Origin of the sequence: Prosthecobacter sp. (assembly GCF_044227185.1) — a bacterium.
In the GTDB taxonomy this organism is placed as follows: domain Bacteria; phylum Verrucomicrobiota; class Verrucomicrobiia; order Verrucomicrobiales; family Verrucomicrobiaceae; genus Prosthecobacter.
The window spans coordinates 400,376-515,718 of the sequence record NZ_JBGAFO010000004.1 but is presented as its reverse complement, the minus strand read 5'-3'; the positions used below and the strand labels follow the sequence as shown (position 1 = coordinate 515,718).

The 115,343-nt window shown below is 62.1% G+C and carries 86 protein-coding genes and 1 other RNA gene (2 of these 87 running past the window's edge); 57 read left to right on the top strand and 30 right to left on the bottom strand.

Annotated features, from left to right (window positions below):
* Positions 1–345, bottom strand: the beginning of a protein-coding gene (locus ACILSQ_RS12620) for a GntR family transcriptional regulator (RefSeq protein WP_395743992.1). 414 nt of this gene lie to the left of the window's left edge; 345 of the gene's 759 nt are visible here — the first part of the coding sequence; it begins with the start codon at positions 343–345; its stop codon lies beyond the left edge, outside the window.
* A 78-nt stretch (positions 346–423) separates the two neighbouring features.
* Between ACILSQ_RS12620 and deoC the strand changes: the two genes are divergently transcribed.
* The 8 genes from deoC to pdxA all read left to right on the top strand — a co-directional run bounded on the left by deoC (position 424) and on the right by pdxA (position 12,396).
* Positions 424–1,206 carry a deoxyribose-phosphate aldolase gene (deoC, locus tag ACILSQ_RS12615; RefSeq protein WP_395743991.1) on the top strand — a complete coding sequence of 261 codons (783 nt, stop codon included), beginning with the start codon at positions 424–426 and terminating at the stop codon, positions 1,204–1,206.
* Between the two features lie 57 nt (positions 1,207–1,263).
* A complete protein-coding gene (locus tag ACILSQ_RS12610; RefSeq protein WP_395743990.1) occupies positions 1,264–1,680 on the top strand; it encodes a BlaI/MecI/CopY family transcriptional regulator in 417 nt (138 codons plus the stop codon).
* A gap of 6 nt (positions 1,681–1,686) precedes the next feature.
* Positions 1,687–5,643 carry a M56 family metallopeptidase gene (locus tag ACILSQ_RS12605; protein ID WP_395743989.1) on the top strand — a complete coding sequence of 1,319 codons (3,957 nt, stop codon included), beginning with the start codon at positions 1,687–1,689 and terminating at the stop codon, positions 5,641–5,643.
* Between the two features lie 89 nt (positions 5,644–5,732).
* Positions 5,733–8,696: a PSD1 and planctomycete cytochrome C domain-containing protein gene (locus ACILSQ_RS12600; RefSeq protein ID WP_395743988.1), complete on the top strand. Its 2,964-nt coding sequence runs from the start codon at positions 5,733–5,735 to the stop codon at positions 8,694–8,696.
* On the top strand, positions 8,693–10,105 hold the full coding sequence (locus ACILSQ_RS12595; RefSeq protein WP_395743987.1) for a DUF1501 domain-containing protein: 1,413 nt from the start codon (positions 8,693–8,695) through the stop codon (positions 10,103–10,105). Before ACILSQ_RS12600 ends, ACILSQ_RS12595 begins: the two co-directional genes overlap by 4 nt.
* Entirely contained in the window at positions 10,102–10,545 is a 444-nt protein-coding gene (locus ACILSQ_RS12590; protein ID WP_395743986.1) for a hypothetical protein, read from the top strand. Before ACILSQ_RS12595 ends, ACILSQ_RS12590 begins: the two co-directional genes overlap by 4 nt.
* On the top strand, positions 10,542–11,384 hold the full coding sequence (locus ACILSQ_RS12585) for an alpha/beta fold hydrolase (RefSeq protein WP_395743985.1): 843 nt from the start codon (positions 10,542–10,544) through the stop codon (positions 11,382–11,384). The genes ACILSQ_RS12590 and ACILSQ_RS12585 overlap by 4 nt, the downstream gene beginning before the upstream one ends.
* Positions 11,385–11,400: 16 nt before the next feature.
* Positions 11,401–12,396, top strand: a complete 996-nt coding sequence (gene pdxA / locus ACILSQ_RS12580) for a 4-hydroxythreonine-4-phosphate dehydrogenase PdxA (protein WP_395743984.1) — start codon at positions 11,401–11,403, stop codon at positions 12,394–12,396.
* 105 nt (positions 12,397–12,501) lie between these two features.
* Here the strand turns inward: pdxA and ACILSQ_RS12575 are convergent, their stop codons facing one another.
* From ACILSQ_RS12575 to ACILSQ_RS12565, 3 genes are all read right to left on the bottom strand, one after another.
* A complete protein-coding gene (locus ACILSQ_RS12575; RefSeq protein ID WP_395743983.1) occupies positions 12,502–14,178 on the bottom strand; it encodes a dihydroxy-acid dehydratase in 1,677 nt (558 codons plus the stop codon).
* 122 nt (positions 14,179–14,300) lie between these two features.
* Positions 14,301–15,278 carry a hypothetical protein gene (locus tag ACILSQ_RS12570; RefSeq protein ID WP_395743982.1) on the bottom strand — a complete coding sequence of 326 codons (978 nt, stop codon included), beginning with the start codon at positions 15,276–15,278 and terminating at the stop codon, positions 14,301–14,303.
* A 1,014-nt stretch (positions 15,279–16,292) separates the two neighbouring features.
* Positions 16,293–17,180 (bottom strand): hypothetical protein, encoded by an 888-nt coding sequence (locus tag ACILSQ_RS12565; protein ID WP_395743981.1) that lies wholly within the window; start codon positions 17,178–17,180, stop codon positions 16,293–16,295.
* 276 nt (positions 17,181–17,456) lie between these two features.
* Here ACILSQ_RS12565 and ACILSQ_RS12560 point away from each other — a divergent pair, with 276 nt between their 5' ends.
* Entirely contained in the window at positions 17,457–18,068 is a 612-nt protein-coding gene (locus tag ACILSQ_RS12560; RefSeq protein ID WP_395743980.1) for a matrixin family metalloprotease, read from the top strand.
* Here ACILSQ_RS12560 and ACILSQ_RS12555 read toward each other — a convergent pair.
* A complete protein-coding gene (locus tag ACILSQ_RS12555) occupies positions 18,045–19,238 on the bottom strand; it encodes an aminotransferase class I/II-fold pyridoxal phosphate-dependent enzyme (protein ID WP_395743979.1) in 1,194 nt (397 codons plus the stop codon). The genes ACILSQ_RS12560 and ACILSQ_RS12555 overlap by 24 nt on opposite strands.
* A gap of 3 nt (positions 19,239–19,241) precedes the next feature.
* A complete protein-coding gene (locus ACILSQ_RS12550) occupies positions 19,242–19,913 on the bottom strand; it encodes a tetratricopeptide repeat protein (protein WP_395743978.1) in 672 nt (223 codons plus the stop codon).
* 92 nt (positions 19,914–20,005) lie between these two features.
* Here ACILSQ_RS12550 and lexA point away from each other — a divergent pair, with 92 nt between their 5' ends.
* Positions 20,006–20,635 (top strand): transcriptional repressor LexA, encoded by a 630-nt coding sequence (gene lexA / locus ACILSQ_RS12545; RefSeq protein ID WP_395743977.1) that lies wholly within the window; start codon positions 20,006–20,008, stop codon positions 20,633–20,635.
* Positions 20,636–20,646: 11 nt separating this feature from the next.
* Here lexA and ACILSQ_RS12540 read toward each other — a convergent pair whose 3' ends face one another.
* On the bottom strand, positions 20,647–22,125 hold the full coding sequence (locus ACILSQ_RS12540; RefSeq protein ID WP_395743976.1) for a carboxypeptidase M32: 1,479 nt from the start codon (positions 22,123–22,125) through the stop codon (positions 20,647–20,649).
* 480 nt (positions 22,126–22,605) lie between these two features.
* Positions 22,606–22,788, bottom strand: a complete 183-nt coding sequence (locus tag ACILSQ_RS12535) for a hypothetical protein (RefSeq protein WP_395743975.1) — start codon at positions 22,786–22,788, stop codon at positions 22,606–22,608.
* Between the two features lie 191 nt (positions 22,789–22,979).
* Here ACILSQ_RS12535 and ACILSQ_RS12530 point away from each other — a divergent pair, with 191 nt between their 5' ends.
* Positions 22,980–24,242 carry a Glu/Leu/Phe/Val dehydrogenase gene (locus tag ACILSQ_RS12530; RefSeq protein WP_395743974.1) on the top strand — a complete coding sequence of 421 codons (1,263 nt, stop codon included), beginning with the start codon at positions 22,980–22,982 and terminating at the stop codon, positions 24,240–24,242.
* A 113-nt stretch (positions 24,243–24,355) separates the two neighbouring features.
* Here ACILSQ_RS12530 and ACILSQ_RS12525 read toward each other — a convergent pair whose 3' ends face one another.
* Positions 24,356–26,371: an ATP-dependent DNA helicase gene (locus ACILSQ_RS12525; RefSeq protein WP_395743973.1), complete on the bottom strand. Its 2,016-nt coding sequence runs from the start codon at positions 26,369–26,371 to the stop codon at positions 24,356–24,358.
* A 60-nt stretch (positions 26,372–26,431) separates the two neighbouring features.
* Positions 26,432–27,349: an FAD:protein FMN transferase gene (locus ACILSQ_RS12520; RefSeq protein ID WP_395743972.1), complete on the bottom strand. Its 918-nt coding sequence runs from the start codon at positions 27,347–27,349 to the stop codon at positions 26,432–26,434.
* A gap of 204 nt (positions 27,350–27,553) precedes the next feature.
* On the opposite strand from ACILSQ_RS12520, the gene ACILSQ_RS12515 reads away from it, so the two are divergent.
* Together ACILSQ_RS12515 and ACILSQ_RS12510 are read left to right on the top strand one after the other, a co-directional pair.
* The gene (locus ACILSQ_RS12515) at positions 27,554–28,198 is read left to right on the top strand and encodes a GNAT family N-acetyltransferase (RefSeq protein ID WP_395743971.1); all 645 of its coding nucleotides are present in this window, start codon (positions 27,554–27,556) and stop codon (positions 28,196–28,198) included.
* A gap of 305 nt (positions 28,199–28,503) precedes the next feature.
* Positions 28,504–29,502, top strand: a complete 999-nt coding sequence (locus ACILSQ_RS12510) for a metallophosphoesterase (protein ID WP_395743970.1) — start codon at positions 28,504–28,506, stop codon at positions 29,500–29,502.
* Between the two features lie 14 nt (positions 29,503–29,516).
* Here the strand turns inward: ACILSQ_RS12510 and ACILSQ_RS12505 are convergent, their stop codons facing one another.
* Entirely contained in the window at positions 29,517–29,981 is a 465-nt protein-coding gene (locus ACILSQ_RS12505; protein WP_395743969.1) for a hypothetical protein, read from the bottom strand.
* A gap of 136 nt (positions 29,982–30,117) precedes the next feature.
* Between ACILSQ_RS12505 and ACILSQ_RS12500 the strand changes: the two genes are divergently transcribed.
* Entirely contained in the window at positions 30,118–30,759 is a 642-nt protein-coding gene (locus ACILSQ_RS12500; protein ID WP_395743968.1) for an FHA domain-containing protein, read from the top strand.
* A 20-nt stretch (positions 30,760–30,779) separates the two neighbouring features.
* Here ACILSQ_RS12500 and ACILSQ_RS12495 read toward each other — a convergent pair whose 3' ends face one another.
* Positions 30,780–31,604 carry a hypothetical protein gene (locus ACILSQ_RS12495; protein WP_395743967.1) on the bottom strand — a complete coding sequence of 275 codons (825 nt, stop codon included), beginning with the start codon at positions 31,602–31,604 and terminating at the stop codon, positions 30,780–30,782.
* Positions 31,605–31,759: 155 nt separating this feature from the next.
* Between ACILSQ_RS12495 and grpE the strand changes: the two genes are divergently transcribed.
* The 5 genes from grpE to ACILSQ_RS12470 all read left to right on the top strand — a co-directional run bounded on the left by grpE (position 31,760) and on the right by ACILSQ_RS12470 (position 41,519).
* Positions 31,760–37,714, top strand: a complete 5,955-nt coding sequence (gene grpE, locus ACILSQ_RS12490) for a nucleotide exchange factor GrpE (protein ID WP_395743966.1) — start codon at positions 31,760–31,762, stop codon at positions 37,712–37,714.
* Between the two features lie 34 nt (positions 37,715–37,748).
* Entirely contained in the window at positions 37,749–39,239 is a 1,491-nt protein-coding gene (locus tag ACILSQ_RS12485; protein WP_395743965.1) for an Hsp70 family protein, read from the top strand.
* 30 nt (positions 39,240–39,269) lie between these two features.
* Complete coding sequence (locus ACILSQ_RS12480) at positions 39,270–39,602, top strand: hypothetical protein (protein ID WP_395743964.1); 333 nt, start codon at positions 39,270–39,272, stop codon at positions 39,600–39,602.
* Positions 39,603–39,754: 152 nt separating this feature from the next.
* Positions 39,755–40,453: a 16S rRNA pseudouridine(516) synthase gene (locus ACILSQ_RS12475; RefSeq protein ID WP_395743963.1), complete on the top strand. Its 699-nt coding sequence runs from the start codon at positions 39,755–39,757 to the stop codon at positions 40,451–40,453.
* A 175-nt stretch (positions 40,454–40,628) separates the two neighbouring features.
* Complete coding sequence (locus ACILSQ_RS12470) at positions 40,629–41,519, top strand: polysaccharide deacetylase family protein (RefSeq protein ID WP_395743962.1); 891 nt, start codon at positions 40,629–40,631, stop codon at positions 41,517–41,519.
* Between the two features lie 359 nt (positions 41,520–41,878).
* Here ACILSQ_RS12470 and ssrS read toward each other — a convergent pair.
* Positions 41,879–42,060: non-coding RNA, 6S RNA (gene ssrS / locus ACILSQ_RS12465), on the bottom strand.
* A 140-nt stretch (positions 42,061–42,200) separates the two neighbouring features.
* Here ssrS and ACILSQ_RS12460 point away from each other — a divergent pair.
* The 4 genes from ACILSQ_RS12460 to ACILSQ_RS12445 all read left to right on the top strand — a co-directional run bounded on the left by ACILSQ_RS12460 (position 42,201) and on the right by ACILSQ_RS12445 (position 48,037).
* The gene (locus ACILSQ_RS12460; RefSeq protein ID WP_395743961.1) at positions 42,201–43,355 is read left to right on the top strand and encodes a metallophosphoesterase family protein; all 1,155 of its coding nucleotides are present in this window, start codon (positions 42,201–42,203) and stop codon (positions 43,353–43,355) included.
* A 145-nt stretch (positions 43,356–43,500) separates the two neighbouring features.
* Positions 43,501–44,178, top strand: coding sequence for a hypothetical protein (locus ACILSQ_RS12455; protein WP_395743960.1), 678 nt, complete (start codon positions 43,501–43,503; stop codon positions 44,176–44,178).
* Positions 44,179–44,342: 164 nt separating this feature from the next.
* Positions 44,343–46,691 carry a sialidase family protein gene (locus tag ACILSQ_RS12450; RefSeq protein WP_395743959.1) on the top strand — a complete coding sequence of 783 codons (2,349 nt, stop codon included), beginning with the start codon at positions 44,343–44,345 and terminating at the stop codon, positions 46,689–46,691.
* A 200-nt stretch (positions 46,692–46,891) separates the two neighbouring features.
* The gene (locus tag ACILSQ_RS12445; protein ID WP_395743958.1) at positions 46,892–48,037 is read left to right on the top strand and encodes a sialidase family protein; all 1,146 of its coding nucleotides are present in this window, start codon (positions 46,892–46,894) and stop codon (positions 48,035–48,037) included.
* Positions 48,038–48,237: 200 nt separating this feature from the next.
* Here the strand turns inward: ACILSQ_RS12445 and ACILSQ_RS12440 are convergent, their stop codons facing one another.
* On the bottom strand, positions 48,238–49,542 hold the full coding sequence (locus tag ACILSQ_RS12440) for an ATP-dependent 6-phosphofructokinase (protein WP_395743957.1): 1,305 nt from the start codon (positions 49,540–49,542) through the stop codon (positions 48,238–48,240).
* Between the two features lie 100 nt (positions 49,543–49,642).
* Between ACILSQ_RS12440 and ACILSQ_RS12435 the strand changes: the two genes are divergently transcribed.
* The 7 genes from ACILSQ_RS12435 (at position 49,643) to ACILSQ_RS12405 (ending at position 60,418) form a co-directional block, all read left to right on the top strand.
* Positions 49,643–50,302: a bifunctional 4-hydroxy-2-oxoglutarate aldolase/2-dehydro-3-deoxy-phosphogluconate aldolase gene (locus tag ACILSQ_RS12435; RefSeq protein ID WP_395743956.1), complete on the top strand. Its 660-nt coding sequence runs from the start codon at positions 49,643–49,645 to the stop codon at positions 50,300–50,302.
* On the top strand, positions 50,299–51,330 hold the full coding sequence (locus ACILSQ_RS12430) for a PfkB family carbohydrate kinase (RefSeq protein WP_395743955.1): 1,032 nt from the start codon (positions 50,299–50,301) through the stop codon (positions 51,328–51,330). The genes ACILSQ_RS12435 and ACILSQ_RS12430 overlap by 4 nt, the downstream gene beginning before the upstream one ends.
* Positions 51,331–51,468: 138 nt before the next feature.
* Positions 51,469–52,137: a transposase gene (locus ACILSQ_RS12425; protein WP_395743954.1), complete on the top strand. Its 669-nt coding sequence runs from the start codon at positions 51,469–51,471 to the stop codon at positions 52,135–52,137.
* Between the two features lie 137 nt (positions 52,138–52,274).
* Positions 52,275–54,089 carry a M3 family oligoendopeptidase gene (locus tag ACILSQ_RS12420; RefSeq protein WP_395743953.1) on the top strand — a complete coding sequence of 605 codons (1,815 nt, stop codon included), beginning with the start codon at positions 52,275–52,277 and terminating at the stop codon, positions 54,087–54,089.
* Positions 54,090–54,892: 803 nt separating this feature from the next.
* Complete coding sequence (locus ACILSQ_RS12415; RefSeq protein WP_395743952.1) at positions 54,893–56,245, top strand: sulfatase; 1,353 nt, start codon at positions 54,893–54,895, stop codon at positions 56,243–56,245.
* Between the two features lie 347 nt (positions 56,246–56,592).
* Entirely contained in the window at positions 56,593–58,785 is a 2,193-nt protein-coding gene (locus tag ACILSQ_RS12410) for a DUF1549 domain-containing protein (protein ID WP_395743951.1), read from the top strand.
* Positions 58,786–58,993: 208 nt separating this feature from the next.
* Positions 58,994–60,418: an FAD-dependent oxidoreductase gene (locus ACILSQ_RS12405; RefSeq protein WP_395743950.1), complete on the top strand. Its 1,425-nt coding sequence runs from the start codon at positions 58,994–58,996 to the stop codon at positions 60,416–60,418.
* A 463-nt stretch (positions 60,419–60,881) separates the two neighbouring features.
* Here ACILSQ_RS12405 and ACILSQ_RS12400 read toward each other — a convergent pair whose 3' ends face one another.
* Together ACILSQ_RS12400 and pepD are read right to left on the bottom strand one after the other, a co-directional pair.
* On the bottom strand, positions 60,882–61,925 hold the full coding sequence (locus tag ACILSQ_RS12400; protein ID WP_395743949.1) for a LacI family DNA-binding transcriptional regulator: 1,044 nt from the start codon (positions 61,923–61,925) through the stop codon (positions 60,882–60,884).
* A gap of 174 nt (positions 61,926–62,099) precedes the next feature.
* Entirely contained in the window at positions 62,100–63,554 is a 1,455-nt protein-coding gene (gene pepD / locus ACILSQ_RS12395; protein ID WP_395743948.1) for a beta-Ala-His dipeptidase, read from the bottom strand.
* Positions 63,555–63,950: 396 nt separating this feature from the next.
* Here pepD and ACILSQ_RS12390 point away from each other — a divergent pair, with 396 nt between their 5' ends.
* The 3 genes from ACILSQ_RS12390 (at position 63,951) to ACILSQ_RS12380 (ending at position 69,294) form a co-directional block, all read left to right on the top strand.
* Complete coding sequence (locus ACILSQ_RS12390) at positions 63,951–66,605, top strand: sialidase family protein (protein WP_395743947.1); 2,655 nt, start codon at positions 63,951–63,953, stop codon at positions 66,603–66,605.
* 526 nt (positions 66,606–67,131) lie between these two features.
* Complete coding sequence (locus ACILSQ_RS12385; protein WP_395743946.1) at positions 67,132–68,064, top strand: bile acid:sodium symporter family protein; 933 nt, start codon at positions 67,132–67,134, stop codon at positions 68,062–68,064.
* Positions 68,065–68,067: 3 nt separating this feature from the next.
* Positions 68,068–69,294 carry a phosphotransferase gene (locus ACILSQ_RS12380; RefSeq protein ID WP_395743945.1) on the top strand — a complete coding sequence of 409 codons (1,227 nt, stop codon included), beginning with the start codon at positions 68,068–68,070 and terminating at the stop codon, positions 69,292–69,294.
* A gap of 49 nt (positions 69,295–69,343) precedes the next feature.
* On the opposite strand, the gene ACILSQ_RS12375 is transcribed toward ACILSQ_RS12380, so the two are convergent.
* Positions 69,344–70,096 (bottom strand): hypothetical protein, encoded by a 753-nt coding sequence (locus ACILSQ_RS12375; RefSeq protein ID WP_395743944.1) that lies wholly within the window; start codon positions 70,094–70,096, stop codon positions 69,344–69,346.
* Positions 70,097–70,176: 80 nt separating this feature from the next.
* Between ACILSQ_RS12375 and ACILSQ_RS12370 the strand changes: the two genes are divergently transcribed.
* The 10 genes from ACILSQ_RS12370 to ACILSQ_RS12325 are packed head-to-tail and all read left to right on the top strand — an operon-like array spanning position 70,177 to position 82,949.
* Complete coding sequence (locus ACILSQ_RS12370) at positions 70,177–70,890, top strand: HpcH/HpaI aldolase/citrate lyase family protein (protein ID WP_395743943.1); 714 nt, start codon at positions 70,177–70,179, stop codon at positions 70,888–70,890.
* Positions 70,891–70,945: 55 nt separating this feature from the next.
* Positions 70,946–71,347 carry a YlbF family regulator gene (locus tag ACILSQ_RS12365; protein ID WP_395743942.1) on the top strand — a complete coding sequence of 134 codons (402 nt, stop codon included), beginning with the start codon at positions 70,946–70,948 and terminating at the stop codon, positions 71,345–71,347.
* A 12-nt stretch (positions 71,348–71,359) separates the two neighbouring features.
* A complete protein-coding gene (locus ACILSQ_RS12360) occupies positions 71,360–72,262 on the top strand; it encodes a DUF4886 domain-containing protein (RefSeq protein WP_395743941.1) in 903 nt (300 codons plus the stop codon).
* A gap of 36 nt (positions 72,263–72,298) precedes the next feature.
* On the top strand, positions 72,299–74,347 hold the full coding sequence (locus ACILSQ_RS12355) for an FAD-dependent oxidoreductase (protein WP_395743940.1): 2,049 nt from the start codon (positions 72,299–72,301) through the stop codon (positions 74,345–74,347).
* A gap of 10 nt (positions 74,348–74,357) precedes the next feature.
* Positions 74,358–75,953, top strand: coding sequence for an FAD-dependent oxidoreductase (locus ACILSQ_RS12350; protein WP_395743939.1), 1,596 nt, complete (start codon positions 74,358–74,360; stop codon positions 75,951–75,953).
* A 13-nt stretch (positions 75,954–75,966) separates the two neighbouring features.
* On the top strand, positions 75,967–77,235 hold the full coding sequence (locus ACILSQ_RS12345) for a polysaccharide pyruvyl transferase family protein (RefSeq protein WP_395743938.1): 1,269 nt from the start codon (positions 75,967–75,969) through the stop codon (positions 77,233–77,235).
* A gap of 45 nt (positions 77,236–77,280) precedes the next feature.
* Positions 77,281–78,690, top strand: a complete 1,410-nt coding sequence (locus ACILSQ_RS12340) for an alkaline phosphatase D family protein (RefSeq protein WP_395743937.1) — start codon at positions 77,281–77,283, stop codon at positions 78,688–78,690.
* Between the two features lies 1 nt (position 78,691).
* Positions 78,692–80,626 (top strand): DUF4838 domain-containing protein, encoded by a 1,935-nt coding sequence (locus ACILSQ_RS12335; RefSeq protein ID WP_395743936.1) that lies wholly within the window; start codon positions 78,692–78,694, stop codon positions 80,624–80,626.
* A complete protein-coding gene (locus ACILSQ_RS12330) occupies positions 80,623–81,504 on the top strand; it encodes a metallophosphoesterase (RefSeq protein WP_395743935.1) in 882 nt (293 codons plus the stop codon). The genes ACILSQ_RS12335 and ACILSQ_RS12330 overlap by 4 nt, the downstream gene beginning before the upstream one ends.
* Entirely contained in the window at positions 81,501–82,949 is a 1,449-nt protein-coding gene (locus ACILSQ_RS12325; RefSeq protein ID WP_395743934.1) for a DUF1080 domain-containing protein, read from the top strand. Before ACILSQ_RS12330 ends, ACILSQ_RS12325 begins: the two co-directional genes overlap by 4 nt.
* 2 nt (positions 82,950–82,951) lie before the next feature.
* Here ACILSQ_RS12325 and ACILSQ_RS12320 read toward each other — a convergent pair whose 3' ends face one another.
* Both ACILSQ_RS12320 and ACILSQ_RS12315 read right to left on the bottom strand, forming a co-directional pair.
* Positions 82,952–83,362, bottom strand: coding sequence for a DUF1398 domain-containing protein (locus ACILSQ_RS12320; RefSeq protein WP_395743933.1), 411 nt, complete (start codon positions 83,360–83,362; stop codon positions 82,952–82,954).
* 20 nt (positions 83,363–83,382) lie between these two features.
* Entirely contained in the window at positions 83,383–83,766 is a 384-nt protein-coding gene (locus tag ACILSQ_RS12315; protein ID WP_395743932.1) for a winged helix-turn-helix transcriptional regulator, read from the bottom strand.
* A 79-nt stretch (positions 83,767–83,845) separates the two neighbouring features.
* On the opposite strand from ACILSQ_RS12315, the gene ACILSQ_RS12310 reads away from it, so the two are divergent.
* Genes ACILSQ_RS12310 through ACILSQ_RS12300 form a run of 3 tightly spaced genes read left to right on the top strand, consistent with a single transcriptional unit; the run spans position 83,846 to position 86,311 of the window.
* Positions 83,846–84,433: a DinB family protein gene (locus tag ACILSQ_RS12310; RefSeq protein ID WP_395743931.1), complete on the top strand. Its 588-nt coding sequence runs from the start codon at positions 83,846–83,848 to the stop codon at positions 84,431–84,433.
* A 34-nt stretch (positions 84,434–84,467) separates the two neighbouring features.
* Positions 84,468–84,905 (top strand): DUF5069 domain-containing protein, encoded by a 438-nt coding sequence (locus tag ACILSQ_RS12305; protein ID WP_395743930.1) that lies wholly within the window; start codon positions 84,468–84,470, stop codon positions 84,903–84,905.
* Positions 84,905–86,311: an MATE family efflux transporter gene (locus ACILSQ_RS12300; RefSeq protein ID WP_395743929.1), complete on the top strand. Its 1,407-nt coding sequence runs from the start codon at positions 84,905–84,907 to the stop codon at positions 86,309–86,311. The genes ACILSQ_RS12305 and ACILSQ_RS12300 overlap by 1 nt, the downstream gene beginning before the upstream one ends.
* Here the strand turns inward: ACILSQ_RS12300 and ACILSQ_RS12295 are convergent.
* Positions 86,308–87,765 (bottom strand): hypothetical protein, encoded by a 1,458-nt coding sequence (locus ACILSQ_RS12295; RefSeq protein WP_395743928.1) that lies wholly within the window; start codon positions 87,763–87,765, stop codon positions 86,308–86,310. The two genes, ACILSQ_RS12300 and ACILSQ_RS12295, sit on opposite strands and share 4 nt — an antisense overlap.
* Positions 87,766–87,946: 181 nt before the next feature.
* Here ACILSQ_RS12295 and ACILSQ_RS12290 point away from each other — a divergent pair, with 181 nt between their 5' ends.
* The 6 genes from ACILSQ_RS12290 (at position 87,947) to ACILSQ_RS12265 (ending at position 95,542) form a co-directional block, all read left to right on the top strand.
* On the top strand, positions 87,947–90,025 hold the full coding sequence (locus tag ACILSQ_RS12290) for a hypothetical protein (protein ID WP_395743927.1): 2,079 nt from the start codon (positions 87,947–87,949) through the stop codon (positions 90,023–90,025).
* 104 nt (positions 90,026–90,129) lie between these two features.
* Complete coding sequence (locus tag ACILSQ_RS12285; RefSeq protein ID WP_395743926.1) at positions 90,130–91,734, top strand: fucose isomerase; 1,605 nt, start codon at positions 90,130–90,132, stop codon at positions 91,732–91,734.
* Positions 91,735–91,754: 20 nt separating this feature from the next.
* Positions 91,755–93,743, top strand: coding sequence for an FG-GAP repeat domain-containing protein (locus ACILSQ_RS12280; RefSeq protein WP_395743925.1), 1,989 nt, complete (start codon positions 91,755–91,757; stop codon positions 93,741–93,743).
* Positions 93,744–93,788: 45 nt separating this feature from the next.
* Positions 93,789–94,511, top strand: a complete 723-nt coding sequence (locus ACILSQ_RS12275; RefSeq protein WP_395743924.1) for a hypothetical protein — start codon at positions 93,789–93,791, stop codon at positions 94,509–94,511.
* A 4-nt stretch (positions 94,512–94,515) separates the two neighbouring features.
* Complete coding sequence (locus ACILSQ_RS12270; RefSeq protein ID WP_395743923.1) at positions 94,516–95,268, top strand: sulfite exporter TauE/SafE family protein; 753 nt, start codon at positions 94,516–94,518, stop codon at positions 95,266–95,268.
* Positions 95,269–95,305: 37 nt separating this feature from the next.
* A complete protein-coding gene (locus ACILSQ_RS12265) occupies positions 95,306–95,542 on the top strand; it encodes a hypothetical protein (RefSeq protein ID WP_395743922.1) in 237 nt (78 codons plus the stop codon).
* Positions 95,543–95,650: 108 nt separating this feature from the next.
* Here ACILSQ_RS12265 and ACILSQ_RS12260 read toward each other — a convergent pair whose 3' ends face one another.
* The 3 genes from ACILSQ_RS12260 to ACILSQ_RS12250 are packed head-to-tail and all read right to left on the bottom strand — an operon-like array spanning position 95,651 to position 99,987.
* Positions 95,651–97,813, bottom strand: coding sequence for a protein kinase domain-containing protein (locus ACILSQ_RS12260; protein WP_395743921.1), 2,163 nt, complete (start codon positions 97,811–97,813; stop codon positions 95,651–95,653).
* A 53-nt stretch (positions 97,814–97,866) separates the two neighbouring features.
* Entirely contained in the window at positions 97,867–98,586 is a 720-nt protein-coding gene (locus ACILSQ_RS12255; RefSeq protein WP_395743920.1) for an RNA polymerase sigma factor, read from the bottom strand.
* A gap of 45 nt (positions 98,587–98,631) precedes the next feature.
* On the bottom strand, positions 98,632–99,987 hold the full coding sequence (locus ACILSQ_RS12250) for a Gfo/Idh/MocA family protein (RefSeq protein WP_395743919.1): 1,356 nt from the start codon (positions 99,985–99,987) through the stop codon (positions 98,632–98,634).
* 51 nt (positions 99,988–100,038) lie between these two features.
* Here ACILSQ_RS12250 and mfd point away from each other — a divergent pair, with 51 nt between their 5' ends.
* Complete coding sequence (mfd, locus tag ACILSQ_RS12245) at positions 100,039–103,320, top strand: transcription-repair coupling factor (protein WP_395743918.1); 3,282 nt, start codon at positions 100,039–100,041, stop codon at positions 103,318–103,320.
* On the opposite strand, the gene ACILSQ_RS12240 is transcribed toward mfd, so the two are convergent.
* The 5 genes from ACILSQ_RS12240 to ACILSQ_RS12220 are packed head-to-tail and all read right to left on the bottom strand — an operon-like array spanning position 103,321 to position 107,260.
* The gene (locus ACILSQ_RS12240; RefSeq protein WP_395743917.1) at positions 103,321–104,163 is read right to left on the bottom strand and encodes a patatin-like phospholipase family protein; all 843 of its coding nucleotides are present in this window, start codon (positions 104,161–104,163) and stop codon (positions 103,321–103,323) included.
* Entirely contained in the window at positions 104,160–105,170 is a 1,011-nt protein-coding gene (locus ACILSQ_RS12235; protein WP_395743916.1) for a YbhN family protein, read from the bottom strand. Before ACILSQ_RS12235 ends, ACILSQ_RS12240 begins: the two co-directional genes overlap by 4 nt.
* A gap of 24 nt (positions 105,171–105,194) precedes the next feature.
* A complete protein-coding gene (locus ACILSQ_RS12230; protein WP_395743915.1) occupies positions 105,195–105,449 on the bottom strand; it encodes a phosphopantetheine-binding protein in 255 nt (84 codons plus the stop codon).
* Positions 105,450–105,484: 35 nt separating this feature from the next.
* Positions 105,485–106,213: a 3-oxoacyl-ACP reductase FabG gene (fabG, locus tag ACILSQ_RS12225; RefSeq protein ID WP_395743914.1), complete on the bottom strand. Its 729-nt coding sequence runs from the start codon at positions 106,211–106,213 to the stop codon at positions 105,485–105,487.
* Between the two features lie 36 nt (positions 106,214–106,249).
* Positions 106,250–107,260, bottom strand: a complete 1,011-nt coding sequence (locus ACILSQ_RS12220; RefSeq protein ID WP_395743913.1) for a galactose oxidase — start codon at positions 107,258–107,260, stop codon at positions 106,250–106,252.
* A gap of 65 nt (positions 107,261–107,325) precedes the next feature.
* Here ACILSQ_RS12220 and ACILSQ_RS12215 point away from each other — a divergent pair, with 65 nt between their 5' ends.
* Positions 107,326–108,687: a DUF1501 domain-containing protein gene (locus tag ACILSQ_RS12215; RefSeq protein WP_395743912.1), complete on the top strand. Its 1,362-nt coding sequence runs from the start codon at positions 107,326–107,328 to the stop codon at positions 108,685–108,687.
* 62 nt (positions 108,688–108,749) lie between these two features.
* Positions 108,750–110,189 (top strand): DUF1501 domain-containing protein, encoded by a 1,440-nt coding sequence (locus ACILSQ_RS12210; protein WP_395743911.1) that lies wholly within the window; start codon positions 108,750–108,752, stop codon positions 110,187–110,189.
* Between the two features lie 11 nt (positions 110,190–110,200).
* On the opposite strand, the gene ACILSQ_RS12205 is transcribed toward ACILSQ_RS12210, so the two are convergent.
* Both ACILSQ_RS12205 and ACILSQ_RS12200 read right to left on the bottom strand, forming a co-directional pair.
* Entirely contained in the window at positions 110,201–111,550 is a 1,350-nt protein-coding gene (locus ACILSQ_RS12205) for a hypothetical protein (RefSeq protein ID WP_395743910.1), read from the bottom strand.
* Positions 111,551–111,672: 122 nt separating this feature from the next.
* Positions 111,673–112,677 carry a hypothetical protein gene (locus tag ACILSQ_RS12200; RefSeq protein WP_395743909.1) on the bottom strand — a complete coding sequence of 335 codons (1,005 nt, stop codon included), beginning with the start codon at positions 112,675–112,677 and terminating at the stop codon, positions 111,673–111,675.
* A gap of 85 nt (positions 112,678–112,762) precedes the next feature.
* Here ACILSQ_RS12200 and ACILSQ_RS12195 point away from each other — a divergent pair, with 85 nt between their 5' ends.
* On the top strand, positions 112,763–114,103 hold the full coding sequence (locus ACILSQ_RS12195) for a DUF1501 domain-containing protein (protein ID WP_395743908.1): 1,341 nt from the start codon (positions 112,763–112,765) through the stop codon (positions 114,101–114,103).
* Between the two features lie 81 nt (positions 114,104–114,184).
* Positions 114,185–115,343: the 5' portion of a DUF1549 domain-containing protein gene (locus tag ACILSQ_RS12190; protein WP_395743907.1), read on the top strand. 1,040 nt of this gene lie beyond the right edge of the window; the window shows 1,159 of its 2,199 coding nt (coding positions 1–1,159); its start codon is at positions 114,185–114,187; its stop codon lies off the right edge, out of view.

Sequence of the window (115,343 nt, the reverse complement as noted above, 5' to 3'; positions counted from 1 at the left end):
GACCGCGGCAGGAGCTTCAGCGGCGGAGAGCTTTCGCAGGGCGATGACCTGGGTGCCGGGTTCTTTGCCAGCGGCGCGGGCTTTTTCCGTGAAGCTGACGAGGCGCTGGAGATCGTAGTCGAGGACGCTCTCCCTCACGAAGGTGCCCGCGCCCTGCCGAAATTCCAGGAGGCCGGTGGAGACGAGGCTGCTGAGGGCCTTGTTGGCGGTGGGGCGGCTGGTGTCAAAGCGTTCGGCGATCTCGCGCTCGGTGAGAAATTTCGCGCCGGGCGCGAACTGACGGCCGCGGAGGAGCCTCCGCAGCTTTTCGATCAGTTGCTCGTGAAAGGACGCCGGTCTGGCCACGGAGCGATTTTGCGGCCAAATCCGACTTTGACAAGTGGCTAAGCCAATTTAAAAAGTGGCTTAGCCAATTACCTCACCATGAAATACAGCTACTCCGAACTCGCCAAGATGATCGACCACAGCCTTCTGCATCCCACGATGACGGACGCGGAGCTGGAGGCAGGCTGCAAGCAGGCGGCGCAGTACCAGGTGGCCTCCGTGTGCATCAAGCCCTACGCGGTGAAGCAGGCGGTGGAATGGCTGAAGGGCAGCGGCGTGCTGGTGGGCTGCGTGATCGGCTTTCCACACGGGAACAGCACCACGGAATCGAAGCGCTACGAAACGGAGCTGGCCTGCAAGGACGGGGCGGTGGAGATCGACATGGTGGTCAATGTGGGCAAGGCCCTGGGCGGCGACTGGGGCTATGTGGAGGCCGATGTGAAGGCGGTCTGCGACGAAGCGCACAAGCACGGCGCGAAGGTGAAGGTCATTTTGGAAAACGACTACCTGACCAACGGCGGCGCGGGCCTGAGCAGCGACGACCTGAAGCGCAGGCTGTGCGAGATCTGCGAAAAGGCGGGCGCGGACTGGGTGAAGACGAGCACGGGCTACGGTTTTGTGAAGCAGGCGGATGGCAGCTACAACTACAAGGGAGCCACCGAGCATGATCTGGCGCTGATGCGCGCGAGCTGCAGCCCGAAGGTGCAAGTGAAAGCCGCGGGCGGCGTGCGTGATCTGGCCGGGCTGGTCAAAGTACGTGACCTGGGCGGCTCGCGCTGCGGTGCCTCGGCCACCGTCGCCATGATGGAGGAGTACCGCAAACGTGAGGCGGCAGGCACGCTTGATGGACTGCAAGGCAAGATCGGTGCGGGCGGGTATTGAGGGTTCGCGGAAAATAATTGTTTACACGTGTAAGCGTTTGTGACTACAATTGTAGTCATGAGCAAAAAACGTGTTCAGAAAGCCGCGCCTCCGGCACCTGAGGCGGTCGCCATCACGGAGGCGGAGTGGGACATCATGGAACTGCTGTGGGAGAAGGCCCCACGGACTTCCCAGGAGATTGTGTCCCTGCTGGAAGAAGGCAGGGGCTGGAAACGGGCCACGGTGGTGACGCTGCTGGCCCGCCTCACGGCCAAGGGCGCGCTGACCACCGAGCCGCAGGGAAACCGCTTCCTTTACAGCCCGGCGGTGGAGCGCTCCGCGTGTGTGGCGGAGGAGACGCGCAGCTTTCTGGGCCGCCTGTTTGGCGGCGCGCTGCAGCCGCTGGTCGCGCATGTGGCGGAGCATCATTCACTGTCGAAGAAGGACATCGCCGAACTCAAGGCCCTGCTGGACCAGATCAAACCCAACTCATAAAACTGTATGAATACACTTTTCGAATCGATTGAAGTCTGGGCGCAGGGGCTGGTGCTCCTGTCCTGGAAGGGCACGCTTCTGGCGCTGGCCGTCGGCTTCGTCATGCTGCTGCTGCACCGGCACCTTTCACCGGCATGGCGCCATGGTTTGTGGCTGCTGGTGTTTCTGCGGTTTTTGGTGCCGGACCTGGGGCACTTCTTCCTTTCGCTGGATGGCCTTGCTGAGGCGCCGGCGATCTTTGAACCGGCGTCCGAACCAGTACCGGTGGCCGAGGAGATGGTGGCTGTCGCAGAGCCAGTGGTGGAGTCTCCTTTTCTCAGCGATGCCCAGCCACTGCCTGAAATACCGACCGTGACAAAGGCTGTGGTGCAGCAGCCTCTGCTGGTCCGAGCCGTGGCGCCCTCCTGGACGATGAGAGAAAAGCTGTGTCTCGTGTGGTTGTGTGGAGTCGCGATGGTGGTCGCTGTGATGACCATGCTGCACCTGCGGCTGAAGCGCCGCATTCGTAGAGACGCGAGCGAAGCCTTCAGCGAAATCCGCGCCGTTTTGGACGAGGCCTGTCGTCTGGCCCATGTCCGGCATGCGCCGAGGCTGATGGTGACGGATGCCGTGCGTGCGCCTTCGCTGTTTGGCGTCCTGCGTCCGATGATCCTGCTGCCAAAGCAGGTGGCGGCGGGCCGGGATGCCGCTGCTTTGCGGCTGATCCTGCTGCACGAGCTGGCGCACCTCAAAAGGCGTGACCTGTGGGCGCAGATTCTTTCGTCCTGCGTGATCGCGCTGCACTGGTTCAATCCTTTCGTGTGGATCATTGCACGGCGTCTGCGTGCCGAGGCCGAGATGGCGGCGGACGCGCATGCGCTGGGCTGCACAGATGCGAAAGAGGCGCACCGGTTTGGCGAGATGCTCCTCGGCTTTTCCCGCTACGCCACCACCGGGTGGATGATGTGGCTGGCCTCGGCCACGCTGCTGGGCATTTCCGAAAACAAAAAGGACCTGCGCCGCCGGATCGAGGGACTGATGGACATCGCGAGAGGAAGGCGCACGCGCTGGGGGGTCGGCCTGGGGGCCTTTATGGTGCTGGCGGCCGCCGGACTGACGCGTGCACCGGCGGAGGATGCGAAGAAGGTCACCGCGGAGAAGCCGGCCGAGGTGACGGACAATCTGGCAACGACGGTGGTCAACGGCATCGTGGTGGACGAGCAGGACAAGCCGGTGAGCGGGGCGGTGGTGAAACTGTCCATCAATCTCCTCAGCCATTTTGAAAGCTCGCAGCGGGTGACGGGCGCCGACGGGAAGTTCAGCTTTGATGAGGTGCCGAAGGCCGCCTCGCTGAATCTGCGAGCCAGCCAGAGCGACTATGCCGAGTCGAACTTCGTTACTTTTTCCGGCGTCAGCCTGAGCCAGGAGCGGCGGCTCGTGCTCCCCAGGGTCTCCTGGATTCGCGGCAGGATCACCGACAAGCGTGACGGCAGACCCATCAAGGATGCACTCGTGCTCTTTGGCGTGGAAAACAAAGCCTCCTTCCTTGGTCCCTATGACTGGAAGCACCCCTTTGCACACACCAATGAAGCCGGAGAATACCGCCTGGCGGTGAAGCTGGCGGATGTGAACGGCATCATCGTACGTGCCTGGGCTCCTGACATGGCCGTTCAGTCCAGGAGTGTGAAGTTTACAGGGCGCGAGGCCGAGTTTGACGCCGCCCTGGAGCCCGTGCACCGCCTCCCAGGCAGAGTGGTGGATGCGCTGGGTGAGCCCGTCAAAGACGCCATGGTCTGGGTGGTGGAGGACGTGGCAAGGCTCGACGAAAGCTCCAGGCCGATCACGCTGGAAACCATGCGGTCAAGCGACCGGGTCAACATGACGCTCGGCAAGTATTTCACCTGCCTCGACTATTCGAAGGACGATGGAAGCGTGCAACTGCCTGACGCGGATCCCTTGCTCAAGGGCAAGCTGTGGGTGGTGGCGATGCACCCCAAGGCAGGCTTTGCGCGGATGCGTGCCGTCGATTTCAAAGCAGGGGCTGTCTTCAAGCTGGAAAAATGGGCGTCCATGAGCGGAAAGATGATCCGCAGTGATGGCAGCCCGCTGGCGGATGCCACAGTGTCCATCTACGCAAAAGGAGATGCCGACCTGATGCCTAAAGGGGACACGCTCAAGATCGACCACAACATCAAGGTCACCACGGATCCTGCCGGCGGCTACAAGATCGACCGTCTGCTGCCAGGCGCGACTTTCAACGGGGTGACCATTGGAGGAGGCAATACGCGGAGAGAATTTCTACCGATCACGCCGATCACGGTGACCTCCGGGCCGCAGGGGGTGCGGCAGATCTCGCTGGGCAGAAGTCTCGCCAGCCAGGCTGCGGGCGGCGTGCGCGTGGTGCAGGGGCGGATCGTGCTGCCAGAAGGCCATGGATTTCGAGGCGAGGACTACAGCTGTCATTTCTCCATTACATCCCGAGGGGCGCCCGTGGCCGCAATGCCGAGGCCGGACAAGGATGGGCGCTTCGCGAGCGAGGCGCTGCCGCCTGGGATCTATGAACTGAGCGTGTTCGTCACTCCGCGCGGTACGGGCATGGAGCTGTCGCGGGATGTCGGGAGATGGATGCAGTTCAAGATCGAACCGGGAGCAGGCCAGGCGCCGCTGCGTGTGGCGGACATTGTCTTTACCAAAGAAGACCTGACGCCCAGGCCGCGTTCGGCAAATCCCGTGTCGCAGTTGCCAGTGTTCGTCGAAGGGGCTGACGGAAAGATTGAAATCACCACCGTGGATGCGGACAGAAAACCGGTTCCTGGGGTGAAGATTCAGATCGTGGATTTGGTGGATTTCACGCAATCGCCGATGAATTTGAGCGGGGTGCCGGGGGTGACCGGACAGATCGTGAGTGATGAGCGCGGCAAGGCCATCGTGTTATTTCCGCGCAATCCTGCCGCAGGAAGGCGGGCAGGCGGGGTGCAGGTGACAGGCACAGCGCCCGACGGAAGCAAATCGAGGAGGACCGAGATGATGGACGGGCGGACGTATGAGCTGCGGGTGTACCCGGAGACGCCGGTGAGCCTGTCCGTTTCAAGCCCCATCGCGAGCTGGGCGGCCAGCAGCAGCGTGGGATTGCTCACGGAAGGGGAGCCATTGAAAAGCGGCGGGATCAAAGGACGGCTGGCGCTCGAGCATGGCGGGTACTTCGTGGTGCAGGGAACCACTGCGGACGGAAAGATTTTGTTTTCGGAGGCTGTCGCCGCCGCGAAGAACCACGCGGAGGAAGTGACCGGAGAGGTCGCGCTGGAGCCGGGGGTGGAGATCGAGGGGAAAATCGAAGGACTGCCGGCCAATGATCAAGGCACCGGCGGAGTGGTGGCGAATGTTTACGTGAGGTCCTCGGAGGTGACGAGCGAGATTAGAAAAGGCAGCATGCCTGCCGTCCCCTGGACTGCATGGGCTCCCGTGGGCCCGGACGGGCGCTTTCACTTCAAAGGCATGCCGCGCGGCATGGTCAGCCTGAGAGGCCTGGGCAAAGGATGGATCACCCGCGGCCCGCTGAGCATCGACAGCGCGGCGATGGTGGACACCCGAGGAATGGCCGGGAAGGCCGTGGTGACGCTGACCACCCGGCCCTGCAAGAGCAGAACCCTGCGCGTGCTGCTGCCCGATGGCAGCCCGGCAGCGGGAGCCACCGTGCGGATGGACATGCCGGGCATCGGCATGCTGGCAACCAGCCGCGGCCACATGCATGCCGAAGATCCCGAGAAGCATGCGCAGTTTAAAAAGGCGGCGTGGATGGGCCTGCGGACGGTGGCAGACGACCAGGGGCAGGTGATTCTGGAGAACCAGCCCACGGGCAGAGGCTACTGCCAGGTTTATTGGGTGGACCCAAAGACCCAGCACCCGCATGGGGCCAGCGCTTCGTTTACCCTTGAAGACACGGAAACGAACACGCCGCTGGAGGTGAAGGTGCAGGAAAGATAGCATGGCCGCCTTTTTCCTGGCCGATTCTGCTCGTGGTGTGTCTAATGGTCAGAAAACGCCCGCGCCGGGCGTTTTCTCCGCCCCTGCCAATGACACGCCACGCCCTTCTCGTCTGCCTTGCCCTGCCCGCCGCCGGATCTGCCGTTGATTTCAACCGCGACGTCCGCCCGGTGCTGGCGCAGCACTGCTTCAAATGCCACGGCATGGACGAGCAGGGCCGCAAAGGAAAGCTGAGGCTGGATCTGCGCGACTCGGCCATTGGAAAGGGCAAATCCGGGGAACTCGCCATCGTGCCCGGGAAGCCGGATGCGAGCGAGGTGATCAAGCGCGTGTTCTCCGCGGATGAGGATGAAGTGATGCCGCCGCCGCACACGAAGGCGGTGCTGCCAGAGAGTGCGAAAAACGTGCTGAAGGCGTGGGTCGCCGAAGGCGCGCCGTATGAGGCCCACTGGGCGTATGTGCCGCCGAAGCAGGCGCCGCTGCCGGTGGCGGGCGTGCATCCCATCGATGCGTTCATTCAAGACCGGCTGAACAAAGAAGGACTGAAGCCTTCGCCGGAAGCGGACCGCTACACGCTGGTGCGCCGGGTGTATCTCGATCTCACGGGCCTGCCGCCCACAGCGAAAGAGGCGGATGCGTTTGTGAACGACAAGGCGCCCGATGCCTACGACAAGCTGGTGGACTCCCTGCTGGCCTCCGAGCAATACGGCGAACGCTGGGCGCGGCGCTGGCTGGACCTGGCGAGGTACGCAGACACCAACGGATTTGAGAAGGACCGGCCGCGGCAGATCTGGCCGTATCGCGACTGGGTGGTGCGGGCGCTGAATGCGGACATGCCGTTTGACCAGTTCAGCATCAAGCAGCTTGCGGGAGACATGCTCCCGAATGCGACGCCGGAGGACTTGATCGCCACCGGCTTTCACCGCAACACGATGCTGAATGAGGAGGGTGGCATTGATCCGAATGAGTATCGCTTTTATGCCATGGTGGACCGCGTCAGTGTCACCGGCACGGCGTGGATGGGCCTGACGATGAACTGCTGCCAGTGCCACACGCACAAGTATGACCCCATTCTGCACACGGATTTTTACCGCACGCTGGCGCTGCTGAACAATGCGAGCGAGCCGACGTACTTCATTCCCACACCAGAGATCGAGGCGCAGCAGAAGGCGCAGGCTGAAAAGATGGCGGTGCTGGCGGCGGAGCTGCCGGGCAAGTTCCCCGGTGGCAAGGCGGCGCTGGACAGCCGCTTCGCCGGATGGATGGAGGGTGAATCTCACCGGGCCTCGCACTGGGAGGTCATTCGTCCGACCAAAATGGAAACGACCATGCCGCATCTGGAGCAGCAGGCGGACGGGTTTATCCTGGGCAGCGGCGACATCTCGAAGAGTGATGTGTATGACTTGAGTTTCAAGGCGCCGATCAAAGGCGTGCGTGCGCTGCGCATTGAGGTCACGTCGCACCCCAGCCTGCCGGGCGGTGGACCGGGACTGACGTATTATGAGGGACCTATTGGCGGCTTCTTTTTGAGCGAGGTGCAGGCCGCGCAAAACGGGCAGCGGGTGAAGATCGCGCGCGCGGAAGACACGAACGAAGACGAGGACGACCGTATCAACGATGCGGCTGCCAGCAATCCAAATCCCAAGGCCAAGGCGAAAGCCGCCGCGAAAAAGAAGAACAACGCCGGTGCCACGCTGGATGGGGACATGTCCAGCGGCTGGCAGGTGCTGGGCGGGTACGACGTGCAGCACGCGGCCGTGTTTCATTTTGAGCAGCCGGTGGATCTCACCAACGGCTTTGACCTGAAGCTGCTGTTTGAAAAGCATTTCGCCTGCCCGCTGGGACACTTCCGCATTTCCGTGACCACCAGTGATCATGCAGACGCGACGGGGCATCCGGCCGAGGTGGAGGAGGCGCTGGCCAGTGGTGATGCCGCAAAGCGCGAGCTGCTGCTGCGGCACTTTTTGGAGACGGCGCCTGAAATGGAAAAGATCGCCAAGCCGCTGCTGATGGCGCGGAAAAATCCGCTGCGGGGGCAGGCCACGCTGGTGATGCAGGAGCGTGCGGCGAACAACCCGCGTGTGACGCATCGCTATCATCGCGGCGAATATTTGCAGCCGAAGGAAGAAGTGACGGCCGGGGTGCCTGCATTTCTGCCCGCGCTGGCCAAGGATGCGCCCGCCAACCGGCTCACCTTTGCAAAGTGGCTGTTTGCACCGGAGAATCCGCTGACGGCACGTGTCACGGTGAACCGCCAGTGGCAGGCGTTTTTCGGCCGCGGGATTGTGAAGTCGCTGGAGGATTTTGGCTATCAGAGCGATCCCCCCTCGCATCCCGAACTGCTGGACTGGCTGGCGGTGGAGTTTGCCAGGCAGGGCTGGTCGATGAAGAAGCTGCACCGCCTCATCGTGACGAGCGCCACCTACAAGCAGAGCAGCCGCATCACGCCTGAGCATGCGCAGAAAGATCCGGAGAATCTGCTGCTGGCGCGTGGCGCGCGCTTCCGGCTGGATGCGGAGGTCATTCGAGATTCGGCGCTGAAGGCTGCAGGGGTGCTTTCGCCGAAGATGGGCGGGCCGGGCGTGTATCCGCCGCAGCCCGCCAGCGTCACCTCCGAGGGCACCTATGGCAAAGTGGAGTGGAAGACCAGCGAAGGGGAGGACCACTACCGCCGCAGCCTCTACACCTTCACCAAACGCACCGCGCCCTTTGCCATGGCGACCACGTTTGACGCGCCCACGGGTGAATCCTGCCTGGCGAAGCGCGAGGTGTCCAACAGTCCGCTGCAGGCGCTGACGCTGCTGAATGACCAGATGTTCCTGGAGGCCGCGCAGGCGATGGCGAAGCAGGTGCTGACCGAATCGCAGAGCGATGACGACCGTCTGCAAAACATCTTCCGCCGCATCGCGACGCGGCCCGCGGCGGCGGATGAACTGGCGATGCTCAAAGCCTTCCTGCAAAAACAGCGCGACCGAAAACTCACGGACGAGACGCTCTGGACCGATGTGAGCCGTGCCGCCCTGAACCTCGACGAAGCCATCACGCACCCATGATTCCTCCCAACATCACCCGTCGTCATTTCTTCCAGGACTGTGCCGTGGGCACGGGCAAGATCGCGCTGGCATCGCTGCTGGCGGAGTCGGCCTATGGCGCGACGCAGAGCCCGAATGTGGCCGCTCCCACGCATTTCCAGCCGAAGGCCAAGGCCGTCATTCACATGTTCATGGCGGGCGCGCCCTCGCAGCTCGAGATGTTTGATTACAAGCCGATGCTGACCAAGTATGAAGGCAAGCCACTGCCGCCTTCAATCATCGGCGGGCAGCGGTATGCCTTCATTCGTCCGGATGCGGCGGTCCTCGGGCCGCGCTTCAAGTTTGCGAAGCATGGGCAGTGCGGCGCGGAGCTTTCGGAGGTGCTGCCGCATCTGGCCACGGTGGTGGACGACATCGCGATCGTGAAATCCTGCCGCACCACGCAGTTCAACCATGCACCGGCGCAGATTTTCATGAACACCGGCTTCTCCCAGCCGGGGCGGCCGAGCATGGGCTCGTGGATCACCTATGGCCTTGGCGCGGATACGCGCGATCTGCCCAGCTTTGTGGTCATGAGCACGGGCAGCGGCATCAGCGGTGGTGCGGCGTGCTGGAGCAGCGGCTTTCTGCCGAGCGTGTATTCCGGCACGCGCTTCCGCAACACGGGCGATCCGATTTTGAATGTGAGCACGCCGCAGGGCATCGAGGCCGGCACGCAGCGCGACACGATCGAGCTCATCAATGCGATGAATCAGCGCCGTCTCAAGCTGGATGGCGACAGCGAGACAGCCACGCGCATCGCGAACTACGAGATGGCCTACCGGCTGCAAAGCTCGGCGCCGGAGCTGATGGATCTCAGCAAGGAAGACGAGGCCACGCTGAAAATGTATGGCTGCGATCCGAAGGTGCCCTCCTTTGCGCGCGCCTGCCTGCTCGCGCGCCGGATGGTGGAGCGCGGGGTGCGCTTCATCAATGTGTACAACGAGGGCTGGGATGCCCACAGCAATGTGGAAGGCAACGTGCGCAACAACTGCAAAGCCACGGACCAGGCCAGCGCCGCGCTGGTGAAGGACCTCAAACAACGAGGCCTGCTGGACAGCACGCTGGTGGTGTGGGGCGGCGAGTTTGGGCGCACGCCGATGGTGGAGGCCAGCGTGTCACTGGGCCGCAGCCTGGGGCGCGATCATCATCCGCAGGCTTTCACCATGTGGATGGCGGGCGGCGGCATCAAAGGTGGTGTGACGCTCGGAGCGACGGACGAGATGGGCTTCAACATCGTCGAGGACGAAGTGCACGTGGCAGATCTGCAGGCGACGATTCTGCACTGCCTGGGCATCGACCACGAGCGCCTCACCTTCAGCAAAGCCGGTCTCGACTTCAAGCTGACGGGCGTGGAGCCCTGCCATGTGATCAAACAGATACTGGCATGATCCCCGCCACCATCGTCCAAGGTCATCGCGTGGCTTCCGGCTTGAATGGAAATCCGAAGTTTCCCGGCGGCACGCTGCGCATGCAGCTCCCGTATTTCCAAAAACTGGGGCTGGACCTGAGCGCGTTCTACCCGGGCACGCTGAATGTCAGCATCGCGCCGCTGAGTTACCGGGTGCTGCAGCCGCGGCACACGTATCGGGCGCTGAAGTGGCACCCGGAAGATCCGGCGGAGGACTTCTCGTTCTTCGATGTCACGGTGCATCGTGAAGGAGCAGCACCTGTGCAGGGCTGGATTTATTATCCACATCCTGACACCAAGCCCGTGCATTTCCAAAAACCGGACGTGCTGGAGCTGCTGCTGCCGTGGAGCGAGGGACTGGAGTATGGCACGAAAATCACACTGGAAGTCCCGGCGGAGCAGATGAAGTTCGAGGCATGAAGAAACTGTTTTTCGCCCTGGTTTTCCTGACCTCCGCAGCCTTCGCGGACACCCAGACAGACATTGAATACGCCAAGGTGGGCGAGCTTTCACTGAAGCTGGACCTGCACCGGCCGGCGGGGGAAAATCCGCCCCTGCTTGTTTACGTGCATGGCGGCGGCTGGCGGGCCGGATCCAAGAAGGACACGCCGATCGTGGACCTGTATGACAAAGGCTACGCCATCGCGAGCGTGGACTACCGGCTGTCCCCGCAGGCGCAGTTTCCGGCGCAGGTGCATGACATCAAGGCGGCCATTCGGTTTCTGCGGGCCAAGGCCGGCGAGTATCACATCAACGCGGGCAAGATCGGCATCCTGGGTTCATCCGCAGGCGGGCATCTGGCGGCGCTGGTGGGAGTGACCAATGGCAATCAGGAGCTGGAAGGCAAGGTGGGCGGCCACCTGGACCAAAGCAGCGATGTGCAGGTGATCGTGAGCTATTACGGCGCTTCGAACCTGGAGACGATTCTGGCGCAAAGCACGCCGAAGGGCCTGGAGTTCCGTATTCCGGCGCTGAAGCTGCTGCTGGGAGACACGCCGGATAAAAAGCCAGAGCTGGCGAGGCTCGCGAGCCCGGTGGCTCATCTGGACAAAAAAGACCCGCCGCTGCTGCTCATTCATGGCGATGCGGATCCACAGATGCCGCCGCAGCAGTCGCAGGAGCTTGCCAAGGCCTATGAGGCGCTGGGACTGCCGGTGACGCTGGTCATGCTGCCTGGCAGCCTGCATGGCGGCGCGGAGTTTTATGATGAGGAACGCACGGCCATCGTTGCCAAGTTTCTCGACAAGGTGCTGCGTTGAGTCAGAGTGGCGGTTCATGCCCAAGCCACTCATTGCCATCACCATGGGAGACCCAGCCGGGGTCGGTCCTGAAATCTGTCTGCAACTGCTCGCCAACGAGGCCGTGTGCGAGCACGCCACGCCCGTGGTGTTTGGGGATGCGCGGCTGCTCTCCCGCTGTGCGCGGCAGACCGGGCTGCCGGCGCCTCGGCGCATCATTAGCGAGATCGGATGGGCGGAGAAGTGCGGAAGCCTCGATGAGCCGGCGGTGCTGGACGTGTTTGGTTTCGATGCGGAGGACTTCACTCCCGGAACAGTGAGCGCCAGGACGGGAGCAGCGGGTTACCGTTATGTGGAAAAGAGCATCGAGGCCGCGTTGGCCGGGCAGGTGGCCGCCGTGGCCACGGCTCCGCTGAACAAGGAGGCCCTGCATGCCGCGGGCATCAAGTACCCCGGGCACACGGAGATGTTTGCCGAGAAGATGCAAGCGAAGCGCAGCTGCATGACGTTTTTTTCCGAGGAGATGATCTGCAGCCTGGTGACGGTGCATATCGGCTACCAGGACGTGGTGCCGGCTTTGACGACACAGCGCATTCTGGATGTGATCGAGCTCACGGCTGAGGCCGTGCAGCGGGTGCGGGGCAAAAAGCCGCGCATCGCGGTGTGCGGGCTCAATCCGCATGCAGGCGAGCACGGTTTGTTCGGGCGAGGGGAAGAGGAAAAGATCATCGCGCCGGCCATTGAGGCGGCGCGGGCGAAGGGACATACGATCGAAGGGCCGCTGCCGCCGGACACGGCCTTCATTGCATCCAAGCGTCGGGTGGTGGACGCCTACATCTGCCTGTATCACGATCAGGCACTCATTCCGCTGAAGGCGCTGGCGTTTGACACAGCCGTCAATACAACCCTGGGCCTGCCAGTGCCGCGGACGAGTGTGGATCACGGCACCGCCTGTGACATCGCCTGGCAGGGCAAGGCCAATGGCCGCAGTCTGGTGGAGGCGGTGCTGCTGGCGGCGAAGATGGCGAAGTAGCCGTGTTCCTGCGGAACAGGGGAGTCCCGAACGGAGTCCCACGTGCTGGGCAGGCCGCAGGATATGGATGTGGCGGAAGCGCTCCCTTTTTGCGCAGCAACAAGGCTACTTGCGATCAGCCACCCAGCGGGGCACGCAGCCTTGATGGGCCTGGGTGACCGTGGCGGCGAAGTCGGCGAGGTAGCCAAAGGGGTGCTTGACCGCGGGAATGGTGCGCGGACGGGAGTCGAGATCCGCATCCACATGAATGGTGCCTGCGAGCAGGTCGAACTCGATGTCATCTCCATCCTGTACGGCGGCGATGGGGCCACCCACGGCGGCTTCCGGGCTGCAATGCACGCCCACAGCCCCGCCGGAGACACCGGAGACACGGGTGTCTGAAAGCAGGGCGACTTTGCCGTAGAGCTCCGGCACGGCGAGTGCGGCGCTGGCCACGTGCATTTCCGGCATGCCCAGGGCCACGGGGCCGCAGCCACGGATGACGACGATGTGGCCGGGCTTGATGCGGCCTGCGGCGGCAGCATCGGAGACACCTTTGGAGTCGTGGAAGCAGATGGCCTTGCCGCGGAACTTCGGCTCATCCAGCGAGGAGACTTTGAAGACCACGCCATCCGGCGCCAGGTTGCCAAAGCAGATCTGAATGTCGGCGAACTCCTTGAAGGGCTCCTCAATGGGCGCGATGAGCTCGTTGGGGAAGGGGACTTCGGCGGCGTTGGCCAGATTTTCCGCCAGCGTCTGGCCGGTGACGGTCATGCAGGAGCCGTCCAGCAGACCGGTTTTCATGATGTGCTTCAGCAGCATCGTCGTGCCGCCCAGGCGGTGCAGGTCCACCATGGTGCCGCGGCCGCGCGGGGCAAAGTTGCACAGCACCGGTGTGCGGCGGGCGATGGCCTGCACGTCACGCAGGGTGAAATCGACTCCTGCTTCACGTGCCACCGCAAGGATGTGCAGGACGCCATTGGTGGAGCCGCCGATGGCGCAGATGGCGGTCATGGCGTTGGTGAGCGAGGCCTTGGTGATGATGTCGCGCGGACGCAGGTTCATCTCCAGCAGCCGGCGCACGGCTTTGCCCACGCGCAGGCATTCTGCACGTTTGCCAGCCTCAATGGCGGGCATGGAGGAGGTGTCCGGCAGGCTGAGGCCCATGGCCTCCAGCGCGATGCCCCAGGTGTTGAACGAGGCCGCGATGCCACAACCGCCCGCGCCGGGGCATGCGGTGCGGATGATCTGCTCGGACTCCTCGTAGCTCATGGTGCCCTGCTTTTCCTTCGCAGCGGCATCATACACATCAAGGATGGAGGTGGAGTGCCCCTTGTGGCAGCCGGGCATGATGCTGCCGCCATTGACGATGAGGCCGGGATAATTGGTGCGCGCCAGGGCCATGGCAAAGGCGGGGCCGTTTTTGTCGCAATGATGCAGGCCGATCAGCGCATCGTAGCAATGCGAGGTGCAGATCATCTCCGCACCATTCGCCATGAGATTGCGCGAGCACAGAGATGCTGCGCCGCCGACGTTGCCCTGCGTGATGTTGTCGCTCACGGGCGAGACACCGAAGGGAAAGCCGATGAGTCCGGCGTCCTTGCAGCCCTGGGCGATGAGCTGGGCGAGCTCGTGCGCATGGACGTTGCAGATGTTGCCGTCGAGCAGCGGCGTGCCGATGCCGATCTGCGCCTTGTCGAAATCTTCCTCCTTAAAACCCAGGCCCCAGAAAAAGGCGGTGACGCCGCGCTGCCAGCCGTGGGTGAGATTGCTCGAGTTCCAGTTGAGAGGGTGTTCAGTCATGCGGCGCGGATGCTAGACGGAAAGACGCTCCGCGCCAAAACAAAAGCTCCCGGCCAGCGAACGAACTGACCGGGAGCATGCTTAACTGATAGGACTTGTGAAAGGCGCAAGGCCCCGTGGGATTAGAACGCGAAGCTGAGCTTGGTGCCCCAGTAGAACTCGTTCTGAGTCGTGTTAAGGGCGGCACGCAGCCTGTCGCTGTGGTTCAGGGCGACGTAGGTCGTGAGGGTCACGGCCTTGGTCAGCTTGATCGGCACGGCGATGGTGTAGAGCTGGTGGGTGAAACCAGTCGTGGGAACATTGTTCAGGCTTTGACCTCTGTTGCCCGTCATGACGCTTGTAGGCACGCTGCCGGAGCCATTGCCAGTGTAGTAGTCAATGCCGAAGCCGGTCGCGAAGGAAGGCACAATGCTCAGCCAGTCATTGACGGCGAAGGTGTAGTCCGCTCCGAGGGAGATATACTGACCATTGACCCGGAAGTCATAGTAGTAGCCGGCGTAGATGTTGAAGGCCTTGATCGGCACAGCAACCGTCCAGCCCAGCTCACCCGCGCCTTTCAGTCCGAATTCAGGGTCGTTGCCTGCGTTGGGAGCACCGAACATGCTGCCACCGTAGTTGTCCGGATAGAAGTAGTATTGGTACTGCATTCCGAACTTGGCCCATCCCGCGTTGTAGTTCAGGCTGGTGATGGCATCGACTTCAGAATATTGGAAGCCGGATGCGCTCTTGGGCGAACCCGCACCCGCGCGCGGGTAGGGAGTGCCCGCAGTGTTGATGTAGGCACCACCGATGCCCCAGGTCAGAGCACCCGCGCCATCCTCACCGGAACCACCGATGATCGGCACGGAGAGGTTGAAGGCGCTCCACATGATGTTGTCGGCGAACCACAGACCGCGGAAGTAGTAGCGGCTGTCGAAGCCGGCGTCGAAGGTGGCGCCGATGGAGTCGAAGAGGGCTCCGGGTTCAGCAGGAGGCGGGACGGGGTTCTTGGCGGCAGGGCCTTTGGCTGCCGGGGTGTCGGCGGAGGCGTTCAGCGCTGCACAGGCAGCAAGAACGGTCACCGACTTGGCAATGAATGATGTCATGCTTTTGGGCTTCATGTGTTGGGTCGAGTTTAGTTATTGTTGGTGTTGAGGCGCTGAACTGGCCGGGATGGCAGTGCAGCTTGCACTGGGAGGAGAAAGCAGGGGGCGTGCCAAGTTCTGGAAACTACTGCAGCCCCCGCTCGCTAAAGATTCGGCTGGTTGGAGCTGCCTCCTCCCTGCGCTGAGCCGGCTTTTGGCCGGGGGCAGGAGTAGTTCCATTACCGACCGGCCCTCCCCTGATGGAGGGCATGAGGCTACCATCGGGGAGGGATGCCTTTCCCCATGATCTGTCTTAGATCGCGCCTGCCCAGAAAGGGAGCTGCAGGCGGCCGTGATGACCTGTCGCTCCCCTGAGTTTCGTGCCAATGGGGCGGGCACCGGGATTCATGCTACGAACGCTTGAAAATGGGTCTGTGTTCCCCTCACGGCAGAGACCTGTTACCTGTCCTCAAACAGGCGCAGAGCATACCACTCGGGCTGCAGGTTGGTCGTGTTTGGCGTCGAGGGCGTTGCTTCTCCCACAGCACGCACCACCAAACCGGCCGACAGCGAAAACGTTCGCAGGCCATCGTGTTTACCGCACGCTGAGAGGCGGACGGGCTGCCGCCACATCTGTCCTTGCGATCCGGCATGCACCGCTCTGCGTGAAATACGCAGCCGGGACAGCGAGAACAAGGCCGACATCTGCAGTCTCAGGGCACAACGCCTGCTGCCGAAGACAGACCTGTTTTTAAACAACCGTGTCTCAGTGTCTGAATGCAGAGCTGCCCACACCGCGGTTCAAAAGATTCCTGGCCGGGAAGTCCGCTTTTTCGTGCGTGACAACCGCCCAAAAACAAAAAACCTCCCGGCTTTCGCCGGGAGGTTAACCTTGAAGGGTTGAATCGAGCCGTTCAGAGAACGGACAGGATTAGAAGCGGACGCTGAGGGTCACGCCACCGAACAGCACCGTGTTGTAGGCGGTTGACGGCTTTCGCCGGGAGGTTAACCTTGAAGGGTTGAATCGAGCCGTTCAGAGAACGGACAGGATTAGAAGCGGACGCTGAGGGTCACGCCACCGAACAGCACCGTGTTGTAGGCGGTGTGGGAGGTCGCGGCGATCGGCAGGTTGTTGACGCCGCTCATCGGGATGTTCACCGCGATGTAGGGGGTCAGGGTGGCGCGGCTGTTCAGCTTGATCGGAAGCTGGATGCCGGTGGTGACCGCCGTCCAGTTGGAGACGTTGTTGCGGTTCCAGGTGGTGGAGACGCCGGTGTTCTTGGCGAACTGCCAGTTCATGTTGTGACCGTAGCCGAGGGTGGCGTAGGGCACGATGCTGATGGCGTCCGTGACAGCGATGGTCGAGCTCGCATTGAGGTCGAAGTACCAGTAGTTGTTCACGAAGTCATAGTTGCCGCTGGAGCTGAGGTTGATCGGGCCGAGAGCCGTGGCAAAGCCAAGGCTGACTTCCTGACCATCATTCATGCCGCCAAGGCCGCCGAGCACGCCCATGTTGCGGTAGTAGCGGTAGCCCAGGTTCACGGAAGCAGGACCGAAGTCATGCGACAGCGCGGCGCCGAGCTGAACGCGCTGGAAGGAGGCATTGCCGAAGCCGCCAGCAAAAAGGTGGTCCTGGTCGCCCGCGAGGGAGCCGTACTGCACGTCCCAGTTAAGGGCGGTGCTGCCAGCGCCGTCTTCAGCGGCGCCACCAACGAGGAGGACGGAGCCATTGAGGCCGGCACGGACCCAGTGGCTGCCGATGTTCAGGCCACGCCACACGTAGTTGGTGTCATAGCCAAGGGAGGCGGTGATGCCCAGGTCATCGTTCACGGGAGCGGGAGCGATGGGGTTTTTGACAGGGGCGGATGGTCCAGCCACGACGGGAGTGGCGGCCAGAGCCAAGAACCCCAGCGTTTTCAGCAATGCGTTCAATTTCATAGTCTGATCAGGTTGGTATTAGGTTGGTTGGTTTGAGGTCGGACACTCGCATGAGTTGGAACAAAACGAGGTTTTGTCCCAAAGTACGTGAGCCGTTCAGTTCTGAAACTAGCAGCGGCTGTAACTGCTGGAAAGCATTTTCTTTAATTTCAGAGCATTTTTTTTGGCCCGTGATAATCTCGTTTTTCCCTGATTTCGGCCTCTGCCCGGCGTTTGTGGAAGGCACGTCAGATCATCCTGGTTGAACGAATTGTGGGGGCTGCTAAACTTTTTTTCATGCCGCGCCTGCTGATTTTCCTCCTTCTCGCCCTGTGGTCGCTGCCTGTGCATTCCCACGAGCCCTTTCCTGTACTCACCTTGAAAGTCCGGGCGCACCTGATGCAGTCCATTGCGAATCCGAGGCTGCAAACCACGCTTACGGAAAAAGAAGTGAATGCCATCCTTGACGAAGTCAATGTCATCTGGTCCCAGGCGGGCATCCGCTTTGAACTGGAGGGAACCAGCACCCTGCAGGCCTTGGAGGTGCCTGCCAAACGATGGTACATCAAGGACCGCAACTGGGTGAAAACCGCGATCCCGACGGACAAATTCAGCCCCACCGCCATCGATGTCTGTTTTGTGAAGGACATGGGCCCCAACGGTTTCTTTTACGGCGAGCCGGTGGTGGTGTGCGAAAATCCTGAATTCCACCGGGTTTCCGGCGGCACTGAGAACATCGTGGCCCGTGTCACGGCGCATGAGCTGGGGCACGTTTTGCACCTTCAGCACCGCCAGGAGCGCGACAGTCTGATGGCTTCGGCCAGAAACGGCACCGCTTTGAACCGGCAGGAGATCATGGACGCGAGAAAACGCGCGCTGGAGATTTCAGGCCAGACTCTCCAGCCCTGAGGAGCACAGCGCCTCCCGCAGCGCGGCGCCAAGCGCCTGAATCTGGCCGGAGGTGTGCAGGGCGCTGACGGTGATCCGCAGCCTGGCGCTGCCGCGTGCGACCGTGGGGTAGCGGATGCAGGGAATGAGGAACCCGGCTTCGCCCAGACGGGCGCTGATCTGCAAAGCCCGCGAGGCCTCCCCCACAATCACCGGCAGAATGGCGCCGGAGACGGGCTCCGAAGCCATGTTCATGACGGAGAGCAGGCTTTGCATCTGCAAGACGTGGCTGCGAACCTGCGCTCTCAAGGCGTCTCCCTTTTCGCTGCGAATCGTCTCCAAAATGATCCCCAGCGCATGGGCCAGATGGACCGGGGGGGCGGTGGAATAAATGAAACTGCGCGCGCGGTTGATCAGCAGATCAATGACCTGTCGTGAGCCGGCCAGATAGCCGCCGCTGAGGCCGAAGGCCTTGCTCAGCGTGCCGAGATGCAGGTCCACCTCGGAGTCCACCCCGAGCTCCGCGGCCAGGCCGCGCCCCTCCGGACCCAGCACGCCCACGGCGTGCGCCTCGTCCACCAGCAGCCACGCTCCGTACCTGGCCTTGAGCGCCACGATCTCGCGCAGCGGCGCCGCGTCGCCATCCATGCTGAAAATCGATTCCGTCACCACGAGGACGCGTCCTTTCGCGGTCTGCAGCAGGCGCTCCAGTTTTTCGAGGTGATTGTGCGGGAAGACGCGGATCGTCGCGCCGCTCAAGCGTGCGGCATCCACGAGGCTGGCGTGGCAGAGCTTGTCCAGGATGATCGTGTCGCCCGGCCCCAGCAGCGCCGGGAGGGCGCCCAGGGCCACGGCAAATCCGCTGCTGAAGGTCAGCGCGGCCTCCGTCTGCTTGAAGTCCGCCAGCGCCTCCTCCAGCGCGGCATGGGCGCGGTGGGTGCCGCACACCAGCCGCGAGGCGCCGGAGCCCCCGCTGTATTTGGCGATGCCCTCCGCCAGCGCGCTCTGCATTTCGCTGGAATGCGCCAGGCCCAGGTAGTCGTTGGAGGAAAAATTGATCCGCTCGCGGCCATCGCAGCGCACCGTGACGCCGCTCACCTCATCCAGCGGGCGCAGCTCGCGCCAGAGGCCCTGCTCACGCAGTTCTTCGAGCTGGGCTTGGAGGGTCCAGGCGGGCTGCTGTTCCTGCATGGGCTACTCCTTCAGGCGGCGTTCCACCACATCGTCCTTCGCCACGCCCAGTGTCAGCGCCTTTTCATAATGCTGGCGCGCCAGTTCGATGGCGGGCGGGCGGCGCTCCAGAAGCATCAGCGCCATGTTGAAATGAGCGATGCCGTAGTCGGGCTTCAGTTCAATGGCGCGCCCCAGCTCGGCCTCGGCAGCATCCGTCCAGCCCAGCCCTTTGGCGGCGATGGCGAGGTAGTTGTGCGCACGGGCGTCTTCTGGATCCTCGTGAATGGCGCGGGCAAAGCAGGAGATGGCGCGGTAGGTGTCTCCCTGTTTTTGCAGCAGCAGCCCCAGCGCCGTCCACGTCTGCGCGAGCTGCGGGTTGATCTGCACCGACTTCTCAAAGCACTCGATGGCGCGTTTCACATCCCCCGCCTGCTGCTCCACCGCGCCCAGATTGGCCCAGATGAGAGCGTTGCCGTCATCGAGCTCCAGCATTTCCAGGTAGGCCTTCCGTGCGGCGGGCCAGTCCTGTTTGCCAAATGCCGCGGCTGCGCGCTCACCCAGCACTTTGGTAAAAGGGGGCAGCATGCCGGTCTTTTCCATTTTCGCCGGGTTCATGGGCGCGGCCTCCTGCGCATGGCAGAGCACCGCCAGCAGGAGCAGCGCGGAGATTCTCAGGGGGGTCGAAATCAACATGGCCGGACTATTGCGCTGAAATGGGCGAAGGAAAAGATCTTGCATCCTGAGGATGAGAGGGAATGTTCGCACGAACAGCCATCCCTTCGCCCATGTTCACCGACACTGACTCCCGCCTCACGGCCCGCCAGCAGGAACTGCTGGAGTATCTGCGCAGCTATCAGCGCAGCAACGGCGTCATGCCCTCCACGCGTGACATCCAGCGCCACTTTGGTTTCTCCAGCCAGACCGCCGCCATGAGCCACCTGCGGGCGCTGGAAAAGAAAGGCGTCATCCAGCGCCATGCGCACAAGGCCCGCGCCGTGGTGTTTCCGGAGGATCTGGATCGCGCGGAGATCGTCGATATTCCGGTCTTCGGTCAAATCCCCGCCGGCATGGCCGCGGCGGACATGGTGCAGCATGCGGACCGCTGCATCTCCGTGGATGTGAACACCCTCGGCATTCCGCGCACGGCCAAGAGCTTTGCGCTCAAAGTGCGCGGTGAGTCCATGATCGGCGCGCTCATCGGCGACGGCGACATCGTGATTCTCGAAATCCGCGAGCCGAGGCCGCGTGACATCGTCGCCGCGCTCATCGATGGCGAGAGTACGCTGAAGCGCTACCTCATCAAAGATTCCCAGCCCTACCTGCAGGCGGAGAATCCTGAGTTTCCGGATCTGCTGCCGGCGCGTGAGCTTCTCATCCAGGGCGTGATGATCGGTCTCATCCGCCACGTGCGCTGAGACCGGCCCGTTTACGCAAGGTAGCGGTCGCGCAGGTGCTTGATGTGCCATCTGGCATCGGTGGGTTTGCCGGTGGCCTGGGTGATGATCTCCTGCGGCAGCAGTGCGGCGCCCTTGCTGTGGACGTTGCCGCGCAGCCAGTGCAGCAGCGGTGCGTAATCGCATTTCTCCAGGGCGGTCGCGATCTTGCGCTGCTTTTTCGCCGTGGCGAAGAGCTGCGCGGCATTCAGATTTCCCAGCGTGTAGGTGGCGAAGTAACCCAGCCCGCCCATGCTCCAGTGAATGTCCTGCAGGCAGCCGCGGCGGTCGTCCGGCGGTGTCAGGCCAAAGAGTTCGCGGTATTCCTCATTCCACACTTTGGGGACGTCATGCACGGTGAGCTCCCCCTTCACCAGGCGGCGCTCGATGCCGAAGCGCAGCAGGATGTGCAGGTCATAGGTGGCCTCGTCCGCCTCCACGCGGATGAAGCTGAATTCGCTGCGGAGCATCTCCTGCATGAAGGCCTCCAGCTTCACTTTGCGCAGGTGGGGGAAGAGCTCCTGCGCGCGCGGGAACCATTTCTCCCAGAACGTGCGGCTGCGGCCCACGTGGTTTTCCCACAGGCGGCTTTGAGATTCGTGGATGCCGAGCGAGGCCGCGCTGCCGCTCGGGAGTCCGTAGTCCAGCCCAGGCAGGCCCTGCTCGTAGAGGCCGTGTCCCGCCTCGTGCATGACGCCGAAGAGCGAGGAGAGAAAATCTTTTTCGTCATAGCGTGTCGTCAGCCGCACGTCGCCCGGGCCAAGGGTGGTGCAGAACGGATGCGCCGTGGTGTCGATGCGGCCTGCTTCGAAATCAAAGCCCAGGCTCTCCGCGATCTCGCGGTTCAAAATTTGCTGCTTCTCGACTGGATAGCGGCCTTTGAGCGCGCCGGGTTTCACCTTGCTGGATTTCGCCACCGCCTCGCGGGCGATTTCGGCGAGCTGCGGCCGCAGTTTTTCAAACAGCGCGGCCACTTCGCGGGTCTTCGCGCCGCGCTCGTAGAGATCCAGCAGCGCGTCATAGGGCTCGTCATCGTAGCCAAACAGGTCCGCCTTTTTGCGGGCGATGCCCAGCACTTTTTCCAGGTGCGGGGCGAACATCACAAAGTCGGATTTTTCCCGTGCCTCCACCCACGCCCCTTTGGCAAGGGTGCACACGGCGCTCTCCTCCTCCACGAGTTTTTGCGGCAGCTTGGTGGCGCGATTGATGTCCCGGCGCAGACCCCGCACGTTGGCGGCCTCCGTGGGATTTTCGGGCATTTCACTCTCCGCCTGGTCCAGCAGCTTCAGCGTTTTTTTGGAGGTGAGCAGGGCATGCGCCTTGCCCGTCAGGTAGGAAAGCTGGCGTGCGCGGTGCTCCAGCGCATGCGCCGGCATGTAGGTTTCCTGATCCCAGCCCAGCACCGCTTCGGTGGAGGTGAGGAGCGCGATTTCAGAGACAACTTCGCAGAGAGACTGGTAGGCGGATGGCATGCGGGAAGCCGTGGCGAGCACCAACCACGGCGCAAGCCCGAGATTGCCTAGGGGGCCACTTCCAAGCCTTCTGCCTCGGCAAGCTTCTTTTGATGCCGGTCAAGGTCAGAAAACCGCGGGACTTCAAAATGACTGCGGCGGCCACGTGCAACACGTCCAGGGCCCGGCAGACACATCCTGTCGCTGCGTGCATGCTGATTCGATGGCCTTGTGGGAACCACTGATGATTCGGAACGTCTTTGCGCTGGAAATACCCTTCGAGAACAGCCCGATGAATGCCAGCAAGCGCCGCCTGCATCTTGTCCTCGGTTAGTCTTCCATCAGCCACCGCCGCTCTCATGGCGGTTTCCGCCTCCAACAATGTCAGGCGGGAGATGGGAACAGGGAAATCAGAGCATTGTCTCAGCCACCGCTTTGCTCTTGAGCTGTTCGCATCTTCGCCAAAGGCAGACACGATGAAACTTGCGTCTGAATACCAGTTCACAAGCGACGGAGAACCAGAACAGGATTTTCAGGCAGCTGATGATGTGGCGGCAGCTTGCGGTCCAGCAGCCATGACAGCCCGCTGGCATCGAGCTTGCGCTTGGCCGCGACTTTCTTGCGCGTCTCGCGAACAGGCGAAGGTTTTTTGGCCGATCCTTTCATTGTATTCCAATCATGCATCTAAACTGATCAGGGTTCATGCCCGCGCCGGGCATCATTCAGTCTGAATCCGGTCAGCGGGTGGGTGGGAGGGGAGGCGGCTGGCGGGCAGACGCCCATGGGGTCCGGATTGCAGCCGCCGCTGTCAAGACGCCAATTTTGTGCGTGGCAAAAATCAGCAGCGGCGCATAGTTGAGCCCACCATGAGCAACATGATTCCCCAAGTGTACGACACGCCGATCTTCCGCATGGCCTGCCAGCAGTTTGATTTGGTGGCCGATTTTTTGGACATTCCCGAAAGCGCGCGTGACCGCCTCAAAATGCCCAAACGCGCCGTGAGCGTGGCCATGCCGGTGCGGCGGGATGACGGCAGCACCACGGTCTTCATGGGCTACCGCGTGCAGCACCACCTCACGCTCGGGCCCACGAAGGGTGGCGTGCGCTTTCACCCGGATGTGACGCTGGGTGAAGTGGGCGCCCTCGCCATGTGGATGAGCTGGAAGTGCGCGCTGACCGGGCTGCCGTATGGCGGAGCCAAGGGCGGTGTGACGTGTGATCCGCGTGCGCTTTCGACTGGTGAGCTGGAGCGCGTGACCCGGCGCTACACGCAGGAGCTCATCCCCTTCATCGGCCCGCAGATCGACATTCCCGCACCGGACATGGGCACCAACGAGCAGACCATGGCCTGGATGATGGACACCTACTCCCTGCAAACCGGTCATTGCGTGCCGGCGGTGGTCACGGGCAAACCGGTGAGCCTGGGCGGCTCGCTCGGCCGAAAGGAATCCACCGGTCGCGGAGTCGCCTACCTGATCTCCCGCGCCATGGACACCCAGGGCATCAATGCTCAGGGTGCGACGGCGGTGGTGCAGGGCTACGGCAACGTGGGCGGCGTCGCGGCCGCCTCGCTGTCCCGCATGGGGCTGAAGGTCATCGCCGTGAGCGATGCCTTCGGCGGCTTGCACAATCCGAACGGCATTGATCTGGCGAAGCTGGATGCGCATGTGGCCAAAACAAGGAGCATCGTCGGCTTTGACGGCGCGGACGCGATCACCAATGAGCAGCTTCTCGTCACCCCCTGCGATGTGCTCGTTCCCGCCGCCATGGAGCGCCAGATCACCGGAGACAACGCCGCGAAAATCCAGTGCCGCATCCTGGCGGAAGGAGCGAACGGACCCACGACGCCGGAGGCGGACGCCATCATCGCGCAGCGCCCAGAAATTTTCGTGATCCCCGACATCCTCTGCAATGCCGGCGGCGTGATCGTGTCCTACTTCGAGTGGGTGCAGGACCTGCAAAGCTTCTTCTGGGACGAGGGCGAAGTGATGAGCAAGCTCTACCGCATCCTGGAGCAGGCCTTTGTGCAGACCCTGAACTTCAGCAAGAAACGCGGCGTGAGCATGCGCTTCGCCGCCCTGAGCCTCGGCATCCAGCGCGTGCACGAGGCCAAGCAGATGCGCGGGCTGTTCCCGTGATGCGAACCCCTGCCATCTTCCTCCTCCTCTTGCTCATACTCCTCCTCCCGGAATCCGGAGAGCCATCAGAAAGGGAGGAAGAGGAGGAGTAGGACGAAGAGGAAGATCGAAACTCACTGCATGATCTCCGTCGGACACTCCGGCAGAGACGCGAGAAACGCGCGCCCGTACGGCTTCGTCAGAATTCGATTGTCCAAAATCGCGCAGATGCCCTTGTCCGTCGCGGTGCGGATCAGTCGCCCCACACCCTGGCGCAGTTTCAGAATGGCCTCAGGCACACTGTACTCGGTGAAGGCGTTGAGTCCCTGCTCTTCCAGATGCTCGATGCGCGAGGCCGTCAGCGGGTGATCAGGCACGGCAAAGGGCAGGCGTGTGATGATGACGTTGCTCAGGGCCTCCCCGGGCACATCCACGCCGGTCCAGAAGCTGTCGGTGCCGCAGAGCACGCTATGCGTGTCGTTCTTGAATTCAGCGAGCATCTGATGCCGCGGCATGCCACGCCCTTGAACGAGCAGCCGCCAGCCGCGTTTCTCACAGTGCTCTTCGAGCTTGTCCGCCAGCGAGGTCATCTGGCTGTAGCTGGTGAAGAGGATGAAGGCGCGGCCGATGCTGAGGTCGATGAAATGGGTGATCCAGTGCTCCAGCTTGTCGAGATAGCCCGGCTCGCTCGGCTGCGGCATCTTCTTCAGCAGGTAGAGCTTCATCTGCTTCTTGAAATCAAACGGGCTCTCGATGCAGGCGGCGCGGGCGTCCTCCGCGCCCACACGGTTGCGGAAGTAGTTCAGGTTTTCGTCCGCGCCGATGCCCAGCGTCGCGCTGGTGAAGACGCAGGCCTTGTGGCTGGAGAAAAAGATCTGCCTGAGCCGCGGCGCCACATCCACCGGCGCAGTGTGGAAGGAGACGATGCGGTTTTCGTGGCTGGTGCGCTCCACCCAGTGCACATGATCTTCGTTTTCCTGATCAAGGAAGGACTTGATGCCAACGCGGACGTTGGTCAGGCGCTTGGCCAGGTCGAGAAGCTCCAGCTTGGTGCCCTCGCGGTCCACAGCATCGCCCGCCTTTTGCGCGCGCGTGGCCAGACGCTGCAGCGGCAGGCTGAGCGTGTCTTCGGTGAGCCCGGCTTCGCGCACGCGAAACTCCCGGCCCAGGGCGTTGAATTTGCAGGCGGCCTCGGCATTGCGGAAGAAGGTCTCCACGTTTTCCAGCGTCTGGATCACCTCGCGAATGCCGTCTTTGTCGCCCAGGAGCTGAAAGAAGCCCTTGCGCGTTTTGGGATTGTGCAGGCGGCCGAGCTCAAATTTGATGTTCGATTCGCTGATGTGCAGCCCAAAGGCGCGCGCCGCCACGTTTTCGATGGTGTGGGCCTCGTCGAGGATGACGAAGTCGCGCGGAAAGAGGAAGTTGCAGTCCTCCGCGGTGGTTTCGTCCGCGGACGCCAGCAGCGTGAAGAAGAGCGTGTGGTTCAGCACCACCACATCCGCCTGTTCCATGCGGCGGCGCACATCCTGGTACCAGCAGCGGCTCCCAGGCGGGCAGCGGCGCGGCGTGCAGGCGTGCGGCTCGCTGCACACCAGCGACCACACCCTTGCGCTGGGCGTGAAGTCCAGATCGCTCAGCGTGCCGTCTTCGGTTTCGGCCACCCAGTCGAGCAGCAGCTTCAGTTCGCCGGCCTCGGAGGTGGAAAAGAGGTCGGCTGATTCATTGAGCGCCCGCTTGAGGCGCGTGGGGCAGATGTAGTTGCCGCGTCCTTTGAGGATCTCCGCATGGAAGTTCCCCACCAGTTGTTTCACAATGGGGATGTCCTTGGAGATGAGCTGCTCCTGCAGGTTGATCGTATGCGTGCAGATCACGGCCTTGCGCTTCTGCTCCAGCGCGAAGGTGACGGCGGGCACGAGATAGGCCAGCGATTTGCCGACGCCCGTGGCGGCTTCGCAGACCAGGGCGTGGTTCCCATCCAGCGCCGCGCCCACCAGCTCCGCCATGCGCTGCTGCTGCGGGCGGTACTCAAACTGCGGGGAGGCCGCCATCTTGCCCGAGTGCGAAAAGGCATGGTGCATGCGCGGCGCCAGGGGCGGCCTCGAAAGGCGGCCGGTCATTCCTTCTTCGTGATCTTCAGCAACGTGAAACATGCGGGGGCGATGATAGCAGAAAGCGAAGCCCTCAGGGCAACGAGCTTAATACGCAAGGCGTCATTTTCGGAGCTCAAACCAGATGACGCGCAGATGAAGTTTCTGCGCCAGCCGGCGCCCCGCTTCCGGGCCCAGCACCAGCAGGGCCGTGGCGTAGCCGTCCGCCTGGGCGGCGCTTTCGTGAACCACGCTCACAGAGGCCAGCGCGTGCTCCACCGGCCGGCCCGTGCGCGGGTCCAGGATGTGCGCATAGTCTTGGCCCCCCGCGCAAAAATGCTGGCGGTAGGTGCCGCTGGTGGCGATGGCCTGGTTCTTGAGCAGCAGCGTCTGCGCCGCTTCACCGGGCGGCGCCGCCGGCGTCTGCACCCCCACCCGCCATTCGCCGCGGGCGAGAACTTCGCCGCCGATTTCGAGCAGGAACTTCGAGACTCCCGCGAGTTCGAGCTGACGTGCCATCCTGTCCAAGGCCCAGCCTTCCGCGACCGCGCTCACATTGATGCGCAGTCCGGGAATGTCCTTCCGCAAAGCAGGCGGATCATGGCGGGTATGCAGGTGCTGCCAGCCGCATTGCGCCCTGGCCTTCTCGATTTCAGCCTCCGTCGGTGCCGAGTCACGTCTGCCGCCCGCGCCAAAACCCCAAAGGTCAATGAGCGGCGCGAGGGTGATGTCGAGCGCATGGTCAGCCTCGCCACCGATCTGCCGCGCGAGTTCGACGACTTCGACCAGTTCAGCCGGCACCGCGATCCAGTCCGTGCTGGCGGAAGCATTGAAGCGCGAGACAGCCGAGTCAGGCCGCCAGTGGCTGAGCATGCCCTCCCAGGTGTCGAGCTGTGTTTGCAAGTCGCCAGCCCGGTCCAGTCGGGCTCCAGCGTCCAGACGCAGACTCCAGGTGGTGCCCATCGTGCGCCCACCCAAAGTGGCTGGCACGTCACTGCGGGAGCAGCCGCCGAGGAGCAGGAGCAGAAGGGCAAAACGCATGGGTGAGAGAAGGCGGTACGTGGAGCCTCTGTGCGGCATATGACCACCTTTTTCATGGTCTTCATCGGCGTACAGCATGCGGGTTGGCTGGGGAAAAGAGAACGGAGAGAAACGGTTCTGCGCGTTTGATCGCTTCGCAAGGGATTCTGCTCCAAAGCACATCACAGACGTTGCGTGGCATCGGATCGGGGAACATGGTGGCTAATGCCGGCAACTGCTCTTCCGACACTTCCGATCACCTTCCCGGTGTTTCTTGCAGATGAGCCGGCCAGCGTGACGGTCGATTTTGCCGACAACGCGGATGTGGTCTCGGCCACTCGCTGGCGGGTGCCGCGTGAGTTGGAGAACAATCCTGTCATGCTTGGCCGGGCGGAGGACGCGCGCGAGTTCGCTGTGCTGGCCGCCAAACGCTGGCGGCACTATCGGGACATTGGTTCCGTAGCACACAGTCAGACGGCGCTTCAGGACATGATCGCCACTGACCCGGAAGGGGAGTTTTGCTTTCACCTGAAGGCCACGGCCACCTGGTTTTCGACCAGCCTTGGCGGAGCCATGATTCGCCGCACCTGGTGTCATCATCTCATGATCGATTTCCTATTCGTGCATCCGGCCATCTGTGGGCGCGTCGCGGATGTTAAAGGCGTCGGCATCGAATTGCTGCGCGCCGTCTGCATCGTCGCCCGCTCGCTGGGCTGCAAGCGTGTCTGGGGCGAGGCCACCCGCGATTCCGCGCCCTTTTACCGGAGGCAGCTTGACCGCCTTGTCGAAGACCAGTTCGCGATGGAGAAGCGGGAGGTTGCCGCCTTTGCGCGCGCCTTGGAGTCCAAACGTCAAAGCACTTGCCCCTGACAGCCGCTGACTTATTTTGTTTTCATGATCAAACCTCTTGGCCAGATGAGCCCCAGGGAAAAGGCTGCGCTCGTGGCCCAGATGAAGCGGGACTTCGCGGCGGAGGAGTTTTTCACGGGCGTGCTCGGAAACCGCAACAGTTTTTTCGTAGCCAAACCTGCGCGCCGCAGAAAACCAGTTGGGAAGAAATCTTCAAAGTCCGCAGCTTGAGTGCCGAGGGCCGGCTTTCAGTACAATTTTTGACGATTTTGCAAAGGAAAACAGGTGTGAGATGACCTGCGCACTGTGCGTTTTGAGGGCTTACCATGAAGCCTCTCTCCCGCCGCCGTGCCATTCAAACCCTGTTCTGCTCCTCCGCCGCCCTGGCTTTGAACCTGCGCCGGAGCGCGGCCGCTGAGATTTCCCAAGAAGCGCTGCATCTGCTCATGATCGGTGACTTTGGCACCGGCGGCGCAGACCAGCTCAAGGTGGCGGGAGCGATGAAGAAATTCGTGACGGACAACCGTGTGAAGCCTGACGGGCTGCTGATGCTGGGAGACAACTTCTACGGTGCCGTGAAGGAAGGATTCAAAGTGGACTCCCCCCGCTGGAAAAAAGACATTGAGGAAATGTACCCAGCGAGTGTTTTCCCGGGCCCGATGTGGGGCGTGCTGGGAAACCACGACTACCATGACAACGAAGGCGGGCAGAAGGTGCAGCTCGCCTACGCGGCGCAGCCGGGCGTGCGCTGGAAGATGCCCGCAAAGTGGTATCGCTTTGACCTCGGCCCCGTCACCAGGCCGCTGGTCACCTTCATCTGCCTGGACAGCAACCTCCCCGCCATCTCCGGCGGCGAGAACAAAAAGACCAAGAAGCCCCGCAACTCGCTCACAGCGGCGGAGGAAAAGGAGCAGCTCGCCTGGCTCACCGCGGAGCTGGAGAAGCCGCGGGCGCCCTTCACCATCGTGGTGGGGCACCATCCGCTTTATTCCAACGGCGATCATGGCGACACGAAGCAGCTCATCGCGCAGTGGGAGCCGCTGTTTCAGAAGCATCAGGTCCATGCCTACCTCTGCGGGCATGACCACGACCTGCAGCATCTGGAGATGAAGGGGCTCTTCACCACGCATCTGCTCTCAGGCGGTGGCGGCGCGCGGACGCGCAAGCTGGAAGGCAAGCATGACGTGCCCTTTGGCAAGGACGTGCACGGCTTCACCCATCTGCAGATCACCGCGGAGGCGCTCACCTTCACCCATCACTCCGCTGATGGCGGCGCGCTGCACACCGTGACGAAGCTTCCGGACGGCAGCTTCAAGGTCGGCTGAGCACAGATCACGGATCACTTGTAGCCGGTCACCATCGAGACGGGCACTTCCTTGCGCTTGCCTTTCTCGGTCTGGTGGATGGCCACCATGTACATGCCGGTCTTCTTCGGCTTGTAAAAGAGCACGAAGCCCCACCCATCGAGCACGGGCAGGATCTCGCCGGCCGGCTTGCCCTCCAGGTCCAGCACCGCGCCGGTGATGTGCACGCCGGAGTTCTTGGGCACCGCCACGCAGAAGCAGTACTCGTTGCCTTTATAAAGCTGCATGCGCGTGGCCTTGCCCAGCTTGGGCTCCAGCTGGCGCGTCGTCAGTTCGGCGCGGATGTTGAATCCCTCCGCCTCCTGGTCGTAGGCCAGGGCGCTGGCGGCTTTTTCGGCGTCTTCCTTGTCACCGGCATGCACCCAGGCCGCGGAGGTCAGCAGCATCAGGGCGCAGACTGCGATGAACACGAAAGGGGAGGGGGCGGCTGGAGTTCGCATGACAGAAAAGGCTCAGAAATTCACTCTCACACGCGAACATAGCCGTTGCATCAGGAAAATCCCAAGTTTCTGTTCCGGTGTTCGTGTCTTTTTTGATTTTTGCGAACCTTCACCCCCTCTCATCCCCCACACATTCATGGCTTCTGTAGTTTTTTACATGGAGGACGGCACTACGCTCGTCCACAAGCTGGAAAATGATGTGACCACCATCGGTCGGCACCCTGATAGTGATGTAGTGCTGACCTGCCCGTCCTCATCCGGGCGCCATGCCGTCATCAAATCGTCAGAACAGGATGTTTACGTGCAGGATCTCGGTTCCAGCAATGGCACCCGTGTGAATGGCGCGGAAATCGAGGAGGCTTTGCTCAAAGATGGAGATCGCGTGGGGTTTGGAGATGTGCAGGCGGTGTTTTACGCGGGGGACGCGCCTTCCGTGCTGGAGGAAAAGCCGCTGGCCACGCCGCGCTTTTCCAAATCGCTGCCGCCCCCGGCGCCTGTCAATGCGGAGCCGCCCATCGCCGTGTCCAAGCCCGCTGGCGGACGCGCCCTCAGCCCGGTGCGCCGCGCCTATGGCAAGCCTGCCACAGGCAGCTATCCGGACACCACCGAGAGCGGCTGCATGACTGGCATCATCGTCACCTCTCTCTTCGCCCTCGCGTTTGTCGTGGGCCTGGCCATGCGCCACTCCAAGGAGATGAACGGCAACATCATCACCGACACGATCGACAAGCTGTTCGGCAGCATGCCCAAGATCAAAATCGAGCGCAAAGAGGAGTAGCCGGAGCCGGGGTCCCGTTTTTACAGCGGGCGTTTGTAGCCGTCGCAGCGGTTGTGCCATCCGGCCAGCCACCGCTGTTCCTTGCGGTCTGGCGGTGCATTTGCCACCCGGCGGCTCAGCACCCGCTTCGCCGCTTCGGCAAACTGCACGTTCCAGGCCGTCCGGCTGTCGAGGCGTTCCCCCATGGCCATGAGCACTTGAAGAAGCCCCCAGCCCTGGCCCTGGTAGCGTTCCTTGGGGCTGGTTCCTTCACCCTTGAAATTCACGTAGTCGATCAGGCAAAAAATCCCCTCCGGAGTCGTTTTCAGCGAGCCAAAGGCGGTGCTGACCCAGGAACGCTCCCCAGCGGGGGCTGCTGCCAGCATCTTCGGCAGCGCCGCGTCCATGCGGGCCATGATGAACTCCGTCTGCTCCCGCACCGTCTGGCTCAGCAGGGCCCGCAGCTCCTGCTGCCTGGGGCCGTTTTTGTCAGCTTCAAAGGCGGCCTTGGTCGGCCAGGGGCAGGGCCCCTGCGTCCATCCGGGAGCGGGGATGCCACGGGAGGCCAGGAAAGCCATCAGCGGCGGAAAACTTTCAGAAAAAGGCCCGCTCCTCCCTTGCGGGTACCAGATGAAATGCCCGATGCCCAGGGAGGCAAAGTCCTCCCCCGCGTTCCAGCTTGTCAGCCCCGCCACGGTGCCGCCGCACTCGTTCTGCCAGATCCGCCTGCCGACACGGTCCAGTTGGGCTGCGGACAGGCCCGCGCCGCCACCAGCCCTGGGGGCCGGCACCTCCGCGCAGCCGTTCATACTGCTCAAAACCACGGCTAAAAGGCTGAAATACTTGATGAACCGCAGGGCTTTCATATTTTAGAAATCTTAAATGATGCTGTGCAATCGAAGTGGTTTTTGTAACAATAGGTTCTGCACTCATCTTCCCTATCGACTGATTTCATTAAGTTTGATTCACTGATTTTCCACCCTTATTCTTTCGACTCTTTAGTTCTCTTTGCGCGTCCGGCATGCCGTATCTGGCCTTCAATCTTAATGATGGAAATGAGTTCGTCTTCGACATCCTCGAAGAGAGGCTGTCCATCGGGCGTGAGGCCAGTAATGACATTGTCATCGACAACACCTTCATCTCCAGCTTCCACGCGGAGTTCATCCGCCAGCCGGATGGCGGGTACGAAATCGTCGATCTGAAGTCCTCCAACGGCACCTTTGTCAACGGCCGGCGCATTGAGCGTTTCCGGGTCAAAGGCGGGGACCGCATCATGTTCGGGCAGTTGGAAAGCCGGTTCCGCGAACGCGCGCCCAAGGGCCTGGCCGCGGACAGCGGCTCCAAGGCCGTGTCCGCCCCCAAAGGGCAGCCCAGCCGCGAAGACGGCAAGAAAGGCGACACCGAAAGCATCCCCGCCCGGGACAAGCCGGAGCCGCCCAAGAGCACTCCCGAAACCGGCAAGATCGAAGTCACCAAGCCGGTCGTGCAGCGCGCGCCGGCAGACGCCCCGCGCCCCCCGGGCGGCAGCACCCCGCCCGTCTCACTCATCCCAAAGCCCACCGCAGTTCCTGCGCCCGCGCCTGCACCCGCAGCAGGGCCGGTTCGAATACCTGCCCTCGCTCCCGCTCCAGATCCCGCAGCGGCCAAACAGGCGGCCGAGCTGCGTGAAGAGACCGAAAAACTCCGCCAGCAGCGCGATTCCCTGCGGGGAGAAAACGAGGTGGAGCAGAAGCGGCGGGACGAAATCCGCTCGCTGGAGGTCACTCTCGAAGTCCGCCGCAAGGAGCTCAACCAGACCCAGGCGGAGATCACCGGATTCAAAGCCGAGCTGGAAACCCTGCGCGGCCAGGTGCAAAACGCCCGCGCGGACGTGGAAAACGCCAAGGCGGACGCCGGCAAGCTCGACGCCAAACGGCGCGACCTGGGCAATCTGGAGAGCAAGCTGGAGTCCACCCGCACCCTCGTGGCCAAGGCCGAGGAGGATCTGAGCACCGCGCAGAAGAGCCTGCAGACCTTGCACGCGGAGGCTGACAAACAGCACAAGGACCGTGAAGCAGCCACCGCCAGACTGGTGGCCGAAGAAGCGGCCGCGAAGGAGAAGGTGACGGCGATTAACCTGCTGCTGGCCAGCGCGCAAAAGTCCGAGGCGGAGCTCAAAACCCAGCGCAGTTCTGAGCTGCAGGGGCTGGATTCAGAAGTGGCCGCCAAACGCTCGACTCTCGAGCAGATCACCGCCTCGGTGACAAAGGCCCAGGCAGACCTGGCGGCCCGGAACGACGCCCTGCAAAAGACCTCGGCTGAGGCGGCCGCACGTGAGGCCGCCGTTGCCAAACTCACCACCGATGAAGCAGCCACGACGAAGAAGCTGGCCGATTTGCAGCAGCAGGTCACCAGCGCCGAGGCGGTGGTGCAGCGCCTCGTCACGCTTCAGGCAGATGCGCAGAAATCCGAGGCCGAGCAGCGAACCAAGCGCAGCGTGGAGCTGCAGAAGCTCGACCAGCAGTTTGAGACTCAGAGCGCCGGCCTCAAAAAGACCCAGGGTGAACTGACCACGGCGCAAACGGAGCTGGCCACGCAGCAGGGCCTGCTGAAGCAAACCACGGAAGAGGCCAAAACCCGCGGGGCCGCCCTGGCAAAACTCACCGCCGACGAAACCGCCACCGCGCAGAAGCTCGCCGGCCTGCAAAAGCAGATCAGCGAGGCGGACGCCGAAGTAAAACGCCTCACTGCCCTGCAGGCGGACGCCCAGAAGTCCGAGGCCGAGCAGCGCACCAAGCGCAGCGCCGACCTCAAGGATCTCGACCAGCAGCTCGATGCGCGCCGCTCCGACCTCGGCAAAACGCAGACGGATCTCGCCAAGGCACAGGCCGATTTCGCCACCCAAAGCGAAGCTCTGAAAAAGACCACGGAGGAGGCCAAAACCCGCGAGGCCGCCGTGGCAAAACTCACCGCCGACGAAACGGCCACCGCGCAGAAACTCGCCGGGTTGCAGAAGCAGGTCAGCGAGGCGGACGCCGAAGTAAAACGCCTCACTGCCCTGCAGGCAGACGCCCAGAAGTCCGAGGCCGAACAGCGCACCAAACGCAGCGCCGACCTCAAGGATCTCGACCAGCAGCTCGATGCCCGCCGCTCCGACCTCGGCAAAACGCAGACGGATCTCGCCAAGGCACAGGCCGATTTCGCCACCCAGAGCGAGGCGCTGAAAAAGACCACGGAAGAGGCCAAAACCCGCGAGGCTGCCGTGGCAAAACTCGCTGCGGACGAAGCCTCCACCGCGCAGAAGCTGACCGCCCTGCAAAAGCAGGTCAAGGACGCCGACGCGGAGGTGAAGCGCCTCGTTGCCCTTCAGGCAGACGCCCAGAAGTCCGAGGCGGAGCAGCGCACCAAACGCAGCGCGGAGCTGCAGGATCTCGACAAGCAGCTCGATTCCCGCCGTGCCGACCTCGCGAAGCTCGACACTCAAAAGGAGGCGAAGGGCAACGAGCTCGAGGCCGTCAACGCATCCCTCGCCAAAGCCCAGGAGCAGGTGCAGCACGCGCAGACGCAGATCGCGCAGCTCGGCGGCGAGGAAAAAGCTGTCACGGCGCGCGTGAATGAACTCCGCGGCAATGAAGACCGCCTCACGGCCATCACCCAGACCCTGGGGCAGATGGAAAACCAGCGCGGCATGCTCGACGCCGCCATCGGCGCCCTGCTGGGCAGGCAGCAGACGCACGAGGCCGATGCCGGCGCGGCCGAGCAGCGCATGAAAGCCGTGCGCGGCCAGCTTGCCGAGTTGGAGCAGCAGCACCTGGCCGCCGAGCAGAAGCTCGCTGCCTTGAACACTCAGAAGTCAGATGCGGAAGCCGCCTTCGCCCTCCAGGAGAAGGAAGCGCTGGCCAGACTGGCGGACATCGACCGGCAGGCGGCGGACACCCGCAAGCTGGACGAGGCCGAACGCGTGGAGGCCGAGAAGCGCCAGGCGGATCTGGAGGCAAAGATCGCCGCAAGCACCACACGCCTCGCCGAAGTGCAGGCTCAGGTGAAGGAGCTGGACGACAAGGCCGCGGACCTCACCAACAAACTCGACGACCTGGCTTCCACGGATTCCAAACTCAAGGACACCACCGAGGCGCTGAAGGCCGTGGAGTCGCACAAGGCCGAGGTCCTGGCTGCGGTGGCCGCCCTGGTGAAAGACCGCGATGAACGCACGCGTGAACTCCTCGCCGCCACCGAGCATGGCCGGGCCCAGACACTGCTGACACAGACCCTCACCCAGCGGCGTGAAGCCCTGGAAAAGGAAGTCCATCACATCGAGGAGCAGCAGACCGAACTTTCCCAGGCCATGGGCAAGCTGCGCGAGCAGGTGCGCGTGGCGGAGAACGAACTCAAGGATCGCGAGGCCAAAATCACCGCCGCCGAGCAGCGCACGAAGAATCTGGAAGAGCTCGCCGCCACGGCCGACCAGCAGTTCAAGACCCTGCAGTCGGAGCACAAAAAGGTCTCCGACCAACTGGCGCAGGCCAGGGCGGATCTGGAGCAGTCCACCGCCGCCGCTGCCGAAAGAAAGAAAGAGGCCGCCGCCGCTGCCGCCGCCGCCGAGAAAAGCTCCCAGCAGCAACTCACGCTGGCGGAAAAAATCAGTGGTCTGGAGGCGGTCATCGCCACCCTCACCACCACCCACGCCAGCACGCAGCAGAAGCTGTCCGCGGCGGAGTCGGATCACCAGAACCTGCAGGAGCGCCTGGCCGGGCGGCAGAAGGAGATCGCCGCTGCGGAAGCCCGTGTGGCGGAGCTGACCCAGCAGACGGCCGGCCTGGACGACCGTGTGAAGGAGCTGGCTGCGACGACCCGCCAGAACGCCGAGCTGAACAGCGCCATCACCGCCGCCACCCAGGAGCGCGACAAGCTCGTGGCCGAAACGCAGCGTTTGTCCAAAGAACGCGCCGAACTCGAATCCGTGCTGCCGGACCTGCGCGGCCATGTGACGCAGACCCGCGCCGAAGCGGACAATGTGAAGGCCGAGCTCGCGGGCCTGATCAAGGATCGCGACGCCGCCGCGGCGCAGTTGAAGGAGTCGCTCGCCCAGCGCAAGGAATCCGACGCTGCCGTCGAAGCCCTGCGCGTCGAGTCCATCAATCTGGACAAGATCCTGAGCGACAAGCGCACCAACCTCGAAGCCGAAACGAAAGCCAGGCTCGCCGAGGCAAACGCCGCCGAAACACGCCTCAAGGGCGTGCAGGATCGCATCGCCATTGCTGAAAAACGCCTCGCCGAGCTGGCGGACGTGGATGCGCGCATCGCCACCGCCACCAAGACCCTCAAAGACACCGAGACGCAGCGCCAGGCCGAAGACAAGGCGCTCGCGGAACTGGCCCGCAACCAGGACAAGCTGAAGAAGGAGTGCGCCGCGCTGGAGGCCTCGCTGAAGACCGAGAACGCCAGGCTGGCGGAGGTGTCCAAGGCCGTCAAAACCAACGAGGCCAGGGCGGCAGATGCCGAGAAGCGCGCGGACAAAGCCCTGGCGGCGCAGCAGACCGCCGAGCAGAAACGCGCCGAGGCGGACGCCACCGCCGAGAAGGTGCGCGCGGAGGAAAAGAACCTCCGGAAACAAATCCCCGCGCTCACCACCGAACTCGCAGGCATCCAGGCCCAGCTCGTCACGGTGACCAAGGAGCGCGAAGAGGCCTCCCAGTTCGTCACACGCCTCAATGTCACCACCGACGGCCAGAACAAAAAGCTGGCGGAGCTGCAGCAGCAGATCACCCAGCTCGAAGAGGCGCACAAGCTGCGCGAAGAACGCGTGATGAAGGCGCAGGCGGACGTGGACAAGGAGTCCGCGCGTCTGAAGGCCGCGCAGGAGCAGTCCCGTGCGGCGGAGGTGCAGCTCGGCGAGCTCGAAAAAGACGTCAAGGACGCCAAGCTCAAGGCGGACGCCGCGAAGAAAGACGCCGCCGCCATCGAGGGCGAGCTGCGCCAGCGGCTTGACCGCGTGCAGAACCTCAAGGCCGACGAGGAAAAACTCCTCAAGCTCATCGAGACGCAGAAGGCGGAGCTGGCCGAGACGGACACGGCCCACAAAGAGCTGCACGCCAAGATCGAGGCGCGGAAAGCCGAGCTGGGCGAGTACATCAGCGTCGGCGGCAAGATCCTCGGCCTGGGCCAGGCGCTCGCCGGGCTGGAGTCCCGCCAGACGGAGATCAACAAGTCCCTGCGCAAGGCCTCGGAGGAGGACCTCGCCATCCAGGTGAAGCTGAACGCGGCGCAGGAGTCGCTCAACCGCGAGTCCGCCCGGGCCGAGCAGGCGCGCAAAGACCGCGAGGGCGCCGATGCCGAGTTCAAGAAATTCAGCGCCGACATCCAGAAACAGGCCGCCGCCCTGCAAAACTACGAGGTTGAGCAGAAAAAGCGCATCGCCGAACTGGAGAAACGCATCGCCGACCTGGGCACCACCCAGCAGCGGGCTGTCGGCCAGATCGAGGAGACGAAGGCCGAGCTCGCCCGGTTGGAGGGCAAAAAGCAGGAGTTTGCCCAGGCCGAGGCCCAGCTCAAACAGTGGCAGGACATCGAAAAACGCCTCCGCGGCCAGCTCGTGGAGCTGGAGGAAAAGCACGAGATTATGCGCCGCGGCCTTCCCACGGAGGAGAGCACCGTCGTCATGTTTGCGAACGACATCATCAAGCGCATCGACCTCATCGATGCCCTGGTGGCCCGCTACGCGGGCGCAAACGGCAGCAGCGACGTGCCGCAGCAGCTAGCCACCCTGCGCGCCTCCTTTGAGGACATTTTACACCAGCATGGGGTCACCGAATTTGAGGTGCCGGCCGGCACCGAAGTCGATATTGACCTGCGCAAACGCATCACCATCGTGGATTCGCTCCCCGGCAAGGCGAAGCCCCGGGTCACTGAAAGCTGCCGCTCCGGTTTTATCTTCTCGCGTGGCGAGGGACACGAGATTATTCTCCGGAAAGTGGAGGTCCGGACCTCCAGCCAGTAACATCGCTTCCGGAATCCTTTTTATACACATTGTTATGGCTGAATACGTTGGAATCGACCTTGGCACCACCCTCTCCGGGCTGGCTTACCTGAAACCTGATGGCAACCCCGAAATCGTGCCCAATGCCGATGGCGAGCGCCTCACACATTCCGTGGTGTTTTTCGATTCGCATGAAGACGTGAAGCTCGTCGGCAGCGCCGCCCGCGACGGCGGCGAGCCCGACCGCACCATTTTCCAGATCAAGCGCTACATGGATGACCCCGAGCATCTCGTGGAGATCGACGGCAAAAAGTGGACCCCGGCGGAAATCTCCGCGCTCATCCTCTCCAAGCTGAAGCGCGACTGCTCCAAGATCTGTGGCGACATCAATGAGGTGGTTATCACCGTCCCGGCGAACTTCAACGAACTCGCCCGCAAGAGCACCATCGCCGCCGCTGAAATGGCCGGCATGAAGGTGAAGCGCCTGGTGAATGAGCCCACCGCGGCCGCGGTTTACTACGCCCACTCCCAGGGCGTGAAGGGCCGCATCCTGGTGTTTGACCTCGGCGGCGGCACCCTGGACACCACCATCCTCGAGGTCGAGGGCGACAACATCAAGATCCTCACCTCCGAAGGCGCGCGCCATCTCGGCGGCAGCAACTTTGACGACATCCTCCTCGACGCCTATGCCGAGCAGTACAAGAAGCAGACCGGTGCCGCGCTCTACAGCGATGAGCGCCACCGCCGCCGCGTGCTGCAGGCCACCGAAGACGCGAAGAAGATGCTCTCGAAGCTCCAGCGTGTGAACGACACCGTGGCCAATGACCAGAACAGCGGCATCGCCCGCATCGACCTCAGCCGCGACCACTTTGAAAAGATGATCCGCCACATGCTCACCCGCACGGTTTTCCTGGTGGAGCAGGCGCTGGACTCCGCGAAGCTGAAGACCACGGACATCGACCACGTCGTGCTCGTCGGCGGCTCCACCCGCATCCCAAAGGTGAAGTCCATGCTGGAAAAGATGTTTGGCAAGACGCCGAAGTCCTGCGGCAATGTGGACGAGTGCGTGGCCCTCGGTGCCGCCCTCTTTGCCAAGAAGTCCTCCCGCATTCAGGAAGTCTGCAATGCCAGCTACGGCACCTTGGCCATGGTGTACAATGCGAAGACGAAGGAGGAGAAGCTGATGAACTCCATCGTCATTCCAAAGAACACGCCCATCCCCTGCTCACGCACCCAGGTTTACCAGACCTCCGAGGACAACGAGCGCGTCATCGAGGTGGACATCACCCAGGGCGAGGATGAAGACGCCAAGTTTGTGGACGTCATCGGCCGCCTCACGCTGGATGTTCCCCCGAACCGCCCGAAGGGCTGCGAAGTGGCCGTGACCTTCAGCTACGATGAAAACCAGCGCGTGCGCGCCCTCGTCGTGGACAAGCAGTCCGGCCGCAGCAAGGAAGTCGCCGTCACCTACAAGGGGGCGGGCGTGCTGTCAGAGGAGGAGCTGAAGCGCCGCAGTCATCATCTTCGCGCCATGCGCATCGAGTAAACCGCCAGTCTTACACAAGGAGCCCACACCATGTTCAAGATCCTCAAGTCCCTTTCCAAATCCCTCGGCAGCGCCAAGCCTGCCGCCGAGACCAAAAAATCCACCGCCAAGGCAGGCAGTCTGCTGGACAAGGTCAACAAGGCCGCTCCCGCTCCTGCCGCCGTGGAGCCGCCCAAAAGTCCCGAAGAGCTCTGCGGCATCACGCCGAAGATGCCCAAGGACGAGATCAAGGCCCAGCTCAAGCTCCTCTTCCGCCGCTACAACCGCAGCGCCTCCAGCCTCGACGCCAAGCTCCGTGGCGAGGCGGATCAGATGCTCGACGCCATCGTGCAGATGCGCGAGAAGCACTTCGGCGAGATCTGATCCGTACAGTACTCATCTCGCTCCGCGAGATGAGCCCAGCGCTCACTTTTCGTCCATCCCTCCCGGTAGTCCACATCCTGCTTTTCCCCGCGCGCCAGCCACGTCCCTCTCGCATTGCGAGACATGCACCACCTCACGAGCCAGCACGCGGCATGAAGCTCGACCGACTCATCGCCAGCCATCAGTCCATGGGGCGTCAGGCGGCGCATCGGGCCATCGCCGCCAGACGTGTGCGGGTGGATGGCGTGTGTGTCACCGACGGCCACCACCCCGTGGATCGTTTCACCTTGGTGGAGCTGGATGAAGCGGCGATCCGGCAGCCGGAGCGCTCTCTCTACATCATGCTCCACAAGCCTGCGGGAGTCCTCAGCGCCACCAAGGACGCACAGCACCGCACCGTCATCGATTTGATCGACCACCCCGAAAAGCACACGCTGCACATCGCCGGCCGGCTGGACCGGAGCACCTCGGGACTTGTGCTGCTGACCAATGACGGCCGCTGGTCCAAGCGCCTCATGATGGCGGAGGAAAAAGTGCCCAAGGTCTATCGGGTGGAAACGCAGGATCCCATCGCCCCGGAGGCCGTGGAGGCCTTCGCGCGCGGCTTTTACTTTCACACCGAAGACATCACCACTCTCCCCGCGGAGCTCGTCATCCTCGGCGCCCGCCACGCCCGCCTCACGCTGCACGAAGGCCGCTACCACCAGGTGAAGCGCATGTTTCACCGAGTCCGCAATCGCGTCCTCACCCTCCATCGCGAGAGCATCGGCACCCTCGCCCTTGCCTCAGATCTCCCCTCGGGATCCTGGCGCCACCTCACCCCCCACGAAGTCCTGACCGCCGCCAAATAAAAAACACCCCAGCCAATCCCATCTCTCCCTCGACCCGAGAACAGAGAACAGAGAACAGAGAACAGAGAACAGAGAACAGAGAACAGAGAACAAAAACCTCCCCGCTTTTCAGAAAATCCAGCTTTCCCAGACGAATTTCACCCCTTAATCTCCGCGCCTTGTGATCCCCCCCCGCATGTACCTCAGCATTTGGTTTGGCATTATGTTGGCGGCCCAGTCCGGCTGCACGACACAGAAGGCTCCCAAGCCGGACAAACTCGCGCTCGAAGCAGCCCAGGCGCGCAAGGCGAAGCCGCTGGAAGAGAAGGAAAACCCGCTGGTGAAGCGGCTGAACAACCCCTCCTCCATGCCCGTGGTCCCGCCCGCGGGCGCACGCATCTCCTATTCCTCCGTGAAGATCTCGCAGAAGACCGTGGCGATGACCTTTGACGACGGCCCGCACCCCAGCCTCACGCCAAAGCTGCTCGACATCCTCAAGGAGCGGAACATCAAGTGCACCTTCTTCCTCATCGGCCAGCAGGTGAAGATGTACCCAAACATCGTGCGCCGCATCATTGAAGAGGGCCACGAAATCGGCAACCACACCTGGACCCACTGCAGCCTCACCAGCCGCTCGGACGAGCAGATTCGCAGCGAGCTGAAAAAATCCGAGGACGCCGTCTTTGAAGTCGCCGGCGTGCGCCCGCACCTGGTGCGCCCGCCCTACGGCGCCGTCAATGCCCGCATCAAGGATCTCATGTTCACCGAGTTCGGCTACTCCACCATCATGTGGTCCGTCGATCCCCAGGACTGGCGCCGCCCCGGCGTGTCCGTCGTCACCAGCCGTCTCGTGAATGGCGCGCATCCTGGTGCCATCATGCTCGCACACGACATCCACCCGCCCACCATTCAGGCCGTGCCGGCGATGTTTGACCAGCTTCTCGCCAAAGGCTACCAGTTCGTCACCGTGAGCCAGCTCATGAACATGGAGAAAGCCTCCATGCCCGTCGGCGTCATCATTCGCCCCGCCGAAAAAATCAACGACACCGACCCCAAGCCCCTCCCCGAGAAAAAGCCGAAGGCTTGATGTAGCGCGGTATTCCGATACCGCGACGGCACCAAGCTAGGTATCAGAATACCGAGCTACACGGCAGACTTGACGCCTCTGGACTCTCCCTCCGAAAGCGCGTAGCGCTGACATAACCGTAGCCGTGGGTGCCAACCCACGGAACCATATCACCCATTCCTTCCAATTTCGTGGAACCGCGTAGCGGTGACACAAAACGCCGCCCTACCCAGACCTGACAGCGCCAGCGATAGAGCGGGTTTTCAAACACCCGTCCAGATTGGAGAGCGCGGGCAAATATTCAGGCAGGAAGAGACGGAGGAAGATGAGGATCGAAAGAGTTGAAAAAAGGAAAGCGCCCCGGGCGGAGCCGGGACGCTTTCAGACCCACATGTGCCGTCCGAATACAAAGGGCTCACGTATCCCATGAGACCAGGTGGGAACCCGCATGATGAAGCTCTGTCTTCCAGTGAAGGCATGACATGGCACTTCAGTGCGCAGCCCCCGCAGTTGATGAATCGGGCCGGGCCACAAAGCTCGAAAACGAACACCGCAGGAAATTTTTCAAAGAGCAGGCCATGCTCGTCGCACGGGCCCGATGCATGAATCTTACCGCCTGATGAGTGCCGGATCAAGACCCGTGTCGCCTGTCTTCCATGGAGAAATTCCTTCACCCCAGCCGTTTGTTTTGACCTACCCCGCATGACACGTTTTCTGCTTTTCCTCATCCTCCTTTCCTCCTCCGAGGCGGCCACCATCCAGCGCATCTGGCTCAGCTTCCAGCGTGAGACCCCCACCCACCTCACCGTAAACTGGGAGACGGAACAGCCCGCTCCCTCAGAAGTGAGGTATGGCATCAACATCGAAGCGCCCGCGGTGCCGCCACAGCAGAGGAAACAGGGGTTCGAAATGGGAAGTGTGTTTTCGGACAGGCTGGTCACGCTGCATCACCTCGAGATTCCCATTCCCACCAAAGACGTCACGTATGACTACCAGGTGGTTTCAGGCACGGAGACATCCGCCGTCCATCACTTCAAAGCCATGCCCACCAAAGAGCTGCGCATCGCCGTCGTCGGCGACTGGGGCTTCGCCCAGCCCGACCTCGCCGCCTTGATCAAAGACGACCCCCATGTCCTCATGACCGCCGGCGACAATGTGAGCAGCCTTCACCAGCAGGGCAGGGAAGGCACCAAAGCCTTCAGCGCCCTGATCGATTCACAGCCGGAACTCTTCCGCAGCACGCCTTTCATGCCCGTGCTCGGCAATCACGACCGCGAAATCCGTTCTCGCGGCCCCAAGCCTCCTCCAGAGGCCGTGTATGACGTGGACGCCACCGCCTACTGCGAATTCTTCGCCCTGCCCGGCAATGAATGGAACTGGACCCTCACCTTTCCCGATTTCTCCGCCCGCTTTGTCGCCCTCGATCTCGAGCACATCCAGGACATGGGCACCACCTGGCAGACCGGCCATCCCTTTGACGAAGCCTCCGCACAGCTCACCTGGTATCGCCAGCAGATGGAGCCTTCGCGTTCCGGTCACACCATCACCCTCCACAACGAACGCAGCGCCACCATGCGCGGCCAGTTGAAAGGCGAATGGGGCCGCCTCTTCCAGCGCGGCTCCGCCGCCATCACCGGCTTCGGCTACTTCGCCGAACGCGCCATGGTGGACGGCTTCCCCTGCTACAACACCGCCCTCAAAGGCAACGGCGACAAATATCCCGACCCCAAGTCCGCCTTCTTCGCCAGCGAGCACAGCTGCATCCTCCTCACCTTCAAACCGAAGTCGCCCATGCAGATCGAAATCAAAAACCTCGCAGGCCAGGTCCTCGATACCCAGAGCGTACCAGCCAAGTAGCCCTCGCAAACCTCACGCAGCGAGCGCAGACCGGAAGTGATGCGGGCACTCCTGCCCGCAAATCGAACGTCCCCAGCCCTCTCAGCATTCCCGCACAATGCTCTCTCGAAACATCTCCCATCTCCGCACGTTTCCGCGTTCCTCCATGAGACTCCTCGCCTTCCTCTGCCTCGCCACACTTTGCACGGCCGCTGACATCCCCACCGAAGCCATCGCGCAAAAAGGCGAGCTCATCCTCGACGACAACTTCGAGCGCAAAGACCTCGGCGAGTGGAAGTCCCTCATCCCCACCTTCGCCATCGAAGGCGGCGAACTCAAAGGCTGGCAGACACGCTCTGACCACGGTGCCGTAGGCCGCGTGTACCGCCCCATGAAAGACGTCGTGGTGGAGTTCAAATTCCAGCTCGTCGGCTCCACCGGCTTCAACGCCGTCTTCGACGATCAAAAGTTCAAAGGCTCCCACGCCGGCCACATCTGCCGCGTCGCCTTCGCCCCCACCCAGCTCCGCATCGGCGATGACAAGGAAGGCGTCATGCGCAACGACATCTACGAAATGCGCAAAGACCCCGCGCACAAAAAAGACGCCGACAAGCTTCTGGAAGGCCGTGGCTCCGCCACCGCCATCCCCAAGCTGGAGCAGCAGAAGTGGTATCAGGTGACCATCGAGCTCAAGGGGGATGCAATACGCGTCATCATGGATGGAAAACCGGTGGGCTATCTGAAGTCCCCCGGCATCGCCCACGAAACCAAAAGCAGCTTCCACTTCACCGTGAGCGGCCCCGGAGCCCTCTTCGACGACGTGAAGATCTGGCAGGCGAAGTGAGAGGCGCAGCCTGAATGTAGCGCGGTATTCCGATACCGCGACGGCACCGCGTCGCCATTGAAATACCGCACCTCATGCTGGGGATGGTGTTAACATAACACCCGGATTTCCCCTTCCGCCCCGTGAACCCTCTCTCCACCGGCGTTCTTCTCCCGCATCCAACCATGAAACACACGCTCACGCTCCTGCTTCTTTCCCTGCTCGCCCTGCAAGCCACCGCCCAGGACAAAGCCTTGCTGGATCTCGCGCTTGAGTCCCCCGTCATCAACACTCAACCCGGCCCCGAGTACGACGCCGAGAAGCGCCCCGGCAACATGATCATCGGCATCGACCGCACGCCCAAAGGCCGCCTCTGGGCCGCATGGGTCGGCAATGGCGACTCACCCAACGGCTTCTTCATGCTCGCCACCAGCGACGACGACGGCAAATCCTGGTCCAAGCCCCGCGTCGTCATCGATCCCCAGGACGGCGAACTCAATGGCGTGAAATACGAGCGCCGCGCCCTTGTCGGCAATCTCTGGACCGATCCCCTCGGCCGCCTCTGGTGCTTCTTCGATCAAAGCCTCGGCTACTTCGACGGCCGCTGCGGCGACTGGTTCATCCGCTGTGATGACCCCGATGCCGCCGAGCCCAAATGGACCGCGCCCGTCCGTTTCGCCGACGGTTGCACCCTCAACAAGCCCACCGTCCTCTCCAATGGCGACTGGCTCCTCCCCGTCTCCCTCTGGACACGCGACCGCATGCACGGCCCCGGCGTGGACAAAGAAGCTCACAAAGACCTCGACGTCATCCGCATGGCCAACGTCTTCGCCTCCACCGACCAGGGCAAAACCTGGACCCGCCGCGGCGGCGTCGCCTTCCCACGCACCGACTTCGACGAGCACATGATCGTCGAGCGCAAGGACGGCAGCCTTTGGATGCTCGCCCGCACCAAGGACGGCATCAGCGAAAGCACCTCCGCCGACAAAGGCGCCACCTGGACCGAGCCGCAGCCCTCCACCATCCAAAACCCCAGCGCCCGCTTCTTCATCCGCCGCCTCTCTTCCGGCAAACTCCTCCTCGTCAAAAACGGCCCCATCAATGTCCGCCTCCCACGTCGCTCAAACATGAAAGCCTTCCTCTCCGATGACGATGGCAAAACCTGGGGCAAAGGCTACCTCATCGACGATCGCGCCGAAGTCTCCTACCCCGATGGCTTCCAGGCTCCGAACGGCGACATCCACATCCTCTATGATTGGAACCGCCACACCGACGCCGAAATCCTCCACGTCAAATTCACCGAAGAGGACATGCAGAAACAGGCCGAAATCGGCAAGCTCACCATGGACCCCGAGGAGATCAAACGCCGCGCCAAAGTCGGCAAAGACCTCGTCAACAAAGCCCTCGCCCCCAAGCTCCCAAAATCCATCACCCCAGACCCCAAATGGGCCGCGCAGGCTCTTGAAGACGCCAAGCAAGACTTCAAAAGCATCCCCTACGATGGTGTGACCCCCAATAAAATGGTATGTGATACCACCCTGCGCGAGCTTCCCGACGGCTCCTGGATCCTCTTCATCCTCGCCGGTGGCGATACCGAACCTAGCCCCCTCAACTACACCGGCGTCACCCGCAGCCACGACCTCGGCAAAACCTGGACCCCGCTCGAGCCCTTCAATGTCGGCTTCCCCCGCGAAGGCAAAACCATCGGCCAGGGCCCCACCGAGCTCATGATCCTCGGCCAGCGCAGCACCCTCTTCTTCTCCACGCATTCGAAGCATTGGGCCAACGACTGGCGCTCCTGGTATCTCACCAGCGATGATTCCTTCAAGACCTGGAGCAAACCCATCGAAGTCCCCGGCCGCCTCAAAGAGCGCACCTTCATTCGCAAGCACATCGTCTGCAAAGACGGCCGCATCATGGCCCCCTTCCAGCACTACATCGGCCCCGACGACCAGCAGAACCGCGCCCCGCTGGATCGCGACTTCACCAATCCCCGCAACGGCGTCCTCATTAGCAGTGACGGCGGCAAAACCTGGAGCGAGCATGGCAACATCCGCCTCACGCCGAATAGCCGCTACTTCGGCTGGGCCGAGAACGACCTCTTCGAACACCCCGATGGCCGCATCACCATGGTCATCCGTGGCGATGGCCTCGGCGGCATGCTCTACAAAGCCGAAAGCAAAGACGGCGGTAAAACCTGGCCCGAGTTCGCCAGCATCACCCAGATCCCCAATCCCGGCAGCAAAACCACCCTCTACAATCTCGGCGGAGATCGCGTCGCCATCCTGCACAACCCCAACAGCAAACACCGCAGCCCCATGGCCCTGTGGATCAGCTTTGACGGCATGAAGACCTGGCCTTACCAGCGCGTCCTCCAGCAGGAATCCGTCGATGGCCCCAAAGGCCGCATGAACTACCCCGACGGCTTCGTCAGCAAAGACGGCCAGTGGCTCCACTTCGCCTTCGACGACAACCGCCACCGCGCCGTCCACTACAGCGCCAAGCTCCCCCCACAGCAGCCCTCCGCACAGTAGCCCTCTCGCTCCCCCCAAGATGAACCCAGCGCCCGCCCAAAATCATAGCGCGGACGAGCCGCCAAATCTTCCTCCTCCTCTTACTCATACTCCTCCTCCCGGAATCCGGCCCTCCGTATAGTCGCCCTCTCGCTCCGCGAGAGGAGCACAGCGCTTTCACCAGCCCCCCGGCTTTACGAATTTAGAAAACGCCCTGCATCATGCACCTCCGCCTCTTCTCCATCTGCCTCCTCATCTACGGCACCCTCCCCGCCGCAGACTGGACCCAGCAAGCTACCGAAGACGCAAAGCACGACCACCACACCATCGTCTTCGATGGCCAGACCCCCAACAAGCTCGTCTGCGACACCACCCTGCGCGAAATGCCCGACCACTCCTGGGTCATGCTCATGCTCGGCGGCGGCGATACCGAGCCCCAGCCAGAAAACGGCATCTTCCTCACCCGCAGCACAGACCAGGGCCAAACCTGGTCCTCCATGCAGCGCCTCGACTTCGGCTTCAAACCTGAAGGCGACACCATCGCCCAGGTACCCAGTGAACTCATGGTGCACGGCCAAAACTGCACACTCTTTTTCTCCACCCATGACGGCACTTTCGGCGGCTGGAAATCCTGGATGGTGCGCAGCGCCGACTCCTGCCGCACCTGGGAAAAAGCGGAGCCTGTACCAGGCCGCCTGCACGACCGCACCTTCATCCGCAATCACATCGTCACTCGCGACGGCCGCATCCTGGTCCCCTTCCAGCATTACCAAGGCCTGCCCGCGGGCACGCCCGTTCCTCAAGAAAGGCTCAAGCGCGTGACCTTCCACACCTCCAACCCTCGCAACGGCGTGCTCGTCAGCAGCGACGCCGGCAAAACCTGGACCGAGCACGGCGACATCTGCCTCACCAACGACGATGCTTACAGCGGCTGGGCCGAAAACAACATCGTCGAACTCGCAGACAGCCGCATCGCCATGATCATCCGCGCCGACCGCCTCGGCGGCGTCCTCTACTACGCCGAATCCACCGATGGTGGCCGCACCTGGCCCGCCGCAGCCCGCAAGACCGACATACCCAACCCCGGCTCCAAAGCCACCCTCCACTCCCTCGGCGGCGACACCGTCGCCATCCTGCACAATCCGAATCCGAAACACCGCAGCCCCATGGCCCTCTGGATCAGCTTCGACGCCATGAAAACCTGGCCCTACCAGCGCATCCTCCAGCAGGAATCCGTCGACGGCCCCAAAGGCCGCCTCAACTACCCCGACGGCTTCGTCACCCCCGACAAACAATGGCTCCACTTCGCCTTCGACGACAACCGCCACCGCGCTGTGTATCACGGTGCGAAGCTTCCCGTACAGTAGCCCTCTCGCTCCGCGAGAGGAGTCCGGCGCTCAAGCATCAGTGATGCGGGCACTCCTGCCCGCAACCCGAATCACCCAACGCCCCCACTTCAGCCAGCACCACCGCTCATCTTCCTCCTCCTCTTACTCCTACTCCTCCTCCCTCATTCTGGGCGACTGGGAGGAAGAGTAAGAGGAGGAGAAAGATCGAAATGCCCCCCTCACTTCATCACCATCGGCTGCCCCGTACACTCCAGCACGCTGTGCCACAGCTCCTGCGTTGGGTCCACCTTGCGCCGTCCATGAATCACCAGCTCCAGCGGCAGATGCACAAACGATCCATGCCAGCGTCCCACCAGCATGTTCGTCTTCCCCGCCATCGCCGCATGCACCGCGTTCTGCGCCAGGCGTGAGCAGTACACATTGTCCTGCGCATTCGCCGGCACACTCCGCACGATGTAGCTCGGATCGATGTACTTCAAGTTCACCTCCGTCTTCCGCTCCTTGAAAAACGCATTGATGCGGTCCTTCAAAAACGGCCCGATGTCCCCATACCTCTTGTTCCCGCTCGCATCTGTCTCATCGCTGGTGTGCATCAGGTGCTGCCCCGCGCCCTCCGCCACCACGATCACCGCGCTGCCACGCTTCATCAGCCGCTGCCGCAGAAATTCCAGCAGTCCGCCTTCACCATTCAGCTCAAAGTGCACTTCCGGAATCAGCACAAAGTCCACATTGCTCCCCGCCAGCGCCGCATAGCAGGCGATGAATCCCGAATCACGCCCCATCAGCTTCACCAGCCCCACGCCGTTCACCGCACCGGTCGCCTCCACATACGCGCACTTCACCGCCTGCACCGCCGCATCAAAGGCCGTCTCAAACCCAAAGCTCTTGTCCAGATAGCGGATGTCATTGTCGATCGTCTTCGGAATCCCCACCACCGCCTTCTTCAGTCCGCGCCTCTCAATTTCTTTCGTGATCTCCGCCGCACCCCGCAGCGTCCCATCCCCGCCGATCACAAAGAGAATGTCCACCTTCATGTCCTCCAGCGTGTCCACCATCTCGCCGATGTCCTGCTTCCCACGCGAGCTGCCCAGCATCGTCCCGCCAAAGTGATGCCCCTGATCCACGGAGCTGGGCTTCAGCAGCAGCGGCGTGTGGCCAAAGCGCTGCACCAGCCCCTCATACCCGTAGCGAAATCCATACACCCTCGCCACCCCATACTGATGATGGCACCGATGCACGATGCCACGAATAATATCATTCAGCCCTGGGCAAAGTCCGCCACAGGTCACGATCCCCACCGTCGTCTTCGGCGGGTCAAAATAAATCATCTCACGCGGCCCCGCCTCCTCATAGCTCGGACTCGCCACATCCCGCCCGTCTTCCAGCAGATGGCTGTGGTACAAAATGCGGTCCACCGCATCCACTTTAAAGGGCGCATCCACTCCGCCAATGCGGTGCAGGGGCGAATGGATCAGGCAGGGGCCGAGCGTCGGAATGCTCGTGTCGGAAGGGGCAGGGGTCATGGCTGGGCGGAAGACTGGTAGAGCAGGAGAAGTGCCATTCTCCTGCCTCAGACATGCACAACCCAGTTGCAAAAGGCCGGGTCCCCGCCTGCTTCCAGCCATGAACACCGCCTTTCCCGAAAAGCTCCGCCTCCAGCTCCACCAGACCGGTGTCATCGCCGTGCTGATGATCGACCGCGTCGAGGATGCCGCGCCTCTCGCCCGCGCGCTGCTCGCCGGCGGAGTGAACACCATCGAGCTCACCCTCCGCACCTTCGCCGCGCTGCAGTGCCTGCGCAGCATTCGCGATGAAGTCCCCGAGATGACCATCGGCGTCGGCACCATCCTCACTCCGCAGCAGGTGAATGATGCCAAGGACAATGGCGCCAGCTTCGGCGTCGCCCCCGGCATGAATTCCCGCGTCGTCGCCGAGGCCATGCGCATCGGCCTGCCCTTCGCTCCCGGCGTCTGCACCCCCACCGACATCGAGCTCGCCATCGAGGCCGGCTGCCGCGTGCTGAAGTTCTTCCCCTCGGAGCACTCCGGCGGCCTCGCCTACCTGCGTGCCATCTCCGCCCCCTTTGCCCATCTCGGCGTCGAGTTCATCCCGCTCGGCGGCGTCGGCGCGGGCAATGCCGCGCACTACCTCCGCGAGCCCTCCGTACTCGCCCTCGGCGGCTCCTGGCTCGCGCCAAAGGAGATCATCGCCAAAGGCGGCTGGGACCTCATCACCTCCCTCGCACGCGAGGCCACGGACATCGTCAAGCAGGTCCGCCCATGAGCCGCGTCGTCACCCTCGGCGAGATCATGCTCCGCCTCGCCACACCCGGCTTCGCACGATTCCAGCAGGCCATGCCGGGCGCTTTGCACGCCAGCTTTGCGGGTGCCGAGGCCAGCATCGCCGCCTCGCTCGCCTTTCTCGGCATCGATGCCGCCTTCGTCACCGCCCTGCCAGATCATGCCATCGCGGAGGCCTGCATCGCCGATCTCCGCAGCCTCGGTGTCGAGACAAAACACATCCTCCGCACCTCCACGGGCCGCCTCGGCACCTACTTCCTCGAGCACGGCGCCAATCAGCGCGGCGGCAATGTCATCTACGACCGCGAAGGCTCCTCCATCGCCATCACCCCCGCGTCCGCCTACGACTGGGAAACCATCTTCACCGGCTGCGAGTGGTTCGTCATCTCCGGCATCACTCCCGCCATCTCCCGCAACGCCGCGGACCTCGCGCTCATCGCTCTGCAGGAAGCCGCACGCCGCAAAATCAAAGTCGTGTGCGACATGAACTACCGCACCAAGCTCTGGCACTGGGATCCGCCCCTCACCGCGCGCGATCTCGCCACCCGCACCATGCGGTCGCTCCTCCCCTACGTGACCATCTTCGTCGGCGGCATCAGCGACGCCACCGCCATGCTCGGCATCGATCACACCGGCGATCTCCACTCTCTCGCAAAACAAATCGTCGCCCAGTTCCCCAATCTCACCCACGCCGCCTTCACCCTCCGCGATGGCAGCACCTCCGCCGCCCAATGCTTCAGCGGCGCCCTTTACGAAGCCACCACAAGCACCCTCCACACCGCCCCTCGCCACACCATCACCCACATCATCGACCGCCTCGGTGCCGGCGATGCTTTCACCGCCGCTCTCATCTTCTCCTTCCTTCAAAACTCCCCGCTTCCCACCGCCATCTCCTTCGCCACCGCCGCCGGCTGCCTCGCCCATTCCATTGAGGGAGACTACAACTACAGCACCCGCGCCGAAATCGAAGCCCTCATGCAAGGCGATGGCGGCGGCCGAGTCAGCCGATAGTAGCCATCTCGCTCCGCGAGATGAGCCCAGCGCCCCCTCCACCACCTAAAGCCTTCAAATTCTCCAAACCATTCGCCGCTGCGTCAGCCCCCCCAGCTTATCTTGCGGAGCAAGATTGCCACTGTACACAAACCCGCCATGCGCTTCTTCGATCCCACTGACGAGTTGCTCGTCACCCAGCGCAAACTCCCCCACTGGGCCCAGGATGGATCGGTCGTCTTCATCACCTGGCGCACTCAGGACTCGATGCCCAAGGACGTAGTGGAGCGCTGGCGCGCAGAAAGGAACCGGTGGCTCATGGCGCACGGCATCGATCCCACTCAGAAAGGTTGGAAGACCCGAGTGCAGGCTCTGCCACCGGAACAGATGCTCGAATTCCACGACCACTTCACCACCCGCTGGCATGACGAACTCGACGCCTGCCACGGTGCCTGTGTTCTGAGCAGACCCGAGATTGCAGACAAGGTGCAAAACAGCCTCCTGCATTTCCATGGCGACCGCTACGACATGCTCCGCTTCGTCATCATGCCCAATCACCTCCACCTCCTCGCCACCTTTCCCAGCAAAGAGGACATGCTGGCCCAGTGCGACTCCTGGAAACACTTCACCAGCCGCGAAATCAACCGTTACCTCCGCACCCAGGGCCGCTTCTGGCAGCAGGACTCCTTCGACCACCTCGTACGCCACGAACACCAGTTCCACCGCCTCTGCGACTACATCGCCCAAAACCCCGCCAAAGCTCGTCTCCGCCCCGAACAAGCGCGAATCTGGAATCCGTACAGTACTCATCTCGCTCCGCCGAGATGAGCCCAGCGCTCCCGCCAGCATACGAAGCCTTCAAACTCCCGAAAGCTCCCCCTCCCTCGCGCTAGCGCACAGCTCATCTTGCGGAGCAAGATGGCTACTGTACTTGCGCCCCACCCACTCCCTCGTAACACATCCCCATGTCCAACCCCGCAACCGCCACTCCCCCCACCACCTCCGACCGCTGGTCCCTGGAATCCTGGTTCACCGCCTTCGGCAGCCCCGACTACACCACCTTCAAAGCCGCCCTGGTCAGCGATGTCGAGTCCCTCAAAACCCAGGCCGCAGCCCTGAAAAGCGACACCATCGAAATCGCCCGGGTTATCAACGCCCTCGAATCCCTCAGCGACCGCCTCGGCCACCTCTCCGCCTACCTCGGCTGCCTCTCCGCCGATGACGCGAACGACGAAGCCGTCAAAGCCGACGAAGCCTGGATCTCCACCCTCGAAGCCGAAAGCACCAAGCTCATGGCCTCGCTGCGTTCAGCTTTGGCCGCCCTCACCGATGACTCCTTCGACGTCCTCCTCGCCGACCCTTCGCTAAAAAACGCCGGGCACGCCGTGAAGCGCATGCGCCACGAAGGCCAGCACCAGATGAAGTCGGAAATGGAAGCCCTCGCCGCCGATCTCAATGTCAACGGCCTCCACGCCTGGGGCCGCCTTTACGACACCCTCACCGGCAAGATGGAATTCGAGATGACCTTCCCCGACGGTCACAAAGAGATCGTCCCCATGTCCCGCCGCCGCGCCCTCATGTCCGAGCCCGACCGCAAGCTGCGCGAAGCCTCCTTCATCGACGGCCAGAAACCCTTCAACGACCACGCCGTCACCCTCGCCGCCGGATTGAACGGCATCGCCGGCACTCGCCTCAGCCTCTACGGCCGCCGCGGCCTCCCGCACTTCCTCGACACTCCGCTGTTCGATGGCGCCATGAGCCGCAAATCCCTCGACGCCATGCTCGAGGCCATCCACACCCACATCGATCTCCCACGTCGCGCCCTGCGCAAAGCCGCCAAACTCCAGGGTACCTCCGCTCTCCACTACTTCGATCTCGAAGCCCCGCAGATCGCCGCGCCCGCTGAAAAAGAACTCACCTGGGACGAAGCCTGCGCCACCGTCGATCAGGCCTTCAGCGCCGCCTATCCAAAACTCGGCGAATACTTCCGCGAGATGCTCGCCCAGCGCTGGATCGAAGCCCAGCCCCGCGCCGGCAAACGCCCCGGCGCCTTCTGCACTGGCTCGCAGCTCAAGCACGAAGAGCGCGTCTACATGACCTTCCACCGCACCGTGCACGACATGGTCACACTCGCCCATGAAGTCGGCCACGCCTGGCACTCCTGCGTTCTGCGTCCTGCCCGCTCCTTCGCGGCCAACTACCCCATGACCCTCGCCGAAACCGCTTCAAACTTCGGCGAAATGATCCTCCTCAATGGCCTCATGAGCGACCCCGCCATCACCGAAGCCACCAAGGCCTACCTCCTCGATCAGGAGATGCTCCGCGCACACGCCTACCTCATCAATATCCCCATGCGCTACGAGTTCGAAAAAGCCTTCTACACCGAGCGCGCCAGCGGCGAGGTCAGCGTCAGCCGCCTCAGCGAACTCATGTGTGAAGCCCAGCGCCAGCTCTACGGCGACACCCTCCTCGAAGACGGCACCGATCCCATGTTCTGGGCCTCCAAGATGCACTTCTTCATCAGCGGCATCTCCTTCTACAATTTCCCCTACGTCTTCGGCTACCTCCTCAGCCAGGCCCTCTTCGCCCGCTTCAAAGCCGAAGGCCCCTCCTTCCTCCCCCGCTACGAATCCTTCCTCTCCATGACCGGCAGCGCCACATGCGAAGAAGTCGTCAAACAAAGCCTCGGCGAAGACATCACCCAGCCCGCCTTCTGGGCCACCGCCCTCAAAGCCATCGAGCCAACTTTGAAGGCCTACGAAGCCGTAGCCGCAAAATAAGACCACGATCCATTGAAAGCAGCTCGATGCTTCAGCCGTCGAAAGCTCTCTGCCCAGGGAGCTTTCGCGTGTGCAGTGCTCAAATATCTGGCTGTCGCGGCGCGCTGTGTCCTTTCGGTCGTTTATGTCCTTTTTGTCCTTTCGAACGAGCCTTCGCCTTCGCTGCCCCTTTCATTCGTAAGCCCTGCTCTCCGCTTGAGATCGCGTCTTGAACTGTGGCATTCTCTTTTTGTCGAGACCACCCCGCCATGCACCAGCCCTGAAAGGGCGACGTAATATAGCCCAGGGCAAGCGAGCCTAAGCGAGCGCCGCCCTGGGTTTGGGCAGGTTGATCGGGAAGCAAATCCAGCGCTTTCTTAACACGCCGTGTCCTCCAGCAGCGTCTCCCCGTCATCCCGCCACACACCCGCCGCGAGCACTCTGTATCACCAGAAGCTCCGGAGCATAAGTATTGTAGTACCTGCTTTCCGTGTCCCTCGTAGCCTTGGCGAAGAGGGAAGCAGGTTCCGGGACGTATCACCCAGCGCCTGCTGCAAAGCAGTTCCTGACATGCCGGGTTGTTGAGAGCTTTTCCCCCGCCTCCTTCCACACTCCCCAATAACCCAAGGCCATTAGTGTCCTCCAAGGCCATTAGTGTCCTCCAAGGCCATTAGTGTCCTATTAGTGTGCGATTAGTGGTTAAAAATTTCAGCTCACACCTCGCTCAGACTCTGAAATTTTTCTACCCCTAATCTTTCTACCTCTTCCCCCTCCGCGCGCTATCCCCGCAAGACCCGCGCCCCGCCCGCGTTTCCGCCGCCACCATGCGCCTCCTCTTCGCCCTCCTGCTGCTCGCCGTCACGACCACGGCCCCCGCCGCCGACAAGCCAAACGTCCTCTTCATCGCCATCGATGATCTCAACCACTGGGTCGGCTACCTCGGCCGCAACAAGCAGTCCATCACTCCAAACATCGACAAGCTCGCCGCCCGCGGCGTCCGCTTCACCCACAGCTACTGCGCCGCGCCCGTGTGCAATCCCTCACGTGCCGCCCTCATGAGCGGCATGCGCCCCGGCAAGACCGGCGTTTATGACAACAACGAAGACTGGCGCCCCGTCATCCCCGAGGCGCAGACCCTCACCCACGCCTTCCGCCAGGGCGGTTATTTCGTCTGCGGCGCAGGCAAGATCTACCACGAAAGCTACCGCCGCCTCGAAGACTGGGACGACTATCTGAAAAACGAAGGCGGCATGCCCAAAGTCCCCAAAGGCCAGAGCGATGGCGTCGGCGGCATCAAGTTCGCCCCGCTCGACTGCAAGGACGAAGACCTCAACGACTGGCACATCGTCAACTACTGCATCGACCAGCTCGGCAAAGCACAAGAAAAACCCTTCTTCCTCGCCTGCGGCATTCACAAGCCCCACATGCCCTGGAATGTCCCTCAGAAGTACTACGACATGCACCCTCTCGACAAGATCGAGCTGCCTCCATACAAAAAAGACGACCTCGCCGACGTCCCTCCTGCAGGCATCAAAATGGCCAAGCCCGACGGCGACCACGCCGAGATGGTCAAAAGCGGCCGCTGGAAAGAAGCCATCCAGGGCTACCTCGCCGCCGCCAGTTACACCGACATGCTCATCGGCCGTCTCATGGAGGCCTATGACAAAAGCCCGCACAAAGCGAATACCGCCATCGTCTTCTGGGGCGACCACGGCTGGCACCTCGGCGAAAAAGACCACTGGCGCAAATTCGCCCTGTGGGAGGAGGCCACCCGTGCCCCGCTCATCTGGGTCGTCCCCGGTCTGACCAAGCCCGACAGCATCTGCGAGCGCACCGTCGATTTCACCTCCGTCTTCCCCACTCTCACCGACATCTGCGGCCTGCCAAGCCCCGCGCACCTGGAAGGCAAAAGCATCAAGTCCCTCCTCGCCGACGCCACCTCCGCCTGGGACACCCCAGCCATCACCACCTTCGGTCGCAACAACCACGCCGTCCGCACCGAAGGCTGGCGCTACATCCATTACGCCAATGGCGACGAAGAACTCTACAACGAGTCCACCGACCCCTACGAGTGGACCAACCTCGCCAAAGATCCCCAATACGCCGGCACCAAAGCCGACCTCGCCAAACACCTCCCCACCATCAACAACCCCGAAGCCGGCAACGAAAAGGAGTGATCGGCGTATGACTGTCACTCGTGCATGACTTACGGTGGAGCGGAAATTTTTTTCAGCCCGCGTCTGTGAGGCTTGACGTACTTTCGCAGTCATCTTCAAGCCATCACACTGTCACCCATGCTTCCTTTGTACACTTCTAGCCCCAAAGGGGCGGCGTAACGTAGCCCAGGGCAAGCGAGCCTAGGCGAGCGCCGCCCTGGGTTTTGTCCACCGCGACTGGGAAGCAAACCCAGCACTCCGCCCCACCCCAAGTTCACCAGCAGCGTCTGCACAAACTCCCGCCACACCCCGCCGCGATGGCATTTTCACCAATGAACGCTCTCAACCGTGGAACCTCTTTGCCCGCCATGAACTCCCTCACGCGCACGCTCTTCCTCACCCTCGCCTTTGCCCTCACCGCGAACGCCACCGACGCCTCGCGCCAGATCGATGCCCTCCTCGCCCAAGACTGGCAGCAGCACCACCTCACCGCCAATCCCTCCGCCAGCGACGAAACCCTCGTCCGCCGCCTCTACCTCGACATCATCGGCCGCATCCCCACCCTTCAAGAAGCCCAAGCCTTCCTCACCAGCACCGACAAAGACAAACGCGCCAGGCTCATCGACCACCTCCTCGCCAGCGAAGGCTACTCGCAGCGCATGTTCCACTTCTGGGCCGACCTCCTCCGCGTGCAGACCCGCGCAAACAGCGGTCAGGGGGACATGACCTCCAAGCCCTACCTCGAGCACGTCAAACAGCGCATCCGCGAAAACATGCCCTACGACGCCTTCGTGCGCGAGCTCCTCACCGCGCAGGGCAAAGTCTGGAACAACCCCGCCATCGGCTACTACATGCGCGACATCGGCATGCCCTTGGACAATCTCGCCAACACCACCCGCGTCTTCCTCGGCACTCGCATCGAATGTGCCCAGTGCCACAACCACCCCTTCGACAAATGGACGCAGATGCAGTTCTACCAGATGGCCGCCTTCACCTACCCGCTGGAAACAAACTTCACCGGCATCTCCCAGCAAAAAGGCGCGTTTGAACTCATGGTGCAGGCCCGCAAAAAGCCCGAGCTCGAAGCCTCCACTCGCAACATGGGCCGCGTCTTTGAAAACCTCGGCGACTTCGTCCGCTACAGCAAAGTCCAGGCCCTCCCCACCCGCCTCCTCAAGCTGCCCCACGATTATCAGTATCCCGACGCCAAACCCAAGGACGTCATCTATCCACTGACCATGCTCGGCAAATCCGTGAAGTGCGAGCCCACCGGCGAAACCACCAAAGCCTTCGCCGAATGGATGACCTCTCCCGAAAATCCGCGCTTCACCCTCGTCATCGCCAACCGCCTCTGGAAAAAAGTCTTCGGCGCAGGCCTCATCGAGCCCGTCGATGAAATCCTCGACAGCACCGTCGCCTCCAATCCCGCGCTCATGAAACACCTCGAGCAGCTCATGCGCGAAAACCGGTACGACGTGAAGTCCTACCTGCGCACCCTCTTCAATACCCAGGCCTATCAAAACGAAGCCACCCGCACCGAGCTCTTCCCCGGCGAAGTCTGCCACTTCACCGGCCCGCTCCTGCGCCGCATGAGCGCCGAGCAGATCTACGACTCCTTCGTCACCCTCATCCAGCCCACGCCCGATCTCCCACGCCGCCACGGCATCGACAGCGAGATGGCGCAGAAAATCGTCTATCGCGGCAAGCTCAGCGATGCCCTCGATCTCCTCACCTCCCAGGAAATCTTCGACGGCGCCGCCAAAGCCTCCGACGGCTACGAGCGCATCGCCGCCCGCTCCAAAGTATTGCGCGATCAATACACCGCCGCACAAAAAGCCAAGGACAAGCCCCTGCTCGACAAGCTCAATCTCGAGATCCGCTCCCTCGAGTTCGTCGCCCGCACCGGCATCCACGACTACGTCGTCGTCCCCGCCGTCGCCCGCCTCTACACTCAAAAAACCGGCAAGCCCGCACCACCTCCCATTCCGGTGAAGCCACCCACGCTCGAAGAACTCAAAAAACCCGGCCAGAACCGCGCCTACATCGACATCCCCGGCTACGACATCGACCAGGCCATCCCACGCGAAGAAAAGGCCGCCGAGCAGGCGCGCGAGGTCATCTTCCGTGACGAAGCCAAACGCCTCCACATCACCGACGCAGACGCCTACCTCAAAGCCCGCCGCTCCCAGGTCAAAGACTGGCCCCGCGCCGCTGATCTCGAGTCCCCCGCTCCACGCGGTCACTACCTCCGCGAATTTGGCCAGAGCGATCGCGACCTCATCGACAACGCCAACTCCGACGCCAGCATGCCTCAGGCCCTCGTCCTCATGAACAGCGAGCTGTTTGAAAGCATCCTCAAACCCCACACCCAGCTCCGCATCAATCTCGCCGCCGCCAAATACCCCGACGACCAGCTCACCATCGTCTATCAGACCCTCCTCTCCCGCGCCCCCACAACCGCCGAAAAAGCCGCCTGGTCCCAGGCCTCCCAATCCGGCCTCACCATCGAAGACCTCATCTTCGCCCTCATCAACACCCAGCAGTTCATCTTCGTCCGCTAATTGGAGCGCGGACTTCAGTCCGCAGCACTCCGCCATCACCACCCGCTCCGCAGCATAGGCATTGTAGTACCTGCTTTCCGTGTCCCTCGTAGCCTTGGCAAAGTGGGAAGCAGGTTCCGGACGCACTACCCAGCGCCTCCTGCGGTTAATCTGCCTCAACACAGTCCTTCCGATAGCTTCTCCCCCCTCCCTCCGTCATACTGCCCCCATGAAACCCGCCCCCGTTTCCCGCCGCCATTTCCTCCACGCCGCACTCGCCGGCGGCGCTGTCAGCCAGACCCCTCTCATCGCCGCTGACACCCCCGCCGCCAAAGACGGCCTCTTCAACGAACCCGCCCACGACATCCCCCTCGCCAACGACGCCGACGTCATCGTCTGCGGCGCCGGCCCCGCGGGCGTCACTGCCGCCATCACCGCCGCGCGCGCAGGCGCAAAAGTCCGCCTCTTCGAATGGCGCGGCTGCCTCGGCGGCATCTGGACCGCCGGCCTCCTCGGCTACTTCCTCGACTTCAACAAACCCGGCTTCGCCAAAGAACTCCGCGACAAGCTCGATGCCCGCGGCGCCCGCGCCAACTCCACCAGCGCCAGCCGCTTCTGCTACGACCCCGAAGCCCTCAAGCTCCTCCTCGAAGAACTCTGCGTCGAAGCCGGTGTAAAATTCCAATATCACACCAAAGTCTGCGCCGCCTTCCGCGAAGGCAAACGCCTCACCACCATCATCACGGAATCGAAGTCAGGCCGCCAGGCCTGGAAAGCCCCCGTCTTCATCGACACCACCGGCGATGGCGATCTCGGCTTCCAATCCGGCTGCGCCTTCGAAATCGGTGAAGCCGCCGACTGCCCCTGCCAGCCCCTTTCGCTCAATGCCCTCCTCGTCGTCAAAGACGTCGAGCAATTGCGCGAATTCGTCCGCTTCGGCCAGCCCAAGCCCGGCGAAAACACCGACGGCGAAAAGAAAAAGCGCATCAAGGACGCCATCGTCAAAAGCGGCCATTTCCCCTCCTACTCCGGGTCCACACTCTGGCATGTCAGCGGCAATCTCGTCTTCGCCATGATGAACCAGGAGTTCGGCATCAAGCCCTGGGACGCCGCCGAGATCACCGCCGCCACCGTCCGCGCCCGCGCAGAAATGAACCTCATGGTCAACGGCCTCCGCAGCCTCGGCGGCCCTTGGGAAGGCATCCAGATCGTTGCCACCGCCGAGCAGATCGGCGTGCGCGATGGCCGCCGCATTCTCGGCCGCTATGCCGTCAGCAAAGACGACGTCATCAAAGGCGCACGCCATGACGATGCCGTCGTCCGCGCCACCTTCGGCGTCGATATCCACGCCACCACCGCCGAGCACAATGAAAAGGGCGGCGCCACCCACGCCACCGGCATCAAAGTCAAGCCCTACGACATCCCCCTGCGCGCCCTCATCGCCAAAGACGTGGATGGCCTCATGATGGCCGGCCGTTGCATCAGCGGCGACTTCATCGCTCACGCCAGCTACCGCGTCACCGGCAATTCCGTCGGCATGGGCGAAGGCGCCGGCGTCATCGCCGCCCTCGCCGCCACCACCAAGCGCCTCCCCCACGAAGTCCCCTGGTCCGAAGGCGAAGCCAAGCTCAAAGCCATGGGGCAGCGCGTATAGTACAGTACTCATCTCGCTCCGCCGAGATGAGCTCAGCGCTCCGCAATCTCTCACTGCATCGAGCCACGTAAGCACTCCGGAAAGTACGATGGACACTCCTGTCCGTCGATCAGCGCCTTCGCATTCGCCCCAGACGCACAAATAAGACGACGACCCATTGAAAGCGTGTCTGTGTTTTCATCTGGATCAAACTCGCTGCTTCAAATCCTATCCAGACTCGCCCTCTCTCGGTATCACGCGCCGCATGACCCTTCAATGATCCCGGAGGGATCACAGCGGGTAGCCAGGGGTCAGCTCGCGTAGCGAGCGCCACCCCTGGAAAGCACGCCCAAATCCGGAGAGCAAACCCACCGCCTTCTCCACCACACCGCGCCCTCCAGCAGCGTCTCACCGCCTCGCCGCCGAAGTCACCGTGCACCTCCGCACATAGACGCTGTTTTTGTGACACGGCATAAACCGCCCCTCACCCCACCGCCCTCACACTCGGCCCATCCACCCACTTCGGCGGAATCATGATCTGTCTCGGCACCTCCGGCACCCCATGCTCGTGCTGCGAAAGCTGCGTCACGATCAAATCCACCGCCGCCGCCGCCAGGTGATCCCGTTGCTGATAAATCCCCGCATACTCCGCCATCCTCGGAGTCCAGTCATGCACCACAAAGCCGATATCCTGCGGCGCCCTTAGTCCCAATCTCCGCAGCCACCCCGGCACATGCGTATCAAACGTGATCAGCGCATCCGGCTCATGCTCACGCATCCACTTCGCAAACGCCTCAAACCCCTTGCTGATGTCATTGCTCGGAAACAGCAGCAGCGGCACCCGATCCCCCTCCGGCAGACTCTGCTGCCAGTGAAACAGCCCCCCGCTGTACCCAAACTGCGACCGGTTCACAATCCACCTCGTCACTGCCACGCCAATGCGCTTATAACCTCGCGCACTCAGCTCATCCGCCGCCATGTGAATCCCCAGCGTCATGTTCCCCGCGCACATGTGCAGCGCCGGGCTGCTCATCGCATTCCCAAATGTCACCGCCGCAAACGGCGAAAAATCAATCCGGCTGCACGGCAGTTGCATGCTCTGCGGCGACACAATCACGCCCTCAATCCCACGCGCATGCAGAATCTTCTGCAGCCTCTTCGGCGTCAGCCCGTCCTTCCCCAGCCAAAACTCCTCCACCGCATACCCATGCCCATGCGCACGACTCCGAATGTCATCAATCGGCACATACTGGTATGAAGGCCCCAGCAGCCCATCCTGCGGCACATGCTCTCTTATCACCGCGATCACCGCCCGCACCCTCTGCTGCTTCTTCCCCCGCACCACCTGCATCATCCGCGCCAGATGCGGATCCGGCTGATAATTCAGCCTCTTCGCCTCCTTCAGCACCATCTCCCGCTTCTCCGCCGAAACCTTCGGCGCACCCCGCAGCACCCGCGAAATCGTCATCAGCGAAAACCCCGTCGCTCGGGCAATGTCCTTCAGCGTTGGCGCGGCAGTGGCAGGCATGGCTTCAGGGCATTTTGAAAAAGGATGTGTCCGGAAAAGCCAGCGCGGTGAACGCAGCTCTCCCTCTCCCCGCCCCAGACACACAACAGCAGCAAACAGTTCTCTTCGGGGAGAGGGCAGGGGTGAGGGGCCCACCTTTCCGCAGCGTCCGGAGAGTATGAATGAAAACAGCCATCATAGCCCCCCCAGCGTCTCCACCAGCAGCCTCCAAAACTTCTGCACTGACGAAACACTCGCGCACTCCTTCTCCGAATGCGCCTCATAAATGTTCGGCCCAAACGAAATCATATCCAGCCCCGGATACGCCATCGCGATCACCCCGCACTCCAGCCCCGCATGGCACGCTCCCACCTTCACCTCATGCCCAAACAGCTCGTGGTAGATCCCCTTCATCTTCTCCAGCACCGGCGACTCCGCACTCGGACTCCAGCCCGGATACGGATCCCCTGACCGCACCTCCGCACCGATCAGTTCAAACGGCGCGCGAAACGCCCGCGCCACATCCATCTTGCTCGATTCCACCGAGCTCCGCTGCAGGCTCCCCCACTCCGCCTTTCCTCCACCCAGCGCGATCGTGGAAAAATTCGTGGAAGCCTCCACCAGCCCCGGCACCACCGGGCTCATGCGGTACACCCCGTTCACCACCGCCTGCATCGCCAGCACAAAGGCCTTCTGGTGCTCCCCTCCCATAATGCCCACCTCGCCCGCCTCCACCGTCACCGGCACCGTCTCAAGACTCAGCGCCGGCTCGATCAGCCGAAACTCCTCACGAATCCCCGCCGCTTCACGCTCGAAGCATTCCGCAAACCGCGCCTCATCCAGCACCACCACCCGCGCCACACACTGCGCCGGTATCGCATTCCTCGCGCTGCCCCCGCGCATCGTTGACAGCGCCACCACCTCTTCGCCACACGCGTTCAGCAGCCGCGCCATCAGCTTGTTCGCATTCGCACGCCCTTCGTGAATCTGCAGCCCCGAGTGCCCGCCGCGCAGCCCCGAGATCTGAATCTCCACCAGCGGCGCCGCCGAGTCATGCGCCACCTCGGTGTACTTAAAACTGCCCAGCGTGTCGATCCCGCCCGCGCAGCCGATGGTAAAAGTATCATCCTCTTCGGAGTCCAGGTTCAGCATCGTTTTCCCCGTCAGCAGTCCCGGCTGCAGCCCCAGCGCACCGCCCATGCCCTGCTCCTCATCCAAAGTAAAAAGCGCTTCAATCGGCGGATGTGACAAATCCTTCGCCGCCAGCACCGCCAGAATCGCCGCCACCCCCAGCCCATTGTCCGCGCCCAGAGTCGTCCCACGCGCCCGCACCCAGTCACCATCCACCCACATCTCGATCCCCTGCTTGTCGAAATCAAACGTCACCCCGTCCCCCGCCTTGTGCACCATGTCCAGATGCGCCTGCATGATCACCGGCTCACGCCCCTCCCGGTCCGCCGAAGCCGCCTTCCGAATGATCACATTCCCCGCGCTGTCCAGTTGCGCATCCAGGCCATGACGTGCCGCAAATCCCAGCACAAACCCCACCACCCTCTCCTCCCGCTTTGACGGCCGCGGCACCGCATTCAGATCAGCAAAACAGTTCCACAAGGCCTTGGGTTCGAGAGCGCGGATATCAGAGGAAGACATAAAATGAGTATGATGAGGCTTGGGTCGCTACCGCCGAATGCAAGCAAGTTCGCCGATAAAAAATCATCGCCATGAATGCCACTCGGCCAAGGCAATAGAGCGATCGACCTCGTCATTTCTTAGCACCAAAGGTGCGACCTATCGCAGCCCAGGGCAAACGAGCCTCAGCGAGCGCCGCCCTGGGTCAGCAACCAACTCTGGGGGGAAGCAAACCGGGCACTCCGCCACACCCCTGGCGCACCAGCAGCGTCTGCAAAGTATTTCGCCGCACGCTTGCGCACTGCGCCACCTTCGCCCCATAACCGGCGACCATCCACCACCCTCAAAATGTTAACATAACACCCCGTCATCCCATTCCACCCTGAAATCCCCCGCCCCCACGCGTTCCTATCCCCGATGACTCCCCGCCAGCTCCGCCTCCTCATCTCTTTCACTCTCGCCTTCGCGTGCACCATCACTGCGCGTACCGCCGAGCCCCTCGGCCAGCGCCACCACACCTGGCAGGGCATCCCCGGCATCGAACGCACCGCCAAAGGCCGCGTCTTCTCCTCCTGGTTCACCGGCGGCCCCAAAGAACCTTCCGCCGAAAACACCGTCCTCCTCTGCTACAGCGACGACCAGGCCAAAACCTACACCACACCCCAGGTCATGGCAGACCCCGCCGCCGGCACCCGCTGCTTCGACCCCACCCTCTGGCTCGATCCCAAAGGCCGCCTCTGGTACATCTTCAATCGCGGCAACAAAGACACCGCCGTGCACGACGTCCACGCCCGCATCTGCGATGCCCCCGATGCCACCCCTCCCGTCTTCGGCCCCGAGTTCCGCGTCGGCTACGAAGGCCCCTATGCCTTCCGCATGAACAAACCCACCGTCCTTTCCACCGGCGAATGGATCATGCCCGTCACCCATGCCACCGAGCCCATTCACTCCTGGTTCGCCGGACCCAAACAACTCCAAGGCGTCGGCATCTCCACAGATGAAGGCAAAACCTGGCAGCTCCACGGCGCCCTCAAAGCCCCCGAGTGGGCCCTCGAGTGCATGATCACCGAGCTCAAAGACGGCCGCCTCTGGCTCCTCACCCGCACCGGCGGCGGCTTCCTCTGGGAGAGCCATTCATCAGACAAAGGCCGCACTTGGGCGGAGGCCAAACCGAGCACCGTCGCCAATCCCGGCTCACGCTTCTTCATCCGCCGCCTCTCCTCCGGAAATCTCCTCCTCGTCAACCACCACGGCTTCACCGGCAAAACCCGCAGCCACCTCACCGCCCAGCTCTCCACCGACGACGGCAAATCATGGAACGAAGGCCTCCTCCTCGATGAACGCAGCGGCGTCTCCTACCCCGATGGCGTCCAGGATCGCGACGGCCTCATCTGGATCACTTATGACCGCGACCGCCAGGGCGCTGGCGAAATCCTCCTCGCCCAGTTCCGTGAAGAAGACGCCGCCTCCGGCAAAAACACCTCCGGTTCAGTAAAGTTAAAACAAACCATAAGCGCACTCCCCGCGCCCTCCATCATCCCCGCCAAATGGGACCCCGCCCTCGCTGGCGACACCGTCATGCAGCGCTTGGTGAACACCTCCGCCCCTCAGGTCAAAGGCGCGCACGATGCCGAGTTCGTCTGCGTCGGCCAGCGCGCCTACATCGTCACCGAAGCCAATGATCTCAAGGCAGGCGAAAGCGCCGGATGGCCCTTCATCTACGCCACCCTCTCCATCGTCAATCTCAAGACACTCGCTCTCGAAAAAGTCATCGACTTCGCCAAGAGCGAGCAGCACTTCGAAAACGAAACCCTCCCCATCGGCGCCTGCTTCGTCCCCCGCATTCTGCAAAAAGACGCCACCACCCTCCGCTGCTACTTCACCAGCGAAGACCCCGGCAAGCGCCAGTCGCAGATGTGGTTCCGCGACTTCGATCTGCAGTCTGGCGAATTCGCCGCCACCATCCACAAAGCCAAATTGCAATCCGCCGCAGGCACCTTCGATTTCCAGCCCCGGTACTTCCACGCCGATGCAGCCGCACAAGGCTTCACCAAGCCCGCCCACGATTCCTCCTTCTTCATCTTCGACTCCTTCAAAAAGATCGACGGCAAAACCTACGTCGCCCTCAACAACTTCAGCGGCAAACAAAACGCACTCGCTCTCGTGCATGACGACCTCACCACCTTCGAAATCCTCGGCCACTACAATGAGCCTCAGTCCGAACAACTCAGCGAGTCCGCCGTCAATCGCCTCCCAGATGGCACCTGGATGGCCATCTGCCGCAACGACAAAGGCAACTACCACTTCACCACCAGCGCCGATGCCAAAACCTGGACCATCGGCCGCCCCCTGCCCATCGTGCCAAACGGCGCAAACTCAAAGCCCACCTTCGACCACTTCGGCGGCGTCTATTACCTCGGCTGGCAGGAGTCCACCCGCATCCAGGGCGTCGGCCGCAGTGTCTTCAATGTGGACGTCTCCCGCGATGGCAAAATCTGGGAGCGCAAATACCGCTTCGAGTCCCCGCACTCCTTCCAATACCCCACCTTCCACGAGCACGCAGGTGCCATCTGGCTCGCCGTTACTCAGGGAGACAAAGACGCCAGCCGCAAAGAGCGCATCATGTTCGGCAAACTGGAGGACATCGGCCAGTTCGAGCCGCAGGCCGGCAAAAAACGCATCGTCTGGCCCGCCCCACCAGAAGAAACGGCCGTCATGAAACACGGCGTAAAACTCTTCACCGACCGCACCTATGTCATCGATGAAATGCCCGACGCTGTACGTGACCTGCCCTTCCTTCGCACCAGCATCGAGAAGATCGAAGCCGAGGTCACAAAGCCCGGCACACTCTACGCCCTCACCCCGACCACCCGCCCCAAGGCTGCCAGCCAGGAAGAGGCCCTCAAAGCCGCCGGCTTCATCAAAGTGGACACACCCGAAACCCAGCTCTTCCCCGGCGAGATCAATCGCATGAGCCTTTATCAAAAAGACGTCACCGCAGGCGAGCAGTTCCACTTCAAAAAGCTCGTCCTTCTCATCAGCGGCACCTGCACCCTGCGCCCCCCCATGTAGCGCGGTATTCCGATACCGCGACCGCCCCGCCGCGAAACAAAACCCCGCACTGCAAAAGATCATCCATCCCTCCCGCCGCCCCCGCCTCGAAGGCCAACAGCCTCGCATCACAGCTTTAAAAAGATCGTTCTGCTCATCAGCATGCCCTCCACCTCAGAAAACATTCTTCACAACCTCATCAACCTGAAACCCCAAGCCTCAATGTAGCGCGGTATTCCGATACCGCGACCGCCCCGCCGCGAAACAAAACCCCGCACTGCAAAAAGTCATCCACCCCTCCCACCGTCTCCGCCCCCACCTCGAAGGCCAAAGGCCTTCCGCATCATAGCGAAGGGTTGCCGAGCCTCAGCGAGGCTACCCTGGTACCTCCAGCACCCCTCCGGGAAGCAAACCCAGATCTTTCTTCACACACCGCACTCCCCAGCAGCGTCCCCCCCCCGCCACCCCGCACGGTCCCTCCCTCGGCCCTCGCCACCCCACCGCACCCCAATACACAAATCCCGCTTCCGCCACCGTTCCATCCCGCATGATCCGCTTCTTCAACTGGTTCAATAACCTCTACCCCGTCTGGCTCGTCAGCCTCGCCACCATCGCCTTCTTCAAGCCGCAGACCATGCTCTGGTTTGACAAGCCCTGGATCTTCTGGTCCCTCGCCGCCTCCATGCTCGGCATGGGGCTCACACTCAGCCTGGATGACTTCAAGGCCATTGGTCGCATGCCCGGCAGTGTGGCGCTGGGCTTCGTCGCGCAGTACACCATCATGCCATTGTCCGGCTGGCTGGTCGCCAGGGCATTGCAGCTCGAGCCCGGTCTTGCGGTCGGCATCATCCTCGTCGCCAGTTGCCCTGGTGGCATGGCTTCGAACATGATCAGTTATCTGGCGAAGGCCAATGTGGCATTGTCCGTCGTCCTCACGCTCGCATCCACCCTGCTCGCCTTCTTCTTCACTCCCATGTGGACCAGCGTTCTCGCCGGGAAATATGTGCCGGTCGATGCATGGGGCCTTTGCCTCTCCGCCATGCAGCTCACCATCGCCCCTCTGGTGCTCGGCGTGCTCATCCGCTGGAAGTTGCCGCGCACGGCGGATCGCATCGGCGCATGCGGCCCCACCGTGGCGGTGCTGGCGTTCACCCTTGTCAGCGGTGGCATCGTGGCCGCCAGTGCGGATGCCATCGCCACCCATTTTGGTCGTCTGGCGCTCGCTGCCTTCGCCCTTCACGTGCTTGGCTTTGGCGTTGGCTACGCGGTTTCAAAAGTGCTGCGCTATCCGGAATCCGTTGCCCGCACGGTGAGCATTGAGGTCGGCATGCAAAACGGCGGCATGGCCGCCTCACTGGCCCGTGAACATTTTTCCGCCATGCCCCTCGCCGCTGCCGCGGGTGTCTTCAGCGGCGTCATGCAAAACATCATCGGCGGCCTCCTCGCATCCTGGTGGAAGCGCCGCACCCCCGATGCCTGATTCATGAGCCGCCAGGACATCTACTACTGGAAATGCGACCGCCCCGCCGCCTTCCACGGCACACAGACACGCGGTGCTGCCGATGCCAAAATCGAGCAGCAGCTCCGCGAAGTCCTGCAGCGCCACTTCGTCACCCAGGTCGTCGAACTCTGCACAGGCATCGGCCAGGGCAATCACCTCACCTGGAACGCAAAGGTCGCAGGCCAGCCCATGTTCATGCGCGTCGAAAACGGCCCTGAAAAAGACGGCCACCTCGCCATTGAATCAGCCCTCCTCTCCCGCGTTCGCGAGTCCGGCGTAGTCACCCCCCGCGTCTATGCCTGCGATGCCACCCGCACCCGCGTCCCCTTCGCCTGGCAGGCCCTCGAGCGCATCTCCTCCCCGGATCTCAACCACTGGTTCAAGCAAGGCCGCCTCGACATCCCCCGCATCGCCTTCTCCATCGGCTCCGCCGTCGCCCACTGGCAGCAAATCACCCTCCCCAACTTCGGCACCCTAAAGTGGTCCGCACCAAAGTGGTCCGCACAGTCCTCTGTGCGGCACGAACGTCCCTTCGCTCCCGAATCTCTTGCCGAACTCTCTGCCTACAACCTAGAGCAATCCGCACCTGGCGAAGCGCCGCGAAGCAAATCCCCTGTGCGGAACGAACGTCCCCTCGCTCCCGAATCCTACCCAGAACTCTCCGGCTACCACCCCACCTACGCCGACTACTTCCACCTCCGCCTCGACCAGCACCTCGCCTTCCTCGTCACCCACAGCTTCCTCACCCACGCCCAAAGCGCCGGAATCCTCGCCGAAATCGAAAACCACCGCGCCCTCCTTCACCTCGACACCGGCTGCTTCGTCCACAAAGACCTCGCCCTCTGGAACATCCTCGGCAGCGAAACCGAAATCACCGCCTTCATCGACTTCGACGACGCCATCTCCGGCGATCCCATGGACGACCTCTCCCTCCTCGCCTGCTTCCACGACGACACCTTCCTCCGCCACGCCTTCGAAGGCTATCAAAGCATCCGCCCCCTGCCAGAAAACCACCTCCGCCGTTTCTGGCTCCACCTCCTTCGCAACATGATCGTGAAATCCGTCATCCGCGTCGGCGCCGGCTACTTCGACCGCGACGACGCCTTCTTCCTCATCTCCTCCGGCACCTCCGGAAAATCACTCCGCGACTTCACACTAAAAAAACTCTTCCACGCCCTCCACTGCCTAAGATCCGAAGCGGCGCTGTAGCGCGGTATTCCGATACCGCGGCCGTCCCGCACCGCCCCCAAACTCCGCCCTACAACAAGCCATCAATCCACTCCGCTCGGTATAGATGGAACTCACCCTCACGCAGACCTCTCGGATTCTTCGCAATATACTCACGTGTGCGTCTCAGCTCACCCAAATCACGAATCACCCGGTCAAAGGATTCAGGCTGCCAGACATGTCCGGCTCGCGTCATCAGTCGTTCATGCAGATCCTCCTCCTGCATCAAGCGCGCCGCTGTAAACCGCTTCACCGAATACAACCATTCTTCCAAGGGAACTCCTGCAAACGGCTGCGCAATAACATGAACGTGATTGGGCATGACCACAAAATCACCTGTCCACAAGCGCTGCCCATGGAAAAAGCGCAGTGCGTCCGCCATCAGGGTTTGAGCTTTCGGGGCCTTCAGTGCACAGCAGCCATGGCATTGATCGAGTTCGAGAAAAAACTGCCGGGCCATCTCACGCTGAAAAGCAGCACGCTCGCCAGGATCGAGTTTTGCAATTGCCTGTCGGAAACGCTCTGGCTCGTCCCGCTGCCAGTGGATGTCGATGCCCCGCTCAAACAGCCACTGGGACTCGTCGTGCTTCCAGCGCAGCACCACTTCCGCCGGAAGAGAATCCGCCAGGCGAAAGGTCACAAAATACGAAGCTCCCACCAGCCGCCAGTGCGGCAGATTGCGCTCATAACCCGGCACCATCCAAAAATCCTCCTTCTCTTCATAGGCGCTAAACACCGGCTTTTCCGGAATCTCAGCAGGCTTCGACAGCGGCTGGTGTGGCATGGCGGCTATGTAGCGCGGAATTCCGATTCCGCGACGGCGTTTTCTCGGTATCGGAATACCGAGCTACAACGATCCACCCCATGAAATCCCACATCGGCGCCTTCCTTTCCATCGGCTCTCCCGCCGTCACCGAACTCGCCGCCGAGTGCGGCTTCGACTGGGTCCTCATCGACCTCGAGCACGGCTGCGAATCCGAAGCCGCCCTCCCCAATCAACTCCGCGCCCTCCGTGGCAGCTCTACCCTCGCCATCGTCCGCGTCAGCGCGCCCCACCCCGACCTCATCGCCCGCGTCCTCGACTGGGGCGCGGACGGCATCATGGTGCCGCACGTCAACACCGCCGCCGAAGCCCGCCACTGCGTCGATGCCGCCACCTACCCACCGCACGGCCATCGCGGCGTCTCCCGCACCGTCCGCGCCTACGGCTACGGCATGCGCCTCCCCACTGGTGAGATGCCCAAGCCCATCATCCTCGCCCAGATCGAAACCGCCGAAGCCGTAGAAAACGCCGCTGAAATCGCCGCCGTCGAAGGCATCACCGCCCTCTTCATCGGCCCCGCCGATCTCTCCTTCGACCTCAAAGCCCAAAACTCCCCGCGCCCCTACGACGACTGCGTCATCAGCATCGTCAAAGCCGCCAAAGCCCACAACAAAGGCTGCGGCATCCTCGTCCGCCACGCCGACGACAAAGAAAAGCTCAAAGCCCTCGGCTTCACCTGGATCGCCATGGACTCCGACCTCTCCCTCGTCCGCGAAGGTTTTAAACGAAACATCGAAACCGCCCGGTCATGGTGAAATAGTCCGACTTTTCCCTGTGAATCCCCTTTTTCGGAATAAGCTCGCCGCCCCCATGAAAGCATCCCCCCAGATCACCTCCAAAATCGTCGAACTCTGCGAAACCCTCGTCTCCGACGCCGAAGTACAGAGCGCCCGCGAAAAGGCCGAGGCCTTCCTCGCCGACGAATCCGCAGTCTCTCTCTACCGCGAGATGGCCACTCTCGGCCGCTCCCTCCACCAGAAGCAGCACCACGGCGAAGAACCCACCGGCGAAGAAGTCAGCCGCTTCACTGACCTCCAGGACAAGTGCGAAGAAAACCAGGCCATCTCCAGCTTCCTCGAAGCCCAGGACATCCTTCGCGGCATCGCCGAAGTGGTGAACGGCTACGTCGGCAAAAGCCTCGAGCGCGGCAAGGTGCCGACCGAAGCAGAAGTGTTTCCCCAGGGCTGCGGCGAAGGCTGCGGCTGCCACTAATCACAAGATCTCATGAAAGCGTTCGCCCTGATCGCCTCGCTCCTGTTTTGCGTCTCGTCCTTCGCGGGCGAGGCCAAAACCGTGAAGCTCCTCACCATTGGCAACAGCTTCTCCGCCAACGCCACCCACTACCTCGGCGATCTCGCCAAGGCAGGCGGCCACACCCTCATCCACCAGCCCCTCGTCATCGGCGGCGCCTCATTCCAGGTCCACGCTGAGAAGGCTCAAAAGCACGAGGCCGACCCCGCAGACAAAGCCGGCCTCTACACCAGCGGCCGCGGCCTGAAGGAAAACCTCGAACTGCAAAAGTGGGACTACGTCACCATCCAGCAGGCCAGCATCAAGAGCCACGACTTCGCCACCTACCAGCCCTACGCCGCCTGGCTCCGCGACTACGTCACCAGGTACGCCCCACAGGCAAAGCTCCTCATCCACGAAACCTGGGAATACCGCAAAGACGACCCCCGCTTCACCAAGCCCGGCGATCTCAAGTCCCAGGACGAAATGTACAACGGCCTTCGCGCCGCCTACGACAAACTCGCCACCGAATTCAACGCCCGCATCATCCCCACCGGCGATGCCTTCCATTTGGCCGATACCGACCCAAATTGGGCCTACCAAACCGACACAACTTTCAACTCCAAAGTTGCCAAAGCCCCAGAATTGCCGAATCAGACACATTCAATCCACGTCGGCTGGCAGTGGAAAAAACAGAAAGATGGGAAAACCACCCTCGGCATGGACGGCCACCACGCCAACATGGCGGGCGAATACCTCGGCGCCTGCGTCTGGTACGAAGTCCTCTTCGGAGAAAGCCCCGTTGGAAACACCTTCATCCCCAAGGGCCTCGATCCCAAAGACGCCGCCTACCTGCAGCAGACCGCCCATCGCGCCGTGCAGGCCCGCGCAAAATAATGTCCAAAACATGACTGGCGAATCCTTGTGACAGCCATGACAAGATTCGCCGCGCTGTTCTGCTTCTCCCTCAGCCTGTCCGCACATGCCGCCACTGAGGCGGATGTGATTGTCTATGGCGCCACACCCGGCGGATTCTGCGCCGCCATCGCCGCAGCACGCGAAGGCGCCTCCGTCATCCTGCTTGAGCCGACGGATCATGTGGGCGGCGTGAACACCGGCGGTCTCTGTTTCAGCGACTCCAATCAAACAGTGCGCAGCACGGTGCTCGGCCTCTTCGAAGAGTGGCATGCCCGTGTGGAAAAAGACTACCAGCAGCGCGGTGTGGCGCTGCCGTACAAAGTGAGCGAAAAAGATCACAAGCCCTGGACCTATGAACCCCATGTGGCGGCAAAGATCACGCGGCAGATGCTGGAAGAAGCCGGGGTGAAAGTGCTGACAAAGCGCGTGCTGAAATCATTGAACAAAGATGGAGCGCGCATCACCCAGATGACGACATCCAATGGTGAATTCTCCGCCAAGGTCTTCGTGGACGGCACTTATGAAGGCGATCTGCTGCCTGCTGCGGGAGTGAGCTGGACAATCGGCCGTGAAGGCAGGCAGGAGTTTGGTGAAGCGCTGGCCGGAAAGCAGTACCCGAAAGCGAAGCTGGCGATCTCCGGCCTGGATACCGCTGGAAAACCACTGCCTCTCATCACGACGATGGACGCAGGTGCGGAGGACAAAGGCGACAAGAATGTGATGGTGTGCAGCTTCCGCCTCTGTGTCACAAAGGATCCCGGGAATCGTGTTCCGTTCCCGCAGCCCGCCCGCTATGACCCCGCGCGTTTTGAGGTCGTGCGTCGCTACTTTGCGCAGGAGAAAAGGCCGCATCTGCTATGGGATCTCTATCCTCTTCCTGGCAGCAAATTCGATGCGAACAACGGCATCGGCAAACAGTTCTCCATGGGCCTGGTGGGCGCCTGCAACGGCTGGAGCGAGGCGGATGAAGCCGGACGCGCGAAGATCTGGGAGGCGCACAAACAGTACACGCTGGAGTTTTATCACTTCCTCACCACCGATCCTGCTGTGCCGGAGGATTTGCGGAAGCAGATGGCCGAGCTCGGTCTTTGCCGGGATGAATTTGCCGCCTACGGCCACTGGTCCCCACAGCTCTACGTACGAGAAGGGCGCCGCATGATCGGTGAGTACGTCGTCTCACAGAAAGACATCATGAACGAGCCGAAAAAGGAAGACGCCATCGTGGTCTCATCCTTTCCCATCGACTCCCACGACTGCCAGCGTGTGGGAACGCAGGACATGGTGCTGGATGAAGGCACCATCATGCCGGTGCGCATGGCGGGGCGTCGGCATGGCTACCCGTATCACATCCCGTACCGTGCCATCACGCCGAAGGCTGCCGAGTGCGACAATCTCCTCGTGCCTGTGGCGCTCTCCTGCACGCACGTGGGCATCTCCTCCATCCGCGTGGAGCCCACGTGGATGATGCTGGGCCAGAGCGCGGGCATTGCCGCCGCTTTGAGCGCGAAGCAAAACCTCGCTGTGCAAAAGCTGCCCTATCCCGCATTGCGCGAGCGACTGCTGGCGCAGAAGCAGGTGCTCGAGCTGCCGGTGCTGGCAGCTCTTCCTCCGGAACCCAAGGGCGCGATGAACGTCGATCCTAAAACTCTACCCGGCATCGTGCTCGATGACACGCAGGCCGAACTTAAAGGGCAGTGGGGAAGTTCATCCAGCTTCAAGCCGCACATCGGCACAGGATATCGCCATGATGACAAGCGTGGAGACGGCCAGGCCATCGCCATCTTTCGCTTCAAAGCGCCCCAGACAGGTCGCTATGATCTGCGCATGGCCTATTCACCGCACGCCACACGAGCTGCAAAGGTTCCGGTGACCATTGAATGTGGTGACCGCAAGACCGAAATCAGCGTTGATCAAACGCAGCCGCTGGCGGCAGGCGAAGCATTTCGCACCATTGGCAGCGTCCAGCTTGATGAAAATGAGGAGTCCGTCATTACGATCAGCAACGCCAGCACCGATGGCTTCGTGATTCTGGATGCTTTGCAACTCATTGAAGCCAAAAACTGATTCTACTCTGATGAAAAATTTTCTCTTCTGCCTGCTCTTTGCCGCTCAGCTCAGCGCGGCGGATTCTATCTCAACTGACATCGTGGTCTATGGTGGTGTGCCCTGCGGCATCGCGGCATCCATCACCGCCGCACGTGAAGGCGCCAAGGTGGTCCTCATTGAACCGACGAAGCACATCGGCGGCCTCAGCACCAGCGGCATCAATACTGCCGAGAGCGAGCACATGCTGAAATGGACCATCGGCGGCTTTGCCGATGAGTTTTACCGCCGCCTCGGCGCTCACTACCAGACCGAGGGGCCGGAATACTTTTTCGAGTCCAGTGTCGCTGAGAGAATCTACCTCGGCATGCTGCGCGAAGCTGGTGTTGATGTGCGGTTTGGCGCGGCCGTTGATCAGGTGACGAAGGAAGGTGCGCGTATCACCGCCATCACCCTCACTGATGGCACCAAGCTGCGGGCGAAACTGTTCATTGATGCCGGTTATGAAGGCGACCTCATGGCGCGCGCGCGTGTGAAGTACGCCGTGGGCCGGGAGTCGAAGGCGGAGTTTGCAGAGGAGGCGGCAGGCATCCGTTTTGACAAGACGCCGCGCAAGGCCCGGACAGTGGATGAAAATGGACGGCTGCTTCCCGGCATCAGCGCATGGGCCAAGGATCTGCGTGAGGGCGATGCCCATCGTGCGCCGATGAATTACAATTTCCGTCTGACGGTCGCGAAAGATCCCAAGCTGCAGGTGCCCATCCCCGCGCCAAAGCACTACGATGCGAAACGCTATGCCCTGCTGGCCGGATGGCTGCATGAGCAAGCCCGGCAAAACAAGCCTGTGAAGCTGACCGACATCGTGGATCCCTACAAACGCCGCAACGGCAAGTTTGAGCTGAACAACAAGCAGTCCGCCATCTATTCGCTGGGCCACTTTGGCGGTCAGTTTGACTGGCCGGATGCCAGCTACGAAGAGCGGGCGCGCATTTACCAGGACCACATGGACTACACACTGGGCCTGCTGCATTTCCTGGCCGCGGATGCCGCAGTGCCCGTGAATGTGCAGAAAGAGATGAAGGCGCTTGGCCTGCATAAAGATGAATTCGCCGACAACGGCCACCTGCCATATCAGCTTTATGTGCGCGAGGCGCGGCGCATGCGCGGGGAGTATGTGGTAAGGCAGCAGGACGTGCAGGATGACCGCCGCAAGCCGGACAGCATTGGCATGAGCAGCCATTTCATCGACTGTCATCATGTGCAGCGCGTGGCCTTGAATGAAAACGAGTTCGTGAATGAAGGGCGCATCTGGCGCATGGGCTTCGCGTATCAGATTCCGTACCGTGCGCTGACGCCAAACGCGTCCGAGTGTGAAAATCTCCTGGTGCCTGGAGCCGCCAGCTTCACGCACGTGGCCTTCTGCACCTTGCGGCTGGAGAGCGTCTGGATGATCACCGGTCATGCCGCCGGCATCGCCGCCGCACTGGCGGTGAAGGATGACGTCTCCGTGCAGAAAGTGCCGCTGGCTGCTTTGCAGGACAAGCTGCGTGCGCAGAAGCAGGTGGTCGATTTCATCCCCGGTCTTCCGGAGAAGTGCGAACACCTCAACGGCCCGCCTGAATTTTAACATCCCTTCAACCATGCACACACGCCGCCACTTCATCGCCTCCGTCACCGCCGCGCTGGGCGGTTCCGTTTTTGCCGCCGACGGCAAGCCCAAGACCATCCTGCTGCAGTCCGCCTGGGACACGGTGAACATCGGCGACATCGGCCATACCCCCGGCACCCTGCGTGTCATCGAGGAACATTTGCCGGAGGTGAAGGTGGTGGTATGGGCGATGAAGCTGGACGAGCGTGTCACCGCGATGCTCAAGGCACGTTTTCCGAAGGTGGAGATTCTGCAAGGCAGCCTGACCGGCAAGGAAGCGAAGGATGAGGCCTTGCGCCAGGCCATCACGGGCTGCGATCTCTTCATCCGGAACTCAGGCATGGGCCAGGACACCAGCTTCATGAAGTTTTGCCAGAAAGCGGGCAAACCCTACGGGCTCTTTGGTCAGTCGTACTTTCCCAGCATGATCGAAGGCAAAGGTTCGGAGGAGCGCATCGCATTGCTCAACGCTGCCGCATTCATCTACACGCGTGAGACGAAGACGCTGAGCATCCTCAAAAACGGTGGAATCAAAACGCCGGTGCTCGAATTCGGACCTGACGGCTGCTTCGGCATTGATGTCCGCGATGATGCGCGTGGTCTGGCTACCATGAAGAAACTCGGCTTGGAAGAGCGGAAGTTCATCACGATCCAACTGCGCACGAACACCGCCAAACTTCCCGGCGTGGATGACACGCGCACACCGAAGCTCAATCCGTTGCATCCTACGCCGGAGCAGATCGCCGATGACGAACGTCGTGCGGCGAAATATCGTGAACTCGTCACGCTGTGGGTAAAGAAGACCGGGCACAAGGTGCTCATCGCGCCGGAGACGATCAAGGAGATGGGCCACAACAAGCGCCTTATTCACGATCCTCTGCCGCCTGAAATTCAGAAGCATGTGGTGAATCTCGACTACTTCTGGAACTCCGACGAGGCCGCGTCCGTCTTTGCGCGGGCGCACACCATCGTCTGTCACGAGCCGCATTCGCCCATCATCGCCCTGGCCAATGGCACGCCGATTATCCACACCTATTCCGAGTTTCATTCGCCGAAGTGCTGGATGTTCAAGGACATCGGCCTCGGTGAATGGCTCATGGAAATGGATGAAACGCCTGTGGAGAAAATGGCGGAAACGCTTTTTGCCATCGATGCCGACTACCCGACGGCCCAGGCCAAGGTGAAGAAGGCCATGGCCTATGTGCATGAGTGCTTTGGCAGGTCGATGCAGCATGTGAAGGGCGTCCTCGGCAAGGCCTGATGAATTGGCGGCAAAAAAGGGGGATGGCCCCCGTTTCTACACGCCATGTCTTCCATTTCCCGCCGTCATCTTCTACGCACTGCCGCCGCCATGCCTGCGGCGGCGCTGGCATCTCGCGGAGCAGCCGCTGAAACCAAGGCTGCGAAACCAGCATCACCGAAAAAGTTTGCGCCACCGCTGACTCTGCCACCGGTGCAGGCGGGGCCTGCCTACCTGATGGCTGGGCCCATGCTGGGTCATGTGGGTCCGGACCGCGCCCACATCTGGGTGCGGGGCACAGCGGCCGTACCGTGGAAAATTCTTCTCTCAGAAGCCGGAGCGCAGACGGGGGAAATCGATGGCGGATCCCTGAAAGTCGAAACGGGTTTGTGCGGCATTGCGTTCCTCGAAGGGCTGAAGCCTGGCACCAAGTACACCTATCAAATCGTGCTGGATGGCCGCGAGCAACTGCCGCTGCCATTACCCTCCTTCACCACGGCGCCGGAAATCGGGACGGCGTGCAGGCAGCGCATCGTCTTTGGCTCCTGTGTGGGCAGGACCACCGCCGCGGCCGCTCCGACCTGGGCCGAACTGGCGGAGCGCCGCGCCGGAAGCATTGACGAGGGCGCCTTCGATCTGCTGCTGATGCTGGGGGACAACCACTATGGCGACACCACGGAAATCGAAAAGCTGCGCGTGTACTACACCGCACACCGGCTCAGCGCCGGGTGGCGTGACCTTTCCGCACGCACGCCCGTCTATGCGATCTGGGATGATCACGACTACGGCCCGAACAACTCCGACGGCACCGAGGCCGGCAAGGCGGGCTCTTTGAAAACCTTCCAGGAGTTCTGGGCCAATCCAGCCTACGGCGAGGCTGATAACCCCGGCTGCTACTTCACCTTCACGCGGGGCGATGTGCAGTTCTTCATGCTCGATGGCCGCTACCACCGCTCTCCGAACAAAGCCGAGGACACACTGGAGAAAACGATGCTCGGCGCCGGACAGCTCGCCTGGCTGAAGCGCGAGCTGCAGGCCAGCAAGGCGAAGATCAAGCTGCTGGCCAATGGCAGCGAGTGGGAATCCTACGGTAGCGACGATTCCTGGTCTCTCTTTAAAAAGGAGCGCGATCCGTTTTTGAAGTGGATCGACGAGCAGAAAATCGAAGGCGTCATCTTCCTTAGCGGCGACCGTCATTTCTCCTCGGGCTATCACATCAATGGCCGCTTCCTGGAGCTGAGCGCCGGTCCCCTGGGCAGCACCAACTCCAAGCTGCGCAGCAATTCTGAGCGCTTCACGGGACATGACGACGGACGTCTCTGGGGCGTGCTGGACATCGACACGACAGTCTCTCCGCCGCGCGTGGCCTATGAGTTCTGGCAGACCGGACACTCCATGCGCGAGCGTCGGGAGATCTCCTGGGCGCAGCTTCACGGCCGCGAAAAAATCGCACGCACGCCCGGCTATGAGATTTGAAATGGTTCGTGCCGGGTGCATTGCAGCGCTGCTCCTGAGCGCCTTCCCGGCCTCTGCGGATGTGCCTCTGGTGAACGAGGGCAAACCGGAGGCGGTCATCGTCATCGCAGACAAACCCACGCGCGTGGCGCGCTATGCGGCGGAAGAACTGGTGCGCCATGTGGAGAAGGCGTCTGGGGTCAAGCTGGAGGTGCGTGCCGAAGGCGAAGCCGTCACGCCGCTTCACCCCATTTATGTCGGCGACAGCCGCGCAGTGCGCGAGGCTGGCATCCAGGTCGAAACACTCGCGGCGGAGGCTTTTGTACTTCGCGTGAGTGATGATGCCATGTTCATCGTCGGTCAGGATGGGGGCGGGGAGCCTCTGGAGTCTGCCACGAGCGCGGGCACGCTTTGGGGAGTGTATGAATGGCTGGACCGCGACCTGCACGTGCGCTGGCTCTGGCCGGGCGAACTGGGAACACATGTGCCGAAAGTGTCAGGCGTTGTCGCCAAAAGCTGCGATGAAACCATTGCTCCGCGATTCTTTCAGCGGCGGCTGCGCGCCGGATCGGGCTTTGCAAGCGAGCATCCCGCACTGGGTTTCACGACAGAGGCGGCGAAGCAGTTCAGCGAAGAGCAGAGCGTCTACCTGCGGCGACACCGCATGGGGCGCAGTTGCCCGGTGAGTTATGGCCATGCCTTCACCGACTGGTGGGAGAAAGATGGCAAGGCTCATCCCGAATGGTTCCAGCTTCTGGAAAGTGGCAAACGCGGGCCGAACAAAAAGGGCGGCCGCTTCTCCATGTGCGTTTCCAATTTGGAGCTGCAGCGTGAAATCGTCGCGCGCTGGACTGCGAAGCGTCCTGCTGATGCCGCGACTCCCGGGTTCATCAATGCCTGTGAGAATGACATCCTCGGTCTCTGCACCTGTGAGGAATGCCGCGCACTGGATGGCGCTGCACCGGCAGATTATCTGAAGTTTTATCCGCCCACCTCCAAGATGACCGGATCGCGTTTTGTGTCAGATCGCTATGCTCGCTTCTGGCTGGGCATCCAGCAGCAGGCGCCCGCGGGAGCCACGGTGATTGGTTATGCCTATTTCAATTACTTCCAGGCGCCCACCAGCGGCATCAAGCTGAATCCCAACGTCCTCATCGGCTACTGTCCCTCTGCTGGCTGGTTCCCGCGGTCAGACGAAGAGCATGCGTGGATGAAGCAGCAGTGGGCGGACTGGCGCGCCACCGGCGCGCGGCTTTTCATGCGCACCAATCATCTGCTGGATGGCTACTGCATGCCTTTCATCTTCACGCATCAGTTTGCCGATGAATTCCATCATGCCGTAGAGAAGGGCATGGTGGCCACGGACTACGATTCGCTCACCGGCCATTGGGCCACGCAGGGGCCAAACCTCTACACGGCGGCACGCCTGCACGTTCGGGCGAAGGCCACAGCGGATGAGGTGCTGGCGGAATACTATGCGGCCTTTGGCGTGGCGGCGGTCGCCGTGAAAAACTACTTTAACTATTGGGAGAACTACACCACGCAGAGCCGAGAGAAGATCGGTCAGACCATGGAAGCCCTGCAGGCCTCGCGCTGGCGGAGCTGGGCGAAGGCAGCGCATGTGCTGTATCCGCTGGAATGTTTCACACCGGCGGAGAAGCTGCTGGGGCAGGCGCTGGCTGCGGCGGGGAATGATGCCGAAGCCGCCGCGCGTGTGAAGTTCCTCCAGCTCGGCCTCGAGCATGCGCGGCTCTGCGCCCGGGTCTCCGCACGGCTCACGCTTGCTGGCTCGACCGCAGGCAAAGAAGAAATTAAGCGCGCGGTGGATGAGCTCATCGCCTTTCGGCGCACCCACGAGCGCTCAGGCATCGGCAATTTCAACCACCTCGCCTGGGTGGAGGACTTGAGCTGGAAATTGTCCGAAGAAACCCGTCAGGCGCCCGATCTGTACCCATGATCCCTTCTCTTTCACGTCGTGCTTTTCTCCATCGTCACACGCTTGCCCTGGCGGGTCTCGGCGCGGGCAGGCTTCTCGCAGCGGATCCGGATGCCAAACCGCAGCTTCGCGTGGGTTTGATGACGGATTTGCATTATGCGGAGAAGGATCCGACGAAAACGCGCTTCTATCGTGAGGCGCTCGGAAAGCTGGATGAGGCGGTGTCTGTGATGAACCGGGAGAAGCCGGCGCTGGTGGTGGAACTGGGCGACTTTATTGATCAGGCGGACTCGGTGGAGCGCGAGATCGAGTGGCTGAAGACAATGGAGTCGCACTTCGAGAAACTCACGATGCCCCGGCACTACGTGCTGGGAAATCACTGCGTGGGCACCCTGACGAAACAGGAGTTTGCCGCAAACACCAAGGCTGCAGGCGGGCATGCAGCCTTCGAAGAAAATGGCGTGACGTTCTTGATTCTCGATGCCTGCTTCCGTGAAGACGGCACGCCGTATGAACGGAAGAACTTCCACTGGCAGGATGCCAACCTCCCCAAGGCGGAGCTGGCGTGGCTGGAGGCGGCACTGGGCAAAGCCTCCGGGCCGGTGATTGTCTTTGCGCATCAGCGGCTCGACATGGACAAGGCGCATGCCGTGCGCAACGCGGCCGAGGTGCGTGCGCTGCTGGAAAAGTCCGGAAAGGTGCTTGCGGTGTTCCAGGGACACTCGCACAAGAACGACTATCAGCAGATCGCCGGCGTTCACTATGTGACCCTGGTGGCCATGATCGAAGGCAGCGGCATGGAAAACAATGGTTACGCGCTGCTCGACATCATGACCGATGGATCGCTGCGCTTGAACGGATTTCGCAGGCAGGCAAACCGCACACTGAATCACGCATGAAACACCTTTTCCTTTTTCTGGCACTCAGCGCTTCCGCCCCAGCCGCAGAGCCCGGCTTTGAATCCCTGTTTGACGGTAAAACGCTCGACGGCTGGAAGCAGAGCGGCAACTGGGAGGTGGTGAATGGCGAAATCGGCCGTGTGAAGCGTGGTGGTCCGCTGACTTATGAAAAGAAAAAGGTGCCGGATGATTTCGAGCTGCGCTTTGACTGGAAGGTCGCCAAAGGCTGCAACAGCGGCGTGTATTACCGGCCGGGCCAATACGAGTATCAGCTCCTCGACAACGCCAACAGCCCCTATGGCGAAAATCCGCGGTCGAGCGCTGGGGCGCTGTATTTCTGCATGGCGCCGACCAAGGACGTGGTGCGGCCCTATGAGCAGTGGAATGAGGCGCGTGTGGTCTGCAAGGGCAGCGTCATCCAGCACTGGCTGAACGGGGTGAAGGTGGTGGATTTCGACTATGCCGATCCGCGCTGGAAGGACGCGGTGAAGCTGGTGAGCTACCGTGGCACGGACCTGACCAAGCGTGGCGGCAACCTCTGGCTGCAGGATCACGGGGCAGCCGTGTGGTTCAAAAACCTGCGCTGGCGGGCGATTCCCGCTGATGAACCGCTGGTGAGTGAAAACCTCACACCCATGCCGGTGTCTGAAGCCGCGCTCAAAAAGGAACAGGAGCGCATTCAGGAGCTGCTCAATCCCAAGCCCAAAGCCAAGGCACCGAAAAAATCAGCCTGGCGGCATGAGGAACTGAAACGCTTCAAGGCCGTGGAGGCGCACCAGGGCGTGGCCGTGGATGACGCGCATTTTTATGCCATTACCAACGCCGCCATCGGCAAGTATCGCAAAGACAGCGGTGAACGCGTGGGCGGCTGGAAAGAGGCGAAGGGCGGGCGCATCAAACATCTGAACGCGGGGCTCGTGCTGGATGGAAAGCTCTACTGCGCGCATTCAAACTTCCCTGAAGTGCCAATGACAAGCACGGTGGAGATCTGGGATCCGCAGACCATGAAGCACCTGGAGTCCATCGAAGTATCCATCGATGGCGGTTCCCTTACCTGGGTGGACCGTCGCGATGGCCGATGGTACGCCTGCTTTGCGCAGTATGCGAAAACGGGCAACCCGGCGAATACGCGCATTGTGATCTTCGATGCCCAGTGGAAGAAGCTCAGTGAACTGAAGTTTCCCGCGGAGGCCGTGGAAAAATTTGGCAAGAACAGCAGCTCTGGCGGCAGCTTCGGCCCAGACGGGCATTTGTTCATCACCGGCCATGATGCGCAGGAACTCTATGTGCTCGATCTGCCCGCCGAGGGAGATCAGCTTGTCTGGAAGGGTGTGGTTCCCATCAGCGCGCATGGCCAGGCCTTCGCCTGGGACCGGGCAGAAGCGGGGGTGTTGTACTCCATCGACCGCAAGACCTCCGAAGTGATCGTCTCGCGGGTGCAGTGATTTCAAAGGCCGGCCTGCGGCTTTGCTCCTGGGAACCACTCCGTGTGCTGGTCTCCCTGGCGGCCGAGATAGGTGACACGCTGGCCGCGCAGGAAAGCGAAGTAACCCTGCACTCCGGCCTGCATGGCGCGCATGGTGAAATCGCGGTAGTGCTGGTTCTTTTGCTGGCTGTCGAGGATGTTGGCGCGAAGGGCCGGTGCATCAAAATCAGCCGCAACGGGCGGCAGATTTTCATACGACATCGCGGTGGTGACGACGGCCCCGGCGCCGCCGTAGAATGACTTCCGCAAAGCGATGTAATCGACGTGGTAAAACTCGACACCCGCCTCAATGAGCATGCCGACGATTTGCGGAAACGGTGTGCCTCCGGCGAGAGTGGCATTGGCTGCGGCGGTGATGAGATCGGCGTTCATGGACGCCATCTAAAAGATGTTCAGCTCTGCTGCAACAAAGCCTTCGTCCCCGGCTCCCAGGCCAGGCCCCAGTCACGCAGGGACTTAAGTGTCGGACGCAGGGCCTCGCCTTTGGGGGTCAGTTCATAGGCCATGCGCCTGCCACCCTCGGTGGCGGGGATCTGGCGCACGAGGCCGGCTTCGAGCAGGCGGTCGAGGCGGTCGCTGAGGATGTTGGTGGGAACGCCCTCGGGCGACCCGGCGAAGTCTTTGAAGCGGCTGCGGCCCAGCATGAGATCGCGGATGACCAGCAGCGTCCAGCGGTCGCCCAGGAGATCCAGCGCGCAGGCCACAGGGCAGGGGGAGCGCCGGGAGGGCGACGCGGATACCTTGGGCTGGGGCTTGGAACCTGGGGATTTCGGCATGCCGGACCATCGCCTTGAACACTTGCATTTCAAAAGTAAAAAGCTTGCAAAATGCAAGTGATTGGAAATGGTAAGCGCCATGAGTATCGCAGATCTTCCTCAACTGGCCCCTCCCGGAGCCGGACTCCCGCTCGTGGAACTTTGGGCCGCCCGTCTGCTGTTTGGGCTGACACGCTGGCGCGGAAACCGCGAGAGCTTTGTGGCCAGGTTTGAGCAGGAGCGGGCCGCCATCCGTGCGCTGGTAAAATCCTGCCCTGAAACGCGGCGCGGTGAGCGTGTGCTCATCATCCGCCTGCGCGGGCTGGAGGACAGCAGCCGAAACTGGTCGGTGTGGATGACGTTGGATCATCTGCGCATCACCAACACGGCGGTGGCGCAGGTCATCACCGCATTGACACAAGGCCAGGTGCCGAAGAGGAAAGCGAGCACGGCCGCGGTGAAGCCGAGCGCGACGGTGACCGCGGAGGTCGAGGATGAATACGAACGTTCCTGCGATGCGGTGCTGAAGGTGCTGACTGACGGGACCGAATTAAAGACGAGACTGCGCTTTGCCCATCCGTGGTTTGGGCCGCTGAGCGGCCTGGGCTGGGCGGCGATGGCTGGGATGCACATGGGGCTGCATCGGGCGCAGATTCAAAGCATCCTGGCGGGACTGCGCAGCGCCTGATTGACAAATCTCCACCACCGGCGAGGCATTCCGCATGCCTGCCAAACCTGACCCTGCCACGCTGCCCTGCAGCCCATGTGATGAAACCGCCGGTCTGAAGTACTTTCCGCGCATGCTGGGCAAGATTCGTCTTTTTGCCGCCGGCAAACTCTGGGAGGATCTGCACGCCAATCTCGGCAAAGGCAGCGACGGCGCCTGCACGGCCTTCCTCCATGTGAACTATGACGACCTGAAGGCGCGCGTGCTGGAGGGAGGAACTGATGAGGAGATTCTGCACTGGTGCCAGGTGCACGGGCGCCCGCTCAATGACACGGACAAGCTGGTGTGGAACTACTACACGATGAAGCTCGGCATCAATGACCACATCACCCCCATTCTGGCGAAGCGGAAGGCCGACGGCGGCCTGGGTGATCGTGATGACATTCAGACGATCACCCATTACATCGATGTGGATGAAGGAAGGCTGCCTTGATGAGTGAGGAGGTTTCACCACAGGCTTCGTTCTGGCAAAGCGTGCGGGAGTCGCTGCGCGGAGAGCAGCACGACTACACGGCGCTGCCGCTGAACCGCGCCGTGCTCCTGCTCGCCGTGCCCATGGTGCTGGAGATGGTCATGGAGTCGCTGTTTGCCGTGGCGGATGTCTATTGGGTCTCCCATCTCGGAAAAGAAGCCGTGGCCGTGGTGGGGCTCACTGAATCTGTCATGACGCTCATCTATGCGGTGGCCATCGGCATTTCCATCGCCGCCACGGCCATCGTGTCGCGGCGCATCGGCGAAAAGCAGCCGGCGCTCGCGGCGCAGGCGGCGGGGCAGATCGTGCTCCTCGGTGTGCTGATGTCGGCCGGGATCGGCGTGGTGCTCGGATATTTTGCGCCCGAGATTTTGCGGCTGATGGGAGCCGAAGAGAGCATCGTGGTACTGGGTTCTGGCTTCGCGCGCACCATGCTGGGTGGGAATGCCACCGTGTTCCTGATTTTCCTGATCAACGCGATCTTCCGGGGTGCGGGGGATGCCGTCATCGCCATGCGCACGCTTTGGCTGGCGAATGCGCTGAACATTGTGCTGGGCCCCTGTTTCATCTTTGGCTGGGGGCCTTTTCCTGAGCTGGGAGTGACAGGCGCCGCCGTGGCCACAAACATCGGCCGTGGCATCGGCGTGCTGTATCAGCTCTGGCATCTCGCGGGCCATCACAGCCGCGTGAAGGTGCACTGGCGGGATTTCAAACCGGCACGGGAGGTCATCGGTGCGGTGCTGTGGAAATCCTGCAGCGGCATCATTCAGCTTCTGATCAGCACCACGAGCTGGGTGGGCTTGTTTAAAATTCTCACCGGTTTTGGCAGCGCCGCTCTCGCAGGCTACACCATTGCGATCCGCATCGTCATCTTTGCCCTCATGCCCGCGTGGGGCCTGGCGAATGCAGGCGCCACGCTGGTGGGGCAGAACCTTGGCGCCCAGAAGCCGGAGCGAGCGGAGGCGGCAGTTAAAATCGCGGTAAAGCTGGACGCCATCGTGCTGAGTTTGATCGGGCTGCTTTTCGTGCTGTTTGCGCATCCGCTCATCCATCTTTTCACCCAGGATGCCGAGGTGCTGGCGTTCGGCACGCAGGCTCTGTGGATCTTGAGCCTTGCTTTCCCGCTTTACGCCGCGGGCATGTGCTTTGAGTCCGCGTTCAACGGGTCCGGCGACACCTGGACCCCCGTGCGCTTGAATTTTCTTTGCCTTTGGGTCGGCCAGATTCCCATCGCGTGGGTGCTGGCTGAGACCTGCGGCTTGGGCCCGGTGGGAGTCTTCATCGCCGTGCCTGCTGCCAACTCTTTGCTGGCTCTTTTTGGCTGGCTGCTTTTCAGACGTGGCCGCTGGAAGACCCAGAAGGTTTAAGGCTGGGGCGTTTCGGCGACCGACAGGCTGAAAAGCCGGCTTTGTTTCATGGCGATGACGATTTTCACCGGTCGATCCGTTGGCGCGGCTGCCTGCTCCTTCCACCGCACCGCCCAGCGGGTGGAGTCCGTTTTGAGAACCTCACAGTCCTCCAGAGCGTGTCCGGGAATGGGGCTGCCATCGGCTTCGAGGAGGGCCACACGCAGCTCGCCACCCGTGGCGTTCGCATTGACCAGCAGGCTGCCTGAGCTCAGGCGCAGCGGCTTCGTCTCCACCTGCCCACGCTCCCCGGCATCCAGCGAGGCAAAGCCATGACGGCGCCATTCCGCGCGGCCAATCGAGATCCGCTTGGGCGGCACCGGCGCGCCGTGGCTGGTGGTCAGCGCGGTGTAATAGACCCAGGATTCGTCACCCGCATCCACACAGGTGCTTGAGACGCCGAGGATCGTGCCCGCATCAAAGCCACCTGGCTGTCCGCGCCCGATCACGCTGATTCGCGGATGCGTGCGCTGCCACTTGCGGCCATCTGTGCTGGTGATGAGCTGCACTTCCACGATCCCATCGGTCGCGCTCTGGCCGGGCGTCACCTCCGAGGGCTTGCGGTTTTTTCCCAGCACGTGAAACATCGTCGGCAGGCCGATGAAACCCGCTGCGTGAGGAAATACGGACAGGTTGTTTACTTCCGTGTGCTCATCGGGGTTCCTTGTCCAGGCATCGTCTTCCGCATCCGGGGCAAAGACCAGCTCCGGCTCGCTCCAGGTTTTGAAATCATGACTGCGCGAGAGGCTGACAGTGCGCCCCAGCTTTTCATGCGGCTGGCGGTTGAATGCCAGGTAATCGCCCGTCAGGGGATCGCGGGTCAGGCTGATGTTGTCCGAGGACTTCAGGATCGCCTGCTTGGGGTAGCTGCTCCATTTCACTCCGTCGGCTGAAACAGCGGCGTAGTATTTGCCCATCAGCGAGCCCAGCATCTTGTAGCGTCGTGCGGGATCAGGATCGCGCACGTCCACATACACGCTGGGGCTGTGCAGGTCGAAGATGATGTTGTTGGCTGTCGAACCCTGGAAGCTGTGCAGGCCCAGCGCGGGCCGCTCCCATTTCAGTCCGTCCTGCGAGGTGGCATACAGCACCACGTCTCCTTTGCCTTTGCGAAAGCCCGGAACGGCCGGCTTCACCCCTGCCGCATCCACATCAGGGTGCCCCAGGTACCACATGCAGAAACGTTTTGTCGTCGGATCGAAATGTACCGAACCATAAACATACACGCGGCTGCCCTCCCACGGCCGTTCAGCTCGGAGCACCGGCTCGCTGCGCGTGCGCGCCGGGTGGATCGTGCGCAGAACGCCGGAGCTCGCTGCCACGCCGCTGTCATCTGCAAACAGGAGAGGCAGCCCGCGCAATTCCAGAGCACCTTCTGCATGCAGGAAAATCTGCCCGAGGAAAAGCGTCAGCATGCCAAAAAAAATGCGGTTCACCCAATGTGGGCCCGTGCCTGGATTTGATCTCATTGGGCGTCAGTTTAGAGAAACCGCAGGCCTGCTCCAGGATTGTTTGCTTCCAGGTGGAAAACGACCGGCGGGCGGCTAAAGCTCCGGCCTCTATCCTATGAAATGTGCCTTGTTTCTTCTGTGCGGCGTGCTCACTGCATCCGCTGCCGATCTCAAAACCACCGGTGCCGGCATTGAAATTTCAGCCGGGAGTCTGGGCAGCTTCACACTGACCTATCCCGAACTGGAACCTGCGCACAAACAGATCGAGGTGAAGGCTTTGGGCGCCACTGCCACCGTGCGCTACGAAGGTGGGGCGGAGTGCGCGGTATCGATCAACAAGGGTGAAATCGATCTCGCGTTCAAAGGTGTGCCAGATTTGAAGTCCTGGAAAATGTCCGTACTTATCGACATCGGCTTCGCCAAAGGCGGCACGTGGAAGATCGCTGACAAGGAGGGCGCCTTCCCCGCAGAAAAATCCACACCTCCGCACATCGCCAGTCTCAACGGCACCAGCTTTCTGATCAAGAATGCCCAGGGGCAGAGCCTGAGCTTCACCACGCCGGATTACGCCTTCCAGCAGCTCACCGACAACCGCGAATGGAACTGGGCCATCTACAACTGGTTCTTCATGGTGCCTTTCAATGCGGACAATCCAACCGCGAAAATTCGTATTTCATCCGATCTTGCTTCGGTGGCCAAGTTGATTGATTCCTTTGGTCAGAGCATCAAAGACGCCTTCCCCAACAAGCTGAAGAGCCTCGAAGATCTCAAGGCCGATGTGGCTGCGGATGAAACCTACTACGCCAGCATCGAAACACCGAAGCTGGATCGCTTCGGCGGGCAGCCCGGTAGCGGCGAGGCGCTGGGACTGAAGAAAACCGGTTTCTTCCATGTGGAGCAGAAGCAGGACAAATCATGGCTCGTGGATCCCGATGGCAATGCCTTCTTCCACCTCGGCATCTGCGGCTTCGCGCCGAGCGACGACTACACCTATGTCAAAGGCCGTGAAGGCATCTACGAGTGGCTGCCGAAAGCAGAAGGCGAATTTGCCAGCGCCTTCCGTCCCGGAGATGGCGATGCCCATTTCTCCTTCTACCTCGCCAACGTCATACGCAAATTCGGCGCTCCCTACGATTACGAAACACACGCCGCCCGCATGATCGAGCGCACGCGCAAATGGGGCTTCAACTCCATCGGCGCCTTCAGCCCCACGCCCGAAAAGGCGCATGTGAAGGCTGATTTCCCCTACGTGACCAGTCTTCCCATCAATGCCTGGGAAGGCGTGCCGCGCATCCCCGGCGCGCACGAGGTGTGGGATCCCTATGATGCCGCCACCACGCAGAAGATCGCCGAAAACCTCGCTCGCGAGCTTCCCGCGCGTGCCAGCGACCCGCTGCTCATCGGCTACTTCATCGTCAATGAACCGCGCTACGATGAGCTGCCGCGTGTGATCCCATCCCTCACCGGAAAGCAGGCCTGCAAGCGGCGCCTCGTGGCGGTGCTGAAGGACAAGTACCACTCCGTGGATGTTTTCAACACTGCGTGGCAGGCCAAGGCGGCATCCTTTGATGAGCTGATCGATGCCGGAATCGCCGTGACCACGGACGCTGCCAAGGCGGACATGAAAGACTACATGCATGCGTTCATGGAAAACTACTTCGCTCAGATCGAAAAACTGTTCCGCCAGTATGACAAGAACCACATGCTCATCGGCAGCCGCCTGCAGCCCGTGACGATCAATGACGAGCAGCTTTGCCGCATCATGGGCAAACATCTCGATGTCGTGTCCTACAATTACTACACCTTCGGTGTCGATACGGCGGCCTTGAAGCGCTTTCACGAATGGACCGGCAACAAGCCGATGATGCTCAGCGAGTTCTTCTGGGCTTCGCCGAAGGACAGCGGACTCATTGGAGGACGCGAGGTCAGCAGCCAGCAGGAGCGCGGACTGGCCTATCGAAACTACGTTGAGCAAAGCGCTGCGCTGGGATTCGTCATCGGCATCGAGTGGTTCACGCTCATCGATCAGGCCACGACGGGGCGCTGGTTCAGCAAATACAACGGCGAGAGCTACAACACCGGCCTCGTCAGCGTGGCGGACCGCCCCTGGAAGGACATGCTGGCGGAGATGATGAAGACCAACCACACGATCTACGATCTCCTGCTCGGAAAACGTCCGCCGTATGCCTGGGATGATCCGAGGTTTCGTGTCGAGGCAAAGTAAAGGCTTCAGGTCAAGGATGGTCATCCAGGTGCCAAGGATGCGCATCCGGTGTGGGTTGTCAGTTGCGCTGGTGCTCGGCCAGTCTGCTGGATAGGATTCATTTTATGCCTGCCCAACCCAAAATCGTCCAGCTCGTGGCCAGCGGTGACCTGCGCCTTTCCGCCAATCAAACCTGCTGGCCCGCTCAGGCCGCCATGGAGAAAGCCCTGGCGGCTGCTCTGAAAGCCGAGGGCTGGAAGATCAAGCGCGCGCATGCGGTTGATCCCGTGAAGAAGCACGGGTTCATTGATTCGCAGCGCATGGGCATCGAGGTGTTTCGTGGCATCGACTCCGACGCCCCCCTGATCGTGGCGGAGGCCGTGTGGCAGTACTCCCATCATTTGCTGGCCGGTCTGACCACGCATCGTGGGCCGATTTTGACCGTGGCGAACTGGAGCGGCCAGTGGCCCGGCCTGGTGGGAATGCTGAACCTGAACGGCTCCCTGACCAAGGCAGGCGTGAAATACTCCACACTGTGGAGCGAGGACTTCACCGACGCGTTTTTCAAAACGAAACTCAAACAGTGGCTCAAGACAGGCCGCATCACTCACGACCTCAGTCATGCCCGCAAGCTGGAGAAGGTGAAGGTGCCCGCCAAGGCGGCAGATGTGGGCAAAAAACTGGCTGCCACGCTCCGCGCAGAGAAAGCCATCATGGGCATCTTCGACGAGGGCTGCATGGGAATGTACAACGCCATCATCCCCGACCACGCGCTGCACGCCTGCGGTGTGTTCAAGGAGCGGCTGAGCCAGTCGGCACTTTATCATGAGACGCTGCAGGTGAGCGATGCGGACGCCCAGGCCATCCACACGTGGCTGGAGAAGAAAGGCATGACCCTTCATTTGGGCAAAGATCATGCCACTGAGCTCACACGCGAGCAGGTGCGCCTGCAGTGCAAGATGTACGCCGCAGCCCTGCGCATCGCGGATGACTTTGGCTGTAACTCCATCGGCATTCAGTATCAGCAGGGCTTGAAGGATCTGCTGCCAGCGAGCGACCTCGTCGAAGGCATGCTCAACAACTCCGACCGCCCGCCGGTCAAATCCCGCGATGGCAGGCGCACCCTCTGGGCAGGACAGCCGCTGCTGCACTTCAATGAGGTGGATGAATGCGCCGGTCTCGACGGCATGCTGACCCAGCGCGTGCACCGTGCGCTGCAGCAGCCGGTGGAAAACACCCTCCACGATGTGCGCTGGGGCGAGACCTTTGGTGGCGACTATGTGTGGGTTTTCCTCATCAGCGGTGCTGCGCCTCCCGCGCATTTTGTAGGAGGGTGGAAAGGTGCCGAGGGCTTCCGTCAGCCCGCCATGTATTTCCCCAATGGCGGCTCCACACTGCGTGGCAACTCCAAGCCGGGCGAGATCATCTGGTCGCGCATCTATGTGCAGAATGAGTCGCTGCACATGGACATCGGCCGCGGCTGCGTGGTTGCCCTTCCTCCTGAGGAAACAGAACGCCGCTGGCAGCTCACCACGCCGCAGTGGCCGATCATGAGCGCCGTGACCTATGGCGTGAGCCGGGACCAGTTCATGGCCAAGCACCAGGCCAATCACGTGCAAGTGGCCTATGCCAATGACGCCAAATCTGCCAACGACTGCCTCTTTGCCAAGGCCGCCATGGCCCGCGCCCTGGGAATCCAGGTGAATGTGTGCGGCGCCCTGTCACGTTGATCTCTTTCCCTTTTCCTCTCATGAAGTTTCTCCAACCACTCCTGCTGGCTTGTCTCTGCAGCCAGGCTTTGGCGGCCGACGGCCTCACCGCGCTCAAATACAACAACCCCGGCCTCGTCGTTGATCTCGGTGTCGGCCTGTGGGCCTGGCCTCTGCCCATGGATTTTGATGGCGATGGCGACCTCGACCTCGTGGTGAACTGTCCGGACAAGCCCTACAATGGCACCTACTTTTTTGAGAACGCCAGCGGCGACATCGCGAAAAACAAGATGCCGGTGTTCAAGCCCGCCAGGCGCATCAGTGCCGGAAAGCAGAATGTGCAGGTCAGCTATGTGGACGGAAAGCCTGTCGTTCTGTCTCCTGGCCGTGAGTATCCCGACTTCCTGAAAACCGGGCTCGAAAATGAGAAGAAGCTTCCGGTGGATGCCAAGGTGCATCCCAACAAGATCCGCGCCGACATGTGGCGCATGGTGGACTATGACGGTGATGGCAATCAGGACCTCATCGTCGGCGTGGGCGACTGGACCGAGTACGGCTGGGACAATGCCTACAATGAGAACGGCCGCTGGATGAACGGCCCCATCCGCGGCTATGTGTATATGCTGCGCAACACTGGCACCACGGACAAGCCCGCCTACGACAAGCCAAAGAAGCTCATGGCCACCGACCGGCCGGTGGAAACCTTCGGCTGGCCTTCGCCCAACATGGCCGACTTTGATCGCGATGGCGACCTGGACCTGCTCTGCGGCGAGTTTCTCGACGGCTTCACCTATTTCCAAAACACCGGCACCCGTACGCAGCCGAAGTATGCGCTGGGCGTTCGCCTGAAGGCGGACACCGGCCGCTACCTCACCATGGATCTGGAAATGATCACGCCCACCGCCATCGACTGGGACAAGGACGGCGATCTCGATTTGATCTGCGGCGATGAAGACGGTCGCGTGGCCTTCATTGAAAACACCGGCAAATTTGATGCCAAAGTGCCGGTGTATGCCGAGCCACGCTACTTCCAGCAGGAGGCCGATCAGGTGAAATTTGGTGCGCTGGCCACACCCGTTGGTTTCGACTGGGACGGCGATGGCGACATGGACATCATCTGCGGCAACACCGCGGGCTATGTGGGCTTCATCGAAAACCTCAGCGGCAAAGGCGTGGAGCAGCCCAAGTGGGCGGCACCGGTGCGTCTCGAAGCCGGGGGCAAGGTCATCCGCCCCATGGCCGGACCAAATGGTTCCATCCAGGGCCCTTGCGAGGCCAAGTGGGGCTACACCACGCAGACCGTCGCCGACTGGGATGGCGATGGCCTGCCGGACCTCATGCTGAACTCCATTCTCGGCAAAGTCGTGTGGTACAAAAACATCGGCACACGCTCAAAGCCAAAGCTGGCCGCCGCACAGCCCGTCGAGGTGGAGTGGGACGGCCCGCAGCCCACGCTGGCCTACGGCTGGCTGCGCCCCGAAGGCAAGGCCCTGCTCACCCAATGGCGCACCACGCCAGTGGCTGTGGACTGGAACAAGGACGGCCTGACCGATCTCGTGATGCTCGATCAGGAAGGCTATCTGGCCTTCTTTGAGCGGGCGAAACAGAAGGGCAAGCTGGTGCTCAAGCACCCGAAGCGCGTTCTCTGCGCCGCGCAGGATGCCAAGGCAGCGGGCCAGGCTGAAGTGAAGGTCAAGACCCCTGTGGCCATGAAGCCCGGGGAGCCCCTGCGTCTCAATGGCGGCATCGCGGGTAAAAGCGGACGCCGCAAGATCTGCATCATGGACTGGGACCAGGACGGAAAGCTGGATATTCTCCTCAACTCCGCCAACGCCAACTTCCTCCGCCAGACCTCCAGCAGCGATGGCAAATGGTTCTTCGCAGACATGGGCCTTCTGATCGACACCAATATCGAAGGCCACGACGTCAGCCCCACCACCGTTGATTTCAATGCCGACGGCCTGCCAGACTTCGTCGGAGGCGCGGAGGACGGGCATCTTTATTATCTGAAGAATCCGAAGGCGAAATGACGTGGTGCTTGCATCAAAGATAGAGAAGAGCGATCTCGGTGGTCAATGAATCACAAATACCATTGCAAGAAGTGTGGTGTGGGAATTCCAGAGATCGCATGGAGTGGTCCGCCTGAGTATTGCAAGAGATGCCATCCGGACAGCCACTGGATCACTCCAGAGACGCTCCAAAAACTTTACGCCGTACCTTCAGGCTACCGAAAGCTTGTTGAACTGGATATTTTGGATGATCTGCCGATGTGCGGAGATGTGTTCATTTTCCGGGCGGACCGGCTTTTTTACCAGCGTGAGCTGTTTGAAGTGTTGAGCGACAATCCGCATCTGCAACCATTCGCGAAGACCAGCGGGGGCGATACTTGGTGCTGGACGGCGTTTCGCCAGGAAAGTGGCAAAGACTCGGAAATCCTGCGCATCGAGAATTCACTCGGCAGAGTTATCCTGTATGCTTCCTCGTTTGAGGGCTTCATGTATAGAACCGCGATGGAGGAGGCGGTGGCCCGTTTGCGGGCTAAAGAACGGGAAGAAGTGCGGGCAAAAATTGCTGAGATGGCTGCGCAGCTTCGCCTCATCGGGGGCATCCCTTTTGCTGAGAGCCTGGAACTGATTGTCAAAAGCTCAACCAGCTCCGGGACTGAAGACTTCAGTTTCATTACAGAGGCCCAGTTCATGGAAAATCTGATGCATTTTCTAGGCAGCCAATATGTCGATGAAAATGAATACTTGGGCCATGTGGAACGTGAATTCGAGTTCTTAAAAACGGGAGCATGAAATCATGACCCTCTTCGAATTCCTCACCCTGGCCGCCGTGGGCTGCACCTCCGGGGCGATCAACGCTGTTGCGGGTGGCGGAACCTTGCTCACGTTCCCAGTGCTGCTTATGTGCGGCACACCGCCTGTGCTGGCCAATGCGACGAGTACCGTGGGGCTTGTGATCGGCACGGCGGGAAGCATCGTGGGTTTTCGTGGTCATTTGAAGGCGATCCGTTCGAAGCTGGTTCAGTTCGTGCCGATCTGCCTTGTTGGCGCGGCAATCGGGAGCTGGCTGCTCACTCGGACGAGTGACGATCAGTTCTCCAAGCTCATTCCCTTTCTGGTTCTGTTCGCCACGGTTCTGTTTTTTCTTCAGGGTTTCCTTCGCAAATCTGCCACCGCGGCCAAATCGCAGGCGTTGTGGTTTTCTCTCGCCCTCCAGCTTCCGGTGGCGATTTACGGTGCGTTCTTTGGTGCGGGCATCGGTATCCTGATGCTCGCCTCGTTTGGCTTCATGGGGATGACGAACATCCACGAGATGAATGCGCTCAAGAACCTGCTCGGATCGCTGATCAACATCATTGCGGCTGTATGGTTCATCGTTGTCGGCCTGGTGAACTGGCCGCAGGCCCTGGCTCTGACGGCCGGAGCGCTGATCGGCTATTACTTCGGCGCGCATTATTCCCAGCGGATTTCTCCTCAGAAAGTGCGACACGTCATCACAGCCATCGGTTTCATCATCTCTGCTGTGATGTTCTGGAAGCAGTTCGGGTGACAAGCGCGAGTCTGAAGCTGAATGCGTATTATATAGCATGAAAACCAGCATTTTACCGATTTATATCCTGTGCCTCATGGCGCCCGCCTGCTCCCTTGTCACGGTTCCGGTCAAGACGGCAGGCAAAATCGTCACGACCACCGTGTCCACCACCGGCAAGGTTGTCACCGCCCCTTTCGACGCCGTCGGCAGAAGCAAGGAAAAGAAAGAAGCGAAGAAGGAGCAGGAGAAAGAACTTAAAGCAGAACGCGAGGCTGCCAGCGAGACCCGATAGACGGGAAAGGCGCCTGACGTGCTCCGGAAACTCCCGCATGACCTGCCGTTGGCGGAGACTTTGGCCTCTTCACCTGCCTGTGTCGGGCCGCTTCTTTCGCAGTCGTGCTCAGCGTGTCGCGGGAGTTTCCTGAAGAATTTGGGAAGTTGGGGGCGGGGCGCCGTTTTTGATCTGGGACGCCCCACTGAAATACCACACCAAACTAGGGATCAGCAACAGCAGGAACAATGCGAGAAGGACGATGAGCGCAACTGCACAGCCGATGCGCTGATGTTTGAACAGAAGGCGGATCAACCAGATCAGGCCGCCCACAATCAGTGCCAGCACGATGAATTGCAGGCCAAAAAGCAGGGCGCTGATTCTGAACTGCCTCTGAGGAGTGATCACAGGTGAATGGGGGCTGGCACGAAGAGGAAGCTCAAGTTTCACCGGCTGGCCCAGCAGGCGGCAGATATCAACGCTTTTACCCGTTTGCGTTTGCGCGGAGGCCAGGGTGGTCGTGAGCAGCTCGTCACGGACGTGAGTGAAACTGCCCGCCACCTCGCTGGTCTTCCCAGAGCCCCCGATTTGTGTGTGAATGCGGAGTGATTCGTCTTTGATCCGGAAGACCTCGATTTGCACCTGCAGCTCATGCACGTGTCCGGCCTGATTCCAGTGCAGGTGGTCGGACTGCATGCCGTTCACATGATGGATGCGTGCCTCGATGGGCGCATGAGCGCTCACGTTCCAACGGATGTTCAGCGTGGAGTCGCTCTGACTGTGCGAGCCCGTGATGGTCACCCACTCCGGAAATCCTGCAGGCGCGACATAGGTCGTTCCCTGGCGCAGCACGAACAGGGCCGTGAGAACTCCGGCGCACACAGCGCCCGTGATGACCAGGAACCTCCCGCGCCCGCGCATGATCCGTCCGAAAGGGACCACTGCAATGGACCCTCCTGCGATCAAACCACCCGCGATCAAATAGAAGAGCGCAATTCGCTGCTGCTCATCGGCCTGCTTCAAATGTGCGGCTTGATTCAGAGCATTCTCCGCCTGCTGGGTCTTGATTTGCAGTGCCTGCCTCAGGGCGTTCAGGCGTTCCACTTCGGCCTGGTTGTTTTGTTTTCGAGCGGCTTCGATATCGTGAAACGTGGCCGCCACCTCGGCTTTCAAAATCTCGAGCTGTTCCGCGGCCGCATGACGTGCCTGGAGGTGTTTGCGGGCATTGGGGGTGACGCCGAAATCATCGATGGCCTCGTTCAAAACGGTGGCTCCCATCAGCAATGCAACGCCGAGCGCCATCCCGAGCGCCCCCAGCCACCTGCGTCTTTTTGTGGCCGCCGTGTCAGGATTTTTAGCCACCACTCCGGCCAGCTTTGTACGAAACTCTGCCGCCGTCGCAAAGCGCAGCTCCGGCCTCGTTTCGAGGGCCCGAAGCACGACTTCGTCCAGGCGCACGTCGATCTGCACGTGTTTGGAAGGCGGTTCGAGCTTGTCCTTCGGCAGCTCCCCAGTGAGGAGTTCATAAAGGATGACACCGAGCGAGTAGATGTCCGCACGGTGGTCCACCTGGCGTGCTTCTTCACGCTGCTCCGGGGCGGCATAGGCCGGAGTGCCGAAAGGCTGGGACAAGGCCTCCCCGCCTTTTTCCGCCGGAGAGCCGATCATCTTCGCGATGCCGAAGTCGGCGATCTTCACCCGTCCTGCCTTGTCCAGCAGCAGGTTCTCCGGCTTGATGTCGCGATGCACGATGCCGTGCTCGTGCGCGTACTGCAGCGCATCACAGATGGGCGGCACGATGGCCAGCGCCTGCTCCGGGGTGAAGCGGCCCGCCTGCATGGCCTGGCGCAGGTTCACTCCGTCCACGAACTCCATGAGGAGAAAGAAGAATCCGCCCGCCTGACCGAAGTCGTGAATCGTGACGATGTGCGGATGATTCAGCGCCGCGAGTGCCTGCGCCTCCTTTTCAAAACGTGCGGCAAACTTCGCATCATCCGCGCGCTCCGGCGCCAGCAGCTTGAGGGCGACGATGCGGTTGAGCGTTTTCTGCCGCGCCTTGTAAACCACCCCCATGCCGCCGCGGCCCAGGCACTCGATGATTTCGAGCTGCGGGAAGTGCGGCGCCAGTTCCTCGGGCGTCAGGGTGGCTTTGGGCGGTACGGGCACCGCTTCAGGCGGCATCGTTTCCGTCACAAAATTCAAGGCGGCGAGGCAGCGCGGGCACAGGCCTTGGGGGGCGTCAGGCGGTGGTTCGGCACCGCAGCGGGGGCAGGGGGTGGAGTTGGAATTCATGGCTTCCATGAGTAGTTCAGGGGTGGCGCCGGCTTGTTACAAGGCATTTTCGATCACACGCCTCCCAGCACGGCGATCACGTGGCGCATCTCGGCTTCCACGTCCTCGCCGTCGGCCAGAGTCGCGGTGATGTTTTCACGAAACAATTCACGGAAGCGTTTCCGCAGGCGGTGCACGGCCACGCGCGCAGCCCCCTCGCTGGCGCCTGTCTTCGCCGCCAGTTCCGCGTAGGAAATGCTGGCTCGGTCCAGCGTCAGGCAGTGCTTCATCACGGCAAAATCGGCAGCCTTTCCCGCCGCTGAAAACTCCGCCTCCACAGCGCTCAGCGTCTGCTCCAGCAGCGTCATGGCCCAGCGTCTTTCAAACATGGCGTCAGGCGGCAGGGCAGGCTCTCCGGCAAACCGCCGCTCCGCGTCCTGGGCATCCAGCGGCACGTGCGTGATGTTTCCCCCGCGTTTTCGCGCGGCGCTTTTGTGCCATTCGTTGATGAGAAAGCGCTTCATCGCCACCAGCAGAAAGGTGCGGAAGCGCCCGTGCTCAGGGCCAGCGGAGCGCAGCCAGTCCTTCTCCACCAGCCGCGCAAAAAACTCCTGCGTCAGGTCTTGTGAATCGTGCGGGGTGTGGCCGTCGCGCCGCACATACGCGTAAAGCGGGTACCAGTAGCTGCGGCAAAGCACTTCCAGCGCCTGCCTGGAGTCCTCCTGCTTTGCCGCCAGTACGACGGACCAGCGCGTGGTGGCAAACAGCGGAGAGGGTGGCGTGCTGGCAGGCATCTTGGAGGCGTTCTTCAGGAAACGCAGCCCGCTGTTACATGCAAATCACACCAGTTGCCAGGGGCCGCGCATGGGGCGCGTCAGCATCGCGGAGGCCTCCGCGTCGTCCAGAACCTGCTCCTTCGCAGGATCCCATCGCAGCCTGGCGCGGTTCAGCCGCAGGCCGATGTTGGCCAGGTGCGCGATGGTGATGCTGCGATGCGCGTACTCAATGGGCGCGGCGGTTTTGGCACCGTTCTGAATGGCGTCGATGAAGTTGCGGAAGTGGTCTTTGCTTTCGTAGAGGCGCACATCGCTTTCAGCCAGCGGCGTGCGCAGGGAGTCGGGCTTGATCTCCAGCTTTCCGCGCATGCTGAGGATGCTGCCGTTTTCGCCTTCATACATGATGCCGGAGCCAAAGTCCTGCTTGTCCGCCACACGCACGGTGGTGCCGTCTTCGTAGCGATAGGCAAAGGAGAAATTGGGGGCGGTGGAGTAAAGGCTGCCGGGCGCGGGCCATGTGGCCTTGAGGTCGAAAAACTCCACGGGACCGCTTTCGTCCTGATTCAGCGCCCACTGCACGATGTCGAAATGATGCGCGCCGAAGTCGGTGACGTTGCCGCCGGAGTAGTCGAAGAACCAGCGCCAGTTGGAGTGCAGGCGTGCCGGGCAGAAGGGAGCGTCGGGAGCAGGGCCGAGCCAGAAGTCGTAATTCAGGCCTTCCGGCACCGGTGTGGGTGCTGTTTGCGAGGCGCAGCCGTTGTTGTCGCGGTTGTCGCTCGCCAGGCCCACGCGGATTTGCTTCAGTTTGCCGATCCTGCCATTGCGCACGTACTCGCAGGCCATGCGGAAGTGAATGTCGCTGCGCTGCTGGCTGCCCGTCTGCCACACGACTTTGCTGTCGCGCACCACATCACTCATGAAGCGGCCTTGCGCCACAGTGAGGCTCAGCGGCTTCTCGCAGTAGATGTTTTTTCCCGCCCGCGCCGCGGCCACGGCCATCAGCGCATGCCAGTGGTCCGGCGTGGCGATCTGCACGGCATCCACATCCTTCCGCGCCAGCACCTCCCTGAAATCTTCATGCACGGCACAGCCCTTGGTGCCATAGGATTTGTCCACCAGCCGTCGTGCCGGCTCGCGGCCCAGCGTCCCGGCTTTTTTGATGATGCCCTTGTTGTAGCGGTCGGACTCGCGCTCCACATCGCACACGGCGATCACCTGCACGCGCTCATCCTGCAGAAAGTTTTTCACCACATCCGTGCCGCGTCCACCGCAGCCGATTAGCGCCAGCGTGGTGCGGTTTGAGGGAGCCACCGCTCCATTTTTTCCCAGAGCGGATCCGGGGATGATCATGGGAAAACCCAGCGCAGCTCCGGCGGCGGAACATTGCTGAAGAAACTGGCGGCGTGATGCGAGGCTCATGAACGATTCATAACGTCAGGAAGATGCCGGATTCTTCATCCGCCTTGCCTCTTGCCATTTCCTCTCCGGGAGGCTCATTGCAGCGACATTTTGGACCCCGTCAAACGCGCCCCCAAACCCCGCGGCGTGAAGAAGGCTGCGCACCGCCAGCCGCCACCCCCTTCCGGGCGTGCGCGGGGGGATGCGCTCGGTCTGGTGGATCTGGCGCTGAAGGCCTCCGCGTTTCAGCAAAAGCTCGCACAGACACCCATCGTGCTTGATCACGTCACGCCGCAGGCCTTCGGTTTTGCCGCGGCGCTGCTGGTGCGGCATGCGGAAAGGGCCCTGCCCGGGCGGCGCTTGTGGATTCTCTGCGCGGATGTGAAAACGCAGGATCATGTGCATGCCGAGCTCGGCGTGTGGCAGTGCCCCGCGCTCTACTTCCCGCGCCTCGGCCAGGTGGTGAACGATGCATTGATCGATCCCGAACTGCTCGCCGAGCGCGCAGGCGTGCTCGGCCGCATGATGGAGGACGATGCGCCGGTGATGGTGCTTTGCGCGGACAGTCTGGACGAGCCCGCACCCGCCCTGGCCGAAATCTCCAGCCAGCGCCGTACGCTTTCCGTGGGCGCGAAGCTGGACGTTGAGCACCTGCTGCAGGATCTGGCCGAGGCAGGCTACGAGCGCGTGCCTGTCGTCACGGAGCGCGGCCAGTTCGCACGCCGCGGCGGCATCGTGGACTTCTTCTCCTGGCAGGCGGAGGAACCGCTGCGCCTGGAATTTTTCGATGACGAGATCGAGTCCATCCGCGCCTTCGATCTGCACAACCAGTCCTCCATCCGGCGGCTGGAAAGCGTGGGCGTCATTCTACAGATGAATGAAAATGCGGAGGAGGCCTCGCGCGTGCGCGAGCATCTGCATCCGGATGACGTCATCGTCGCCATCGAGTGTGAAGCGGACAAGGCCCATGCCCGCATCCTCAGCGGCGCCGCGTCGGCGGAGGGCATGGAGGATTACTCGGCGGCCATTCATGAGAATCCGCTCGGTGTCTTCGACGCCTCCGACTTCGTGCTGCACGAGGCGCGGCGCGAGCACTTCGCCCGCCAGATCCGCGAATGGCACGAGGCCGGCTGGCGCTCCGTCATCTTCTTCCACAATGAGGCCGAGCGCGAGCGCTTCACCGAGCTGCAGAGCGGCTTGCCGGCCTCGCTCGAAACCAAGCTGGGCCTTCTCTACCGCGGTTTCACCGTGCCTGCGGCCAAGCTGGCGGTGCTGACCGGCGCGGAAATTTTCGGCCGCCACCAGCAGATCCGCCGCGTGCGTGGCTCGAAGCTCGATGAGGCCGAAGTGCTGCGCAAAGCACGCGATGTCATGCGCGACCTGCGCGAAGGCGACATCGTCGTGCACGCGGAGCACGGCGTGGCACGTTTCGGCGGCATTGAGGTGCGTGATTCCGGCAAACGCGAGGAGGTGCTGGTGCTGCACTATGCCGAAGGCGCAAAGCTCTTTGTGCCCGTGGCCCACACCCATCTGGTCACGCGTTATGTCGGTGTCGGTGGCAAGGCGCCCGCCTTGAGCAAGCTCAGCGAAGCGCGCTGGCAGAAGACGCGCAAAAACGCGGAGAAAAGCGTGGAGGATTTCGCCGCGCGCATGCTCAGCGTGGCGGCGGAGCGCCAGACGCTGAAAGCCTACTCGCACCAGCCAGACACCAAATGGCAGGTCGAATTTGAGGAGTCCTTCTTGTACCACGAGACGCCGGACCAGCTCCGCAGCGTGGAGGAGATCAAGCGCGACATGGAGGCCGAAAAACCCATGGACCGCCTGCTTTGCGCGGATGTGGGTTTTGGCAAAACCGAGGTCGCCATCCGTGCTGCCTTCAAGGCCGTCATGGGCGGGCGGCAGGTGGCCGTGCTCGTGCCCACCACCGTGCTGGCCCGGCAGCACTGGGAAAACATCCGCCAGCGCATGAGCGAGTTTCCCGTGTCCGTGGAAATGCTCTGCCGCCTCACGCCGGCGAACCGCGAACGCGAAATCCTGCGGGGCATCACGGAGGGCACGGTGGACATCGTGGTTGGCACGCACCGCGTCATTTCCAAGGATGTGCGCTTCAAAAACCTCGGCCTTGCCGTGATCGATGAGGAGCAGCGCTTCGGCGTGAAGCACAAGGAAAAGTTCAAGGAGCTCTTCCGCCTGGTGGACGTGCTCACGCTCAGCGCCACCCCCATCCCCCGGACTCTGTACCTCGCGCTCATGGGCATGCGCGACATGAGCACCATCGAAACGCCCCCGCCCAACAAGCAGGCGGTGCAGACGATGATCTGCCCCTACGACGAGCGCACCATCAGGCAGGCCGTGGACGCGGAGATCGAGCGGGGCGGCCAGGTCTTCTTTCTGCACAACCGCGTGATGACCATCGAAAAAGTCGCGCAGCGTATCCGCGATCTGTGCCCGAAAGCCCGCGTCATCATCGGCCACGGCCAGATGGACAGCGAGCTACTGGAGGATGTGATGCACACCTTTGTGGATGGCGGGGCCGATGTCCTCGTCTGCACCACCATCATCGAAAGCGGCGTGGATATTCCCAATGCCAACACCATCATCATCGACCGCGCCGACCGCTTCGGCCTCGCGGATCTTTACCAGCTCCGCGGCCGTGTCGGTCGCGGTGGTGTGCAGGCCTATGCGTATCTGCTGCTGCCGCAGGATGCCGTGACTGCGGGCGATGCGCGGAAGCGGGTGAACGCCATCAAGCAATATGCCGGCCTCGGCAGCGGCTTCAAAATCGCCCTGCGCGACCTCGAGATCCGCGGCGCGGGTAATCTTCTCGGCACCGAGCAGAGCGGCCACATCGCCGCCGTCGGGTTCGATTTGTACTGCCAGATGCTCAAGCAAAGCGTGGCACGCATGCAGGGCCGTCGTGTGTCACGCCCGGTGGAGGTGGGGCTGCGCACGGATTTCCTCGTCATGAACGAAGCCATGATGGTGCAGGCGGAAAAAGGCGCCACGCCGGCCTTCATCCCCTCCACCTTCATCGAAGACCTGAAGCTGCGCATCACCGCCTACCGCCAGGTGGGAGAGATCATGACGCGCAAGGAGCTCGAGGAGCTGGAGTCGCAGTGGCGCGATCAGTTCGGCGAAAAACTCCCCCATGCCGTGCAGAACCTCCTCACCTGCGCCGCCATCCGCCTCGCCGCCGCGCACGCCGGCATCAGCGACGTCGAGATCAAGGAGCGCAAGCTCATGCTCACCCGCAACGGCAAGTTCGTCATGATCCAGGGGAAGTTCCCCCGTCTCAGCTCCCGCGAGGGGTTCAAGCAGCTCGCGGAGGCTCTTGAGATGCTGCGCACGCTGTGATCAGCTGTTTTTCGAAAGCTCGGTGTCGAACAGCTTCTGCGCCGTGGCATCCCCCAGTTCATAGAGCTGCCTGAGCCTTCCCGGAAACAGCGGCGAAGGCCGTGCGTGGTTCGTGTGGATGATGGTGAGCTTTTTGCCGTGCAGCCGCGCCAGTTCGATGCGGTCGTTCAAAATCTGGCGGTTCATGGCGGCGTGAGTTGCGGCAATGGTGGCCATCAGGCGGTGCAGGGGCAGCACCGGCGGCTTTCTCGGCGGCTGTACGATGCGGTGGATGATGATGTGGTCGATGCCGTCGTCCGTGAACCACGGGTCCACCGGCGACTCGTGAGAGACGCCGCCGTCCGTGCACATGCGGCCATCGAACTCCAGCGGGGTGAAAAGCATCGGCACGCAGGAGCTGGCCGCCATCGCCGTGGCCAGTGATCCGCTGCGCACGAAGAGGGTTTCGTGGTTTGAGAGATCACTTAGCGCGATGAGGAGCCGCGGATCTGACAGAGACTCGATGGTGCGTGTGCCGACGACGGATTCAAAGTGGGCCACAGCGCCCCTCGGATCGAAAAAGCCGGGATGACGATGGCGCAGGCTGTTCACAAACTGATGCCAGATCCAGATCGTGCGCCGGGCAAAGGACAGGTACAGGCGCGGGCTGAGCACCGCCTCCCGGATGGCCTCCTGCGCCAGACCCGCGGCGTATAAGCCAGCCGTGATGGCCCCGGCCGAGGAGCCCCCGACGGCCACCGGGCGAACACCCAGCGCATGCAGTCGCGCCAGAAAGCCCGCATGCGTGGCATAGCCCATGAAGGAGGCGCCGAGAGAGATGGCGATGCGCGGGGGGGTGCTCATGCGCACTGGGCCTCCGGTGCGGTGATGGCGGCATGCCGGGCGCGCAGAAACATCACACCGCCGATGACGCCCCAGAACAGGCTGAAAAGCCACCCTGCCAGGGAGGCGGAAACGCCCACAGCCTCCGGCACCCTGGCCAGCCCAGCGAGCAGCGCCTCAAAGGTGCGCTCCCGCACGCCCAGTCCGGAGATGGAGACGGGCAGGGACGCCGCCGCGTCCACGATGGGCATGGCCGTCAGCACATCCAGCACCGGCGCCGCGCCGCCCACCGCGCGCAGGCCGCAGTAAAAGCACATGAAAAACGAAGCATGCATGCCGGTGGACACCACCATGGCGGACAGCGTGCGCTTCCACAGCAGCGCAGCCACCTCATGCACCCGTGTCAGGCGTTCGATCACGCGTTCCAGCCTTGGACTGCCCATGGTGCGGGGGAAGGTGCGCCGTCCCCAGGCCAGCAGGGCTGGGGTGAATGAAACCCAGCCCGCCAGCAGGCCCAGGAGCGCCACGCCGACATACATGGCGTATCCGGTGATCAGCATGCGCAGGTCGTGGCCGATCTCATGCCAGTGGGAGGCCCGCACCATCATGCAGACGGTAAACAAAACCGCCACGGAGATGAGTCCCGTGAGGTGGTCCAGCACAATGGAGACACTCACCGGCATGGCCTGCCCGGGAAGGCGCCGGGAAAGGGACATGATCTTGTAGGCGTCCCCGCCCACCACGCCGACAGAGCTGATGTTGAAAAAAGCGCTGATGATTTCCGTGCGCAGCAGCACCAGGAACGGCAGATCAGGCACCTGGCCTCGCAGAATGATCCACCAGCGCAGCGCGGTCAGAACCTGCGAGAGAAACACAAAGGTGATCCCGGCCACAGTCCACGGCCAGTTCGTCACCAGCGCGCCGAGGCGGGGTGCGATGTCCGCGATGAGATCATGCTCCCGAAACAGCAGCGCGAGCAGCACACCACTGATGACCAGACGCAGGGTGATGGAGAGGAAGCGTTTCAAAACGCAGGGCTGGGGGCCGTAGAATTATGCCGCCGCTTTCTGGTCCACGGCCTGGGCGATCGTGTTGACGCTGTGCAGGATGCGCTTCGCCTGGTCCTGGTCGGCCATCTTGAAGCCGAAGTGCTTCTCGATCATCACCACCAGCTGCAGGGCATCCACGGAGTCCAGACCCACGCCTGCGGGACCAAAGAGGGGGGTGTCATCGCCGATTTCATCCGCGGTCATGTCGAGCATGAGTTCGCTGATCATAAGTTCTTTGAGGCGCTGGCGGGTCGGCATGCAGGGGATACGTTTCGTAGGGTGCGGAGGGGAGGCTAAAGGAGCCCACCGTCGATTTTCAGTGTCGAGCCAGTGATATAGCTCGCATCCGGGCTCGCAAGGAAGAAAACAGCCGCCGCGATCTCCTCGGGCCGGGCAAAACGCCGCATGGGAAGCTGCATTTTCAGGACTTTCAGGTGCTCCGGCGTCCAGTCGGCGGGCAGGCCGCCCTCAATATACCCCGGGCAGACCGCATTCACCGTGATGCCCATGCGGGCGGATTCCTTGGCCAGGCTCTGCGTCATCCCGATCACCCCGGCCTTGGCCGCGGCATAGTTGGTCTGCCCGGCGGGCGAGGAGATGGCGCTGAGCGAGGCGATGTTCACAATCCGCCCCTGCCGCTCCCGCATCATTCCCGGCAGCACCGCCTGGCAGCCGTGGAAGACGGCGTTCAGGTTCGCATCCAGCACCCGCGACCACTGGTCCTGCGGCATGTTTGCCAGCAGCGCGTCTTCATGAAAGCCGGCATTGTTGATGAGGACGCCGGGAGGAGCGGCTTTGGATGCGATTTCGGTCACTGCGGCCTTCCATTCGTCCGGAGAGGTGACTTCGAGTGTAATTAAATGCGCACGATCCGAAAATCTCCCGGCCAGCTCCCGCGCCCGCTCCCGCTTCGCCCGCACCCCCAGAAACACCTGGCAGTCTTCTTCCCGTTTCAGAAAGAATTCGGCCATGGCCAGGCCCAGCGCGCCGTTCGCACCGGTGATCAAAATACTGCGACTCATCGGGGAGCTTTGCCGTTCATCAGCGGGAGTTTCAAGTCACTTCAGCTCTCCGCTCCACACCTGCGGAGATCTCACTCCCGGCCGCGCCTCGCCGCCGGGGATCACGATTTGCCCCTTCCAGAGAACCGCATTGGTCGTGACGAGTGAAAAGGGCACTTCGCCGGCCTGGCTCCAGGCCTGCGTCTTCACATCATAGACCAGGATCGACTGCGGAAACCCCGGGTGCTTCTCCTTCGGCATGAAGTTGACGTTGGCACCGTCGTCACCGCCGATGATGTAAATCTTCGAATCAACCACTGGTGCCGGGTTCGGAGCCGCCACGGCCACGCGAGGCATGTCGGGCAGTTTCCTCCAGCCCTTTGCCGCTTCGTAGGCCCAGGCGTCGCTTAGCCATTCGCGCTCCGGCTTGCCGTCCTTGTCTGCATGCAGCGCCGCGCCGCTGAAGAGGTGCACCACGCCCCCCGCCGCCGCCATGCAGCCCAGGATGCGCGGCCTGCCGGGGCAGGGGGGCAGCTCCTGCCACTGCGCGCCGGACTTGTTCAAATCGAGCGACCAAAAGATGTTCATCGCGCCCGTGGCCGTCGGGGTTTCGATGCCGCCGGCGATGTAGATGACGCCCTCGCTCTCGCAGCCGCACATGAAAGCGCAGGGCTTCGGCAGCGGCGGCAGCGGGGCATTTTTCTGCACCCAAAACACCTCCTGGAAATGCTCCGTCGCATTGCCACCGCCGAGGATGATCCAGCCCTGAGGCGTCGTGAGGCTCACCCCATACCCGTTGGGCTTGGGCAGTTTTCCCGCCACCCGCCAGGCGCCGTCCGGCTTCTCCAGCGCAAAGAGCGTGTCATACCACAGCTTCGTGCCGCCTTCCCAGGGCATCTTGTCGCGAAAATGCGTTCCGCCGGCGACCATCAGCGTGCCATCCACCACCCCGGCAAAGGAACCCGCAAAGCCCCGGGCATCAGGCAAAGACGGCAGTTGGGACCATGACGAATCGGCGGCGGAAGCGGTGAAAGTGAGGGACATGAGGCAGAGCAGCGGACGGAGCATGGCCCGCACATAACGCAGCTTTGATGATAGTTCCGGCACATTGAGTGCTTATTTTGCCCACACTCATGCTCACCCTCTCCGGCAAATCTCACGGCAAGCTCTGCGACGGCGTCTCGCGTCGCGACTTCCTGCGCATCGGCGGTCTCGCCATGGGCGGGCTGTCCCTGCCGGAACTGCTCAAGGCGGAAGCCGAGGCGCGCACGGGCCGCAGCTTCAAGTCCGTCATCATGATCTACATGTGCGGCGCGCCGCCGCACCAGGACATGTATGATTTGAAGATGGACGCCCCGCTGGAGATCCGTGGCCCCTACAAGCCCATCAAGACCGCCGTCCCCGGCATCCACATTTCCGAGCACGCACCGCGTCTGGCCAAAATCATGGACAAGCTGGTGCCCATCCGCAGCATGTACGGCTCCCCGAACGGCGCGCATGACAGCTTCATCTGCTACACCGGCAAGCCCCCGCCTCCGAACGGCGGCGCAGCGCCCGTGGGCCGTCTTTCTGATCCGCCTTCCTTTGGCTCCGTCGTTTCGCGGCTCAAGGGCCAGGCCGATCCCGCGATGCCCGCCTTTGTCGGCCTCGCCCCGAAAGCCGGCCATCCGCCCTACGGTTCTCCCGGCCATCCCGGCTACTGCGGCAACACCCATGCTGCCTTCCGGCCCAATGGTGCTGGGATGGACGACCTCCAGCTCAACGGCATCACGCTGGATCGCCTGGAGGACCGCCGTTCTCTGCTCACCGGGTTTGACTCCTTCCGCCGCGAACTCGATGCCAGCGGCCTCGTCGGCAGCATGGACGCCTTCAATCAGCAGGCGCTCAATGTCCTGACCTCCAGCAAGCTTCTTACTGCGCTCGATCTGAGCAAGGAGACTGTCAAAACCCGTGAGCGCTACGGCAAAGGCGATCCCAAAAACTACGGCGACGGCGCTCCGCTCAATCTCGAGCACTTCCTGCTGGCCCGCCGTCTCGTGGAGGCCGGCGCCCGCGTGGTCACGCTGAACTTTGGCCGCTGGGATTTCCACGACAACAATTACCCGCAGCTCCTGCGCCATCTGCCACTCTTCGATCAGGGCATGAGCGCCCTTGTGGAAGATCTGCATGAGCGCGGACTCGACAAAGATGTGGCAGTCGTCGCCTGGGGCGAGTTTGGCCGCACCCCCATCGTTAATAAAGACGGTGGCCGCGACCACTGGCCGCGCGTCGGCGGTGCCTTGCTGGCTGGCGGCGGATTGCGCACGGGCCAGGTCATCGGCGCCACGGACAAGCTCGGCGGTGAACCCACCGAGCGCCCCGTGCATTTCGGCGAAGTCTTCGCCACGCTCTACAAGCACATGGGGATCGACACCGTGAAGACCACGCTCAACGATCTGACCGGCCGCCCGCAGTATCTTGTCGATGGCTGGTCGCCGATGCCGGAGCTGATTTGAGCCCGCGCTGAAAAGAACACCTCTGGAAAGTCCTCGTCTCCCTGCGGCGTACTTGAACGCGCATGTCATGGTCGCATCCAGCACATCCCGTCTCCCGCCGTGAAGTCATTCAGGCGGGCGCGGTCGGCTTGCTGGGGCTCGGCATGAATCACCTCAGCGCCCTGCAGGCCATGACGGCCGCCACGCAGCCGGCGCGCGCCAAGTCGGTTATCTACATCTTCCTCTCCGGCGGGCTCGCGCAGCATGAGAGCTTTGACATGAAGCCGGACGCCCCCATGGAGATCCGCGGGGAGTTCAAACCCATCCGCACGCGCACGCCGGGCCTGCACATCTGCGAGCACCTGCCCAATCTGGCGCGCATTTCGGAAAAGTGGTCGCTCGTCCGTTCGCTCACGCATGGCAGCAGCGATCACTCGCTGGGCCATCACATCATGCTCACGGGGCGCACCGATGCGCCGCTCGGTTTTGACCCGAGCAAGCCGAAGAAGTCCGACCACCCCAGCATCGCCGCGCTGGCCACCGCGCTGCTGCCCCGGCGCAAAGACAACCTGCCCCCCGCCATCGTTTTGCCGGACAAGCTCGTGCATCGCGAAGGCCGCACGCTGGCCGGGCAGTTCGCGGGAACTCTCGGTGCGCAGCACGATCCCTGGTTCCTGGAGATGTCTCCCTACCACCCGAAGCACTACGGCGCTTATCCAAAATACCTCTTCCACCATGAGCGCGGTTTTGAAACCGACCCCGCGCTGAAGTTTCAGGCGCCGCATCTCTCCCTGCCGCAGGGACTGACGCTGGATCGTGTGATGGACCGCGTGTCCTTGCGTAACGCCCTCGAATCCCAGACGGATGACCTCACCGCGTTGGCGGGTGATGAAGCGTTCGATTCCACCCGCCAGGCCGCCATCGGCCTGCTGGGGAACCGCAAGGTGCATGATGCCTTCAGCCTGGAAAAAGTGGATCCCAAAATGCTCGACCGCTACGGCCGCCACAGCTTCGGCTGGTCGCTCCTCATGGCCCGCCGGCTGGTGCAAAGCGGCGTGCGCATGGTGCAGGTGAACCTGGGAAACAACGAGACCTGGGACACGCACCAGGCCGCCTGGGGAAATCTGAAAAACTACCTGCTGCCGCCGATGGACCAAGCCGTGAGCGCTCTGATTGAAGACCTCGATGCCAGCGGCCAGCTCGATGAAACGCTCATCGTCATGGGTGGCGAATTTGGCCGCACCCCCAAAATCAAGAGCATCTCCGCCAAGGCCCTGCCCGGACGCGACCACTGGGGCCATGCTCAAAGCATCCTCCTCGCCGGCGGTGGCATCAAGGGTGGCCGTGTCATTGGTGAGACAGACAAGCAGGGTGGCTATCCCGTCAGCGACGCTCAGACCCCCGAGAACCTCGCCGCCACCATTTACGAAGCCCTCGGCCTGCCTCGCGAGACGATCTGGAAAGACTTCACCAGCCGGCCGCACACCCTCTACATGGGCTCGCCGATCGGCGGTCTCACCTAGTGCCGCCGGCTTTACGCAAAGCCGAGCAGCTTCTTCAGCCCGTCGATCACCTTCTGCTCGTCTTTGCTGATCTTGGAGCCCAGGCCAAGGAAGCCGCCGCCTTCCGCCTCGGCGGTCTTGACCGCGATTGCCAGCGCGACCCTCCGGTAGAGATCGAACTCTTCCGCGGTAAATTTGGCGGCGGCGAGAACGACAGCCTCAGCCACCATTCTTGGGGGATGAGCGCCGCGGGCGGTGACGGCAGGCCACAGCACATGCATGCGGTCTGGAATGCGGGCCGCCGCCTTGAGGATGAGACTGGTCGGCACCCCTTCAGCCACCGCCTGAATGATGCTGGCAAAGGTCTGGCATTCCTTGTCGCCCACATGGCCGTCCGCAGCCGCCACCAGCAGGAAACTGGCCACGAGCCCCATGCTGAGCACGTCCCACTCTGGTTCCGGCAGCCCGCCGCCGTCAATCTCCACATCCTGCCCCTGCATCAGCGCCATGATGCTCGTGAGCGTGTCGCGCGCCATGGGCGGCGAGCCCTCGGTCACCAGGGCGGCGGCCATGTTTTGAATGTGCCGGTTGAAAGCCGTCTGCTCAGAAGCATCCAGTTTCTGCATCACCAGGGCGTGGCCTTGCACGAACACAGGCTTGGGGCGTTCCGCGAACTGGATCTCTGCAAACACGAGCCAGAAAAGCTGGTCGAAATAACGCAGCAGCGCATGCGCCGCGCAGGCCTCCATGCCGGGAGTGTAGCCTTCCATCAGGCACTGTTTGAGGGCCGCCTTGCGCGCCTCTCCCAGCTCTCCGCCATGGCAGCCGCTCATTGCTGCATGCAGACAGCCGAAAACTGCGGACAGCTGCCGCAGCTCGGCCTCAGAAAAGCGCTGCAGCGCGGGATCAACGCCAGGCCAGTAGGTGGTGACCTGGAGCCCGTCCGTGTAGCGCTCGTTGTTTTTGCCGTAGGGCATGAACTGGAACAGCTCCGCCATCTGGTCGGCCACCGCGACGCGTTCCGGCACGGGGTTGCCATGGTCGTCGCGCACAGCCGCCGCTGCGACACGCCCAAGGTGCAGAACGAACTGCAGCTTGTCCGAGGGCGTCAGCTGCTCCGACATTGCCGCCTGAATTTGCTCGATCACGGGCGCTGAATCCTGCGCCTGGGTCAGCTCGCCGTAGAGCCTCTGAAAGTGAATGGCAAGGTGCTGCAGCGCATCGGTATAGACAGAGATGCGTGCGTTTGGTGCGCCTGAAGCCTCCACGTGCTCGTTGAAACGGGTTGAATCGACCGCCGTCGGCCCCGCGTTGACGCCCACGATTGCGAGATGAACAAACAAAGGTGCCTTGGCGAGGGTGTCCAGTTGAGGGGTGCTCATGTGAAAGTCGGAAAAGGAAGAGCGCTTGTTATCACGTCCCGTTCCTCTCTGTCACGTCCTTTCCTCTAATGAAACTAACAGTTGCTGTGGCGCTATGACGGACACGGCGGCGCTCCGCGTCTTCAAACACGCTTGAGCTTGCTCCAGCCTTCGGCGGGCAGTCGCGGCAGACCCCGCCACTTCGGCACCTGTGCGAGGGTGTGCTCCATCAAATCCGCGCACTGTTCGGCGATCGTCACCAGCGTGTCCCGCATGCCCGCGCTTTCGGCCATTTGTATCATGGCCTCATGCTCCAGCCCGCCGCTCACGCGTTTCGCCTCCTCGCTGTTTCGCTGGACCACGCGCAGCACATCCTCGGTATGGTGCGGCAGCCACCGGCGGTTTTCGTTCAGCACGGCGCTTAGCAGCGGCTGCAGCTCCGGCTTCCATCCTTGATCAAACAGCTTCGCCAGTTCGCCACGCTTTTCTCCGATGCGCATGTAGTGCGGCTGAATCGCCTCCACGGGCGTCGCTGCCATGTCTTGGAAAGTTTTCACCCAGTCGATGCCCAGCTCTCCGCCAATGATGTGGAAGGTGAACTGATCCTGCACGATGCGGTTTCGCGGCGTATAGACACCATCCAGTAAATGCATGCGGATGCCGGGCTGCACGGACTTGATCAAGGAGTCGCCGACAATGTGCACCATCCAGCCCAGCGCGTAGGCCAGGCCGCGTTCGGAGCTCATGTCGTCGCGGATCGCCCGTGCGCAGTAGTCCGCCAGATGGTCCCAAGGCACGTGCAGATCCGCCTCCGGCTTGGCCCAGCCGAACACCAGATGCGCCCGGCCGTAAAACAGCTCGTGAATCTCCTTGGGCCGGTATCGCCGCCCCGCATGCTCCAGCGTCCACGGCTTCACCGCCCCGCCGGTGATGGGACTTTTTTCCAGCGGCACCGTGCCAAAGCCCACTTCGCGCCCGGTGTCCACGCAGATGGCTTCCGGCATCACCTGGATGTCGCAGCCCAGATAAGCGCCGCAGAGGTAGCTCGGCAGATGTCGTTCAATGATCGGCGTCACGGGCAGGCCGCGCCCTTTCGCGGCTTTCGCCGCGAGGATGCCATACATCGTGTGTCCGATCAGTCCGCTCATCGTTTGAACCAAACGCTTCAGTTTTGGCCTGTCTGGCAAGAGTCCGGCACCTCGCATCGTAGGTTTCGCGGCCCTTCCACCAGCCATGCTCAATCTCTACTCACATCCCAGCGGCGGCTACTGCGATGGTGTGTCACGTCGAAACTTCCTCAAGATCGGCGGGCTCGCCATGGGCGGGCTGTCTTTGAATGACGTGCTGCGCGCCGAGTCCGCGCAGCAGACGGGCAGATCGCACAAGGCGGTGATCATGATCTTCCTGCCCGGCGGGCCGTCGCATCAGGACATGTTTGACATGAAGCCGGACGCGCCGTCTGAAGTGCGTGGCGAGTTCAAGCCCATCTCCACCAATGTCCCCGGCATCCAGATCTGCGAGCACCTGCCGCGTCTCGCAAAGATGATGGACAAGTGCACGCTCATCCGCTCGCTGGCGGACTGCGATTCGCGCCACGACGCCTTTCAGTGCCTCACCGGCCGCAACTCCAAGCAGCAGCCTCCCGGCGGCTGGCCCTCGCTCGGCTCCGTCGTCTCGCGTTTGCAGGGAAGCGCCAACCCCGCCATGCCGCCCTTCGTCGGCCTCGCGCCAAAGATGGGCCACATGGAGTGGGCGCGCACCGGAGAGCCCGGCTTTCTGGGCGTCGGCCATGCGCCTTTCCAGCCCAACCGCGGCGGTGGCACGGAGGACATGGCGCTCCATGGCGTCACTCTGGATCGCCTGCGTGATCGCAAGTCCCTGCTCTCCAGCTTTGACAATCTTCGGCGTGATCTCGACGCCTCCGGCCTGATGGGCGGCGTGGATGTGTTCAATGAGCAGGCGCTCAATGTGCTCACAAGTCCGAAGCTTCTCCACGCCCTCGATTTAAGCCGTGAAGACCCGCGCATCGTCGAACGCTACGGCAAAGGCGAAAACCGCAATCGCGATGATGGAGGCCCGCGCTTGCCCGAACACTTCCTCGCCGCCCGCCGTCTGGTGGAGGCTGGCGCGCGCGTGGTCACGCTCGCCTTCAGCCGCTGGGACTACCACTCCAACAACTTCGGTCAGTTGCGCGAAGACCTGCCTCTTCTCGACAGCGGACTCACTGCACTGATCTCGGATCTCCACGAACGAGGGATGGACAAGGATGTCTCCGTCGTCGTCTGGGGTGAATTTGGCCGCACTCCCATGATCAATCCCAAAGGCGGCCGCGACCACTGGCCGCGCGTGGCCTCCGCCCTCCTCGCCTGCGGCGGCATGCGCCACGGCCAGGTCATCGGCGCCACCGATAAACTGGCCGGCGAACCCACTGAGCGCCCCGTGGCCTTCGGCGAAGTCTTCGCCACGCTTTACAAGCAGATGGGCATCGACGTGACCAAGGCCACCCTCACGGACCTCACCGGCCGGCCCCAGTACTTGGTGGATGGGCACCTGCCCATGCCCGAGCTGGTTTGAGAAACGGTCAGACCATTCATCTTCGCAGACTTAGTTTGAGACGACAAAATATGCTTTCCTGCTGCGTAGGTTCTTGCTGTCATGAATCCGCCACGCTTCTTCCTCATCGCCGCCTTGTCCGCAGCTGCACCCTGTCTCGCGGCGGAGGCTCCGCGCCCGCTGAACTTTGCCAACGACATCGTGCCCATCCTCACCAAGGGCGGTTGCAACTCCGGCGGCTGCCACGGCAAGTCGGGCGGCCAGAACGGCTTCAAGCTCTCCCTGCTCGGCTTTGAGCCCCAGGAAGACTACGAGCACATCGTCAAGGAGGCGCGCGGACGCCGTGTGTTTCCGGCTTCGGCGGAGCAGAGCCTGCTGCTGACCAAAGGCACCGCCCAGCTTCCCCACGGCGGCGGCAAAAAGCTCGACCCCAGTTCAGAAGACTACGCCGACCTGGCGCGCTGGATCCGCGAGGGCATGCCCTACGGCAAGGACACAGATCCGAAGATGGCCAGCATCAGCGTGGAGCCTGCGAAGCTCACCATGCCGCTCAAAGGCGCGCAGCAGCTCAAGGTCACCGCTCATTACACCGACGGCAGCACCCGCGATGTCACCAAACGCGCCCTGTATGAGGCCAATGAAAAAGCCATGGCCGAAACCACGGAGACCGGCCGCGTGCAGCTCTTTGATCTCCCCGGTGATGTGGCCGTGATGGTCCGCTATCAGGGCAAGGTCTCCACCTTCCGCGCCACCGTGCCGCTCGGCGCTCCGGTGGAAAAACTGCCCGCCTCCCGCGGCTTTGTGGACGATCTCGTCTTCGCCAAGCTGAAGACCATCGGCATGCCGCCTTCAGACATCGCTGACGACGGCACCTTCATCCGCCGCGTCACGCTCGACATCGCCGGCCGTCTGCCCACCGCCGCGGAAATGAAGGACTTCATGGCCTCCAAAGATGCCGCCAAGCGCAGCGCTCTCATTGATCGTCTGCTCGACAGCCCGGACTACGCCGAATACTTCGCCAACAAGTGGAGCGCCCTCCTGCGCAACCAGCGCACCCAGCCCGTTTTCGCACGCGGCAGCTACCTTTTCTACTCCTGGATTCGCGACAGCATCGCGGACAACAAGCCCTACGATCAGTTCGTTCGTGAAGTCGTCTCCGCCTCCGGGGATCTTGATCAGAATCCCCCCGTTGCCTGGTATCGTCAGGTGAAGGAGATGAAGCAGCAGATGGAGGACGTGGCGCAGCTCTTCCTCGGCACGC

Excerpts from the sequence above, each read along its gene's own strand:
- ACILSQ_RS12205 (WP_395743910.1), bottom strand. The coding sequence starts at position 111,550 with ATGAGCACCCCTCAACTGGACACCCTCGCCAAGGCACCTTTGTTTGTT.
- ACILSQ_RS12385 (WP_395743946.1), top strand. The coding sequence starts at position 67,132 with ATGATCCGCTTCTTCAACTGGTTCAATAACCTCTACCCCGTCTGGCTC.
- ACILSQ_RS12485 (WP_395743965.1), top strand. The coding sequence starts at position 37,749 with ATGGCTGAATACGTTGGAATCGACCTTGGCACCACCCTCTCCGGGCTG.
- ACILSQ_RS12325 (WP_395743934.1), top strand. The coding sequence starts at position 81,501 with ATGAAACACCTTTTCCTTTTTCTGGCACTCAGCGCTTCCGCCCCAGCC.
- ACILSQ_RS12310 (WP_395743931.1), top strand. The coding sequence starts at position 83,846 with ATGAGTATCGCAGATCTTCCTCAACTGGCCCCTCCCGGAGCCGGACTC.
- ACILSQ_RS12460 (WP_395743961.1), top strand. The coding sequence starts at position 42,201 with ATGACACGTTTTCTGCTTTTCCTCATCCTCCTTTCCTCCTCCGAGGCG.
- ACILSQ_RS12475 (WP_395743963.1), top strand. The coding sequence starts at position 39,755 with ATGAAGCTCGACCGACTCATCGCCAGCCATCAGTCCATGGGGCGTCAG.
- ACILSQ_RS12585 (WP_395743985.1), top strand. The coding sequence starts at position 10,542 with ATGAAGAAACTGTTTTTCGCCCTGGTTTTCCTGACCTCCGCAGCCTTC.
- ACILSQ_RS12470 (WP_395743962.1), top strand. The coding sequence starts at position 40,629 with ATGTACCTCAGCATTTGGTTTGGCATTATGTTGGCGGCCCAGTCCGGC.
- ACILSQ_RS12335 (WP_395743936.1), top strand. The coding sequence starts at position 78,692 with ATGGTTCGTGCCGGGTGCATTGCAGCGCTGCTCCTGAGCGCCTTCCCG.
- ACILSQ_RS12345 (WP_395743938.1), top strand. The coding sequence starts at position 75,967 with ATGCACACACGCCGCCACTTCATCGCCTCCGTCACCGCCGCGCTGGGC.
- ACILSQ_RS12495 (WP_395743967.1), bottom strand. The coding sequence starts at position 31,604 with ATGAAAGCCCTGCGGTTCATCAAGTATTTCAGCCTTTTAGCCGTGGTT.
- ACILSQ_RS12400 (WP_395743949.1), bottom strand. The coding sequence starts at position 61,925 with ATGCCTGCCACTGCCGCGCCAACGCTGAAGGACATTGCCCGAGCGACG.
- ACILSQ_RS12425 (WP_395743954.1), top strand. The coding sequence starts at position 51,469 with ATGCGCTTCTTCGATCCCACTGACGAGTTGCTCGTCACCCAGCGCAAA.
- ACILSQ_RS12420 (WP_395743953.1), top strand. The coding sequence starts at position 52,275 with ATGTCCAACCCCGCAACCGCCACTCCCCCCACCACCTCCGACCGCTGG.
- ACILSQ_RS12370 (WP_395743943.1), top strand. The coding sequence starts at position 70,177 with ATGAAATCCCACATCGGCGCCTTCCTTTCCATCGGCTCTCCCGCCGTC.
- ACILSQ_RS12595 (WP_395743987.1), top strand. The coding sequence starts at position 8,693 with ATGATTCCTCCCAACATCACCCGTCGTCATTTCTTCCAGGACTGTGCC.
- ACILSQ_RS12220 (WP_395743913.1), bottom strand. The coding sequence starts at position 107,260 with ATGCTCCGTCCGCTGCTCTGCCTCATGTCCCTCACTTTCACCGCTTCC.
- ACILSQ_RS12285 (WP_395743926.1), top strand. The coding sequence starts at position 90,130 with ATGCCTGCCCAACCCAAAATCGTCCAGCTCGTGGCCAGCGGTGACCTG.
- ACILSQ_RS12575 (WP_395743983.1), bottom strand. The coding sequence starts at position 14,178 with ATGACTGAACACCCTCTCAACTGGAACTCGAGCAATCTCACCCACGGC.
- ACILSQ_RS12340 (WP_395743937.1), top strand. The coding sequence starts at position 77,281 with ATGTCTTCCATTTCCCGCCGTCATCTTCTACGCACTGCCGCCGCCATG.
- ACILSQ_RS12560 (WP_395743980.1), top strand. The coding sequence starts at position 17,457 with ATGCCGCGCCTGCTGATTTTCCTCCTTCTCGCCCTGTGGTCGCTGCCT.
- deoC (WP_395743991.1), top strand. The coding sequence starts at position 424 with ATGAAATACAGCTACTCCGAACTCGCCAAGATGATCGACCACAGCCTT.
- ACILSQ_RS12605 (WP_395743989.1), top strand. The coding sequence starts at position 1,687 with ATGAATACACTTTTCGAATCGATTGAAGTCTGGGCGCAGGGGCTGGTG.
- ACILSQ_RS12200 (WP_395743909.1), bottom strand. The coding sequence starts at position 112,677 with ATGAGCGGACTGATCGGACACACGATGTATGGCATCCTCGCGGCGAAA.
- ACILSQ_RS12405 (WP_395743950.1), top strand. The coding sequence starts at position 58,994 with ATGAAACCCGCCCCCGTTTCCCGCCGCCATTTCCTCCACGCCGCACTC.
- fabG (WP_395743914.1), bottom strand. The coding sequence starts at position 106,213 with ATGAGTCGCAGTATTTTGATCACCGGTGCGAACGGCGCGCTGGGCCTG.
- ACILSQ_RS12415 (WP_395743952.1), top strand. The coding sequence starts at position 54,893 with ATGCGCCTCCTCTTCGCCCTCCTGCTGCTCGCCGTCACGACCACGGCC.
- lexA (WP_395743977.1), top strand. The coding sequence starts at position 20,006 with ATGTTCACCGACACTGACTCCCGCCTCACGGCCCGCCAGCAGGAACTG.
- ACILSQ_RS12280 (WP_395743925.1), top strand. The coding sequence starts at position 91,755 with ATGAAGTTTCTCCAACCACTCCTGCTGGCTTGTCTCTGCAGCCAGGCT.
- ACILSQ_RS12555 (WP_395743979.1), bottom strand. The coding sequence starts at position 19,238 with ATGCAGGAACAGCAGCCCGCCTGGACCCTCCAAGCCCAGCTCGAAGAA.
- ACILSQ_RS12210 (WP_395743911.1), top strand. The coding sequence starts at position 108,750 with ATGTCATGGTCGCATCCAGCACATCCCGTCTCCCGCCGTGAAGTCATT.
- ACILSQ_RS12550 (WP_395743978.1), bottom strand. The coding sequence starts at position 19,913 with ATGTTGATTTCGACCCCCCTGAGAATCTCCGCGCTGCTCCTGCTGGCG.
- grpE (WP_395743966.1), top strand. The coding sequence starts at position 31,760 with ATGCCGTATCTGGCCTTCAATCTTAATGATGGAAATGAGTTCGTCTTC.
- ACILSQ_RS12320 (WP_395743933.1), bottom strand. The coding sequence starts at position 83,362 with ATGAACGCCGATCTCATCACCGCCGCAGCCAATGCCACTCTCGCCGGA.
- ACILSQ_RS12215 (WP_395743912.1), top strand. The coding sequence starts at position 107,326 with ATGCTCACCCTCTCCGGCAAATCTCACGGCAAGCTCTGCGACGGCGTC.
- ACILSQ_RS12295 (WP_395743928.1), bottom strand. The coding sequence starts at position 87,765 with ATGCTGACGCTTTTCCTCGGGCAGATTTTCCTGCATGCAGAAGGTGCT.
- ACILSQ_RS12610 (WP_395743990.1), top strand. The coding sequence starts at position 1,264 with ATGAGCAAAAAACGTGTTCAGAAAGCCGCGCCTCCGGCACCTGAGGCG.
- ACILSQ_RS12445 (WP_395743958.1), top strand. The coding sequence starts at position 46,892 with ATGCACCTCCGCCTCTTCTCCATCTGCCTCCTCATCTACGGCACCCTC.
- ACILSQ_RS12510 (WP_395743970.1), top strand. The coding sequence starts at position 28,504 with ATGAAGCCTCTCTCCCGCCGCCGTGCCATTCAAACCCTGTTCTGCTCC.
- ACILSQ_RS12195 (WP_395743908.1), top strand. The coding sequence starts at position 112,763 with ATGCTCAATCTCTACTCACATCCCAGCGGCGGCTACTGCGATGGTGTG.
- ACILSQ_RS12505 (WP_395743969.1), bottom strand. The coding sequence starts at position 29,981 with ATGCGAACTCCAGCCGCCCCCTCCCCTTTCGTGTTCATCGCAGTCTGC.
- ACILSQ_RS12265 (WP_395743922.1), top strand. The coding sequence starts at position 95,306 with ATGAAAACCAGCATTTTACCGATTTATATCCTGTGCCTCATGGCGCCC.
- ACILSQ_RS12530 (WP_395743974.1), top strand. The coding sequence starts at position 22,980 with ATGATTCCCCAAGTGTACGACACGCCGATCTTCCGCATGGCCTGCCAG.
- ACILSQ_RS12270 (WP_395743923.1), top strand. The coding sequence starts at position 94,516 with ATGACCCTCTTCGAATTCCTCACCCTGGCCGCCGTGGGCTGCACCTCC.
- ACILSQ_RS12520 (WP_395743972.1), bottom strand. The coding sequence starts at position 27,349 with ATGCGTTTTGCCCTTCTGCTCCTGCTCCTCGGCGGCTGCTCCCGCAGT.
- ACILSQ_RS12360 (WP_395743941.1), top strand. The coding sequence starts at position 71,360 with ATGAAAGCGTTCGCCCTGATCGCCTCGCTCCTGTTTTGCGTCTCGTCC.
- ACILSQ_RS12455 (WP_395743960.1), top strand. The coding sequence starts at position 43,501 with ATGAGACTCCTCGCCTTCCTCTGCCTCGCCACACTTTGCACGGCCGCT.
- ACILSQ_RS12565 (WP_395743981.1), bottom strand. The coding sequence starts at position 17,180 with ATGAAATTGAACGCATTGCTGAAAACGCTGGGGTTCTTGGCTCTGGCC.
- ACILSQ_RS12255 (WP_395743920.1), bottom strand. The coding sequence starts at position 98,586 with ATGCCTGCCAGCACGCCACCCTCTCCGCTGTTTGCCACCACGCGCTGG.
- ACILSQ_RS12525 (WP_395743973.1), bottom strand. The coding sequence starts at position 26,371 with ATGTTTCACGTTGCTGAAGATCACGAAGAAGGAATGACCGGCCGCCTT.
- ACILSQ_RS12590 (WP_395743986.1), top strand. The coding sequence starts at position 10,102 with ATGATCCCCGCCACCATCGTCCAAGGTCATCGCGTGGCTTCCGGCTTG.
- ACILSQ_RS12230 (WP_395743915.1), bottom strand. The coding sequence starts at position 105,449 with ATGCCGACCCGCCAGCGCCTCAAAGAACTTATGATCAGCGAACTCATG.
- pepD (WP_395743948.1), bottom strand. The coding sequence starts at position 63,554 with ATGTCTTCCTCTGATATCCGCGCTCTCGAACCCAAGGCCTTGTGGAAC.
- ACILSQ_RS12540 (WP_395743976.1), bottom strand. The coding sequence starts at position 22,125 with ATGCCATCCGCCTACCAGTCTCTCTGCGAAGTTGTCTCTGAAATCGCG.
- ACILSQ_RS12315 (WP_395743932.1), bottom strand. The coding sequence starts at position 83,766 with ATGCCGAAATCCCCAGGTTCCAAGCCCCAGCCCAAGGTATCCGCGTCG.
- ACILSQ_RS12330 (WP_395743935.1), top strand. The coding sequence starts at position 80,623 with ATGATCCCTTCTCTTTCACGTCGTGCTTTTCTCCATCGTCACACGCTT.
- ACILSQ_RS12250 (WP_395743919.1), bottom strand. The coding sequence starts at position 99,987 with ATGAGCCTCGCATCACGCCGCCAGTTTCTTCAGCAATGTTCCGCCGCC.
- ACILSQ_RS12355 (WP_395743940.1), top strand. The coding sequence starts at position 72,299 with ATGACAAGATTCGCCGCGCTGTTCTGCTTCTCCCTCAGCCTGTCCGCA.
- ACILSQ_RS12260 (WP_395743921.1), bottom strand. The coding sequence starts at position 97,813 with ATGAATTCCAACTCCACCCCCTGCCCCCGCTGCGGTGCCGAACCACCG.
- ACILSQ_RS12300 (WP_395743929.1), top strand. The coding sequence starts at position 84,905 with ATGAGTGAGGAGGTTTCACCACAGGCTTCGTTCTGGCAAAGCGTGCGG.
- ACILSQ_RS12570 (WP_395743982.1), bottom strand. The coding sequence starts at position 15,278 with ATGAAGCCCAAAAGCATGACATCATTCATTGCCAAGTCGGTGACCGTT.
- ACILSQ_RS12535 (WP_395743975.1), bottom strand. The coding sequence starts at position 22,788 with ATGCATGATTGGAATACAATGAAAGGATCGGCCAAAAAACCTTCGCCT.
- pdxA (WP_395743984.1), top strand. The coding sequence starts at position 11,401 with ATGCCCAAGCCACTCATTGCCATCACCATGGGAGACCCAGCCGGGGTC.
- ACILSQ_RS12375 (WP_395743944.1), bottom strand. The coding sequence starts at position 70,096 with ATGCCACACCAGCCGCTGTCGAAGCCTGCTGAGATTCCGGAAAAGCCG.
- ACILSQ_RS12600 (WP_395743988.1), top strand. The coding sequence starts at position 5,733 with ATGACACGCCACGCCCTTCTCGTCTGCCTTGCCCTGCCCGCCGCCGGA.
- ACILSQ_RS12275 (WP_395743924.1), top strand. The coding sequence starts at position 93,789 with ATGAATCACAAATACCATTGCAAGAAGTGTGGTGTGGGAATTCCAGAG.
- ACILSQ_RS12435 (WP_395743956.1), top strand. The coding sequence starts at position 49,643 with ATGAACACCGCCTTTCCCGAAAAGCTCCGCCTCCAGCTCCACCAGACC.
- ACILSQ_RS12500 (WP_395743968.1), top strand. The coding sequence starts at position 30,118 with ATGGCTTCTGTAGTTTTTTACATGGAGGACGGCACTACGCTCGTCCAC.
- ACILSQ_RS12365 (WP_395743942.1), top strand. The coding sequence starts at position 70,946 with ATGAAAGCATCCCCCCAGATCACCTCCAAAATCGTCGAACTCTGCGAA.
- ACILSQ_RS12450 (WP_395743959.1), top strand. The coding sequence starts at position 44,343 with ATGAAACACACGCTCACGCTCCTGCTTCTTTCCCTGCTCGCCCTGCAA.
- ACILSQ_RS12440 (WP_395743957.1), bottom strand. The coding sequence starts at position 49,542 with ATGACCCCTGCCCCTTCCGACACGAGCATTCCGACGCTCGGCCCCTGC.
- ACILSQ_RS12305 (WP_395743930.1), top strand. The coding sequence starts at position 84,468 with ATGCCTGCCAAACCTGACCCTGCCACGCTGCCCTGCAGCCCATGTGAT.
- ACILSQ_RS12410 (WP_395743951.1), top strand. The coding sequence starts at position 56,593 with ATGAACTCCCTCACGCGCACGCTCTTCCTCACCCTCGCCTTTGCCCTC.
- ACILSQ_RS12350 (WP_395743939.1), top strand. The coding sequence starts at position 74,358 with ATGAAAAATTTTCTCTTCTGCCTGCTCTTTGCCGCTCAGCTCAGCGCG.
- ACILSQ_RS12480 (WP_395743964.1), top strand. The coding sequence starts at position 39,270 with ATGTTCAAGATCCTCAAGTCCCTTTCCAAATCCCTCGGCAGCGCCAAG.
- ACILSQ_RS12515 (WP_395743971.1), top strand. The coding sequence starts at position 27,554 with ATGCCGGCAACTGCTCTTCCGACACTTCCGATCACCTTCCCGGTGTTT.
- ACILSQ_RS12390 (WP_395743947.1), top strand. The coding sequence starts at position 63,951 with ATGACTCCCCGCCAGCTCCGCCTCCTCATCTCTTTCACTCTCGCCTTC.
- ACILSQ_RS12240 (WP_395743917.1), bottom strand. The coding sequence starts at position 104,163 with ATGAGCACCCCCCCGCGCATCGCCATCTCTCTCGGCGCCTCCTTCATG.
- ACILSQ_RS12430 (WP_395743955.1), top strand. The coding sequence starts at position 50,299 with ATGAGCCGCGTCGTCACCCTCGGCGAGATCATGCTCCGCCTCGCCACA.
- ACILSQ_RS12380 (WP_395743945.1), top strand. The coding sequence starts at position 68,068 with ATGAGCCGCCAGGACATCTACTACTGGAAATGCGACCGCCCCGCCGCC.